Genomic DNA, 110,361 nt, shown 5'->3' on the forward strand with positions numbered 1-110,361 from the left:
GTGTGGATGGCAAACAGGTAGTGCACCAGGTAAAGGATGGTGAAACTAAGCAGCCCTTTTTGACAACTGGATTCGCCAAGAAGTATGCATCGTCCTTTAGCGGAGTGCCGGGGGAGGGGGGAATTGAGTATGACTCCAGGGGGCCGGCTAGTTTCAAATTGTCACATTCTCCGAAAGGGAGCATGGGCCTGTAATCGGCGAGAAATCAATCGACGGGCGAAACCCTCGGGCGAGCATACAACTAAAACTAACCATGTGGTAGGTTTAGCGTGAGCCGCTCGGAGCCGGGCTGATCTCGCTGTACCGCGGCACCCCCAGCGCCAGAAAGGCCGGTCGGTGACAGAGCGTGCAGCCCCAGGGCCGATTCCCCGTCGAGGACGCAAGGGCGCCCGCACCCGCGAGCGCATTCTCGACTCCGCCATGGAGCTGTTCTCGCGCTCCGGCTTCCACGCGGTCTCCCTGCGGGACATCGCGGCGCACGCGGGCCTGACCCACGCGGGGCTGCTCCACCACTTCCCGGGCAAGGAGAGCCTGCTCATCCACGTGCTCAGCCGCCGCGACGAGGTCGACGGCGGGCTGATGGCCAGGCCGGAGGGCGACCTCACCCCGGAGGGCATCGCCCGCAGCGTCGTCGACCAGGTCGCGCGGAACGTGCGCACTCCCGGGCTGGTCGCCCTCTATGTGAAGATCTCCGGGGAGGCGGCCGACTCCGAGCATCCCGCGCACGACTACTTCGTCCAGCGATACCGGCGGCTGCGCAGGCACGGCACCCGCCTGTTCGCCGAGCTGTGCGCGCGGCAGGACCTTCCGTTTCCGCACGCCCCCGAAACCGCCGCGAAGCAGCTCATCGCGCTGGTGGACGGCCTGCAGACACAGTGGCTGCTCGACCCGGACGCCATCGACATGCCGGCGGCGGTGGCCATGTTCTTCTCCCAGCTCGGACTGGATCTCACCGACACGAAGGCTGCCCATGACACCGACCCCCCTCTCCCGGCTCACCCTGGCGGACAAGGCCGCGCTCACCTCAGGGAGTGACACCTGGACCACCACAGCCGTTCCGGGCCTGGCGCGCCCGCTCGTGCTGTCCGACGGGCCGCACGGGTTGCGCCGCCAGGGTGACGGCGATGACGACGCCCTCGGCCTCCACCACAGCGTGCCCGCGACCTGCTTCCCGCCCGCCGTCGCGCTCGGCTCGTCCTGGGATCCCGAGCTGGCCGGGCGGGTCGGCGCGGCGCTGGCGCGCGAGGCCTGCGCGCTCGGCGTCGACGTGGTGCTCGGGCCGGGGATCAACATCAAGCGCTCGCCGCTGTGCGGCCGCAACTTCGAGTACTTCTCCGAGGACCCGCACCTCACCGGCGTCATGGGGGAGGCCGTGGTCAACGGCATCCAGTCGCTGGGCGTCGGCGCGTGCGTCAAGCACTTCGCGGTCAACAACCAGGAGACCGACCGGATGCGCGTCAGCGCCGAGGTGGACGAGCAGACGCTGCGCGAGATCTACCTGGCGGCCTTCGAACGGATAGTCCGGCGGGCCCGGCCGTACGCGGTGATGTGCTCCTACAACCGGATCAACGGCGTTCACGCCAGCCAGAACCGGTGGCTGCTGACCGACGTGCTGCGTGGCGAGTGGGGCTTCGACGGGCTGGTCATGTCCGACTGGGGAGCGGTCAACGACCGGGTCGCCGCCCTCGAAGCCGGGCTCGACCTCGAGATGCCGCCGTCCGGCACGGACGAGGAGATCGTCGAGGCGGTGCGGTCGGGACGGCTGGCCGAGTCGGTGGTCGACTTGGCCGGCGAGCGCCTGCTCCGGCTGGCCCGGCGGGTAGAGGCCAGGCCGGATGCCGACGGCTGGGACGTCGCGGCCCACCATGAGCTCGCGCGGGAGGCGGCCCGCGCCTCGGCCGTGCTGCTGAAGAACGACGGCGACGTGCTCCCGCTGGCCGCCGGGCAGCGCGTGGCCGTGCTGGGCGAGCTGGCCCGCACCCCGCGCTACCAGGGCAGCGGCAGTTCGCACGTGGTGCCGACCAGGCTCGACACCGCGTGGGAGTCGCTGGACGCCACACTGGAACGGGTCACCTTCGCCCCCGGCTACCGGCTGGACGGTCAGCCGGACGCCGACCTGGAACGGGAGGCGGTGATTGCGGCGGCGGAGGCCGACGTGGCACTGCTGTTCCTGGGCCTGCCCGAGGCGGCCGAGTCGGAGGGCTTCGACCGCACCTCCATCGACCTGCCCGCGCCCCAGATCGCGCTGCTGCACCGGGTGGCCGAGGTGTGCGACAGGGTCGTGGTCGTGCTCTCCAACGGCGGCGTGGTGTCGGTCGCGCCGTGGCGGGACTCGGCCGCGGCGATCCTGGAGGGCTGGCTGCTCGGCCAGGCGGGCGGCGCCGCGCTGGCCGACCTCCTGCTCGGCACGCACAGCCCATCGGGCAGGCTCACCGAGACGATCCCGCTCCGCCTCGCCGACGTGCCCTGCCACCTGCACTTCCCCGGGGCCGACGGACAGGTCGTGTACGGCGAGGGCCGCTACGTCGGATACCGCTACCACGACACGGTGGGCGCCGAGGTCGCCTATCCCTTCGGGCACGGCCTGACCTACTCCCGCTTCGACTACTCCGACCTGGCCGTCCAGGAGACCGGGACGAACGAGTGGCGCGTCGAGGTCACCGTCACCAACGCCGGTGAGCGCTTCGCCCACGAGGTCGCCCAGCTGTACGTCGCCTTCGACCAGGAGCGGCCGGCCCGCCCCAGGCACGAGCTGCGCGGGTTCGCCAAGGTGGGGCTGCGGCCCGGCGACAGCCGGCGGGTGGCCTTCACGCTGACCGGGCGCGACCTCGCGCAGTGGTCGGTCGCGCGGCAGGACTGGAAGATCGAGGCCGGCCCGTTCCTGGTCGAGATCGGCGCATCCGCGCGCGACATCCGGCTGCGGGCGGAGGTGGCCGGTCCAGGCGACGGGTACGCGGAGCCGCTGACCGGAATGTCCACGCTGGGGGAGTGGCTGGCGCACCCGGTGGGCGGCCGGGTGCTGGGGGAGCTGCTGGGCAAGGCCTCCGGGATGCCCGACGTCCGGCGGGCCGATCCGGCGCTGCTGCAACTGGCGATGGGCATCCCGCTGATCAAGTTCCGCACGTTCGGCATGGGGCTCTCGGCCGACCTGGTGGACCGCCTGGTGGACACCGTCCGGGAGCAAGAGGGCTGACACCCGGGGCGGGGGAGTGCCCCCGCCCCGGGGGTTCACGCACCGGTCAGCGTGCCCGTGCCCGGCCGACGCAGCTGCGGACTCCCGTCGCCTCCCGGTCCTTCTGGTGGCTTCAAGGGCCTGGATGCGACGGTGTGCGGGCGGAGGCCCGGACAGGCGTCACGGCTGCTCTGGCCGAGTGGCCAGGTCGGTGACGTCGCCGGTGGCGCTGGTGGCAGCCAGCGCGGTGGCGAACAGGACGAGCTGGTTGAGCACCTTGAGGAAGAGCAGCATCGCCACCGCTCCGGCGACGACCTGGTAGGCGGGGTTGGCGGCGGTGAGGTTGAGCAGGGCTTGGCCGAGGGTCTTGAGGATCTCCAGGCCGATCGTGATGACGAGCGCCGGGCCGATCACCCGGCGCAGCGGCAGGCGCAGCCGTGGTGGCCCGGTCAGTAGCGCCATGGCGAGCAAGGTGTTGACCCCGATTCCCAGCACGAACGCCGCCACCGACAGCACCCCCCGGGCGGGGGTGGCGTCCGCGCCCACGGTGTTCACCGCAAGCCAGGTCAGCACCCACTCGGCGGCGAAGGCGACGGTGAGCGACAGGGAGAGCAGCACCCCGAGTCCGGCCACCACGCCCAGGTCGATGATCTGGCGCAGGAAGAAGTTGCCCGGATACTCCTCGAGCCGCCAGATCGCCCTGGTCGCCGAGCGCATCGTGTCCATCCAGAACAGGCCCGTAAGCGGCAGCGCCACGCAGGCCACCACCCCGGCCGTTCCCCCGGCATTGCGAAGCGCTTGGACGTCCAGGCGCGGGAAGGTGTCGCTCAGGTAGCGCTGCACCTCGGCCAGCGCCGCCGGATTGTCCAGGATGCGGCCGAGGATGGCGAACCCCAGCAGGGCCAGGGCGAAGGTGGCGAAGAAGGCGTAGTAGGTGAGGGCGGCCGACAGCCGGCCGGCGTCGGCCTTGTCGTAGCGGATCAGGGCGCGCACCGTGTGATCTAACCAGCCGTGCCGGCTCCGCGTTCGCTTCCAGCCTGCCGCCATCCGGCCGGCCCAGCGCCGGGCGGCGCTCATGGTTGAGGCCGGTACGTCGGGGGGATGCGGCCGTGTTCGAGCGCCGCGGTCGTTTCACAGAAGATGGCTCACCGTGCCGTCGTGAGAAAGCTGATAGGGCGGAATGCCTCCTACCCGAGACGCACCATATATTTCTCCAACATTTTCCTTGTTGGAAGCCCTGAAGCGAGCCTATCCCCGGCCGGTGGGGAAGATTCCGTTCATGGATTCACATCAGGAGCGCCTGTTGCGGTTAGTGCCTCCGACCTTGGCGAGGATGGCCGCGTGGTGCGCCTGTCTGATCGTCATCGGCATTGTGGCCAACTATGTGTTCGGCTTCGTGGCGACGATGCGCATCGTCGCCCTGCCGGTGGCGGTCGCCCTGCTCCTGACCGCGCTGCTGTTCCCGCTCACCCGGCAACTGCGCGCGTCCGGCCTGCGGGCGATCTACGCCGCCTGGGTCACCATGTTCGTCGCCTTCGCCGTACTGATCGGGACGGGCTGGATCATCGGCGTCCGGGCCAACGAGGAGTTCCCCGGCCTGGTGACGCAGGTCAGGCAGACGGCCAAGACGGTGGAGGGCTGGCTCTACACCGGCCCTCTGCACCTGGAGCCCATCCAGCTCAGCGGCTGGGTGGACGAGATCGCCAAGCTGGTCACCGAGCGGCAGCAGCAGATCACCTCGACGGTTCTGGCGGGCACCGTGGTGGTGGTCGAAGTGCTGGCCTCGATCGTGCTCCTGCTGTTCGTGACGTTCTTCCTGCTCAAGGATGGTGACCAGATCTGGTCCTGGTTCCTCAAGGGGTTCGGCCGGTTGGCGCCCCGGGTCGACCGGGCCGGGCGGACCGCCTGGACCACGCTCTCCCACTACGTGCAGGGCACGGTGGCCGTGGCCGCGGTGCACGGCGTGCTCATGGGTCTGGTGCTGGCCATCATGGGTGTCCCGCTCTGGGCGGCGCTCGCTGTACTGATCTTCCTGGCCAGCTTCATCCCGATCGTCGGCATCCTCTTCGCCGGTGCGGTGGCGACGCTGGTCACGCTCGGCGCGAAGGGCCCGATCTACGCGCTGATCTTCCTCGGCATCCTGATCGTCGAGCAGCAACTGGAGAACCACGTGCTCCAGCCGCTGATCGTCGGCCGGGTGCTGCACTTCCATCCGCTGGCGATCATCGTCGTGCTGGCCGTCGGCGGCATCCTGGCCGGGATCGCGGGCGCGGTCGTGGCCGTGCCGATCACCGCCATCCTCTACCGGGCCGTGCCCGAGCTCTTCAAGGACGATCCGATACCTCTCCCGGCAGGACCGGCCCCAGAACCACCGCCGCAGGCCGCACCTCCCGCAAAGGAACCCGAGCAGAAGGACTGACGGACACGAAGGCAGGGACTGGGGTGCGACGGTGGACACCCCAGAGCCCTGCCGCGACGTGACCGACTTCGCGCGCACGCCCATGGCGAAGCCCACGTGACCGTGAGCAGCGCAACATGTCAGACGCTTCTAGCGCGAATCCCGCTCCGCCGCCTCGGCGGCGCGCTTGATGTTCTCCAGGCGCCGATCCCAGTCGTCGGCGAGGGTGGCCATCCATCGCGCCGTCGCGTTCAGCGCCGCGGGCCGGACCGTGTACCGCACCTCGCGTCCGGCCCGGCTGCTGGAGACCAGCCCGGCGGCGTCCAGGACGGCGAGGTGCTTGACCACCGCCTGCCGGGAGACGGGAAGCCGTCCGGCGAGCGTCGTCGCGGTGGCCTCGCCCTGTGCGGCCAGCAGATCAAGCAGCCGGCGTCGCGTCGGGTCGGCCAGCGCGACGAGCACGCTGTCGACTCCCTCGACGGTGTCGCGACGCTCGTCCGTCACGCGGGCGGCTGTTCGGCGCGTGTCTTGAGCGCGTCGAGCTCCTTGGGCCAGCCGTCGGTGTGGTCCTCCAGGTTCTGGCTGCGCAGCTCCTCGGATCCGGCCAGCGTCGTGAACCCGCTCTCGACGACGCGGAGCCGGGTCCGGTCGCCTTCCGGCGTCAACGTGAACTCCACCAGAGTGCTGTTGTCCTCGCGCAGCTCCTCTCCTGGGAACGCGCTGGTCCAGCGGTACGCCAGGTATGTGGGCGGCTCGACCTTCTCCACGCGCACCGGGAAGTCGCCGTGCTCGGGGTTCTTCGCCACCATCGACTCGCCTTCCCTGGCCACGGTGCCGGGCAGGCTCGCCTTGTCGGCCACCCAGAACCCGGGCTGGGCCACCAGTGACCAGACCCGCTCCAGGGGTGCCGCGATCAAGGTCTCGCGTTCGATCCGATCCTCGTTCATGAGGAGGCTCCTTCCACTGCCACTTTTGATGCAACTCCAGGGTTGCACATTGACCCTCTCATGTGCAACCCCAGAGTTGCACTACGGTCGAGCCTTCCAGACCACCCGGTCCGCCGTAACGGCCTGGTTGTCGGTGTACGGAACCCCGTGCCCGTCAGTGAGGCCTCGTCCGGCCGGGCCAGAAGGTCACCGAGGCCGAGCCTGGACGAGGAAGGGGCCCTGCGTAGATCACCCGGAGGGACTGGACGGCCGTCGAGGTGCTCGGTAATAGCGGCTCATCAGCTCGGTCGCCCAGGCCGGCTGGGCGACCGGGTGACGAGGGCCGAACTCGACCAGATAGGGCTTGACGTCCAGGACCGGTGAGCCGGAGAGCGCGTCCAGGTCGGCGACGGACAGGTTCAGGCCGTCCACGGCAAGCAGGCGGCAGCGGGAGACGCCCAGGCGGTTGGGGCGGTACGGCCCGCGGTGGGCGAAGACTCCCACAGGTGCCGCGCCCGGCTTCCCCCGCGGCGGCCGGGGCTCGCTGTGCACGGCGGCCGAGTCGATCCGATCGAAGAGGAACACGACCTCCAGATGGGAGAAGTGCTCCAGGCCCAGCACCGCCGACGAGGTGAAGGACTCCTCGTCGAGCCGGATCACGGCTCTGACGTCATGCCAGTCGTCTTCGACCATCTCACCGCGACCACCCACGACCCGGCCGACGGGTCGCAGGGACACAAGGTCCCACGTCATAGTGAACTCCACGTTCTTCGGCGAATGTCTGGCAAGGCGGTTACAGGGCGGTTACAGGGCGTAGGGGCCGAAGCGGCCCCAGGCGACGACCGCCGCTGCGATGAACAACACGGCGTTGAGCGCGATCGCCGCGGGCTCTTCACGTCGCAGGTGGGTCACCGCGGCCAGCGCCATGATCAGCGCCAGGCCGGTCGCCGCCAGGGGAGTGAGGATCGGGGCGATGCCGGTGGCGGCGGGCAGGACGAGCCCGAGCGCGCCGATCAGCTCGGCGAGCCCGATGAAGCGGACGGCGCCGGAGGAGAAGTCGGCCGTCCAGGGCATCCCGGGTTCGAGCTTCTCCTTGGGCAGAAGGGCCTTCATCGTCGCCACCACGGCGAACATCGCCGCCAGCACCGCCTGCAGGATCCACAACAAGACGTTCATGATCGGGGTGTCCATTCTGATCTTCTAGTAGCGGCCGAGGGTGCCGCGGCGCTTGGCGAGGTGTTCGAGCCGGATGAACAGGACCACCCCGGCGGCTGTGATGAGCACCGGCTGGAGAAGCAGCCAGCCGAGGCCCCAGCCGGTCGGGAGCGCGGTCAGCGGATGGCCGCCGAGCAGGATGTCGCGCATGGCCTCCACACCGGGCGCGACGGGGACCAGCAGCCGGCTGATGAAGGCGAACGGGTCGGGCATGGCGGCCAGGGGGACCAGAGTGCCACCGACGATGGCGTAGACGGCCACCGACAGCTGCGTGATGATCTCGATGCGCTTGAACACCAAGGTCAGGCCGCACAGGATGAGGGCGAGCCCGCAGGTGCCCAGCGCGATCGCGGCCAGCGGCACGATCACCTGCACGTCGAAAGGCAGTTGCCCGCCCTGGATGGTGATGGCGACGGCGCCGGTGGCCAGGACGGCCAGCGCGGTGGGCAGGGCGGAGATCACCGCGGCGATCTGGCGGCCGAGGAGGCTCGCGGCCGAGGGCAGCGGGGTCAAGTAGGTCTGTTCCAGTACGCCTGACTGGATGTCGCCCAGGTAGCTCCAGAACATGCGGTTGACCTGCTCATGGATGAAGGTCAGCGCCACCATGCCGAGCAGCACCGGCAGCAGCAGCTCCGTACGCAACTGCCCGCGTCCCATGAACAGCACGACGAGCAGGTAGAACAGCGGGAAGGTGATCATCTGGATGAGGCCTTCACGCCATCCGGCGGCGAGATTGAGCAGGCCCTTACCGACCTCTGCGGCGATTCCGCGGGCGAAGGTCATGACGACTCCTGCAGGGCGCGGCGGTGGTTGCGGACGAACAGCAGGCCGCTGACGGCGGTGAGCGCGAGAGTGTGCAGGAGCAGCGAGGGCAGGGTGCCGCTGCTCCAGACCCCGGCCAGGGTGCGGCCCTCGAACAGGGTCTGGGTGATCGCCTCGATGCCCAGCGTGGTGGGCAGGACTCTGGCCAGGACGGCCAGCCAGTCCGGATAGAGGGCCAGCGGCAGGAACGAGCCGTTGAGCAGCAGCACCAGTGAGGTGAACAGCGACTGCAGGGCGCCGATCATCGGGGAGACGAGAGCGAGCGCGGCCAGCAGGAAGGTGAAGGCCAGCACGTTGACCCCCAGGAGTACGGCGGGCAGGAGTGCCGCCCAGCGCAGCGGGATCGTGATCCCGGCCACCAGCATCGGGACGAGCGAGGCGACGGCGGCCACCGCCAGGCCGAACACCGAGGCGGTGATCAGCCGGCCGAGCATCGGCAACCATGGCGGCGCCGAGGTCATCTGCGCCTGGGCGAAGGTGCCGGCGCGTTTCTCCTCGATGAGGTCGGCCACCATCACCAAGGCGGCGTACTGCAGGAACCAGTAGCCGCCGATCGCGACCAGGGTCCGCGGCAGCAGATCCTCCCGCAGCTCGCCCTGTCCCAGGACGAACTGCAGGCCCAGATACATCATGGTGCTGATGAGCAGCGTGATGACGTGGCCGAGCGGGTGGGCGAGCTGAACGCGCAGGCCCTTGCCGATCTCCGCGCGCAGGACGTCAAGCATGGGACGGCTCGCTCACCAGGGCCAGGAAGACATCCTCCAGGTCGGGCTGCACCTGGGTCAGCGACTCCAGGACGACTCCCTGGGCGCGCAGGCGCTCGACCACGTCGTACACCTCGATCGGGTCGCCGACCCGGACGCTGATCGTGCTCACCCCCTCGGCGGTCACGGCCTCGAACCCGGGTGGCGCCGCTCCTTCGACGCGGATCTCGTACCTGTCGCGTTCGCGGAAGGTCGCCAGCAGCTCGCGCGTGGGCAGGTCGGCCACGAGGCGACCCTGGCGCATGACGGCCACCCGGTCGCACAGCTCCTGGACCACGTCCAGCTGATGGGTGGTGAGCAGGATGGTGGTGCCCAGCTCACGGGCCTGCTCGGCGATCCACCTCTTGACCGTGCGGGTGGCCTCGACGTCCAGGCCGAGCGTCGGCTCGTCCAGCAGCACGATCGGCGGGCCGGCGATCAGGGCGACGGCGATCGCGACCTTCTGCTGCATGCCGCGCGAGAAGCCGCCGACCTTGTCGTTGCGCCGCTCCCACAGCCCCAGCCCGGTCAGCAGGTCCTTGGCCCGGTCGGCGACCTGGGCCTTGCGCATGCCTTTGAGGCGGCCGAAGTACATCAGGTTCTGCCAGGCCGACAGGCTCCAGTAGACGTTGCGCGAGCCTTCCAGCACGGCGCCGAACTGCGCCATCGCGGCCGAACGCTGCCTGGCCACGTCGAAGCCGCCGAGCCTGACCCGGCCGGAGGTGGGGGTCAGCAGCCCGGCCATCATCTTGATGGTCGTGGTCTTGCCGGCGCCGTTCGGTCCCAGGAAGCCGAAGACCGATCCGGCGGGAACGCGCAGCGACACCTCGTCGACCGCCCGTACCTGCGACGAGCCGTACGTCTTGGTCAACGCGTCGATCTCGATCATGTCATCTCCTTGGTTCGGTGAGCCCCGGCGCCCGCGTTCCGGGGCCGGGACAGGCGGTCAGAGCTCTTCGAGGATCTCGATGTCCTCCGCGGTGACCTCGCGCGCCACCGCGAACGCCGCGACGGCCGCTTCGGTGCCGGGTGCCGCCTGGCGGGCCGCCTGCAGGCTGGCGGCGCAGTCCCAGCGCCAGACGCCGACCCACGTCTCGTCGTCGAGCCGGCCGAGGCGCGCCTCGGTGAGGCCGGGCTGGGCGGCCCTGATCGCGGTGACCAGAGCGGCGTGCCGGACCCGGACCTGGTCGGCGTCGGCGGGATCGGCCTGGAAGCGGGTGACGCTGATGACCGTCATGGCTGGACCTTCTCTCTAGAGTTGACTTCTAGTGACTGAATCTAGAGATAGACTCTATTCATGAGCGATGTCAAGCGGACGAACAAACGGGCGCAGAAGGCGAAGGAGACGCGCCGGCGCATCCTCGATGCGGCCCTTGAGCTGTTCGCGCGGGACGGATACGGCGCGACGAACCTTCAGGACGTCGCCGACAAGGCCGGGGTCGCGGTGCAGACGATCTACTTCGTCTTCGGCAACAAGCGCGCCCTGCTGAAGGAGCTGGTCGACGTCACGATCGCGGGCGATGACGAGCCGGTGGCCACGATGGACCGGCCGTGGTACACCGACGCGCTCGCCGCCGGCACGGCCCAGGACATGCTGCGCGCCTACGTCACGGGTACGACGGCGGTGCTGGAGCGCGTCGCGCCGATCGGCGAGGTGCTGCAGGCGGCCGCCGCGAGCGACCCCGAGGTGGCCGCCCTGTGGCCCCAAGGCGTCGACCCGCGTTTCGTCGTCCAGCAGAACGCGGCCGAGGCGCTTGCCGGCAAGCCGGGCGCACGGGCGGAAACGCCGGTGGAGGAGATGGCCGACGTGCTGTACGGGCTGCTGAGCCCCGAGCTCTACCTGCTGTTCGTTCGCGAGCGCGGCTGGTCGCGCGAGCGCTGGGAGCGGTGGGTCGGCGACACCCTGCGCGCCCAGCTCTGCCGCGTCTGACCGTGGGCCTTCCCGGCGGCTCTGGGCGGCCGGGCGCGGTCGTCACGCCGACGGCGGGACCCCTGACAGCCGGAGTCCGTGGCCGGCGTGCCGGCCACGGACTCCTTCCGCCTAGCCGAGCCGTGCCCCGATGACCGACGTCCAGATTGCCGATGAAGGCGGGCAGGCCGGTGGGCAGGCGGCCCCAGTCGTCGAGGGCGTTGTCGTAGGCGATGTCGCTGGGGCCTCCGACGAAGTAGCCGATCGGCGCGCGCAGGCGGGCGAGCTGGTAGTTGTCCGCGTCACTCAGCATGCCGCTGTTCCAGATGCCGGTGGTGGTGACGCGCGGGTCGTCCGACACCTCGTACGCCTCGAGCCCGCCGCACGACTGCCCCATCACCGCGACCTTCGTGGTGTCGATCCTGCCCCGGAGCCTGCTGCCGAGACGGCTGTTCTCGGCGATGGCCCAGTCCACCGCGTCGACCAGCATCTGCGCGTCGGTGCTGCCGGTGCCGCCCGGCCGGCCGTTGGCGATGACCAGCCACACCCCCGAGGCCATCCTGGTCAGCACCTTCTCGGCGAAGGCCCGTACGACCGGGATCTCCTCGCGGTGAACAGCCCCGCCTCGATCGCCTCCAGGGGGAGCAGCCCGCGCGAGGCGCTGGTGTTGTGGAAGAAGTAGGCCAGGGCGGTGGAGGGACAGGCGGTGCCCATCGCGAACGTGGCCGCCGCCAGATCACGCAGCGTCCCCCCGGAGCCCGCCGTACTCTTCTGGCACCACCAGGCCGAGCAGTCCCGCGTCCCGCAACAGCGTGACGTGCTCGATCGGGAAGCGGGCCTGCTCGTCGGCCTTCGCGGCTGCGGCGCGCAACGCGGGCAGCACCGCCTCCACGCGCTCCGCCCGGGCGCGTTCGGCTTCTGTCATGTCGTCGACGAGCCGTTCACCTGTCAGCCTGTCGGTCACGTTTGCCCCTTCAGTGTGCGAATCGATAGGTCCGTCCTGGCAGGGGCGAACCCAGGAACGCTCCAGCTCGGCGGCGCCCGCGACCAGGTCGGCCCGATTCACGGCACTGGCCACCTCGAGCTCGCCCGCCAGGAACAGGAGGTCCTCGGCGGGCAGCGCGCCGTCCACACCGCCCAGCGTGGTGTCGAAGTGCCGCACCCCGCTCTTCATCGCGACCAGCGCGTTGACCAGGCCGATGCCGTGCCGTTCCCGCAGCCCGACACGGAGCGGGGCTCCTCCCGTCGCGGAGGCGACGTCCTGCAGGAGGCGGCGGACCGCGATCGGCGTGGCGGCGCGGCCGCCCTCCTCGAGGGCGATCTCGTCGCAGCCGAGCTCCGCCAGGCCGGCGGCCTCCGCCACGACGTGGTGTCCGCGATCCTCGGCGAAGGCGTCGGGGACGTGCGCGACCGTGGTCAGCCCGGCCCGCCGCGCCGCCTCCACGATCGGCCTGTGACCACCCGCCCGGAACTCCACGACACCCGCCCCGGCGGTGCCACGGCGCTGATCTGCTCAGGCCGGGTGATCAGGGCCGAGGCGGTGGCCGGGTCGAAATCCTCGCGCGGGGGAGCGTCGCCGTGCAGGTCGAACAGCCGGACCCGGGCGCCCGCGCCGCGCAGCATTCCGCGCGATTCCCGCGAGCCGCGGATCGGCGAAGCCGCGCGCCCGCAGGACGGCGAGCAGCCCGGTGTCCGCGATGGAGATCCGGTCGGGCAGCGGCTCGGCGAGCCGGCTCCACGCCCGTGAGTGGAACAGGACGGGAGCCACCCGCCGCGGAGTCGCGGCGGCGAGCACCTCGCCCACGAAGATCGTGTGATCGCCGCCCGGGTAGGCGTGCGCGACCGCGCAGTCCAGCCAGCCGATGGAGTCGGTCAGCACGGGCGACCCCGTCTGCCCGGCCGCCCAGCGGGCGCCGGAGAAGCGGTCGGCCACCGGCTCCTGCCCGGCGAAGCGGCGCCCGAGCGCGGCCTGGTCCTTGCCCCGGATGAGGCCCCATGTACGTCCCTTCCGATCATCAATGGAAACGACGTTTCATGCTCCGAAACGAATCGAGTCAGGCCGTATCCGGGCACGCTGTGTGACGGAAGGTTGCCTTGGGTAAAGGGCGGATGAACGGTCCCCCTGGCCATGGAGCTCGTATGGAAAGAACGGTCCTCGCCGCGGTCGCGGAGCGCCCCGACGCCGATACGGCGCTCGCCGAGCAACTCCGGCGCGTCGGAGCGGCGATGAAGGGTCTCGGCATCCAGTTGCGCTGGACGCACCGGCCCACGGACGCGCTGGCGGTGATCGGCTCGGACGCCTCGCTGGCCGGCATGCTGGCCGACTGGGACGCACCCGGCGCCGAGACGGTGCTGAACGCGCTCGCCCAGCGCTTCCGAGGACTGCCGGTCTTCCTCATGACCACCGAGCAGGAACTCCCGCTATGGGTCTACGAGGTCATCCAGGGCTACGTCTTCCCGCTGGAGGACACCCCCGACTTCATCGCCGGCCGGATCGCGCACGCCACCGAGCAGTACTCCGAGCGGATCCTGCCGCCGTTCTTCCGCGCGCTGCGCCGGCTCCAGGACCACCACCAGTACTCCTGGCACACCCCGGCGCACGCCGGAGGCGTCGCGTTCCTGAAGTCACCCGTCGGGCGGGCGTTCTTCGACTTCTACGGCGAGCGCCTGCTGCGCACCGACCTGTCGATCTCCGTCCCCGAGCTCGGCTCGCCGCTGGACCACACCGGCCCCATCGGCGACGCCGAACGCAACGCCGCCCGCGTCTTCGGCGCCGACCGCACCTTCTTCGTGATGAACGGCAACGCCACCGCCAACCGCATCGTCGGCCACCACGCCATCGCCCGCGACGAGACGGCCCTGGTCGACCGCAACTGCCACAAATCACTCCAGCACGCGCTGACCATCAGCGGCGCCCGCCCCGTCTACCTGGTGCCGGAGCGCAACGGCCTCGGCCTGGCGGGCCCCATCCCGCCTGCCGCGCTCCAGGCCGACGCGCTGCGCGCCGGCCTGACCGGGCACCCCCTCGCCGAAACCGCCCCGGCCTACGCGGTCATCACCAACTCCACCTACGACGGGCTGTGCTACGACGCCGTACGTGTCGCCGAACTGCTGAGCGAGAGCGTTCCCCGCGTGCACTTCGACGAGGCGTGGTTCGCCTACGCCCGGTTCAACCCGATGTACGCCCGCCGCTACGGCATGGCCGTCGACGAGCACACGCTGCCGGGACCGGCCCGCCCCACCGTGTTCGCCACCCAGTCGACTCACAAGCTCCTGGCGGCGCTGTCGCAGTCGGCGATGCTGCACGTCCGTTCCGCCGGACGCGCCCCCGTCGACTACGACCGGCTCAACGAGACCTACCTGATGCACTGCTCCACCTCGCCGCTCTACCCGATGATCGCCTCCCTGGACGTGGCGGCCGGGATGATGGACGGCCCCTCCGGGCCGCACCTGACGGGCGAGGCGATCACCGAGGCCGTACGGTTCCGGCAGGCCATGGTCCGGCTCGCCGCCCGCATCCGGGACGACGGCACGCGGCCCGGCTGGTACTTCGGTGTATGGCAGCCCCCGCACGTCACCGACCCCCGCACCGGTTCGGCCGTCCCGTTCGCCGACGCCGACCCCGTTCTGCTGAGCACCGAGGCGACGTGCTGGACCTTGCGGCCGGGCGACGCGTGGCACGGATTCCAGGGGCTGACCGACGGCTACTGCCTGCTTGACCCGGTCAAGGTGACGATCACCTGCCCCGGCGCCGACGCCGTGACCGGCACTCTCGACTGGGGCATCCCCGCCCGGATCGTCGCCGCCTACCTGCGCCGGCGCGGCATCGTCGTGGAGAAGACCGGCGACCACACGCTGCTGGTGCTCTTCTCCATGGGCATCACCAAGGGCAAATGGGGCACGCTGATCGACGCGCTCACCGACTTCAAGCGCGCCTACGACGACGATCTGCCCCTGGCCGACGTACTGCCCGGCTTCGGTCCGCCCGCCACCACGCTGCGCCGCTTCTGCACCGACGTGCACGAGAAGCTCCGCGACCTCGGCGTCGGCGCGCTCCTCGACCAGATCTTCGAGAGCCTCCCGGAGCCCGTCCGCACCCCGGCCGACAGCTATCAGGCGCTGATCCGCTCACGCACCGAACGCGTCCCGCTCACCCGCCTGGCCGGCCGCATCGCGGCCGCGACCGTCGTCGTCACGCCGCCCGGCATTCCCATGCTGATGCCGGGAGAGAGGACCGGTCCCTCCGACGGGCCGCTGATCGCGTACCTGCACGCCCTGGAGGATTTCGACCGGGCCTTCCCCGACCTGGCCACCGACATCCACGGTGCGCACCGCGACGACACCGGCCGCTACCACATCGAAGTCGAACGCTGAGGCGTCCGATGCGGGATCAGGCCTGGTGGACGGCGCAGGTGGTCTCGGGTGGCCGGCCGTCCTCGATTCTCGACAGGGGGTCGCCGACGAGCTGCTGAAGGGGTGCTCTTCAGCGTGGTGCGCGCCGAGCGGGCGAGGCCGGCAAGCAGCCGGTTCTCGATCGTCTCGATGTCGGCGCGGGCGGCTTCGAGGACCCGGCTCCCCTGCGCGGTGACCTCGATGATGCGGGCTCTGCGGTCGGCGGGGTCCGGCCGGCGGCGAACCAGGTCGGCGCTTTCCAGCTCGTCGAGGAGCCGGCCAGGACCAGAGACCCTGGTCGTGGGGAAGGCTCGAGAGCTGGATGCGCCAGTAGACCCTCGCGGGCCTACCTGGAATTGAACCAGGTGAGAAGGAAGCCCTCGAATGGCCCCACGACCGGGGATGCGAGGAAAGCGGGAAGGCTAGATCTTTTCCAAAGAAAGCTGAGAAGGAAGCCCTCCCATGGCCTCGCACTCCCGACCGTATCAGGCGGGGATCAACTCGTGCAGCGTCGCAGGCGTGTACACCCGCGAGCCCGGCGGGAGGTCGGCCGCCGGCTCCATCCCGACATAGGTGCTGTGGGCCGCCGACGAGCCTTTGGCGTGCAGCAGGTCGGTCAGATAGCGCACCCGCAGGTAGTCCCGCTCCACGATCGACCGCACCAGCAGGGAGGCGCTGGTCTGGTTGCCCTCTACCTGGTTGAAGCCCGGATGCCCCTTCAGGTAGAGGTGCAGCCACTTCACCCGCCATTCGTGGTCGGGGCCGCGGAGGAAGACGAGCGGCAGAGCGACGCGGCTGGATCCGCGCAGGTCTGACTTCATGCGCACGGTGCGCGGCTCGAACGGCCTGCCTTCCTGCGTGGCGTCCCTGCTCATGTAGCCGAAGAACGCCTCGGCGGCCTCGTCGAACCGCTCCCCGGCGTAGATGTGGACCTGCGGGATGATGATCGGCCGGCTGGCGTCGGCGAGACGGATGTTGACGAACTCCGACGCGCCCTCGGGCGCCTCGGTGAGGTCGCCCGAATACTCGGCGAAGCCGTTGGCGTAGTTCGTCCACGAGATGTGCTCGGGGTCGCCGTAGGAGGCGTCCAGCATGAGCGCCGACAGGTCGTAGTCGGTACGCCGGCTGGTCTGGCGCCAGTGGACGAAGAAGCGCAGCAGTGCGCCGTCCACCTGCGTCAGGGAGCCGCGGGGCAGCATGCCGAGACCGGGTGCGACGGCCTTGCCGGACAGCGGCAGGGCGATGTCGAGCACGTTGGGGTCGACGATCAGCTCGCCGGGGTCGGGGAGGCGCCGGGTGATCTCCTCGTCCAGGATGGCCAGCGCGCGCGTCACGACCTCCTCCCGCAGTGGCGAGCGGGCATCGGCCGCCGTCCATGCTCTGCCGTGCCGGTTGGTGAAGACGCGACTCGCGGCAGGGGCGAGCCGGTTCTGCAGGTGCTCGCGCAGAGACAGCAGGACCCGGCCGGAGGCGCCCGCAGCCGCCTGCTCCGCGGCGTCCAGCACGGCCGACGCGGAAAGGCCGGTACGCAGCAGGTGGTCCAGGCGGCGCAGCAACGCGCCGGGCGCGTTCCCCAACAGCTCGACGGCGTCGGCGGTACGGCCATCGGACAGGGCCGCCTCGACGCGGCTGTCGAATCCGGCGGCCTTACGCACACCTCTGGCCACCTCGAAGACGCGGGCGGCACCCGGAAGGTGCGGGTACTCGTGCGGATGCAGCCGCTCACCGAGCCGCTTCCACTGTTCGCGATGGCGTGGCACGTCGCCGAGCTTCGCCGGCGTGGCGACCGCGTCCAGTGCCTGCAGCAGTGCGCGGCGTTCGGCGCGGCGGAACGAGCGGAACCGCGTCGGGGCGGTCAGCGTGACGTCGCCGCCGGAGCAGCCGGCGGCGAGGCGCAGCACGTCGGTCACCGTGTCGACGAGCAGGGGCCGACCGGCGGCCAGCCTCGCCTCGTTGACGACGGCGCGGTTCTCCCGCACCGGGATGAGGTCCGGCTCGTCGGCGCAGTACGAGGCCAGCGTGCGCAGGGCCGCCAGGTCCTCGGCGGCGGGCGGCGCCTGCGAGCCCGCCAGCGAGAAGTACAGCTCGCGCGCCTCCGACTCCAGGCTGCCGCCCAGTTCCAGCACGGTCACCCGGTCACCGGCCAGCGGGATCAGCTCGGCGTGCGCGGCCAGCAGGTCGGCGTAGCTGTGCTGGTAGCGGCCGTAGCCCGGCAGGGTCAGGAGGTTCAGCGCCGGTGACTGGACGTGTGCGGCGGCGACCGGATCGAGCATGGCCTCACGCAGCAGCCCCGCCCAGAACTCCAAGGTGTCGGGCACGTTCGCGGGGAAGTCCAGGAAGTAGGCGTTGTGCTGAACGTGGTCGCCGACCAGGCCGCGGACGGCGGCCAGGACCCGCACACCGAGATCGACCACGGTCTCTCCACGAAGCCGCGACAGGCGTTCGAGCAGGTCCGCCGAGCACGTGAAGCCGACGCTCAGCAGGGCGGCGTCGAGCTGGCGGGCGGCCACCTCTCCCCAGCCCGGCGTGGAGGCGGCGGGCGCGTCGATGGGCACGCGCAGCCGCCTGGCGATGACGAGGCTCTCCGGATTGTCCACGGACGCACCTTATAGCTGGAGACGATCACACTCAGCGGGTTTTCGACGGTCCGCGGTGTCACGCGGGGTGACGGCCGGGCACCGCCGATGATGACGGCTTCCATGCCACAGATGTGGTCGGACATGGCTTGGCGGCGCGTCGGCTGGTGGCCGCGAAGCACCGTTTGACCTGTGGTTTGTCCAGTCAGTGACACAGTAGGGACCATGGTGTGCGGCTGCTCCATCAGGGCCCGGATGACGATCGTGACGGTGGCGATGTTCGGTGCCGTCGCCTTCACGGGGGTCTGGGGGATCTCGCTGACATACCCGGCGCGGGCGCGGGCCGACCTCGTCGCCCAGACCGACCAGGCCAGCCGCCATCTCGCCGCCCTCATCGAGGAACAGCCCCTGACCGCCCCCATCCCGCCGCGAGGCGGCGTCTCCATCATGCAGGTCGTGGACGCCGCCGGCCGGGTGGTGGCCGCCACCACCGAGCTCACCGGCCGCCGGGCCCTCACCCGTGCGTGGCCCACCGGCGGCGACTCACAGGTCCAGGACCGGGTGTGCCGGCCTGACGGCTGCATGGTCGTGGTGGGCACGAGCAACCCCACCAGTGTGTACGGACCCGTCGTCGCCTACGCGGCCATGCCGGAGCCGTTCCTGCTGAGATCGCCGTTCCTGCCGATGCTGTTGTCGGGCTCGGCGGTGCTGCTGGTGGCCCTGGTGGGATGGGGCGCGTGGTACGGGACCGGCCGGGTGCTGGCTCCCGTGGAGCGGATCCGGTCGGGACTGCAGCACATCAGCGCCCAGGACCTGGGCCGGCGCATCGACGTGCCCGACACGCGGGACGAGGTCGCCCAGCTGGCCGTGACGGCCAACGAAACGCTGGCGCGGCTGGAGGAAGCCGTGGAGCACCATCGGCGCTTCGTCTCGGACGCCTCACACGAGCTGCGGACGCCGATCACCGCGCTGATGGTACGGCTGGAGTCGGGGCTGGAGGACCTGGACGAGACGGAGTGGCGGGCGGCGATCAAGGACGTGCAACGGCTGGCGGACATCGTGCACGACCTGCTCCTGATGGCCCGGCTGGACGCGGGCGCGCCACCGGAGCAGAAGCCGGTCGATCTGGCGCACCTGGTCGAGGAGGAGATCGCGCGACGGTCCTTCCGGCTGTCGGTGACCACGGACCTGGAGCCCGGACTCTGCGTCCGGGGGAACCGGTTGCAGCTCGGGCGGCTGCTGACGAACCTGCTGTCCAACGCCGATCGGTACGGCGACTCGCGGATGTGGATCTCCGTGCGCAGATGGGCGGATCGGGTCGTGCTGGAGGTGCTGGACGACGGGCCGGGAATTCCCGCGGAGATGCGGGAGCGGGTGTTCGAGCGGTTCATACGGCTCGAACACACCCGTTCCCGGGACATCGGGGGGAGCGGGCTGGGGCTGCCGATCGCCCGCGACATCGCCAGGGCCCACGGGGGCACGCTGGAGGTCGGGGACGGCCCAGGGGCGCGGCTGATCCTGCGCATCCCGCAGCATCGGCGGAGTCCGCCGGCCAAGTAGGCAGTGGCCTCCCATCCGGGGGCGGTGTCCTCCTCACCCCGCCGTGCGCGGCGAGCCGCTGTACCGGTCGGCCAAACGGCGGCCCAGACGCTGCATCGGCCGCTCCAGGAATCGGTGACTCAGCCAACTGCCCGGCACCACCACGCCGAGCACGACCACGCTGATGCCGATCTGCGCAGGAAGCGGTGCCCAGCGCATCTCCCCGACCAGATGCATGACGACGAGCAGCACCGGCAGATGCACCAGGTAGAGGGAGTAGCTGATGACGCCGAGCCGGACCAGGACGGCGGGCACGCGCCGCCTCCGCAGCACCATGGCACCCGCGAAAGTGAGGCCCGCCAGCACGATGGTCAGGCTCCACACCTGCGGCCGCACCCACCACCAACCGGCATTCAGCGCCCACACCGGAGTCGACGCCACCAGCACCGCGGCGATCGCCACCGGCCACAACCGGCCCTGCCCGCGCTCCCACCGATGGACCGCCGTACCGGCGAACATGACCGCCACGATCGCCGCGCCGAACCACGGGACGCGGCTGCTCACCAGCAGCAGGGCCAGCGCCATCACGCCCAGCACCACGGCGGCGACCCTGACGGCACGCCCGGAAAGCACGCATGCCAGGCCGACGGCGAAGACGCCCAGCGACAGCCAGGCCGGCCACGGGCCCGGCAGCGGCGTCGCGGACAGAACGATCCCGGCGACGGCGCCGATCAGCGCGAACAGCAGCGGGAGCAGGCCACGCCCGTCGCGCACACCGACCACGAACAGCGCGGTCGTCAGCAGGTAGAAGACCATCTCGTACGACAGCGTCCACATGGTGTTCAGCACACCCCCGACGCCGACCACGTCCATCAGCATCGTGGCGTGCGCGGCCACCGCCGAGGCGTCCCTCGGCACCTCAGGGCGCAGCGGGATCCACGGCAACAGGGCCACCATCAGGCCGATGACCGCCAGGTAGAGCGGATAGAGGCGAAACAGGCGGCCGACCCAGAACGCCCGGACGTCACCGTGCCGTTCCAGCGAATGCGGGATGATGTATCCACTGACCAGGAAGAACACCAGCACCCCGTACGTGCCCAGGTTGAACGCGGTCGGGCGTAACCAGGGCATGGCCCAGGTCGTCAGGTGCTCACCCACCACCGCGAGCGCGCCGAGGCCGCGCAGCGCGTCCAGCCACGCCAGCCGGGAAGGCGCCATCTGATCGGCTCGGCGGCCGTGGGGAAGGGCAGTCACCATACAGGCCAACGTATCGAAATCGCCCTCGGGTGAAGACCGGCCGCCTGCAGGCGTGCTCGCGATGACCGCTTGCAGTTCGTCACCCATCACATGGCCGTGCTCGTCCGCCTGTTGCGGTCCGCATTCAACCAGCTCACGCAGAGGCGAGGGGGTGCGGAGGGGTGGGGGCGGTCATGCGGCGGATCAGGGTGTGCAGGTGCGCGCGGAACCGGCGTTGTGCGGTCGGGTCGCCGACGTGGTCGAGGTGGGGGCCGGAGGGGCGATCGGGGCCCGGGCCGGTCTCCTGCATGCCGCCGGCCAGGAAGCCGTACACGCACCACACGATCGTCCATATCAAGTGGTCGGCATCGACATCGCCGGGAACCAGGCGGCGGACCGCGCCGGTCACCAGGTTCGCCAGCGGGCGGGCGTACAGCTCCTCCAGATCGGCCACGTCGGCGGCGTCGCCCATCCAGCGGTGTATCCACAGCGCCAGGACATGGGGGTGCTCGAGATTGAAGTCCAGATAGGCGTCGGCCAGCTCGATCAGCCCTTCGGTGGTGGGGGTGAAGCGGGCGACCGCGGCCACCAGGACCTCCTGCTCGGCGTGGTGCGCCTGCAGCATCACCTGCCGATACAGCTCCGGCTTCTCGCCGAGCTGGGCGATCATGCTCTGGGGGTCGACGTCGGCGGCTTGGGCGATCAGCCCGATCGTGGTGTTGTCGAATCCCAGCTCGGCGAACAACCGGGTGGCGACCCCCAGCACGCGCCGCTTCTCCGTATCGGCCCACATACTGTCACTGTAAGTGACATGCTGCCGTTTTTCGGTCATGGAAGGGTGTGTAGGCCCGCGTGGCCTTCTCGGCCATCCGCGCACCACCTGCTCGGCTCAGCGTCATCACTTCGCATCCCTTGGGCCAAGTCCCCTTCACCGAGCCCGCACGCGCGTGGGGACCGGCGCTAAGAAGGCGCCATGGGATCAAGAGCGTCGATGCACTCGTGGCTGCGGGCCGACCCTTGGCGGGCGCTGCTGATGCTGGTGGCCGTCTGCTACGGGATCGTCCAGTTGGTCGCGGCCGGCCCCGGCATGGGGCTGGGGTGGGACGAGGTGGTGTACGTCAGTCAGGTCGATCCCCGCGTGCCCGCGACCGAGTTCATCGCGCCCCGCGCCCGCGGGATCACCCTGATCGTCGCGCCGGTGACGCTGGTGACGTCCTCTACGGACGCCCTGCGGGTCTACCTGTGCCTGCTGTCGGCCCTGGCGCTGTACGCGTCGTTCGGGACCTGGCTGCGGCTGCGTCCGGGAGCCGTGGCGCCTCTGGCCGCGCTGCTGTTCGCGTCGCTGTGGCTGGCGTTGTTCTACGGCAACGAGGCCATGCCGAACATGTGGGTGGCGTTCGGCGCGGTCGCCGCCGTCGGGTTCTTCCTGCGCTGCGTGCGGCCGGACGGCGGTCGCGGCAGCCTGGCCGGGCTGGCCCTGTGCGTCGCGGCCGTGGCGCTGCTGCGGCCTCCCGACAGCATCTGGCTCATCCTCCCGCTGGGGCTGGCGCTCGCCAAGCCGGGATGGCGGCGGCCCAGAGTGGCGATCGCGCTGGTCGCCGGCCTCGCCGTCGGATGGGCGGATTGGATCGTCGAGGCGTACGTGCGGTTCGGCGGGCTGATCTCGCGCTGGCAGGCCGCCGGAGCGGCCAACGAGACCGGGCTGCATTTCTCGCTGTACGAGCACGCCCGGGCGCTGAACGGCCCGCTCCTGTGCCGGCCTCCCGCGGACTGCGGTCCCGCCGTGCCGTCCTGGGTGCTCTGGTGGAGCGCGATCCCGGTCCTCGTCCTGCTCGGCACGTACGCGGCCCGGCGCCGTGACCACCTGGCCGAATCCCTGATGCCGGCGGTGGCCGGCGTGTCGCTGGCCGCGCCGTACGTCTTCCTGGTCGGGTACGCGGCGCCCCGCTTCCTGCTACCCACGTACGCGCTGCTGGCCTTCCCGATCGCGCACGGCGCGCTCGGGCTGCTGGAGGGCGCGCGGGGGAGCGCACCGCGCCGGGCCGGCGCCTGCCTGGTCGCCGCCGGCTTCCTCGCGCACCTCACCCTGCAGGGCGCCACCCTCGACAAGGTCGTCGCCCCCCGGCTCGCCAAGCGGGGCGCCGACGTGCAGGTCGCCCGGGCGCTGGAGGGCCTGAGCGTCCGTCCTCCATGCCTCGTGTACGGCGAGCACGCGGTGAAGATCGCCTACCGGATGGGCTGCGAGGGGCACACCGTCCTGAACTGGCCGGGGCAGAGCGACGTGCCCGCGGCGGTGCGCGGCGCCGAGGCCGCCGGAAAGCAGGTGATCGCCGTGGACCGGGGCGGTTCGGTCCCGGCGCCGTTCCTCCTGGCCTGGGAGAGGCGGCCGCTGCGGGATGTCCGGCCGGGACGCTGGTCCGCGTACCTCCCGCGTTGACGGGGACGGCACAGGCGGACATCCCCGTCGTGAGCACCCCGGCACGCTCACTCGCGGGTGAGGGCCGCCGGCCTGCCCAGCCGGCATCAGGACGGCCGGATCAGGCACTCCACGCCGTCCAGGATCCTGGCCAGGCCGAACGCATAGTCGAAGCCGCGCTCCTCCGCTGGGGTGCCCGGCGGATAGTCGAACGCGCCCGCGTCCACGGCCGTGCGCAGGGCGGGAAATCGCCGCCCGTCGACCAGGGAGCCGAGCAGCGTGCTGTAGGCGGCGACCGACTCGCTCGAGGCGGCCGGGCCGAGATCCGCGCTCAGCCGTGCGGTGGTGTGCATGTAGTTGGCGACCAGCAGCACGACGCCGGCCTTGTCGCCTTCGCTGAGGCCGGTGCCGTGCAGCGCGGCCAGGGCGCGGTCGGTCCAGGCGAGCTGGCTGGGCGTCAGAGGCGGACCCGTGATGGGCAGGTGCACGATCCAGGTGTGGGCGCGCAGCATCTCCCATTGCGCCCGGCACCAGCGCTGCAGGCCGAGCCGCCAGTCGTCGCAGGGCTCGTCGAGCTCGGCGGGCACGGCCGCGACCGAGTCCAGCATGAGCAGCAGCAGTTCGTGCTTGCTCTTCACGTGGCGGTAGAGCGACATCGTGGTGAAGCCGAGCCGCTCGGCCACCCTGGCCATCGACACCGCCTCGAGGCCGCCCGCGTCGGCCAGCTCCACCGCCGCCTGAGCGATGCGGTCGAGGCTCAGTCCGGCCTTGGGCTCCGGCACCGGGTGGTCCAGCCGTCCCCAGAGCAGGCCGAGCCCTGGCGGCAGATCGTCGTCCATCGTCCCCACTTTCGTACTGGCGCTCCACCCGAGTGTATGTCATACACTCGGTGTATGACATACACAGCACTTGTCGCAGGCGGCGGGATCGCAGGCACCTCGGCGGCGATCGCCCTGAGCAAGGCGGGAATCACCCCGGTGGTGTACGAGGCGTACGAGCGGGCGGCGGACAACGTGGGCGCCTTCCTCACGCTGGCGGTCAACGCGCTCGACGCCTTACACGCGCTGGACCTCGACCTCGGCGACCTCGGCTTCGACACACCGAAGATCCGGATCACCAACGGCTCCGGAAGGAGGCTCGGCGAGCTGCCGTACGGCACGGGCCTGCCGGGCGGCCAGGTGAGCCGGACCATGAAACGTGCTGACCTGTACCGATTCCTGCGCGAGCAGGCCGTCCACCGCGGGGTGCGGTTCGAGTACGGCAAGCGGCTCGTCGACGCCACCGCCACGGGGGACGGGGTGCAGGCGAGCTTCGCCGACGGCAGCACGGTCGCGGCGGACCTGCTGATCGGCGCCGACGGCCTGCGCTCGCGCACCAGGGAGATCATCGATCCGGCGGCTCCCGGCGCGCGCTACGCGGGACTGCTCAACACGGGAGGCTACGCCCGCGGCCTCGGCACGGGCTGCGAGCCGGGCATGATGCACGCGATCTTCGGCAAGCGTTGCTTCTTCGCCTACGCGGCGCATCCGAACGGGGAGGTGTGGTGGGCGGCGAACCCCGCGCAGCCGGCTGAGCTCAGCCCCGCCGACGTGGCCGCGATCACGCCGGGGGAGTGGCGCGCCCGGCTGAACGATCTGTTCAGGGGCGACCGCGGGCCCGCGCTGGACATCATCGCGGCGACCGGCGAGATCTTCGCCGGCTGGAACACCTACACCATGCCCGCCGTGCCGACCTGGCACCGCGACCGGATGATCATCATCGGGGACGCGGCCCACGCCGCCGCCCCGTCAAGCGGACAGGGCGCGGCCATGGCCATCGAGGACGCGGTCGTCCTGGCCACATGCCTGCGCGACAGCCCCGATGTGGAGGCGGCCTTCCACGCGTACGAGCGGTTGCGGCGGCACAGGGTCGAGCGGGTCGTCAGGCAGGGCAACCGCACCGGCGGCTGGAAGGCGCTGAGCCCCCTGGCCAGGGCGCCGCGGGATGTGATCATGAGCTTGGCCATGCGGCACGTCACCAGGACCGGCGCCGACCCGAACGGCTGGATCTACGACCACCACCTCGACTGGGACGTGCTGACCGGCTAGTCAGGCCTGGATCCGAATCACTTCACGGGGACGAGCTCCTCGGGCGGCCGGCCGCCCGCGACCCTGGCACGGATCACGGCCGTGCACAGTCCGGGCGCCGGGCATGCCCGGGTGGGGGAACGGCCGCACGTTCACGCCGCTCACGATCGCGCCGATCACGACCTCGGAGGCCGTCGCGGCAAGGTGCGCCGCCACGTAGCCGGCCAGCGCCGAGAGCTGCTTGGTCCACATCCAGCCGCTACGGCATGCAGCCCTCGAACTCCGGCACGAACGCCGGCAGCCGGAGACCGCTCGCACCGAACCACTTGTCCAGCAGCGTGGCTGCGGTTCCGTCCTGGTACATGGCCGTGATGGCACGGTTGACCTCCTCGCACCCGGCCACATCGCCCAACGGCAGGGCGACGCCGTACCTCTCCACCGTGAACGGCGCGTTCACGACGGTGAACGCGCCGCGCTCGCGGGCGGCGAATCCGGCAAGAATCAGGTCGCCGGTGGAGACGGCATCCACGGCCCCCGATCTGAGCAGGTCGACGCATTCCCCGTAGGACTTGGCCGGCACCAGCACCGCGGCGATCTGGCGCCCTTCCACGATGCGCGAGGTGGAGATGGAGCCTTGTGCCTCACACAGCCTGCGCCCCTTGAGATCACGCACGTTGCGGATCCGGGTGTATCCCGCGCGGACCAGAATGTCCTGGTTGGAGACGTAGTACGGCCCGGCGAACGTCACCTGTTCCTTGCGTTCCGGGCTGATGGAATAGGTCGCGACCACCATGTCGGCCACCCCGTCGCGCAGCTTGGCCTCCCTGCCCTCCGAGGTCGTCGCGACGAAGGAGACCTTCTTGCCCAACCGAGCGGCAATATAGGCGGCCACGTCGACGTCGAACCCCTGGAACGACCCGTCGCGGGTCCTTTCCGCCAGCCCGGGCTGATCCGGCTTCACGGCTACGACCAGCTCTTCCTTGTCCAGGATCGACTGGGCGCCGCCGAGGCCGCCACCGCAGCCGGACAGCAACAGTGCCGCGGTGACGGATGAGACAAGCTTGCGCATGCGCTCCTCCAGGTGCCACAGCGTAGGGAGCGCCGGTGAAGCGCCGGTGAACGGCGCATGGCGGTCTCGCCGCCGCATGGCACGCCGCTCATTCGGCGACGCCTCCCTGTCTCCCCGGCGAAGGAGGTGAGCTCCGGCAGCCCACCCACATGATCGAGGAGTACGCGCGACACGATGGCCACGAGCGGATGGACGGAATCACCGGAGAGTGCTCCCTCGACCGGCAACGACGCCTTCCGGCCGCAGAGGTCAGGTGGAGGAGGGCATCGGCTCGGCGTCGTGGAAGGTGTGGTCGGCGTCCACGCGGGCCAGGGAGCGCAGGTGGTGGCGCCTGACGTACAGGATGGCCATGCCGGCGAGGCAGCAGAGGGCGCCGAGGGCGTACGGAACGGCGGTGCCGATCTCCTCGCCCAGCTTCGTGGCGACGAACGGGGCCAGCGCGCCGCCCATCCAGCGCACGAAGTTGTAGCCCGCGGAGGCGACGGGCCTGGGCGCGTCGGAGACCTCCATGGCCGACTCGGTGAAGACGGTGTTGTTCAGGCCGATGGGGATCCCGGCCAGGATGGTGAACACGACGATGCCCGCGTGCCCGGACAGCGCGATGCCGACCTGGAAGACGGCGAGCAGCGCCAGCGACAGGTGCAGCACGTTCACCGACCCGATCTTGCGCTGCAGCGGCGGCGCGACGAAGACCGATGACAGCGCCACGCAGACGCCCCAGCCGAAGAAGACGGCGCCGATGCCGTACGGGGACATGCCGAGGATGAACGGGGTGAAGGCCAGGATCGTGAAGAACGCGAAGTTGTAGAACAGCGCGGTGAAGGCGGTGGTGGCCAGGCCGCCGTGGGTCAGCGCCCTGAGAGGGGCGCTCAGCTTGGTCTTCACCGCCGGCTTGGGCGTCGCCCTGAGCAGTGTGGCGATCAGCACGAAACCCACCGCCATGAGCGTGGCGGTGCCGAAGAACGGGGCTCGCCAGTTCCAGTCGCCGAGCAGCGCGCCGACGAGGGGGCCGGCGGACAGGCCGAGACCGAGCGCGGCCTCGTACAGGATGATGGCCGACTCGCCGCTGCTGGCGGCGCCGACGATGACGGCCAGCGCGGTGGCCACGAACAGGGCGTTGCCGAGGCCCCAGCCCGCGCGGAAGCCGATCAGCTCGCCGACGCTGGTGGAGGTCCCGGCGAGCGCGGCGAACACGATCACCAGCGCCAGCCCGGCCAGCAGCGTCCGCTTGCCGCCGATGCGGCTGGAGACCCAGCCGGTGATCAGCATGGCCACGGCCGTCACCAGGAAGTAGCTGGTGAACAGCAGCGAGACCTGGCTGGGCGTGGCGTTCAGGCCCTGGGTGATCGAGGGGAGGATGGGGTCCACGAGACCGATGCCCATGAAGGCCACGACCGCGGCGAACGCGGTGGCCCAGACGGACATCGGCTGGCGAAGGATTCCACCGCCGGATTGCATGATGCTCCTTTACCTACGAGCGGCCGAGCTTCGCCAGAACGGGCAGGGCGGCCGCGAGTGTGGCGCGCTCGTCTTCGGTGAGCGCGGCCAGTTCCCGGGTGAGGTGACCGATCCTGGCCCGGCGTACGGCCAGCAGCCTTTCCCGCCCGTCGACGGTCAGCTCGACCGTCCTGACACGGGCGTCGGCCGGGTCGGAACCGCGGGTCACGAGACCCGCTTCCTCCAGCCTGTTGATCTGGACGGTCATGGTGGGGAGCTGCACGGCGTGCTCCTCCGCCAGCTCGGTCATCCGGCGGGGGCCGTGCTCGAGCGAGCCCAGGACGCCGTACTGCTGGCTGGTGATGGGTTGACCGGCGACTGTGCGCCTGAGCAGGAAGACCAGGTGTCTCAGCACCGTTGAGACCTGCTCGGCCAGGTGGGTGGGATCGTCCCTCATAGTTAGCCCAACTAACTTAGTCAGGCTAATATTCCGCCTCGGTCATCGAAAGCGGCGATCGCCCCGCAGGCGGATCTTGTGGAACTTTCACCGCGTCTTACAGGGTCCTCCCAGGCTGTTGAACGTCCCTTCCTGACGGCGTGTCTCCGGGCCTTGACGGCCTTTGCCGCCACCTCCAAACTCTCTGCAACAACAGCTGTGTGACATAGCACTGGTTGTTAGCGCTAACACAATCGGAACCTCAGGAGGCCTTGGTGAGACGATTAAGCTCCGTGTTCCTGGCGGTCCTCGCCGCCGTCGGGATCTTCCTCGTTCCCGCATCGCCGGCCGCCGCGGCAGAGGTCAATCTCGGCCTGTCGGCGACCGCGTCCGCGTCGTACACCTCGCCGTGGGAGAGCGTCGCGGCGATCAACGACGGCATCGATCCGCCCAGCTCGAACGACACCCAGAACCGCCGGTGGGGCACCTGGCCCAACACCGGGGAGCAGTGGGCACTGCTGACGTGGACGCAGGCGCAGACGCTCACCTCGGCACAGATCTACTTCTTCGACGACGGCGGCGGCGTGCGCGTCCCCGCCTCCTGGAAGCTGCAGCGCTGGACCGGCAGCGCGTACGTGGACATCCCCGGCACCTACGCGCTGGCGGTCAACGCGTACAACACCGTCACCTTCACCGCGGTGTCCACCACCCGGCTGCGCGTCCTGCTGCAGAGCGGCTCGGCCTCCGTCGGCCTGCTCGAGGTCAAGGCCATCGGGGAGGGCGGCCAGCAGCCGAGCGCCTGGAACCCGCCCGCCAACCTCGTCAACCCGCTGAACCAGGTATGGCAGCACGTCGAGAGCACCTACCCCAACCTGTACGGCTTCCGCAACTACGGCTGGGACCAGGTCATGGCCAACCGCGGGAGCATCAACTACTGCGTGCGCTGGGACTCCAGCGCCCCCGTGTCGGCCGCGTTGCGCGACCAGATCCACGCGGCCCTGGCCCGGCAGTTCAAGAAGTGGATGGACGTCATGGCCGGCCACAATGCCTGGCCGTACCAGAGCGTGCCGCTGAAGGTGGTCGGCTGGGCCGTGCGCGACCGAGCCACGCTGCAGTGGAGCGACAACTCCGTGGACGTCTACGTCAACGACATCCGCGAGAACGCGCCGCAGTGCGCCGAGCCGTGCGGCCGGTTCTTCAACCAGAGCGGGAACTATCCGAACTGCCCCGGCGGCGCGTCGCACCACTACGACATGTCGCTGTGGCTCACGGCCGGCATGGGCGGCGGGGCGGGCGGTGACTGGGGGCAGCGTGTCGGCAGCGAGTACTACGTGAACGCGATCAACGCCGAGAACATGCACATCCTGCTTCACGAAATAGGGCACAGCTTCGGCCTCGACGACTTCTACGACTGGACACCCACCGGAGTCGGCGGCTTTCTCATGAAGGCCGGCAGCGCGTCCCAGATCACGGAGTTCGACGCGTGGATGCTGCGCGACTGGTGGCGCCACCTGAAGAGCCGGTACGGCTACTAGGAAGGGAGCCGCAGCCGTTCGTGAGCCGGGCCGGCGATCCGCGCCGTGTTGATCGATCACGGCGCGGATCGCTCGGAAGACGTCGAGGGGCGGAGGTCAGCGCAGGCGGGACTCGATGGCCTCGATGATCCGTGGGCGCAGTTCCGTGGCGCGGATGACGGCGTCGACGGAGCCGACCTCGACAGCGCGCTGGATGTTGTGCACCCGGTCGAACTCCGTCGCCACTTCGCCGAGCTTCTCCGCGCGGACCGAGGAGCGGAGTTCGTCGAGCTCCGCGGTCAGGGCGGCACGGTCGGCGCCGGAGGCGGCCGCGACGCGGGCCTCCAGGTCCCGCACGCGCGGGTCGGCCGCGGTACGGGCGTTGACGTCGCCGGAGAACACCACCGCGGCGGCGGGGGCGCCGCCGAGCACCGAGGCGAACGAGCCTTCCAGCGCGAGCACGGTCATGTTCGGGTTCAGGGCCTTGGAGAACACCACGAACGCGCCGCCGTGGTAGCGCGAGATCACGCAGAACACGATGGGGCCGCGGAAGTTCACGATCGCTCGGCCGATCTCGGCGCCGTACTCCAGCTGCAGCTTCCGCATCGACTCGGGCGAGCCGTCGAAGCCGGACAGGTTCGCCAGCACCACCAGCGGCCGGTTGCCGCTGGCCGCGTTGATCGCTCGCGCGGCCTTCTTCGACGACCGCGGGAACAGCGTGCCGGCGGTGTAGGTGTCGGGACCGTCGGTGGGCGGGAAGCCGCGCCGCGGCACCGACCGCGACTCGATGCCGAGCAGGCACACCGGCATGCCGCCGAGATGCACGTCCTGCACGACCGCGGTCTCCGCGTCCGCCATGCCCGCCCAGCGTTCCAGCACCGGGTGGTCCTGGTCGGAGAGCGCCCGCATCACGGTCCGGATGTCGAACGGCTTCTTGCGGTCCGGGTTGGCCCTGGCGGAGAAGATCTCGCCGACGGTGGTGAAGTCGCTGTCCGCCACGGCGTGCGGGAAGTCGGAGATGTCGCGGTCGACGGGGTCGGTGGTCTTGGCCCGCCGCGGCGACTCCTCGCCGGGTGCGATGTACGTGTGGTCGTAGTACGACATCAGCACGTCCCGCGCGGCGGCGAGGTTCGGTGCCCAGTACTGTGCCTGCCCGTTCGGGCCCATCACCCGGTCGTAGCCGCCGATGCCGAAGTTGTCCTCGGCCGACACGCCACCGGAGAAGTCGAGCGACTGCTTGCCGGTGAGCACCATCGCCGAGTCCGGTGTCATCACCAGGATGCCCTTGGTGTGCATGAGCATCGTCGCTTCGGCGTTCCAGTACGGCTGCGCGCCGACGTTGATGCCCGCGACCACGATGTTGATCTCGCCGCCGTCCTGGGTGAACTCGACGATGCGCTTGAGCGCCGCGGCGACCCAGTCCATGTTCTCCGTGCCCGACTCCATGGAGATCCTGGCGCCGGCGGACAGCGCGTACCACTCCAGTGGCACTCGCATCCGCTCGGCCAGGTCCAGTGCGGCGATCACGCGGCGGCACTCAGGCTCCGACAGCGCGCCGAGCGACTTGGTCGGGTCGCCGAGCAGCACGACCCTGGTGACGCCCTGGGGGTGCCGCTGGGTCGGCGTGGTGACCACGCCGGCGACGAGCGCCGCGGTGTTGCGTCCCTTCGGCCGGTCGACCGGCACCAGCTTGTGGTCGTCGTCGAGGTCGTGCTCGGCGAAGTCGCCGAGCAGGCCGGTCAGCTCGTACGGGTACACCGTGTTGCGGCTGCTGGCGCGCAGTACCTTCAGCCGGTAGTCGTCGAGCGGCTCGACCAGCTCGTTCGACGGCTCGCCGACGGTCAGCTCGGCGCCGCCGGTCGCGTCGAAGGAGATGCGTACGGCGATCTTGGTCAGCTCGCCGGTCGTCCGGTCGCGCTGCCGCGCGATGAACAGGATCTCCTCCAGTCCGGCGCCCGCGGTGGTCGGCCGCACGCGTCCGGCGATCATCTCTATCTCGGCGCGGGTGATGTCGTTGGGCGGCCAGACGTAGACCACGATCCGGTTGGTGTTGAAGCGTTTGTTGGACGGTCGCCGCGACTGCGCGCGTCGGATCGAGTCGAGGCAGGTGGCGATGGTGTCCTCGGCCGTCGGCAGCGCGACCAGCCTGCCGTCGTGCTCGCGCAGCTCGGTCAGGTCGCGCAGCTGGGCGAAGGCGACGAGGCGGTCGTCCGACGGGTTCTCCCGGGCCACGCATTGGAAGAGGTAGACCTCTTCGTCCGAAGACGGCAGGCGGGTGAGGTCGAATTTGCTCAGCCGCTCCAGCTGCATCCGCTGCGCGATGTAGGGATGCAGGCCGCGGATGAGCCGCTCCTCGGTCATCCCGGTGGTGGAGGGGCGGAAGGTGAAGTGGTGGTGCATCACCGTGCCGCCGCTGCCGGCGACGGTGGCGGTGAGCCGGCGGACCTGGTGGGGCAGGGGGTGCGCGCTGACGACCTCGTGCAGGGCGGCCGCCATCGCGTCGGAGTCCTGCGGCTGGTTCTCCCAGGCGAGGTAGATGTCGGCGTCGATGGCGTCCTCGCCGCTGTCCAGCTCCGCGAGCCCGCGCAGCGCTCTGTCCAGGGCTTCGAAGCTCACCGCGCAGGAGACCAGGCGCGAGCCGGCGCGCTCGGCGACCACGAACGTGCAGCCCGCGACCTCGCTGGTGCGGACGCCGGTAAGCCCCTTGTTGCCGTAGTAGCGCCGGGTCAGCACCTCCAGCATGGTCGCGTTGTCGAGGTCGTCGCGGGTGAGGCGCTGGCCGAGCAGTCGCACCAGCGGTTCGGTGGTGCGCACCATTTCGGCGACGCGTTCGGCGCGGTCCGGCGCGTCCGGGTGCGCGTCGAGGTGGCGCAGGTGCTTGCGGACGTCGGCGTAGACGCGGGCGCGGTTGCGGCGCAGCAGCGGCTGGCCGAACCAGGCGAACACCACGCCGCGCGCGAGGTCGGAGATCACGGGGAAGCGGACCTGCGTCGCGGCCAGCAGCCGCTCCAGGGCGAGCCCGGCGGGCTCGCGCAGGATCTCGTCCGGCGGGGGCTCCCGCAGCCACGCGCGCAGCAGTGTCGCGAGGACCGCGGCGTCGGCGGACGCGCGTTGCTGGGCCAGGAAGATCCGGAACACCGCGGCTTCGAGATCGGGGGAGCGCTCCAGCTCGGTGACGCCATAGTGCCCGAGCGCCTTGGCGAGCTTGGCCTGGAACGACTCCGGCAGCCCGGCTCGCTCGACGTCGAGGCTCTGCAGGTAGGTGTGGAAGAACTCACGGGCGCTGTGCACGTGGACGTCGCCGCCGCCGTCCTCGCCGGCCGGCCGGTTGCGGCTCAGCTCGGCCAGATCGGCGAACACGTCGATGAGCCGGAGCTCCTCGGCCAGCGGCCGGTGGCCGTCCTCGGTGGCCGCCCGGCGCGCGGCGAGGTAGTCGTCGAGCACCCGGCGCGCGTCGTGCGGGTCGACGTCGAAGCCCAGCAGCAGGCTGCGCAGGTCCTCCTGGCCGCGTGTGGTCCGCTCTCGCACCGGGATCTTCCCGGGCACGGCGGGCAGGTCCAGCTCGATGGAGGCGCCGGCGGAGGCGGCCTCGGTTTCGGCGTCGTCGTCGGCGAGCGGCTCCAGCCGCAGCAGCGGCGTGCCGGTCTCCACCTGGCTGCCCACGGACACGACGCACTGCTTCACCCGCGCCTTGAACGGCGCCCGCAGCACGGTCTCCATCTTCATGCTTTCCAGCACCAGCACCGGCGCGCCCGCCTCGACCTCGGCGCCGACCTCCACCGGCGTGGCGACGACCAGGGCGGGCGCGGGCGAGCGGACGACGCCGCCCTCGTCGCGGCTGACCCGGTGCGTCACGCCGTCCACCTCGACCAGGTGGATCGGCCCGTGGGTGCCGGTGAGGAGGCGGTAGCGGGTGCCGTTGACGGTGATCTGCCCGGTGTGCCGGTCGTGGCGGTCGAGCTCGACTTCGGCGGTGCGGACGTCGTCGCCCGCTTCGACGCTGACGCGGAACCGATGCGCGCCCACTCGCGCGACGCGTACGCGGTAGCCGACGCCACGCAGTTTGAGGTCCAGCGGCCGGCCGCTCTCGTGCTGCACCTGCGGGCGTCCGCCGAACGCCGTCGACAGCAGCCGGTGCCGCTCGACGCGTTCCTCTTCCTCGTACGCCTCGATGGCGGCGGCCGCCAGCGCGACCGCGGAGTGCCGGTGCGAGACGAGCCTGCCCTCGCCGCGGACGCGGTCGATCCAGCCGGTGTCGGCGCTGGCGTCGATCACCTCGGGCTGGTCGAGCAGGTCGAGCACGAAACTCTTGTTCGTCGCGCCGCCCTCGATGATCACCGTGGTCTGCGCCATCGCGCGACGCAGCCTGCCGAGTGCCTCGTCGCGGTCGTGGCCGTAGGCGATGATCTTCGCGATCATGGAGTCGAAGTCGGCGGGGATGGTGTCGCCCTCGCTGACGCCGGTGTCCACGCGGATGCCCGGTCCGGCGGGCAGGTCCAGCCGTGCGATGCGGCCGGGGGAGGGGGCGAAGTCGCGGTCGGGGTCTTCGGCGTTCAGCCGGGCCTCGATGGCGTGCCCGCGCTCCGTCGGCGGCTCGCCTTCGAGCCTGCGACCGGATGCCACCCGCAGCTGCGCCTTGACCAGGTCGAAGCCGGTGGTGGACTCGGTGATCGGATGCTCGACCTGCAGGCGGGTGTTGACCTCGAGGAACGCGAACAGCTTGTCGCCGGGGTGGTAGAGGAACTCGACGGTCGCCGCGCCGCGGTAGCCGACCGCCAGGGCCAGCCGTTCGGCGGACGCCTTGAGCTCGGCTGCCTGCACAGGGCTGAGCACCGGCGACGCCGACTCCTCGATGACCTTCTGGTTGCGTCGCTGCACCGAGCAGTCGCGGACGCCGAGCGCCCATGCGGTGCCCTCGCCGTCGGCGATCACCTGGACCTCTACGTGGCGGGCGCCGGTGACCAGGCGCTCCAGGAACACGATGCCGCTGCCGAACGCCCGCGCGGCCTCCTGGCTGGTGCGCTCGTAGGCGTCGGCGAGCTCGGTCTCGTTCGTGACCACGCGGATGCCGCGCCCGCCGCCGCCCGCGGTCGCTTTCAGCATCAGCGGGTAGCCGATCTCGGTCGCGGCCGCCAGGGCGGCGTCCAGGGTCTCGACCGCGCCGCGGCTCCACGGCGCGACCGGCACGCCGACCTCCTCGGCGATCAGCTTCGCGCCGATCTTGTCGCCGAGCTTGCGCATGGCCTCCGGGCTCGGTCCGACGAAGGTGACTCCGATCTTCTCGCACAGCTCCGCGAACGCCGGGTCCTCCGCGACGAAGCCCCAGCCGACCCACGCGGCGTCGGCCCCCGTCTCCACCAGGGCGCGCTCCAGCGCCTTCAGGTCGAGGTACGGGCGGGCCGACGCGGGGCCGAGATCGTAGGCCAGGTCCGCTTCGCGGACGAAGGTGGCCGTGCGGTCCACGTCGGTATGGAGGGCGACGGTCTCGATCCGTGTCCCTGTCTCCGCGGCGATTTCCCGTACGGCGTGAATGAGCCGCATAGCGGCCTCACCACGGTTGACGATGGCGACACGACTGAACACCCGACCGAGCCCTCCTGTAGACCAACGATGTGCGCGCCGCGACACGGCCGCCCCCCGGCAGTATTCACCCTGCCGTCTACGGGCTGGCAGCGGCATGTCGCAGACAGCGCAGGCTACGCGGCTCCAATTGTGGAAAACGACCAAAAGCCATGGGCTGCCCGCGCCTGACCAGGGCATGGGCGAACGGAGCGGCGACCGCACTTCGACTGTGACACGAAGCAGGCTACCTGCCGGCGGAGCGCGCGGCTGAGCGAGTCGTCTTCCGCCGCCCGGATCTGTCTTCTCCTGGGCTCACCCGCTCAGCGCCGACCGGTCGACGCCGGTAGCGCGGTGAGGGCATCGCGGAGGGCGGTGGCGTAGGCCCTGGGGTGGGTGGTGTTGCCGTTGTGGCCGCCGGGGAACTGGCGCGGGTCGGTGTCGAGCATGTCCGCCAGTGCGAAGGCGCAGCTGCGGTCGAAGACCGTCCGAGGGGTGGTGCTGCCGACGACCGGCACGATGCGGGTCGGGGTGCCGGGGAGTGCGGCGACGTCGAGGGTGTCCCCGATGATCGCGGTGAAGTCGTGCTCGACGAAGAAGTCGAAGTTGCGCACTCGCTGGGGGGTCATCGGCTGCGGGGTGAGGCCGGGCTCGGCGTCGGGGGCGGTGGGGTCGATGCCGAGCACGTCGGCGATCATCTTGAGGGTCGCGGTCAGTCCGTCGCGCCGGTGGATCTGCTGGATGTGCGCGAGTTCCTGCTCGTGGTGGGCGCGCTGGTCGGCGGGCAGCAGTCTCGGGGTGACGGGCTCGTGGGCGATGAGCGTGCTGATCTGGCCGGGGTGATCGACGGCCAGGTGGAGCCCGATGGAGGCGCCGAGGCTGCAGCCGAGCATGAGCGCCGGCTTGTCTGTGAGGGCGGCCAGCAGCCGGTGCACGTCGTCGGCGTGCTCGGTCATGGTCGCCCCCTGGGTGGGGTCTTCCGGCGTGCTGCGAGAAAGGCCGCGGCGGTCGTAGGTCACCACGGTGTAGTCGCTCACGAGTCGGTCGATCAGGTCCTTGCTGCGACCGGCGTCGCCTTCGCCGCTCTGGGAGATCAGCAGCATCGGGCCGGTGCCGCGGACCTCGTAGTAGAGCGTGGCGCCTGGCACTGTCAGCAGGCCTGTCGTCGTGCGGGTGTCCATCAGCGGTGTCCTCTCGGTCGGGCGGGTGCCCTGGTCGTGGATCCACCATAAAGCATCAAGCTTGATGCATCAAACCTGATGTAATGTGTGAGCTGTTCTGTGGGGACGAACCCCTGACGAAGATCGGAAAGGAGGCCCTGTCCTGTCCGCCGAACGTCGAACGGCACCCGCCGGCCTCCGACGATCCTGCTCGCGGCCTACGTGGCCGCCTGGGCGGTGCTGTCGCCGGACAGGCGGGCGGCGAGGGTTTCCAGCAGCGCGATAACTTCGGCGAGCTCGGCGGGATCGTCGGTGCCCAGCGCCGCCGCGAGCGGGCCGTCGATGGGCGCGGCGCGCACCTCGGTCACCCGCTGTGACACCTGCGGGGCGACCTGTATCAGGGTGCGGCGGCGGTCGGCGGGGTCGGGGGCGGTCACGATCGAGTTCGCCGCCTTCAGCCGTGCCACGGCGGCGGAGACCGCGCTCTGGGGAAGGCCGGTGCGGCCGGCGATCTCTCCGACGGACGTCCGGGTGTGCGCGCGCAGGTCGGAGACGACCACGAGCATGGTGCGGATGCTGGTGGTGTGCGGTCCGATGCCTTCGGTCGGCATCGCCTCCTCGGCGATCTTCATCAACGTCCGGCCGAGTAGGAAGAGGTCGACTCCGTTCATGCGGCCAACTTACATCCAATTAGATGCATCGTATCTGATACGTAACTCGAGAGTCGGACCGGGTCGGCCGCCTCCACGGACTTCCCGCCGGGCGCGTGATCCGGCGGAGGGGCGGATTTACCGACTGAGGACCTGGGCCAGGCACGCCGGTCAACCGGCTGCGGGTAGGTCCGACGACGACTACACAGGACGGAAGGTACATCGTGCGAGCAACCTTGATATACGGCGCCGGTGACATCCGCGTGGAGGACGTGCCCGACCCGGTCCTGCGGGAACCCACCGACGCCCTGGTACGCGTGCTGCGCTCGTGCATCTGCGGCAGCGACCTGTGGCCGTACAAGTCCCGCCCGGCCACCGAGCAGGGCGATCGCATCGGGCACGAGTTCCTCGGCGTCGTGGAGGACGTCGGCACGGACGTGTCGGGGCTGCGGCGGGGCGACGTCGTGGTGGCGCCGTTCGTCTGGGCGGACAACACCTGCGACTTCTGCCGCGAGGGACTGCAGACCTCCTGCCGGCACGGCGGCCTGTGGGGCGCCGACGGCGTGGACGGTGGCCAGGGCGAGGCGGTCCGCGTCCCGCAGGCCCAGGGCACGCTGGTCAAGCTGCCCGTCGGGGAGGACTCGGCGCTGCTGCCGTCGCTGATGACCCTGTCGGACGTCTTCCCCACCGGTCACCACTGCGCGGTCACGGCCGGGGTCGGGCCGCGCACCTTGGTCACCGTGATCGGCGACGGCGCGGTCGGGCTGTGCGCGGTGCTGGCCGCCAAGCGGCTCGGCGCCGAGCGCGTCATCCTGATGGGCCGCCACAAGGGGCGCACCGACCTGGGGCGCGACTTCGGCGCCACCGACATCGTCGCCGAGCGCGACCAGGAGGGCGTCGACCGGGTGCGCGAGCTGACCGGCGGCGACGGCACCCACACCGTGCTGGAGTGCGTCGGCACCAGGCAGTCGATCGAGACCGCGTTCGCCGTGGTCCGCGACGGCGGCACCATCAGCCGGATCGGCGCGCCCCAGTACGACGAGGTGCCGATGGGCTTCAGCGAGTTCATGCGCAACCTCACCCTGACCGGCGGCGTCGCCCCGGCCCGCGCCTACATCGAAGAACTGCTGCCTGAGGTGCTGGACGGCACCCTGGAGCCCGGCCGGGTGTTCGACCGCACGATCGGCCTGGAGCAGGTGCCCGACGGCTACAGCGCGATGAACGACCGGACCGCGCTGAAAGTCCTCATCCAGCCCTGACCCTCACACGACGAAGGAGACGTCCGCCATGGCCACCTGGACCAGCGACGAACTCACCGCCGTCGGCGACGCCGAAGAACTGGACCTCGCCTCCCGGCGAGACGACGGCACGCTGCGCGATCCCGTGACGATGTGGGTCGTCCGCATCGGCGACGACCTCTATGTCCGATGCATGAACGGACGCGCCGGCGCCTGGTACCGCGGCACCCGGACCCGCCACCAAGGCCGCATCTCGGCCGGCGGCGTGGACCAGGACGTCACCTTCGCCGACGCCGACCCCGCCGACTCCGCAGTCCACGACCAGATCGACGAGGTCTACCGCACCAAGTACCGCCGCTACGCCGCCGACATCATCGGCGGCGTCGTCAATCCCGAGTCGCGAGCCGCGACGATCAGACTCGTTCCCGAGAGGTGACCATGAAGCACACCACGCTGGGCGACCTGGACGTCTCCCGCATCGGCCTCGGCACCATGGGCATGTCCTTCGGCTACACCGGCGCCGGCAGCGACGACGCCGAGTCCGTCCGCACCATCCACCGGGCGCTGGAGCTGGGCGTCACCTTCCTCGACACCGCCGAGATCTACGGACCGTACGCCAACGAGGAACTGGTGGGCCGGGCCCTGGAAGGGCGCAGGGACGAGGTCGTCCTGGCCACCAAGTTCGGCATGATCTCGCACGCCGATGGCGGCCCCGGACACCTCGACAGCAGCCCCGCCAACATCCGCACCGCCGTCGAAGGCTCGCTCAGACGGCTCGGCACCGAGCACATCGACCGGTACTACCAGCACCGCGTCGACCCGGGCACCCCGATCGAGGACACCGCCGGCGCTCTGGCCGAGCTGGTGCAGCAGGGCAAGATCCGCCACATCGGCCTGTCGGAGGCCGGCCCGGAGACGATCCGCCGCGCCCACGCCGTCCACCCGGTCACCGCCGTGCAGTCGGAGTACTCCCTGTGGACCCGGGACGTGGAGGAGCGAGTGCTGCCGGTGTTGCGCGAGCTGGGCATCGGCTTCGTGCCGTACTCGCCGCTGGGCCACGGCTTCCTCACCGGCCAGATCCGCTCTCCCGAGCAGTTCGACGACAGCGACTGGCGTAAGACCAACCCGCGCTTCACCGGGGAGAACTTCCAGCGCAACCTCCGCCTCGCCGACGAGGTGCAGGACATCGCCACCGAGGTGGGCGCCACTCCGGCGTGACGAAGGCGAAGGCCGCATACCCCATCGGGGCGATACCGCGCGCGCCGGGCTGCGCCGGGGAGCCCGCGGGCCGGCTGCCGAGCACGGTGATGTCGCCCGACGTCGGCGCCAGCTGGCCGCAGGCCAGCTTCAGCAGCGTGGTCTTGCCGGCTCCGTTGGGTCCCACCAGTCCGACGACGTGTCCGGCAGGGATGTCGATGGAGCAGTCTGCCAGTGCCCATCGCCTGCCGTACTTCTTGCCCAGTCCATGAGCGTGCAGGACAGCGGTCACGCTATGTCCTCCTGAGAGGCGGTCCGAAAGGTGGACATGAACAGGGCCTCGATGCTCTCGTCGTCGAGTCCGGCCAGGTGCGCCTGGGCCAGCCAGCGCCCCAGGTCCCGGCGCAGCGGGCCGTGCGCGGCCAGAGAGGCGTCGGTGAGGGTCTTGGTCACGAACGTCCCGACCCCCGGCCGGGCGGCCGCCAGGCCCTCGTGCTCGAGTTCCCGGTAGGCCTTGAGCACCGTGTTGGGGTTGATCGCCAGCCGCGCCACCACGTCCTTGACGGTCGGAAGCTGGTCGCCTTCACGCAGCAGGCCCAGCCGCAGCGCCTGTCGTACCTGCTGGACCAGCTGCAGGTACGGCGAGACTCCGGAACGGTCGTCCAGATAGAACTCGATCACGGCAGCTCCATTTATCTAATCTGCTAGGAACTTAGAGATCTAGAAGTCAAGCAGCCGTAAGGATCGCGTCTCGCGTGAGGGCCTCGGCCGAGGCGGCAGGATCCGGCCCGGGTGATCGTTCCTGCTACAGCGCTACCGGCGACGTCGCAGCACGCTCACCAATCCAAGTCCGATGACCAAGGTGACCACGCCGGTAGCCAGCCAGCCGGGGGAGCCGCCGGTGATGGGCCGGCAGTCGGCGACGCACAGGATGGGCTGTATCCGCACCACGTCCGCCCCCTGCAGAACCCACAGCAGGCCCAGCAGGATCAGGGCCACCCCTGCGACGATCCTCGCGGTCCTACGCCATTTCACGGCTGCGTCCCTCCGTACTCGGTGAGTGTCGGTCGATCGTGCAGAAGAAGTGGGGCGGCATGGTGCCTCCATCGACTAGGATGAGAATAGTAAGGGAGCCTTAGAAGGTGAGGTTATAAGGTGGCCGAAGAACCTGCAAGGGCGGCGCCGTTCCTGCCGCAGCTCATCAGCCAATCGTTCAACCTGATCCTCGACGAGCTCCTCCAGCGCCTCGCCGAGGCCGGACACAAGGATCTGCGGCCCACCCACTGCCTGAACGTGTTCCGGTTCATGGACTGCGACGGCACCCGGCCCACCGCGCTGGCCCGCCGAGCCGGGATGACCCCCCAGGCGATGAGCGAACTCGTGAGCTACCTGGAACAACGCGACTACGTGCGACGGATCCCCGACCCGGCCGACGGCCGGGGCCGTGTCGTCGTCTACGCCGAGCGTGGGCTGGACGCCGCCGAGATCAGCGCCACCTACTTCGCCGACATGGAGGCCCGCTGGGGCGCCATCGTCGGAACCGACCGCCTCCAGGACGTCACGTCCGCTCTCACGCAGATCCTCGACGCCTCCCCGTCTCACGGCGCCGGCACGCCGAGAGCCTCGGCATCATGACCCGGTCAGCACTGGCAGGCCCGTCGCAGGGGCGGCGAATTCGTCAGGTCGTGGCGGGCTTGATGTCGATCACGATCATCTTGTCGAGCCGGTAGCCGTCGAGGTCGGGGGCGTTCAGGCCTTCACCGGGTCTGATCTGGTGGAACCGGAAAGTCGCATTGGTCTCATTCGCATTGATGATGCAGCGCACTGGACTGGGCGGGTCGAGGGCGTAGACCAGTTGGCCGAACTCCAGGGCGAACGCGACGCCATGCGTGAGAAGAATCCGCTGATCATCATCGCTGATCACGGGTGTGCCATCGACCAGGGCGATGTCGACCGGGACGTCGTCCTCCAGGTGGAAGGAGCTGTCGGAGCACTCCCAGCCGGTGAGGTCCGGCAAGAACGAGGGGGCGCCTTCGGCGCCTCCCGTCGAGGAGGTCCAGGTGAGCACCTTCCCGCGGCGGACGATACCTTCTGCGGCACGTTCTCGAAGGCCCGATGCGAGGCCGCCCGGTGGTTCGAGGGCTGCCAGCCCGTTCATCACCCCGAGCATGTCGGCTGCGGCGTCATTCATCGTCAGGGAGAACATGCGCTCCATGATCGCAGTGGAGCCGGATCGAGGCCTTCGATTTCTCCTCTCCAGGCTGCCGAGGCTCTTTCCCGAACACCGGTCGCACGGATCACGCCCGCCGACGTCAGCCGTTGAGCGCGCTGAAGAGGGTCACTGCCGCGCTGACGAGAAGAGCCACCAACACCACCTTGCGGAAGCGCTCCGGATCGATACGGCTGAAGACCGCATTGCCGATGAAATACCCCAACTGCACGACCGGCAGGCCCACCAGCCCGATCCAGATCGACTGGGTGTTCACCTCGCCGGCCACGGCGAACCCGATCAGGCTGAACACGCTGGTGCCGGCGAACACCGCCGCGAGGGTGGCGCGGAACTTGGGGGGGTCATAGCCCATGCCCTGGAAGGCAGCGACCATCGGCGGCCCATTGGTGCCGGTGGAGGTGGAGAGTGCGCCGGAGAGGAGGCCGACTCCCACCAGAATGGGAACATTCCCGTGCACTTTCACGCGCCGCCACACCATCACCGTGCAGCCCAGCACCCCGACCCCGATCAGCACCGTGAGCACTTGCTCAGACGTCACTCCGTACACCCAGAGGCCGAGTGGCATGCCGAGCACGATGCCGACCATGGCAATCATGGCCACCTTCCACTCGGCGTGGTGACGCTGACGCACGGCGATCGTGATGGTCATGGCCAGTGCGGACAGCGTGGTGGCGACCACTGCCGTATGAGGGTCGACCGTGAGGGCCAGCAGCGGAGTGGCGACGAGGGCGTACCCGAATCCGGTCACCGCGTGCACCGTTGAAGCGATCAGGATGATCACGGCGGCGGCAAGCAGCGTGGACACCTGCCACACTTTGCCATGGATCTACATAAATGATCCAGTATTCTCGGAAAAATGGCCGCTGGCCGTGGGCGTTGCGGTATGTGGAGATCGCCCTGAATCGGCGTTAGGGTTCGGCAAATGGTTGGTGAGTCGTGTCCCCGCACTTCGTCAATTAGTCTCAATAGGAGCGAATGACGTGGGTGGTCAGGAGCCTGCAAGTTACGTCGTCAGCCCGGCACTCGATGGCGACCAGGCCGTCATCTTCGTTCCCGGTCTGGGAGGCCGGACGAAGTTCGTGGACCGGTGGAACGAGCCGGGGCGGGACCCTGTCATCCGCCGGGCCAACTGGAGCGAGCCGATGAGTGTGCCCTCCATTGACGAGCGCGGCGCGGCGCTTGCGTCCCTCATCGCGCGCTCTGGTGCCACGGATGTCGTGCTCGTGGGCCACAGCATGGGTGGTCTGGTCTGCCTGGAGGCGGCCAAGCACCTGGAGCGACAGCTTCGCGGTGCCGTCATCATGTGTCAGTACCCGCCGCACCGCACGCCCCTCTCGCCTCTGGCGGAGCTGCCGGACCGGGCGTTGGCCGAGGAGCTCGAGGCGCCGCAGCACATCATGGACACGGCGGCTCTCCCCGAGTACGCACGTCTCTGGCGGTCCGAATACCAACTGCTCAATCGCTATCTGGAGTCGGATCCGCGCCCGATGCTCAATGCGCCGATGATCGCGGTCGGCGCCACGGATGATGCGAGCTCCTGGAACACCGAATGCCTCGATGACTGGAGCCATTACACGACGGAATGGCTGTCGGTCCATATGATCGACGGCGGCCACCAGATCGTCGAGCAGTTGCCCCCCGAGACCCTTCGCGAATGGGTCAGGAAGGTTCGCGGCTGAATGCTGAGGTTTCGTCACCAAGGTGACGGTCGCGTTCTGTGATGCTCAACGCACTTGGTTGTTGCGTCCGCGGTAGGGCGGTGAGACGTCGAGTCGAGGTGGCGACTCACGTCACTCGGTCAGCCGTCGCAGCTCGGCGACCAACTCGGCCACCGTCGGGTGGTCGAAGATCACAGCGATGCCGACGTCCACCCCGAAACCCCTGCGGATCTCCTCGACCAGACCCACAGCGGTGAAGGAGTCGCCGCCCAGATCGAAGAAGTTCTCGTCGGGGCGGACTGACTCCACACCGAATTCGGCGCACCACATCTCCGTCAGCCGAGCCTCGAGCGACGCCTCGTCCGATGGCGCTCCACCCGCGATTCGCCCGGGTGAACCGGGCCGCGCACGTGCCATGGCCGACGCGTCCGGCTGCTCGTCGTCGCCGGTGTCGCCTGGCAGGTCCTCGGAGTTCTTCAGGACTGCGTCCTCGCCCGACACGGTGATCGCCACTTGTCCGTGGCTGGGCCGGCCCAGGATGCGCAGCAACATGCTGACCCCGGTCGCGGGCGTGATCCCGTCGTCGAGCGACGGGTCCTGCCCGGCATCGGCGCCTCGCTCTTCACGATAGGTCTCGGGGGCGACCATGGATTCGTCGACGCGGCGCATGGTGAAGCCCCTGACCTCGACGGCGACGTCGCCGCCGGCCGTCAGCACGTCGATGTCGGCCACGATCGTGTCCGAACCGCTCGGGCGTCGCCGGATGTGGCTGTACGCGAAACCCGGTATCGACCGGTGCACCACGATCGACTGGTACGCGAAGGGTGCGTGCGGAGGCTCATGGTCAGGATCCCGCGCCAGTGACACCGCCGCGTCCAGGAGGGTGGGATGCAGCGCATGCTCGTCGAGCTCGTGGTCGAACGCTTCAGGGAAGGTGAGCACGGCGAGCTTCGTGCTGATGTCCTCCCTGGAGAGCCAGATCTCCTCGCCCGGCCACCGTGGACCGATGGTGAACAGCCGGTTGTCGGGGTCGTTCGCGGGTATCCGCCGCTCGGGCAGCGACGCGCGCAGCCCGTCCAGGTCCACCTTGTCCGCTCTGGTGTCCACCAGCCGGATCTCACCCGTCGTGTGGACGCGGTAGTCGTCGGATGAGCCGGGGGACGAGGAGAGCGGCGCGGTGCGAACGGTGAACCGCCAGAGGTCCTCATGCGATTCGAAGCCGACCTCGAGTGACACGGGCTCCGGGGTGGTGATCGGCTGCCGGAAGACCATGTGGCGCAGTTGCGCGGGGCGCCCGTTCGCGTGATCGATCGCCTCGCGGAAGGCGCGCAGGACGAAGTCGACCTGGGCCGTGCCCGGCAGCACCGGCACGCCGTCCAGACGGTGTTCGTCCAGGATCGGATAGTTCTCGGCCGACAGCGGGGTCGACCACCGACGCACATCCGTCCCCGATCCGGAGCGGCCGGCTTGCGGTTGCCGCCCCTGGCGGGCAGCCATGCCGACCTCGGCCCAGGACGGCCAGTTGATGGCTATCGAGGCGCAGCCTGCCAAGGGCTGCCGGCGCACCACCGCATCGAGGAAGGCGTTCGCCGCGGCGTAGTCGGCACTGCCCACCAAGCCCCTGAGCGCCGCGCGGCTGGAGAAGGCCACGAAGAAGTCGAGGTCCGGTCGGCCCTGCAGTACCTCGACCAGAGCCAACGTGCCGTGGACCTTGGGCGCGAGCGTCGCCGACACCTGCGCCGCCGTACGGAATTGGAGCATGCCCCCTCCCGCCACGCCGGCGAGGTGGAAGACCCCGTTGATGCCCCCGAAGGAGTCCGACGCCTGGTCGATCACACGCCGGAGCGCATCCACGTCGGTCACGTCGCATGCCTCGATGCGGCACTCGGCTCCCAGAGCCCGGATCTCGCGGAGCTCGGCCGGCTCGGCGTCGTGCCCGCCGGTCGCATGGCGGCCCAGCAGCAGCAACCGTGGTTGCAGGCCGGTGTCCGCCAGGCCACGCGCCACGGCCAGACCGAGGCCACCGAGCCCGCCGGTGATGACGTAGGCACCCCTGCGACGCAGATCGACAGGGCCCGCACCGTCAGGGACGAGCTCCCGCTCGCCGGGGACCCAACGCCGGTCCCCCCGCAGGGCGACGATCTCTGATCGCTCAAGGCCGCGCAGCTCTGCGAGCAGCCGATCGTCGGTCACGCCGCTCTGGACGTCGACGAGCTTGCACATGACGCGAGGGTTCTCGAGCATGTAGCTCCGCAGGAGTCCGAGCAGCATGGCCCTCACCGGGTGCACGGTCTCGCCGCCCGTCACGTCCGCGGACAGCTCGGTGACGACCAGGACGTTGCGGGCCAGCTTGTCGGGCGCCCGTCGCGCCGCTTCCTGCAGAAGCTCGACGATTCGGTGGAAACCGGCGTCGAGTTGATCGTCGATGCCGCTCAAGGCGGGTTCGGCCAGGCCTCCGAGCTGCGTCGCGTCGATGATGAGCTCCGGGTACCGCTGCGAGTCTCTCAGCTCGTCCAGTAGTCGAACGACGTCCGCCGAGCGCCGGGGGCGGATCACGAACTCCGAGCTCCGGTCCGCCGCTCCTGAATACGAGGAACCGTGCCGCACCCGTAACGCGTTCCACCCAGCCTCGTCGAGCAGGGCGACCAGGTCGTCGGCTCGTCGCGAATCGTCGGGCAGGAACACCAGTGGGCGTGCCCGGTCCCCGACGTCGGTGTCGTGGTGCCCGGCCGGTGCGGCTTCCACCCACGTGGGCAGACGGAACACCGCACGGCCCTCTGGCTCCCTCGCCTCGTGGGCGTCGGTGAGGGGGCTGCTCGGAGATGCCCGCTCGATCCAGTACCGCTCGCGTTGATACGGGTAGCCCGGCAGAGGTACGCGTTCACGAGGACCCGTCGCAGCCGGCGACGACCAGTTCACATCCAGGCCAAGGGTCCACAGCCTGGCCAGCGCATGAAGGAACGAGGTGCGTTCGGTGGCGCCCTTCGACGGCCCGCCCGGGAGCGTCGGCACCGTCAGGTGCTGCTTGGCGCGGACCTGAGGATGTGAGCGTGCCAGGGTGGTGAGCGTCCGCCCGGGGCCAACCTCCAGCAGCACCCGGTCACCGTCGGACAACACGGCCTCGAGCGCCTGCTCGAACAGGACGGGTCGGGTGAGCTGCTGGACCCAGAAGTCCACGCTGCTCACCTGTGCCGCCTCCGCCAGGCCGCCTGTGGATGCGGAGTAGATCTTCCAGCGAGGACTACGTGGCTCGATGCCGTCGAAGGCCAGGCGGAACCGCTCGGCAGCGCTCATCATGGCCGGGGTGTGGAAGGCGTGCCGCGATCTGAGCCGGGACGCGGCGAGCCGCGCCCCTGCGAGGACCTCGTCCTCGAAGCGACGCACGTCGTCTGCCGATCCGCCTACGACCGTCTGCCGGTCGCTGTTCACCACGGCGACGCCGAGGCTCCCGAAGAGCAGCGGCGACACGGTGTCCATGTCGGCCGTGACCGCCACCATCGCGCCTTGGGGTGACTCGCCCATCGCTCGGGCTCGGGCGCTCACCAGCCGTACTGCTTCCGGGAGGGTGAACACCTCGGCGAGCGTGGCGGCCGCGAACTCCCCGATGCCGTGGCCGAGCAGCACGTCGGGCTCGATGCCCAGCGCCAGCCACAGCCGCCCCAGCGCGTACTCGACGCTGAAGAGCAACGGCTGCGCGACGGTGGTGTCCTCCAGGCCTTCCGACGCCTCGTCCCAGATCTGTCGTTGTGGCAGGCTGTGGGCCTCGAAGAGATCGAAGCACTCGTCGAGTGCCGCGCTGAACGCCGGTTCGGTGCGATAGAGCTCCGCCGCCATGTGGGGGTGCTGCGCCCCTTCTCCCGGGAACAGGAACGCGGTGCTTCGGTCCGCCTGTTCCTCCGGGGTGACGATTCGCCTCGCGTGGTCAAGGACGGCAGTGGCCGCGTCGGACATGCTCTCGACCACCACAGCGCCTCGGACCGGGTGCGGCGTGCGTCCCTCTCGCAGCGTGAACGAGACACTGGAGAGCGGGTCCGCGCTCTCCTTGAACGCTCGGGCGAGCTGCTCCGGGTAGGCCTCGGCCGCGGACGGCGTCCGTCCCGACCACACGATCAGCTGCGTAGGTTCCGGTGCCGGGTCGACTGCGCGGGGCGGCGCCTCTTCGAGGATCGCGTGCGCGTTCGTGCCACCGATCCCGAAGGAGCTGACCCCCGCCAGGCGTCGGTGGCCGGCCGATCGAGGCCAGGGCCGCAGCGTGTCGTTGACGAAGAACGGTGAGTCCTCGAGCTCGAGGAACGGGTTCACCTTCTCGAGGTTGATGCTCGCGGGGATCTGCTCATGGCTCAGCGACAGCGCAGCCTTGATCAGCGAAGTGATCCCTGACGCGTGACCCAGGTGGCCCACATTTCCTTTGATCGACCCGATGGGACAGGGTTCCGACGTCGCCCGAGCACTGAACGCCTTCCTCAGCGCTGAGATCTCGATGGCGTCACCCAGCCGAGTCGCGGTGGCGTGTGTCTCCACGTACCCGATGTCCTCGGGACGCACGTCGGCGACCTCCATGGCTCTCAGCACGACCTCCGTCTGCCGATCGGCACTGGGCGCGGTGAAGCCGACCTTGTTCGCGCCGTCGTTGTTGACGGCCACAGCCCGGATCACTGCGGAGATCCGATCGCCGTCGGCCATGGCGTCGGCGAGCCGCTTGAGCACCACGACGCCGACGCCGCTGCCGAAGATCGTGCCGCTGGCCGCCGCGTCGAAGGGGCGGCAGTGGCCGTCCCGGCTCAGCGGGCCGTCCTGGGCCCACCAGTACCCGTGACCGACGGGGAACTCGACGTCGGCACCGCCGGCCAGAGCGACGTCGCACTCGTTGAGTCGAAGCGCGTTCACGGCGAGATGGACGGCCACGAGCGAGCTCGAACACGCGGTCTGCACGGTCATGCTGGGGCCGTGCAGGTTCAGCTTGTACGAGACCAGCGTCGACGCGCTGTCGGGGTTGTTCCACATGCCGGCCGCCATGCCGGTGGCGCTCCGGAGTGCCTCCAGGCTCCCGAGGCGGCCGATCCCGTAGCGGTTCGCGGCGACCGACGAGAAGACGCCTGCTCTACCGAGTCTCGAGGCGTCATAGCCGGCGTTCTCGACGGCGGCGTGCGAGGTCTCCAGGTACAGCCGTAGCTGCGGGTCGCACGCCTCGGCCTCACGCCGGGTCAGGCCGAAGAACCCGGCGTCGAACAGGTCGATGCCCTCAGGTTCTGCCACTGCCCGCACATAGGCCAGGTCGTCCAGCGCTTCACGCGACACGCCGCTCGACCGGAGCTCGTCCTCGGCAGGGAAGCGCACCGCCTCCTCCCCGGCCACGAGGTTTCTCCAGAGCTGCTGGGTGTCGACCGCTGCCGGGAAACGACCGGCCATTCCGATGATCGCGATCGGCTCAACGAGGTTGCCCATATCGTCCGCCCTCTGATTCGCTTGCTGCCGCGCCGTACAGGGAACGAGCCGTCAACGATCACTAGGGCCCGTTGAGGTGGAATTCGTCGTGGATGACCGCCGGTCGGCGATTCAGGTCAGGTCGTCCAGGTTCTCCCGCAGGTGATCGGCAAACGCATTCAGGGTGGGAAACCGGAAGACCAGCACGGGAGAGATCTCCGTTCCGAGACGGGCGGAGACCTCCGACACGAAACTCATGAGGGACATCGAGGTGAAGCCGGCTTCGAAGAAGCCGCCGTCAGGGTCGATCCGGCCTCCGCCGAGAGCGGACTGCGCACTCTCGTGAAGCACCTCCATCAGCGTCGCCGCCCGGTCCTCACCCTGCGCGGCGTTCCTCGCGGCCGCTACGACCGCCGGTTCGCGGTCCTCCGGCGACGAGTCACGCACCTCGATGCTCGAGGGCATGGCCGCCGGGTCCAGACAGTCGCGGAGCACCGCACGAAGCTCGTCGCTGTCGACCGCCGTCGTGGAGCTCCGTACGACGGTAAGGCGCACGGACCCGACACCCGTGCCGTCTTCGACGAACGTCGCCAACGAGTCGACGACGCCGGCGACCCGGGCGGCCGCGCCCTCGATCTCGTCCAGCTCCACACGCGTGCCGTTGACCTGGACCTGCCGGTCCGCCCGCCTGAGGAAGCAGATCGAGCCATCCGGTAGTCGGCGGACGATGTCGCCGGTGTCGTACCAGCGTCGGCCGTCATCGCCGGGAGCCAGCAGCGGGGTTCCGTCCGTGTAGCGGAGCGCGCAGGCAGCGCCTTCCACGTGCAGCCGACCTTCCGGACTCTCACCGTCGGACGCGTCGATGGGCACGATCCTGACTTCGGCATGGCCGAGTGCGCGTCCGATGGGAATCGGGTCCTCGCTCGTGAGCCCCTCGCCGGGCGGCACCTGGTGCATGCACAGGACCTGTGGGGTCTCCGACGCGCCGTAGCAGTTGGCGATGATGGCACGCGGGGCGAACCGTGCCGTCGACTGCAGCGCCGCGGCCGTGAGTCGGGCCCCCACCGAGCAGACCAGCCGCAGGCTGTCGACGGGAAGCCTCGACGAGCCCGCCATGAGCTGGAGGAGGACCGGCGAGCCCTGGAGCACGGTGATGGAATGCTCCGAGAGCCAGGCCGCCATCAGCCGGGGGTCCGAGGCCGTGCGACGGTCGGGAATGACCAACGTCGCACCGGTGAGCCAGGGCGCGATCAGCTCCCGCAGGCTCGGGTCGTGGCCGGGCCTGCTGAGAAAGGCGACCCGATCGGATTCGTCCATGGGCAGTTCCTTGAGGAACGCCAAACTGGCGGCCTCGAAGGCCATTCGTCCGACGACGATTCCCTTGGGCCCTCCCGTCGTGCCGGACGTGAAGAGGATATGACTGACTCCTCCCATGTCCTCGCCATGGAGCTCCCGGACACCGTCGTTCCCGGCGGTGTCCAGCAGCTCCAGACCAGCCGGGGCGGACGATGGTCCGAACGTCGCCGCGGCACCGGTGGCCGTCAACGCTCCGCGCACCCGCTCAGGACCCCAGTCCCCCAGGATCGCCGGGACGGCGCCGGCCCTCCAGACCCCCACGATCCGCGCGACGAACTCCGGGCTCCGGTCTGCCGGCACGCCCACCACGCGGCGCTTCAGGTGGTGATCCTGCACGACGCTGCTGACGTCCTCGCTGAGTGCGGCAACGTCGCCGAAGGTGATGTCACGATCCTCGTGGACCAGGGCAACCCTGCTCAGGTCACGAGGCACCCGCCCGAGAAGTCCCGGCGCGGCAGTGCTTGTAGTTTCACGGACGGGACCGGTCGGCTCGTCCCCTCGGCTCACGCGTGCCTCCCTCGCGGGCATGACGTCCAGCCCGTCGGATCGATGTTGCGTCACAACAGCTCGTCCCACACCGAGTGGAAGTACCTGGGGTGAGCGCTGCGTAGCTTGCGCCAGTGCTCCTTGCGGTTCTCCGCCGGCACGGTGTCGGTCGGGCGGGTCGGGCGACCTCCGTCCGCCGCCCACGCCAGGTGCAGCAGCGGGAGCACGGCCGAACCGCGCCGGGCCTTGCCCAGCTCCGCCCCGGCGCCGGTGACGACTCGCGACAGCCCGGCCGAGTAGGCGTACTTGATGGGTTCGTAGATCGCCGCGTTGAAGTACACGAACGGGTCCGGCGCCTCGTCGTCGAGGCGCCCGAAGTCCGTCACGTACAGCCGGTCATGCCAGCGGCACATGACTCCGGCGCCGACGACACGACCCTGCACACGGCAGAGCACGGCCATCGACGAGGCATCTCCCAATGCGGAGGAGTACGCCGAGAGGCGTCGGGTGACCGTGTCCACGCTGTAGGCCACCCCGTGCCTGGCCCTCACCTTCACGATCATCGGCGCGATGGTCGTGATGGCCTCATGGAGGGGGACGGTCTCGGTCGCACATTCCTCGGCGAAGAGCCCTACCTCCCTGCGGGCGCTGGTGCGTGTGTTGCGTGGCAGTGTCGCGAGGTAATCCTCGAAGTCCTCACCGGGGAGCTCCAGCTCAGTCTGTGCAACGCTCGCCAGTCGGTGATGATCTCCGTTGCCGACGACCGGAGCGAGGTCTGTCCATGCGGAGGCGTCGAGGAACAAGAAGAAGGTGTACGGGAGCCCGCGGTCGACTGCGACGGCGCAGGCGGCGTCCCGAAGCGCATGCAGGACCGCTGTCCTGGTCGAACTCGGCAGGGTGCGGTCCACGATGAGCCGCGTGCTGAATCCCGCACAGGAACCGGCCAGCAGTCCCAGTCGGCCATCGAGCGAACCCGCGGTGTGCAGAAGGTCCCGGAAGTGGAGCTCCGGCCAGTAGAGGTAGTCACCGCGACTGGGGAGTGAGTCGTAGAGGGGAAGGGCGCCGAGGATTCGAGGCTGGCCGGGGTGTCGGGCGATCAGGTACGTGACGGGTCCGTCGCCGGATCGCTCGAGAGCCCGCAGCCACGCACGGCTCTGGAACAGGTCCCGCGGGTCGGCGACGTCATTCCACACACTCTCGGCGACGTCGCCCAACGAGGGGACGCGCTCGACCGTCACGAGCCCAGGTACTTCTGGCGGCATATGCGGAATTTCCTGATGCGTCATCGAAGCACGGTAGTCATGCGGTCAGATCGCTCCGCGATGGAGCCATTCGAGCAAATCCGGCTCCGCGAACTCGGCTATCCGACGGTCATAGTGCGCTCGATCCTCAGCGGTGAGGAATTGCTGCCATTGGCCTGACTTACCACTGCGGAAAAAGCGTTTGCGGTCGCGGATGTAGCCCAGCTGCTCATCCGGTGCGAGTTCGGTCGCACGATTTCGCATCTGCTGGAACGTGGCGGCCTCGACCAGCTCCGGCCACTTGCTCTCGTCGATCTCGATGTCGAGCCGTTCGGCGAGCCGTCGCATCTGGCCGGCGAGGTCGTCGGAGAGCTCGGCGTAGTGGAGCAGGATGACGTTCGGCTCGGCGCGGCGAATCCATGCGCGGCTCTGCGTCCAGATCAGCGCACGCAGCGAGTCGAGGTTGACGTACGGCGAGTCGTCGTTGTCCACCCAACGTAACGAGTACGTCCGTTCGTCGAGGAGGTCCCTCTCGTCATGACCGTCGACCGCGGCTTCGGCCGCCCCGTTGCCGGGATTGGCGGCCTGGTGGATCAATCGACGAATCACGTCACGTTTGAGGTTCTTGCCGTGGCTGCGCAGGGAGATGGCGACATCGCGCGGGTCCCGCCCCACCGTGATGTAGGTGACCTGCGGATCAGCCGGGACGCCGTCGAGCGGGATATGGGTCTTGATGAAACGGCGGTGCTGCTGCGCGGCCAGGTGGTCCCAGACCTCCTGCTTCGGACGCACGAGCATGTCGATCCACGGTGAGAGGCTCGACAGCGGCGCGGGCAGCCGGGGCGTCTGGAAGACCAGGAGCGCACAGATCATCTGGGTCCAGGTGGTGCCGCACTTCGCCGGAGAATTGATGACAATGTCGCCAGGCCGGAATTCGAAACCGTCCCACCGGGAGCTGTCCTCCATCGGTGTGAGGTAACGGGCTAGATGCGTCGTCATTGACGTGAGTTTAATCACTGTATGTGAATTAAGGAAGGTATGTAATTGTCTGCGTGCATTCCGTGATAGGAATCACGAGTTGGCTACATTGCCGGTCTGGCTTGGCGGGAACTCTTAACGGAACGAAGCCCTGGACATGCGCCACCCCTTATAACTCCACACGAAAGTCCAGGTCAGAGGGCCGGGTCAGCGTTACGACGGTCCGGCCTTTAGATTGTCCGACCGCCGTCCCGGCGCACCCTTCTTAAGGGCTCATATGAAATAGATCCGCGTCTGGCATTTGGTGATCTAGTTGTGTGGTGGCCGCCGAGGCGTGGATGCGCAGCGCTCGGGCGTTCGCCGGGCCGCCGGGGCCCCGGCCGCTCACCCGCTGCGCAGGGAGTAGGCGGTCACACCCTCGGGCAGGTCGGCGACGCGTGACAGCGCGCCGGTGTTGATGTTCCAGCCGAGCAGCCTGTCCCCGCTCTCGATGATCACCGTGCCCTGGCCGATCCAGCCGCGCACGGGGCAGCCGCCCTTCCCGCACCTCATGTCAGGAGCATCGCCCCAGGGCAGGAGCAGCGTCCTGACCAGCCGTCCCGTGGCGGCGTCGGCCACGACGACCACGTCGGCTTCCTCCGCCTGGTCGTAGTCGGCGAGCGCGGACCTGGCGACGAGGCCGTCGCGCTGCCATCCGTGGTTGCCCAGGATGCCCACGGGCATGCTGCCCTCGTTGGTGATGCCCTCGACGTCCAGCTTCACCTCCGACCCGCCCTCCTGGATGGCCGTCCGGCCGCCTTCGGCGGGCGAGACGATCCTGAGGTCGCTGTAGCCTGCGACACCCGTGAAGCCCTTGTACGGCTGCCGCCGCACCTTCCCCGTGGCCAGGTCCAGCAGGTAGTTCGCCTCCTCCTGCTCGACGAGGAGTCGCTCGCCGCGCCAGAGCACCACCTCGTTGAACCCCGGCACCGGGTAGCGCCTGGCCTGGCCGATCACGAGGTCGACGACCACCACCTCGTCCTTCTGCGGGAAGGCGGCCATCGTCCCGTCGGGGGCGAGCGAGTTGGGCTTCAGCGGCGTCCCGCGGTTGCCGGCCGAGTCCACGGAATCACCCAGCTTCACATCGAGAGGGATGCGGCCGCCGGATTTCATCAGGTAGATCCGGCCGTCACCGAACTCGGCCAGCGCCAGGACGGGTCCGGAAACCGCGGTCACGACGGGGATGTCGGCCCACCTCTCCGGCAGCGCGGTCGCCAGCGTGGGCAGCTCCGCCTCACCGCTGGGCGGCGGCGCTGTGTCCATGCCGGGGGGCGGCGGGACCGTGGAGGTGGGTGTGACGCTGGGATACACGGTGACGCCGCGCTCGACCGGCTCCGGGGACACGGCGATCCCCACCACGACGAGCGCGGTGACCGTCGCGGCCGCCGCGGCCACCGTCCTGCGTCGGCGGGTACGGCTCCGCGTGCCCTGCCGCCACAGCTCGCCCGCGCGGGACGACCCCTCGGGCAGAGTCTCGGCGAGATCATTGAAGAGCTCCCGCAGCCTCTGGTCCGTCATATCAACACCTCTTCCAGCTCGGGAGCGACCTCGCGTAACCGCTTCAGCGCCGCGTGCGTCTGGCTCTTCACCGTCCCGGACGAGACCCGGAGGATCGTGGCGACCTCCCCGACGGGCAGGTCCTCGTAGAAGCGCAGCACCAGCACCGCCCGCTGCTTCACCGGCAGCCTGGACAGCGCGCGGGCGACCACCACCTTCAGGTCCGACGCTCCCGAGGTGTCGTGATCCGCCTGGTCGGGCGGCTCCCCGTAGGCGAATTCCCGTCGCCTCCGCCACCTGGACGCCACGTCCCTGTACAGGGTGGTACGCACGTAATTGACCGGGTCCGTATGCACCTTCGACCAGCGGCGCGCCAGTTTGATCAGGGCATCCTGGAGCACGTCCTCGGCCAGATGCCTGTCACCGCTGATGAGGATGGCGGCACGCAGCAGCCGCGCGTGCCAGGCGGCGACGAAGGCCTCGAACGCCTCGGAATCCGTCATGTAGACAAGACGCCCGAGAGGGGGTGAACGGTTGGGGTCTTCCCGAAATCCGCCGTTTTCGCGGACTCAGGCGTCGCCAGAGGAGCCAGGCGCCGAGCCGTACCGCCGCCCATCGACGGACACCGTCGCCGGGCAGGCCTGCCTCGTCCGCGTCAGGTCCTCAGTCCAGGAATGCCGCGGTGGTCGCCACGAACCGGTCGGCGTCGTCGAGCCAGGGGTAGTGGCCCGCCCCCGGCTGCACCACGAGCGTGGCGTCGGGGAACAGCTTCGCGAACTCGGCCGCCGACTGAGGAGGGCTGTTCAGGTCGCACTCTCCGGCGAGAAGCAGGACGGGAGCCGCGCAGGCCGCGAGGGACGCGCGGGTGGTCTCCGGGTGGAAGGCGCCCTCGGCCCCGAAGAGAGCGACGGCTTCCATGTTGGTCGGCTGGCCGGCCGCATGGTGCCCTTGCGCCGCGGCGTCCCATCTGCCGTAGAGGAAGGGGGAGATGGCCTCCCAGTCGCTGCCGGTGCCCTCGGCGATCGCCGTCAAGGCGGCGAAGGCCTCGGGGAACCACGGCTCGTCCCTCCGAAGTTGCGCGAGCTCGCGTCGCGTCTCCCCGGTGATCGCTATACCGACGGCTCGCGTGCTGGGCCCGACCAGGGCGAGCTTGCTGACCTTCTCCGGGTACCGGGCGGCGTACAGCGTCGCGAGGTTCGTGCCGCCGGAGTGGGCGAGCAGGTCCATGCGGGGGAGCCCGAGGTGTTCGCGCAGTGCCTCGACGTCGTCGACCAGGCGGTCGCAGCGGTAGGAAGCGGTGTCTTCGGGAGTCGCGGACCGGCCGGTGCCGCGCAGATCCAAGAGGATCAGCCGGCGGCGGCTGGACAGGCCGCCGAGGTCGCCGAGGTACACGGAATCTGCGGGGCCTCCCGGGAGGCAGACGACCGGGTCGCCGTCTCCGATCATGCGGTAGCCGAGCTGCGTGCCGTCTGGTGCGGAGAAGGTGGGCATGACCAGGATCCTGCCAGTTATAACCGGGTTATACAACCCGGTTATAACGGTGGGACTCCGGTATATAACCGAGCTATGGAAGGCGAAGAGAACACGCGTCGGAACTCCGCGACGCTGACCGAGGATCAGGCCAGGCGGATGCTCGCCGGCATGAACGACGTCATCCGCGCAGGCGATGAGATGCGGAAGCTTCGAGCGGAAATGATCAAGCTCTTCGCCGACTACGGCTGGACCCAGGAAAAGATCGCCCAGCTCACCGACATGAGTCAGCCCGCCGTGTCCAAGCAGGTGACGAAGTACAAGGTGGGCGACCCGCTTCCGCCCATGGCGCTCTCCCTCGACCAGTACGACGCCCCGTGGCTCGAGGGGCGCCTGTGGGGCCTGGCCGAGGAGATCTCCGAGTGCTACGACACCGCCCGCTGCACCCGCTACCTCAACGCCATCGCCCGGGGAAAGAAGCGTTTCACGCCCCAGAACGTCGACGAACTGCGGCGCCTCGTCGAAGAGGACCTGAGGCTGCACCAGGCGGAGATGCCCGGCAGCTACCGGGACGCCTACAACCAGATCAGCCGTGGTCTCGACGTCCCCTCGAAGGTCACCACCACCACCGCATCAGCCTCTGTGCGTCGCGCCCTCGCCTACCAGATCCAGCGCGATCGGCTCAGGGGCGACGCCTAGGCGGCACGCCTTGCCGCCGATGACCTCGGTCACTGCCGTCAGGTGGGGGCGGGAGTAGTCAGCAGCACGCCTGCCGTAGATCCGCGTACGGCGGAAACGCGTCGGCGAGCTCGGCGACCGTCAGCAGCCGGGCCAGCAGCCCGTGCACGCCGACCAGTCGCAGGTAGCCGCCACGTCGCTCTGCCTCCCGCTTTTCGGCGATGAGCGCGCTCAGCCCGCTGCAGTCGCAGAAGCCGAGCCCGCTGACATCGACCACGATCTTGACCCGGTCGCGTGCGATCAGGTCGGCGCAGGCGCCCACCAGGTACGCATCCGTCCCCAGGTCCAGCTCGCCGTCCAGCCGTACGACCGAGACATCCTGACGGTCATCGACGTGCAGCGCCAGCCGACTCTGCCACATCTCCCCTCCAGCAATCCGACGAAACGGACACCCTCCGCACACAGCACAGAGGTGGGCGAAAGGTCTCCCAACCGTAACCCCGGTCCCGCCGAGGGCCAATCATCGGCGACCCAACGAACGGCAAGGGACCCCATTACTCCCGAGGGCGCCGGTCCGCGCACGATGCCAGTCCATGGATTGTTCCAGTTGCTGGAACTCCCCAGCCATCCGCGTGCAGGGCCGCGCCGCCGACCTGCTCACCTTCCCCACCGGCGACGGCGAGCAGGTGAGCATCTCGCCCATGCTGTTCGGCACCGTGCTGGACCGGGCACCCGGCGTCGAGCAGTTCCAGATCCTCCAGACCACCCCCACCACCCTGCGCGTGCGCCTGCGGTCCGGCGACGGCACCGACATCGACCGCGTATGGCAGAGCGTGCGCGACAAGATCACCCACCTGCTCGCCGAGCACAGGGCCGGGGACATCACCCTCGAACGGGCCGCCGAACCACCGCAGCGGTCAGCAGGCGGCAAATACCGCAGGATCATCCCACTGGCGAAGCCGTGACGACGCCGCCGAGCAGGAAGGTGAGGGAAGCGAGGGAGGTAACGGCTACTGTCGATGGCACAGGGAGGTTACTTTGATCACCCATATCAGCGTTGCAGTCACGAGGTCATGATCTCGAAGAAGTGAGCACGTCGCCTGCGATAGTCCTTCACGGGTGCGGGGTTCCCGGACGGACAGGGGTTCAGGTGGCCTCAGGAGTCAGCTCCGCCGCCTCCTGGACTGCCGGCGGCTTGAGGAAGCTGGTGGCCCAGGCGGTCGGGATGGCGATCACGGCGATGATCAGGCCGGTGACCAACGGCGCCGAGGCGTTGAAGTTGCTGATCGTCACGCCACCGGCGGCCGAGCCGACCGCGATTCCCACGTTGACCGCGGAACCGGGCAGCGAGGACGCGAGCGCGCCGCCGGGGCCGGCCAGGCTCACCGCGCGGAACTGGAGCGAGGGCACCATGACGCCGACGAACAGCCCCCAGACCGACAGCACCAGCGCCACCGGCAACGCGATCGCGCCGACGAGGCGGAGTGCCAGCAGGCAGGCCGCTGTGCCGACGGTCGCCACGATGAGGGTGCGCGCGGCGTTCTTGTCGGCGAACCGGCCGCCGCAGAATGCGCCCACCGCGTTCGCCATGCCGTAGGCAAGCAGGAACACGCTGATCAGCGCGCCGGAGATGCCCGTGACGCCGTCCAGAAACGGCACGATGTAGGTCAGCGCCGAATACACCGCCGCGAAGACCAGGAAGTTCAGGACCAGCACGGCGAGCACTCGCGGGGCGAAGGCGTACCTGGCCTGGCCGGCGACGCCACCGCCGGTGCGGGGCGCGGACGGGACGAGTGCCAGCGTGGCGACCAACGCGACCACGCTGAGGATGATGATCCCGGTGAACGAGCCGCGCCAGCCCAGCGTCTGGCCGACCAGCGTGCCCAGCGGCACGCCCAGCGCGGCCGACACCGCGATACCGGAGATGATCACGGAGATCGCCCGGCCCGCGCGCTCCGGCGGGACGATGGACATGCCCGTCACGAACCCCACGGCGATGAACAGGCCCTGGACCGCGCCCGCCACGACGCGCATCGCGACGAACAGCCCGTAATCGGGGACCACGACCGGGATCAGGTTGGCCACGGCGAACAGGATGAGCGTACCGATCAGAATGGCCCGTTTGTTCAGGTTGAGCGTCAGCGCGGTCAGGAGCGGACCGCCGATCGCGATCCCCAGCGCGTAGGCGGTCACCAGCGTGCCGACCGCGGCGGCGGAGACCCTGAGGTCGGCGGCGATCAGGTTCAGCACGCCGACCACGAGCAGTTCGGCGCAGCCCAGCACGAACACCCCGAAGAACAGCGTGGCCAGGGCGAAGTTCGTCCTGCCCCGGCTCAGCGCCGCTTGCTGGGTGTCCATGTGCGCCTTCCTTGCCGTGCCGCGCGTGGTCGTCTCAGCAATACCTTGAACCGGCCGGCTCGCAGTTCGCGCCGCGCCGGACCGAGTCGCATCACATAACTGAACGTAACCGTAATAACGCGAGATGTAACGGGTACCTTCGCCGAGATGGCAGAACCGCCCGCACCGGATGAGGCTCGATGATCGTGAATCCCTACGCCGCGGCACCCTTCAGCTATGTCTCCGTGCCTGGCGCCACGCCCTACTCGATCGTCGAGCTGATGCCGGGCGCCCGGAATCTGATGGCCCATCTCCAGGTGGCGTCCGGCGAACGGGTGCTCCTGCTGGTCGAGCACACGGCCGACCCCGTCGTCATCCAGGCCGTCGCCGCGGCTGCGGCCTACCGCGACGCCGACGTGCACGTGTTGTCCGTGGCGCCGTTCAGCCCCGGCGGCTGGGACAGCGAAGTGACCCACCAGCTCGAGACGGCTGCCGTCCGGGAGGCCGACGTCGTGATCAGCGCCACGTGGTGGGGCGAGGTGCACAGTGCACCGCTCTTCTTCGACCAGATCAGAGCCCTGCCCGTCCGCTTCGCCTCGCTGCACATGGCCGCCACCGCCGGCGCCATGCTCACCGGCGCCCGGTTCCCCAACGAGGTCTTCTACGCCATCAAGCATCGGGCTCTGTCCCGGCTCAATACGGCCCAGAGCATCCGCGTGACCTCCACGCTGGGAACCGACCTGACCCTGTCACGGTTCGCCTTCACCCTCGACGAGGGCCCGATGGGGCCCGGTGACTGGCAGCCGTTCCCCTACGGCGGGGCCAACTTCCATCCGGCTGACACCGAAGGCGTCCTCGTCATCGAGGACTCCACCTTCACCGGGATGCCGGAACAGCCGGTGCGCATCACGTTCAAGGCAAACCTGGTGCGTACGATCGAGGGCGGGATCGCCGCCGAGCAGATCCGCCGCGCCTCGCCCGGTGGCTACTACCTGCGGCATGCCCTGATCGGGCTCAACCCCAAGACGCGGCTCGCCGGTGGCACCCAGTTCGAGCGTGAGAAGCACGCCGGGGCCTTCTACTGCGGCCTCGACGCCCTCTTCGACGGCGCCCCGGTCACCGACAGGCCCGGCTTCGCGCACTGCGACTGCCAGATCGACCGGCCCACCATCCATGTCGACGGCGAGCCGTTCGTCGACGGCGGCCGCCTGCTGCTCCTCGACGACCCGGAGATCCGGGAGGTCGCCGCCCGGTTCGGACCGCCCGACGTGATCCTCGACGACAATCCGCTCATGATCCTGCCCCGTCGCTACACCGGGGGACGGACGACCCGCTGAAACCGCTGGCCGTGTCCCGCCATCGCGAACGCCGCACGGTCACCGGGACCACGCCGACGCCATGACCTTGTGCCCTTTCCGATCAAGCGCTGGGGCTTTCGTCGGAGACCGCCGAATCCGTGCGAGCTCGGCGCGGAATTCTTGATGTTGGCGATCAGCTGAGGGTGGCGGATTTGCCCCATCTAGCATGGGGATCATGCCTGCCATCCGAGACGCTTCGCCGGGTTCGCGATCGGCTCGCTCGTGCCCTCGCCTCAGGTGTACGACCCCGGTGGGCCGACGTGCACGCTCGACGACTTCGCGGTCGTGGATGATCATGATTGGGTCACGATCGGCGTCGATCTCCTGCGCGCGGTCACGGAAGAGGCGCGTCGGCAAGGCGCGGCCCAGGTCGTGGTGGTGTGCGGCCACGCGGACGAGGCGAAACGAGAGGCGCTCCGCTTGGCCGGGCTCTCCATCGCATCGGAATGGTGGACCGCTCCGCTGTGACGGGCCGCCGTCAGCCGAATCTCATATGCCGATACGCGAGTCACACGGTGTTCCGGACGCCCCTCTCGCCGGCCAACGGGAAGCGGCACGCGGGCGCCTACGCACGCTGCGCGATCACGGACTCTCCCGCATGCTCCAGGAAGGTGCGGACCTCCTCGGCCTCCGGGACACCGAGCTCCCCGTAAAGGCCCAAAGCCAGCCGCCCATGCTCACAAGCCTGCTCCGGGCGCCCGAGTGCGAGGTGGGCGCGCGCCAGCCCGTCGTGAGCACGCGCCTGCTCCGGCCGGGCGCCCGTCAGGTCGGCGAGCGCGAGCGCGGCCGTGTGCTCCTCGATCGCCTGAGCCGGGTCGTCCGCCGCCTCGGCCAGCCCGTTGAGTGCGGCCGCCTCGTCGGTGGTGTTGCCGAGCTTGCGGTAGAGAGCGGCGGCCTGCTCGTGGCGGGTGCGTGCCTGAGCGAGCTCGCCCTGGTGGCGCAGGACGACGCCGAGGTGGTTGAGGATCACGGCCTCTCCGGCCGGATTGCCGACCTTGCGGTGGAGCGCCAGGGCCAGATCGAGATGGCGCCGGGCCTCCTGCGGGCGGTCGGCCCGGTCCAGGACGAGGGCGAGGATGCCGAGCACGTGGGCCTCGCCCCAGGTGTCGGCGCCGATCCGGGTGAGGTCGAGTGCCTGCTTGAGGTACTGCTCGGCCTCCTTGTCCTGCCGCCGGCGCAGGGCCACGTTCCCCAGCGTGAGCAGTGCCCTGGCCCGCTCGTACGGCTCCTCGCACGCCTCCAGGGCCAGGTGGGCGTGCTCCTCCGCGCGCTCGTACTCGCCGAGCCGCCAGTAGGTCCACGCCAGGTCGCTGAGCGCCTGCACCTCGAAGTCGCGGTGGTCGTGGCCGAGCTTGCGTGCGCGCTGGAGCGCCAGGGTCTGCAGCGTGAGCGCGTCGTCGTGGTGTGCCTGCCGGTCGAGGTAGGGGCGCAGCGCCAGGGCCAGCATGCCCACGCAGATCTCGGGTCCGTGGACGGCGGTCGCGATGATGTTGCCGCGTTCGGCGTCCAGCCAGGTGATCGCCTGTTCGGAGTCGCGGATGGGCGGGATCGGCGTGGTCGGCTGCGGAATGCCTTCCCGGTGGCTGAGGCTGTCGGGGAAGAGCCGGTCCACGGCGGCGCGGGAGCGGTGCAGATAGTAGGTGAGCAGCTGCAGGACCGGGAGGGTGCCGTCGTCCTCGGCGATCGAGCGCGCGTGCTCGCGGAGCAGGTCGTGGAAGGTGTAACGGCCCGGTTCGAGCTGCAGCAGCATGTGGGCGTCCAGGAGGCCTTCGAGGAGCTCTTCGGCCTCCTCCTCGGATATCCCGGCCAGCGCGGCCGCGCCGTACGGATCGATGTCGCGCCCGGGCGCCAGCCCGAGCAGGCGGAACATGCGCTGCTCGGCCTCGTCGAGGTGCTCGTAGGACAGGGCGAAGGCCGCCGACACCCCGTCCAGGAGCCGGCGATGGTCCCGTAGCCGGCCCGCCAGGTAGGACACGGTCCAGCGCGGGCGGTGCTGGAGACGGGCGGCCGAGATCCGGATGGCCAGCGGGAGATGCCCGCACAGCTGCAGCACCTCGCGTACGGCGTGCGGCTCGTCGCGAGCGCGTTCGCCCACGATCCGCCCGAACAGCCCGGCGGCGTCCTGTTCGCCCATCACGTCGACCGACAGCGCCTGGGCGCCGTCCAGGGCGACCAGACGCCGCCTGCTGGTGACCAGGACGAGGGTGTCGGAGTGCCCCGGCAGCAGGGGGCGCACCTGGTCGGCGTCCAAGGCATTGTCCAGTACGGCCAGCACCCGGCGATCGGCCAGCTCGGCGCGCCACAGGGCGCTCCGCTCGACCAGGGTGACCGGGATGCGGTCGGCGGGCACCCCCAGCTGGCGCAGCAGCGCCTCCAGCGCGGCCGCGGCGTCGATCGGCTCCCGGCCCGCGGTGTGCGCCTGCAGGTCAAGGAAGAGCCGGCCGTCCGGGTAGCGGGCGGCCAGCCGGTGGGCCACGTGGACGGCGAGGGTGGTCTTGCCGATCCCGGCCATGCCGTCGATCGTGACCACCGGCCCGTGGTGCTCGCCCGCGAGCCGTTCCAGCTCGGCGGTCCGTCCGGAGAAATCGGGAATGTCGTAGGGCAGGAAGGTGGAGCGACGCGGCGGGCCGGAAACCACGGGTGCCGCGTCAGCCAGGCGCAGGGCCGGATCATCCGCCAGTACCGCCCGCTCCAGCTCGGTGAAGGCGTGCCCGGGATCCAGGCCCTGTTCGTCGGCGAGGGCCGTGCGGTAGGAACGCGCCGCGGCCAGGGCGTCTGCCTGCCGCCCCGCCCGGTGCAGGGCCAGGACGAGATGGCCGTTGAGCTTCTCGCGCAGCGGGCCGGCGGTCACCTGGGCGGCCAGCTCGTCGAGCAGAGCGCCGTGCCGTCCGGCGGCGAGCTCACCCTCCACCAGGCGCTCGTATGCCGAGAGCCGCCGGTCGTTCCAGAACTCCCGGACGCCGCTGACGTAATGCGCGTGCACGTCCTCCAGCGCCTCGCCGCTCCACAGATCCAGCGCCTTGCGCAGCTCGCCGGCGGCGACCAGTTCGGTGAACTCCTGCGCGTCGACCTGCCCGGACTCGGGCTGCGTGACGTAGCCGCCGGTCCTTGTCTGGAGGAGCTGTACGGCTCCCGCACCGCGCAGCACCTTGCGGATCGCGGTGATCGAGGCATGGATCTGCGATCGGGCGGTGTCGGGCCGGTCGTAGCCCCACATCGCGTCGATCAGCCGATCGATGCTGATCACCCGGCCGGAGTTGAGCAGGAGGTAGGCCAGAACGGCCCGGTGACGTGGGGCGATGCCTGTCAGGGGCACATCGTCGACGCTCATCTGGACGGGGCCGAGCAGGGTGAAGCGCAGCATTGTCCCCCCATCACCTTCGCATCGTGCGCGCATAGCGAATGTATCAATTCGGGCAGCCACTCTGATCTCACACGAACCGAGACGAAGGAAAACACGATGGAAGCCCGGATGAAGAACCCCGCCACGATCATCTCCGCCGCGCAGAAGCCGATCTTCGAGCTGATGCAGGCCGCCCAGTCGCAGGGTCTGCCCCAGGAGCTGATGGAGATGATCCACCTGCGGGTCAGCCAGATCAACGGCTGCAGCTTCTGCGTCGACGCCGGCCACAAGAACCTGCGCAAGCTCGGCGAGAGCGACGAGCGCATCGGCCTGGTGGTCGCCTGGCGCGAGGCTCCGTACTACACCGACGCCGAGCGGGCCGCGCTGGAGCTGGCGGAGGCCTCGACCCGGCTGGCCGACCACACCGACGCCGTCTCCGACGAGGTCTGGAACAACGCCGCCGACCACTTCGACGAGCAGCAGCTGGCCTCGATCCTGCTGATGACCGCCGTCACCAACCTCTTCAACCGTCTGAACGCCCCGATCCGGCAGATCGCCGGCAGCTGGTAATCCCCGACCCCGTACGCACAGGAGACACCGAGATGTCCGTCGTCCGCTCGCACCGCTACTCCGTCGCCGACGCCGACCTGGAGGAGTTCCTGGCCCGCCGGAGCTCGCTGATCGCGACTGTCCGGGAGGGACACCCCGGGCTCACCCACGCCATCCTCATCCAGCTCGAGGACGGCACCTATACCGACACCTGGCACTGGGAGAGCGCCGAGCAGCTGGGTACCGCGCTCGCCGCCCTGCCCACCTTCTCCGAAGCGCCGCTGACCATGGCCCTCACCAAGGACAACACCGCACAGAACGGCCAGGTCGTCGACGAGCACTGAGACGCCCGGCCGATGAACTGCCTGGAGGTAGACGATGGCACAGAAGCAGAAGACAGGCGGTCGCGGAGGGACCGGGGCGTTGTCCCGGTGGATCCAGCACCGCATGAACGGCCGGATGAACCGCAAGATCCGCGGCGGCCACGGCACGTTCATGGGCATGGACGTGCTGATCCTGAACACGGTGGGCCGCCGGAGCGGGCAGCCTCGGGAAACGCCTCTCGCGTGGTTCGCCGACGGTGAGGACGCCTGGCTGGTCGTCGCGTCGGGCGGCGGGAGCCGGCACGCGGACTGGTACCTCAATCTGATGGCGGACCCCGACCGGGCGTCGGTCGAACTGCCCGGCCACGCCGCCGTGCGGGTCACGCCGCACGTGCTCGACGGCGCCGACCGTGAGCCGGCGTGGAAGCGCATCACCGCCGCCCAGCCCCGCTACGAGAAGTACCAGAGCAAATCCGACCGGCAATACCCAGTGGTCCGGCTCACCCCGCGGTGACGCGGGTCGCTGACTCACCACCAGCGGGTCTGGGCGGTCTCAGACGGAGGCCGCCCACCCACCCGGGCGCGACCCGGCAGTGAGCAGGAAACGCGAAGGAGATCTGATGCACATCGCAGTCATCGGCACCGGCAACATCGGCCGGACTCTGGGTGAGGCGCTCGCCGCGGCCGGACACGACGTCCGCTACGGGTCGCGCACGCCCGAGGAATCGGTGCGCGAGGCCCTGGACGGCGCCGAAGCGGTGATCGTCGGGATCCCCGGCGACGCCGTCGACGGCGTCGTGGCAGACCTCCTCTACTCCGCCGACGAGAGCGACCGCAAGACCGTCGAGCGCCTCGTCCGCGACATCGGCCTCAACCCCGTCTACCTCGGCCCCGGCCGGCACGACCTGCTCGACCAGCTCCTCCACCTCTGGTTCACCCTCGTCAACACCCAGGGCCGCGGCAGGCACCTGGCCTTCAAGGTCCTCTGACCGGGATGTCACGGTGCTTCTCCACGAGGTTCCCCTGATGCTCCGACGCCTCGTCCCCTCCGCCTACCGTCCGTTGCTCGCCAACCGCGTGTTCCGACGGCTGATCCTCGGCTTCGCGGTCTCGTACCTCGGGGACGGGATGAGCTTCGTCGCGGTGGCGTGGCTCGCCATCGAACTCGCGCCGCAGGCGACCGCGGGGCTGTGGGTCGGCGGCGCGGTGGCCGCGTACACGTTGCCTGGCGTGGTCGGCGCGCTGGTGTTCGGTCGCCGTCTGCGCCGGGTGCCGGCCAGGCGCCTGCTGCTCGCCGACAACGTGGTGCGCGGCGTGTTCCTCGGCGTCGTACCGCTCGCCTGGCTCGCCGGGCTGCTCACGCTGCCGCTGTACGTCGTGCTGCTCGCGGTCTCGTCCCTGCTCCACGCGTGGGGCAGCGCGGGCAAGTACACCCTGCTGGCCGAGCTGCTGCCCGGCGAGCAGCGGCTCGCCGCGAACACCCTCGTCAGCTCGCTCAACTTCACTGCCACCATCGCCGGGCCCGCCATCGCCGGTGTGCTGGTGACGTACGTCAGCTCCGCGCTCGTGCTCGGCCTGGACGCTCTCACCTACGTGTTCCTCGCCGTGCTCGTCGGCCGAACCCGGCTGCCGGAGTCGGGGCACGTCCTCCCCGTCGACCAGGCGGCCGCGCGCGGCGGGCTCACATTGCTGCGGTCCCATCCCGAGTTGCTCGGGCTGCTGAGCCGACGAGGCCGGGGTGGACGACTTCCTGGCCGAGGCCACTCCCGAGGACAAGCTGGCGCTGATCAGGAAGGAGCAGGAGGGCGGCCGGCTGGTCGCGATGACCGGGGATGGCACCAACGACGCCCCCGCCCTGGCCCAGGCCGACGTCGGCGTGGCGATGAACACCGGCACCTCGGCCGCCAAGGAGGCCGGGAACATGGTCGACCTCGACTCCAACCCGACCAAGCTCATCGAGATCGTGGAGATCGGCAAGCAACTGCTCATCACCCGGGGCGCGCTGACCACGTTCTCCATCGCCAACGACATCGCCAAGTACTTCGCGATCATTCCCGCGATGTTCGCGGCCGTCTACCCGGGCCTGGACGCGCTCAACCTCATGCGCCTGGCCAGCCCGCAGTCCGCCATCCTGGCCGCGGTCATCTTCAACGCGATCATCATCATCGCGCTGATCCCGCTGGCCCTGCGCGGGGTGCGCTACCGGCCGGCCAGCGCCTCCAAGCTGCTGTCACGCAACCTGTACCTCTACGGCCTGGGCGGCATCATCGCGCCGTTCGTCGGCATCAAAATCATCGACCTGCTCATCCAGTTCCTGCCGGGGATGTCATAAATGGAACGCCTGCCAAGCTGGCTGCGCCAGCACCTCGCCGCGCTCCGTGCGGTCGTCGTCCTGACCGCGTTGCTCGGCCTGATCTACCCGCTGGTCACCACCGGCATCGCCCAGGCGCTGTTCAACGGCAACGCCAACGGCTCGATCGTCCAGTCCGGCGGCAAGGACGTAGGAAGCGCGATCATCGGCCAGTCCTTCACCGACAAAGACGGCAACCCGGTCGCCAAGTACTTCCAGTCCCGGCCCTCGGCGGCCGGTGACGGCTACGACCCGACCTCCACCAGCGCCAGCAACCTGGGCCCCGAGGACATCGTGGACACGCTGCCGGTGCCCGGCGCCAAGGACGAGCAAGGCAATCCGGACCAGGGCCGCCAGTCGCTGCTCACCCAGGCGTGCGCCCGCTCCAAGGCAGTCGGCGAGCTGGAAGGCGTCAGCGGCGCCCGCCCGTACTGCACCCCCGACGGGGTCGGCGCCGTGCTGAAGGTCTTCCCCGACCACGCCGTCAGCGTCAACCAGGCCTGCCCCGCCACCCCCTTCACCGCCACCTACCAGGGGCTGAAGGTGGAGTGCGGCAAGCCGGGCGAGGACTACGCGACCGGCCGGACCATCCCGGTCAAGGGGAACGCGGAAACCCCCGCCGTCCCGGCTGACGCGGTGACGGCCAGCGGCTCCGGCCTGGACCCGCACATCTCCATCGCCTACGCCGACCTGCAGGCGCCCCGCGTCGCCAGGGAACGCGGCCTGCCCACCGACCAGGTGAAGGCGCTGATCGGCGAGCACACCACCGGCCGGGCACTCGGCTTCATGGGCGAACCCGCCGTCAACGTGCTCGAACTCAACCTGGCGCTCGACGGGTCATGAGCCCGACCTGCGTCAGGCGGTCGTCAGCGTACTGATGGCCTCGCTGAGGGTGTGCTGCTCGTCTTCGGGCAGCCACCGGGCGGCGTGGACCATGTGCAAGGCCGTGGCAAGCCGTACCCGGTCGTCATCCGTCCCCAGATCGGCGAGGTAGGCGGGCAGTATCAGCCCCAGGGCCTTGAAGTCGCCGCGTTCGCAGAACCTGGTGAACAGAGCTGTCAGGAGACCTTCGGCGGGGCGTGGCTCCGCCGCGCCGGTGGAGCGCAGTCCCTCGGCGATCGCCGCCCGGGTCCAGTCGGCGTACTGCCCGGGCGGCACCTCGTCGATGTGAGCGGCGGCCAGCTCGAAGTGCTCCCGCGCCCTGTCGGGGTCATCCAGATCCGCGTACGCCTTGGCCATGTTCACGTGCAGAGACGCGTAGAAGGCCGTGACACGGTCGTCGCCGACCAGATCCGCGCGGTTCAGGCACTCCTGATTCCAGTGCAACGTCTGCTGGGGGGTGGGCTGGTGCCGCGCGAGGTAGTGGGCGGCGACACACGCCTCGTAGTCGTCGCCGGCGGCCTCCCACGCCTGCAGGAAGAGGTCGCGGGCGTCGGCGTCGCGGCCTTCGGCCTCGGCCTGCATCCCCTGGGTGCACAGCCTGACAACGGGGTTGCTCGGGTCCATGGTCTCGCTCTCTCGATGGGTCGGGTGAAGCGTCACTCGTCAGCCGCGGTGTCGCGGACCGGCATGACCAAGGTGGTGAAACTGCCCTGGTCGGCGGAGCGGACGACCACGGGCTGGAAGGGCGACGAGATCTCCAGCAGCACGTCAGGACCGACGCCGGCATCGAGCGCCGAGAGAAGGACTCCCGGGTCGAAGGCGATGCACACAGCCGGCCCGGTGCAGATGGCGGCCGGCACGGAGGTGACCGAGCCGCGGGAGGCGATGGTGAGCTGCTGCTCGCCGGTACGCAGGGTGATCGGCTCGTCGTGTCCGGCAGCGGCGATCGTCGCGCGAAGGGCGGTCCGGTCCACGACGATCCGGTGCCGAGCGGCCGGCAGGTTGTCCAGCATCAGCTGGTAGCCGGGAAACGTCTCGTCGACGGTTGGGAGGTCACGTGCGGAACTGTCGCCGTGCAGCCGCACGCCCTGCTGGTCCACCTCGATGCGCACGTCCGGCAGACGCATGGCCCAGGACGCGACGTCCTTCATCTCCGCGACGCCGACCAGGAAGCGGCACGGGGCGCCTTCGAAGGAGAAGGGCCGCAGCGCGCGAACCGCCAACCGGTAGCGGTCCGTGGCCACCAGCCGCACCTCCTGGCGTTCCAGTTCGACCAGGACACAACCGAGTACCGGGAACTCCTCCCGCACGGGCGCGGACCCCACAGCCGGGGCGACCTGTCGTACGGCGCTGGCCAGCTCTGCTCCGCCGAGCCGCACGGTGGCCCGGTGCGCACCGCCCGGCAGATCACGGAGAATCTCCTCGACCGCCGCCTGGGCCGACGCCGCGGTCTCGCGCGCCCGTCTGGCGTGCCCTTCCAGAACGGCACGGGCCTCCTCGCGCGTACCGTCGAGTACCACCGAGGCGTCGGTGAGCGGCATCCCCGCTTCACGCAGCCGCCGCACCAGCACAGCGCGGAGCTCCTGGGCCGGGGCGTAGTAGCGGTAGCCGGTCACATCGTCCACGTGGGCGGGACGCAGCACGTCGCAGTCGTCGTAGAACCGCAGGGCGCTCGGCGCCAACCCCACCCGGCGTGCGAAGGCGCCGATGCTCATCAGCGCGTCGATGTCGTCCATGGAAGCGATTGTCGGCATTCAACCAGCTTGAAGGTCAAACGGCACCCGGCCTCGTCGATAACGACTCAGCCCCCGCGAGACGCCGAGGTCCGACGTCGGTTTCCGGGACGACGGCGTGCCGGTGACGCCGTACGGTCGAGTCACCGTACTCACCAGGAGACACGATGACGGCACCACCGACCGGAGCCGGACTCCGCGCGTCGAGCCGGACGGGACCTTCTCGGTCGTCGCCCTGTTCACCCGTCCCGGACAGGCGACCAGCATCCACGACCACACCACCTGGTGCGTGGTCGCCGTGATCGACGGTGTCTCCTTGCACATCTACGGCACCGACCTCCCCGTCGTCGGCCGTCCCCAGCACAGCTATCCGGACAGGCAAGGAGTCCCGCAATGGGTAAACTGATCTTCTCGATGATCACGTCACTCGACGGCTACGTGAGCGACTCGGACGGCAACTTCGGCTGGAGCGCCCCCGAAGAGGAGTCGCACGCGTTCATCAACGAGCAGACGCGATCGATCGGCACGTACCTCTATGGCCGCCGGATGTACGACACGATGGTCTACTGGGAGACCGCGCACACGGTGCCGGGCCAGTCGCCGGTCTTCCTGGAGTTCGCGCGGATCTGGCAGGCCGCCGACAAGATCGTCTACTCCACGACGCTGGACGGGGTGGCCGGCGAACGGACCCGGATAGAGCGGACGTTCGATCCGGAGGCGCTGCGGAAACTGAAGGCCGAGGCCGAAGCCGACATCGCCGTCGCCGGACCCGACCTGGCGGCGCACGCGATCCGGGCCGGGCTGGTCGACGAGTACCAGCTCTTCGTCGGACCGGCGATCGTCGGCGGCGGACACCCGTTCTTCCCGGTTGACGTACGCGTCAACCTGGAACTGCTGGACGAGCGGCGGGTCGGCAACGGCATGGTCTTTCTGCGTTACGGCGTCAGGGACACTGCGTAACGGCGAACGGCTCGGTCTTGAGGGCAAGAACGCAAATCTTGCAAGGCGAGGTGTCGCGACAACGCGGAGAACTCCGAGCACGATTCGTAGCGCTCGCACCGCCCGGGATGCTCGCCGTAGCCCGCGTCATGCCGGCCCGTGCACGATGCGTTGGATGGCGGTGGTCACCGTTGTGGTGCCGTGGGGTTCGGTGTCGAGGGCACGGTGGATGGTCAGGCCTTCGATCAGCGCGTCGAGCAGGCGGGCCGTCACGGGGTCGAAGTGCCGTTCGAGGGCGTGTCGGCTGCGGGCCATCCAGGCGTTGGTGATGTCGCGGTAGGCGGGCTCGTGATCGGCACGCGGGGGTGGTCTTTGCGGCGCCGGTGGTAGGAGATGGTGGCGGTGGCCAGCGCGGCGCCCCAGATCGGCCAGAAGCACTCCGGCAGCCAGGCTCCCCATTCGGCCAAGGTGAACCGGCCGGCGATCGTCCAGCGGATGTAGGTGAGTCCGGCCACGGTGACGATGATCGAGACGAACCCGGCGGGGATGACCGCCAGCAGCGGTGGCACTCGCCTGCCGCGCAGTCCGGGTATCCAGCGCGGGAAGATCTCGCCCCACCGCTGGGTCAGCCCTAGGGTGAGCACGCCGCCGAACGCGCCGAAGGTCGCCAGATAGGCGCCCGCCAGCCATATGCCGCCCTCGCCTTCGGCCAGGAACTCCTTGCTCACGCCGAGCGGGATGCCCAGCGCCCACGCCCACCGGGTGGCGCAATACACCAACGGCACCGCGACCGCCACGTACACCGCGACGCGCCCGCGCTCCGGAGTGAACCAGCTCCTGCGCCCGTGGCCGCGGGTGCGGGTCAGCGCCGCGGCGGCCAGCAGCAGGCCGCCCAGTACGCACACGAGCTGGTTGAGCACCGGCCACGGCCAGGCGTCGGCGAAGGTGGCACCGCCCAGGTCCCAACCGAAGACGGGGGCGACCAGCAGCAGCGGCGTGTAGGCGACGCCCATCATCAGCCGGGAGTCGGGGATCACCAGGACCAGGAGCGCGGCGATCGGCCAGGCCAGGAACAACGGCGCACGGCGGCCGCCACCGCGGGTCAGCGCCAGCGCCGTCACCGCGGTGAGCAGCGAGAAGGCGGCGATCCACCAGCCGAAGCGCGGTGTCGTGCCGGCCAGGATCGACAGCGCCCCGTCGGGGTCGGGATCGGCGGCGCCCCAGGGGAAGCCGGGCGCCCCCAGCGCCCATGCAGTGCCGAGCACACCGTAGGCCAGCGCCCACAGCGCCGCCGCGTACCCGTGCCGGCCAGAAGTGAAGGTTTTCATGTGATCAGCCTTCCGGCGCGGCCGGATGGTGAGCCAGATGCCGTTCGGCACCCCCTGGGGCCGAAAGAGGTGCCGTTCGGCACTCGTGGGCGAATCGCCGGATGCGCATATCGTCTTGGGATGAACCTGATGTGGGCTGTGGCCTTGGGGGCGATGCTGGTCGCTGTCGCGGTGGCCGCGACCGGGCTGTTCCGGCCGTGGCTCAGGCCGCGTCTGCCCGCGCCGACCTTGCTCGCCGCGAGCGTGTCCCTGGCCGTGACGCTCGCCTACCTCACCGGCATGGCACAGCCCGCGCCCGGTGTCGACGCGCTGGGGATGATCGAGAGCGTGGCGCTGATGGTGTCGGTCGGCCTGGTCGTCCGGTACGCACCACTCCGGCAGGCCGTGCTCTCCGCGCCGGCGGCTGGTCTGGCATCGGCCACCTGGCTGCTGCGCGTCTTCACGCCCGCCTCGCCGCTGGAGGCAGCGGGCGTGTGCGCCTTCTGGGGAGCGGGCGCGTTGCTGGCCGCCGCCGTGGGCGCCTACTTGCGCTTTCTCGATGTACGGCAGGAGCGCGCGGTGGCCGACACGCGCACCGCCTTGCGCCTGCGGCTGGCGCGGGACCTGCACGACTTCGTCGCCCACGACATCGGCGAGATGGTGGCGCACGCCCAGGCGGGCGGGATCGCGGGCGATCCGCTGCAGGCTCTCGAACGCATCGAAGCCGCAGGCCAGCGTGCCCTCTCGATGCTGGATCGCACGCTCGACACGCTGCATCACGACCGGCCCCTCAGCCCTGTCGGTGACCTGGGCGGCATAGGCGAGGCGGCCGAGCGGTTCTCCGCCGTCGGTCCCGCGCAGGTCCGCCTGCGGATGGATCCGGGCATGACCATTCCGGCGGAGACCGCGGCACTGGCCTATCGGATCGTGATCGAAGGACTGACCAACGTCCGGCGGCACGCCCCGGAGGCCAGGCACGTCGACCTGCGCGTTGGTGTCTCGGCCGGCGTCCTGGAGGTCATGATGACCAACGACGGCGTGATCCGCACGCGAAGCCGCCGGCGTGGCGGGTCGGGCCTGCCCGGCCTGGCCGCACTCGTGGCGGAACAGGGCGGCGAGCTGGTCACGCGGGCCGTGCCGGACGGGTGGTCGCTGACGGCCCGCCTGCCCCTGGCACAATCGCCGACGTGGTCACCCGAATCCTCATCGCCGACGACCAGGAAGGCATCCGCGGCGCCTTCCGGCTGATCCTCGACGCCCAGCCCGACATGACCGTCGTGGCCGAGGCCGCCGACGGCCGTGCCGCGATCGACACGGCGAAGACGGTCAGACCCGACGTCGTGCTGGCTGACATCCGCATGCCCGGCGCCGACGGCATCGAGGTGACCCGCGCTCTCGCCGGCACCGGCATTCACGTCGTGGTCGTCACCACGTTCGGGCTCGACGAGTATGTCCATGCCGCCCTGCGCCACGGCGCCGCCGGATTCGTCCTGAAACGCTCCGGCCCGACGCTGCTCATCGAAGCCATCCGGGCCGCGATGAACGGCGACATGCTCATCGCCCCGCAGCTCACGGTCCGGCTGCTGCGCGAGCGCGGCCTGCCGCAGGAGTCGTCGAGCGTGGTCCTCACCGACAGAGAAGACCAGATCGTGGCCATGGTCGCGCACGGCATGACCAACGCCGAGATCGCCGCCGAGCTCTTCCTGTCGCCGGGCACAGTGAAGAACCACATCGCGTCCATCCAGAGCAAGACCAGCACGAGGAACCGGGTCGCGATCGCCGCGTGGGCCTGGGCCACCGGAAGAGCCAAGCCCTGATTCATCCCGCCCCGGATGGTGACCAGCCCGCTTTCGCCCACGCCGACTACTTCGTGACCGAGGCGGAATGGGGCCGGCGTGACCTGCTGGAGGCGCACGGCATGGCCAAGGAGATCACCGCGCTGGCACCGCGCGTCCGTACGGTGACGGACGGGCAGGAGATCTTCCCCGGCGTGCGGGTCCGGCTCACCGCCGGTCACACGCCCGGGCATGCCGAGTACGTCATCACATCCGGTGGTCAGCGGCTGATCGCCTTCGGCGACGCCCTGCACTCACCGATCCAGGTCGACCACCCGGAATGGTCCGCGGCCGTCGACCACGACCCTGTCCGGTCCGCGGACCACCGCCGTCGTCTCGTCGCCGAGCTGGAAGAGCCCGGCACGATCGGCTTCGGCATCCACTTCGCCGACGTGGTGTTCGTCCGGGTCCGCCGGGGCGGCGCCGGCCCCGCCTGGCGGCCTCTCGACGCCTGACGCACCGGGAACGGACGCTGATCGCGTATGGGCTTCCTGTGCGGTCGCGTACCTGGTCAGCTCTGATCCATCGGAGCGGCGCGCTGACCCGATGGATCAGGGCTGACCGATGGCCATCAGGCGTCGCCGAGGTCGGCCAGGCCGATGTCGCCGTCGGGCAGTTGCCGGCTGTCCGGGCGGGCGCGCAGGCCGTCGAGCATCAGCGTCAGGTAGCGGTCCACGCTGCGCTGGGTGAGCTCGGCGCGCAGACCGGGGATCGGCCGCAGCAGCAGGGCTGTCATCAGCGTCAGGTCGCCGGCGTCCACGTCGTGGCGTAGGTCGCCGTCGGCCTGGGCGCGGCGGACGAGCCGGTCGAGGATCTTCAGCAAGGTCTGGCGCAGCTGCCGTTCCTCGGGGTCGGCGTGGAGCTCTTCCCAGGTGCTGCTGAACCAGATCGACAGCCAGGTGGCCAGCCGCAGCTCGGCGGCGGACCGGAGGACGAAACGCACCAGCGCCCGCCAGGCGTCCGGCTCCTCGTCCTCGGCGTCGCGCGCGATGGCGACCACGCGGTGAAAGCCGTCCAGCGCGACTCCGCGCACCAGCGCCTCGCGGTCAGGAAAGCGGCGGTAGAGGGTGGCGGTCCCGACGCCGGCGCGGCGGGCCACCTCCTCCATCGGCACCTCGGCGCCGCGTTCGGCGATGAGTGCGCGGGCGGCCTCGATGATCTGTTCGCGGTTGACCCTGGCGTCGGCCCGGAGCTTGCGCCCGGTGCTCTCGTTCCTCACTCCAGCAGTATACGGATGAATCTCCCTCATATACTCTCCATAAGTGGCGGATCTTCTTTCACTTAAGGAGGCGGAGATGACCATCGACCCGATACTGCACAGGATCGGTTACCGCGGGCGCGTGGCCGCCGACCCGAAGACGCTGTCGGCCCTGCACCGGGCCTGGCGGCAGGCCGTGCCGTACGAGAACCTCGACATCCAGCTCGGCAGGCCGATCAACCTCGACCCGGACGCGCTGTTCGACAAGCTCGTGCGGCGGCGACGCGGCGGTTACTGCTTCGAGCAGAACGCCGGCCTGGCCATGCTGCTGCGCCTGGCCGGGTTCGAGGTCACGATGGTGGAGGCCGCGGTCTTGCGTGCGGCCAGAGGTGAGGCGATGTGGGGCAACCACAACACGCTGCTCGTCCATCTCGACGGCCGTCGCTGGCTGGCTGACGCGGGCATCGGGGACGGCTTCGTCGAGCCGCTGCCGCTGCGCGAGGGGCCGCACACCCAGGGAAACCTGACCTACCGACTGGAACGGCTCGATCCGGAAACCTGGCGCTTCCACCACCACCCCGGCGGGACGATCGCGTCCTACGACTTCCGCCTGCAGCCGCGCGAGGCCGCCGACTTCGCCGCCCGCTCCCGGGAACTGTCCACCTCCGCCGATTCGGCGTACGTCACCACGCTCATGGCCGCCCGGCCGACTGCCGGGCACACCTTGTTGCTGCTGTCACGTACGCTGCGCCGGCTGGGCGCTGACGGCACGACGTCCTCGACGATCGCCGACGCGGACGAGTTCGCCAGAACGCTCTCCACGCACTTCCTCGTTCCGCTCGACGATCTGGGCCGGCACGGCATCGCCCAGCTCTGGCAGAAGACAGGCGCCCAGGACGACCTGTGGCGTGCACGGGTCAGCAACACCTCCTAGATCCAACACGGCACAGGCGCTGGTTGATCTTCAGGCGGCGGCCGAACACGCCTACAGGGGCTGCTGCTTCCCATCGGCATGGCTCAGTCGGGCTCTGGCCTCGGCGAGAGCCTCCGCCTGCCGCATCCACAGTCGTGCTGATCCGCATGATGCTCCTCCTTGAACTCCTCACGGGAATGCAGGTCACGCTAGAAGCTCAAGCCGTGTTGAGGTCAACCGGTCCCGACCCCGTCAGTCGTCAAGGACGGCCAGGTCGAGCCGGAGCAGGCGCTCGGGGTCGGCGATCGCGTCGAGCGCCACGATCCTGCCGCGCGAGACGGTGAACCCGATGACCGCGACCGCCTGCCCGTCCCTGGTCACGACAGCACCCGCGGCTCCGTTCACCAGTGCCGGCCGTACCACTGTGAAGTGCGGCGCGAACATGAGCGCCCGACCGGCGACGTCGGCCGCGCCGCGGACCAGCACGAAAGCGTCCGGACGCGCCGTACCCCCGTCGGATCGCAGCACGACATCCGGGTCCAGAGCCGCGACGAGCGCGTCGAAATCGCCGCGGCGTGCCGCGGCGAAGAAGGCGTCGACCACTTCCCGCTGACGGCCGATATCGGGGTCGGGAGCGTGGACCTCGGCTCCTCGCACCCGGCGCCGGGCCCGGCTGGCGAGCTGCCTCGCCGTGGCCGGGGAACGCCCCACCATGGGGGCGATCTCGTCGAAGGGCAGGTCGAACATGTCGTGCAGGACGAACGCCAGCCGCTCGGCGGGGGTCAGTGTTTCGAGCACCACCTGCAGCGCCAGCCCGACCGAGTCGGCCAGGAGCGCCTCGTCCTCGGGATTCGTCCCGTCCGTACGGCTGATGACCGGGTCGGGCACGCGCACGCCCATGAGCTCCTCATGCCGCGCCGCGCGCGAGCGCAGCACGTTCAGGCACACGCGGGCGACGATGGTGGTCAGCCAGGCGCCCAGGCTGTGGACGCCGCCGGGGTCTGAACGGCTGGCGCGCAGCCAGGCTTCCTGGACGGCGTCGTCGGCCTCGGCCAGAGAGCCGAGCATCCGGTAGGCCACCGCCTTCAGGCGGATCCGGTTCTGCTCGAAGCCCTCCGCCAGCAAGTCGGACTCGGTCATCGGTCACATTCCTCCGCCGCTCGGTGTCTTTTAGATGACCCCTCAAATCCGTCTGATGTGACGTGGAGACCGAGGAAATCATGCCCGGGCGGCCAACCCGGTGCCGAGCACGCTGCCCTGAGCTCCACATCACCTTGATCAACACCTGAAGAGATGGCGAACATGGACGAGGAAGGAGACCCGTGAGCGACGTTCAGACCATCGCCGACCGCTTCGAGATCGAGGCGCTGCGCGGCGAGTTCACCGACGCGGGGATGATGCGCGACTACGACCGCTTCGCGTCGCTGTTCACGCAGGACGGCGCGTGGCGGATGCCGCACATCGACGTCGAGTTCGAGAGCCGGGAGGAGATCCGCGCCGGGATCGAGCGGCTGCAGGCCCTCTGGGACTATTTCGTACAAACCGTGCACCCAGGCACGATCCAGCTTGAGGGCGACACCGCGATCGGCCGAGCGTACACCGCGGAGTTCGGGCGCATGCGCGGCGGCGGCTCGCACCTGAACTACGCCATTTACCACGACCGCTACCGGCGCACCCCGGACGGCTGGAAGTTCACGGAGCGGGTCTACGAGGTCAGATACGTCGACACCACTCCGCTGGCGGGCTCGGCGCCCCACGCGGCACCCGGGCCCGTGCGCGCATCATGACCGGGCCGGAACTGGAAGATCAACCACCCTTCCCTCTAGGAGCCCGAGCATGACCACCATGACCAAGCTCAGCGAGCTGACCGGCGACTACGTCCTCGACGCCGCGCGCACGCGGATCGGCTTCGTCGGCCGGCACGCGATGGCCACCAGGGTGCGCGGGCAGTTCGACGAGTTCGAGGGCAGCGCGTACCTGGACGGCGACGACCCGTCGAAGTCGAGCGCCGAGCTCACGATCCGGGCGAAGAGCATCCAGACCCGCAACCGTCGGCGCGACGGGCATCTGCGCGGCAGGTTCCTGGACGCGGACGACCACCCGGCCATCACCTTCAGCTCGACCGGGGTGGAGCAGGTCGACGGGGCCGACTTCAAGGTCACCGGTGACCTGACCATCCGCGGCTTGACCAAGCAGGTCACCGTGGGGTTCAAGCTGACCGCCGCCGAGAACGATCCGCGGGGCGGCTTCCGGGTCGGCTTCGAGGGCAGGGTCACGATCAACCGCAAGGACTGGGGAGTGAACTGGAACGCCGCGACCGGGGTTCTGCTCAGCGATGAGGTGACGCTGGAGTTCGACGTCGCCGCCATCCGGCGGTCCTGACCGACGGCCCCGGTGGCCGCGCCTGAGACGATCACCCCTCGGGCTCCGGCACCGGCTCTCCCTGGAAGCTGAGGCGACCGCCGCTTGACCGGCCGTGTGGGGCGGCCGGAGTGACCATGTACGCTCGAAACCGGGCGATCAGCGAGCATATCGGGCGGGCTCGTGGAGATGCGTCGCCCGTGCGTACGAACGGATGAGCGGCGGGGGGATGCGTGGAGCTCCGGCAGCTTCAGTACTTCCTCGCGGTGGCGGACGAGGGCGGTTTCGCCCGGGCCGCCGAGCGCCTCAGCATCGTGCAGTCCGCGGTGAGCCAGCAGGTCCGACGGCTCGAACGCGAACTGGGGGTGACGCTGTTCGACCGCTCCACCCGTCATGTGCACCTGTCGGCCGCGGGCGAACGGCTGCTGCCGGAGGCGCGGGCCGTGCTGGCGGCGGCCGATCGCGCCAGGCGCGTGGCGGCCGGCGTCGCCGGTGGCACCGATGGCGTCCTGCGGGTGGGCGCGATCCACAGCCCGGGGGACCGGCTCTCCCGCGGCCTCGCCGAGCTGGCCGCCGTCGCGCCCCGCCTGAGAGTCCGGCTCAGGACGGTGCCGCCTGCCGAGCGGCTGGCCGAGGTTCGGGCGGGACGGCTGGATGCCGCGCTGGTCCGCGCCACGTCCACGGTGCCCGGCCTGCGGCTGATCCCGTTGTGGACCGATCCCCTGTACGCCGCGCTCCCCGCCGGTCACCCCTTGGCGGCCGAGCCCCGGCTGCGCCTCGACCAGCTCGGCGACCTGCCGCTGCGGCTCTGCCCGCGCGAGAAGAACCCGCCGTTCCACGATCTGATCACCACGGCCTGCCGCGCCGCCGGCGTCGCGCCGCCGCCGGGACCGCCGTTCACCAGCCTGCGCGAGACGATCTCCGAGATGGCCGCCGACGAGCCGTCCTGGACCGTCTTCTACGACGTCTCAGGGCTTCCCTCCGTGCCGGGGATCGCCGTCCGGCCGCTCGACGGTCCCGTCGTCGTCACCTCGCTCGCCATCCGCGCGGCACCGGTCGCAGCCCCCGTGGGGCAGCTCCTCGCCGCGCTCAAGGCGGACCCGGCAGCCGGCGACGAGACCTCGCGCCGATGAGCCGGCGACGGGGGTAGGCGGGTCAGCGCCACCATCGCGGCGACCAGAGGGAAGCAGGCGATCACCGCGACCGAACCCGGCAGTCCCGTCCAGGGGGCCAGCGTCCCCGCGACGGCGGAGCCGACGCCACCGCCGACGAAGAAGGCCAGGTTGAGCAGCCCCATCCCGGCGCCGCGCCAGGAAGCCGGCAGCAGGGCTGACATCTCCGCGGTGAGCACCACCTGGGCGACGGCGAACGTCGCCAGCGCCAGCGAGGTCGCCGCGACGAGAACGTACGGGCCGCCCGCCGTACCGGCGATCACCATGGCGGCCGCGGTGACGGCGGCGGCACCCGCCAGGAGCCGGCGGCCCATCACCGCGCCGAGCCGGCCCGCCTGCCGCGACGACACGGCGCCCACCACGGCACCGGGCAGCAGGGCGACCCCGATGGTGAGCACGCTCCACCCGTGGGTCCCGCCCAGGATCTGGGGCGCCGCGTACATCAGGGCGAACAGACCACCGTAGACACCGATGCCGATGACCGCCGCCGCCCGGAACCCGGCGGCACCCGCCACCGCCGGTGGCACGAAGCCCTCCGGACGGCGGCGCGTCCGCAGGCTCAGACCCGCGGCGGACAGCACCAGCACGCCCCCGATGGCCGCGACGGCCGCGAGCGGCAGGCTCAGCGCCCGCGCCTGGACAAGCAGCACCAGCGAGCCGGCCGCGAGGGTGAGCAGCGCCGCGCCGGCCGCGTCGACCGGCCTGCGCGAGCCCGGCCTCGTGGCCAGAGGGACGCAGAAAGGCACGGCGAGCAGGGAGAGCGCGGGCAGGACCAGCGTGACCCGCCACGACAGCCAGGCCGTCGCGACCCCACCGGCCAGCGTGGCGCCGGCCGCGAAGACCGCCATCACGCCGCCGTAGGCGGCCAGGATCCTGGGCCGCCGGTCGGGCCCGGTGGCCGCCAGGACCGCCAGGGCGCAGGAGGTCATCGCGCCCGACCCCGCGGCGAGCGCCAGGCGGCCCGCTATCAGTACGCCGAGGCTGGGCGCGGTCAGACAGATGATCGCGCCGACGGCGAGGACGGCCGAACCGGCGGCCAGGGCGGCCCGGACTCCCCACGAGTCGGCCAGCCGCCCGAACACCGCGGTGCCGATGCCCAGCGCGAGCGCGTGGACGATGAGAACCCAGGCCACCGCGGGCCCGGCGCGCAGGGCGAGCGCCACCTCCGGCAGGGCCACCCCGGCCGCCGTGACGCCGAACACGGCCGGCCCGAACAGCATGCCGAGCCGGACAGCGGTCGAGACGCTCCCGACCGGCACGGAGGTCACGGCGGCCTGCCCTTCGCCGAGGCTCCCGCTCATCGGGCCCGCCCGCGCGTCCAAGCCGTGGAGTCGGCGAAGTGGACGTCGAAGCGGTCCTGCTCGGGCAGCAGGCCGTCGAAGGACTCCTGGCCGCGCGAGATGCGCCCGAGCCTCCTGAAGTAGTCGAACCGCTCGACGCCGGGCGCCATGACCACGAGCAGGTCGGCCGCCGAGCCCGCAGACGCGCCGAAAGCGTGAACCATCCCGGGCGGCACCACGATCAGGCTTCCCGCCCCCGCCGTGACCATCCGATCGCCGAGCAGGAACTCCATCGTCCCGGCGAGCACGTAGAACAACTCCGACGACAGGGCGTGGTGGTGGGGTCTGGCACCATCGGCGCCGGAGGTCAGGGTGAGCCGGTTGGCGCCGAGCGCGGAGCCGGTCGCCCCGGCGTCGACCAGCAGCCGGAACGCGCCACCGTGGGCGAGCTCCACCAACTCGGCCGAGCCCTCCGGGACGACCACGGCATCGTGGGTACGCATCGAAATCTCCCCTTTTCCATAAGAATCAGGCCCCCATTCGAGCGCGTGACCCTCGCGCCGAGCCAGAAGCAATCGGCGCCGGGAGATATCTGGAATCGTGATGAATCGCCGCCTGATAGGCACTAAGGGTGCGCTTTTCCGCCCATTCGGCCTACTCCGCCTGCATCTTGCCGAGGCGCAGGCCGTACTCGAGGGCGATCCGGCCGTAGACGGCCAGGTTGTCGCCGCCGTTCTCGACGAACGCGCGGATGTTCTCCAGGCGCTCCAGGTCTCGGCGGCCTGGTCAACATCTGGCTGGCGGGCACGGCCTGGGGTTCGCTGGCCGTCCGCAAGCCGTTCACGCTGGGCATCGCGCGGACGATGGCGCCGCGGGAGGTCTGGGAGACCCGCGGTTCTACCGCGTCAATGCGATCATCACGACTGTCTGGGCGGCCGCCTTCACTGTCGCCGCGATCTTCCTGACGCTCGTGATCAATGTCTCACCCCGTGCAGCGGCACTGGTCATCGCCATCAAGGTGATCACCTTCGCCGCCCCCGCAGTCTTCACGGCGTGGTACCCCAAGCGTGTGGCGCGCGCGACGGCTCCAGCGGGCGAGCTCCGGGGGTGGCGCGCTGGAGCGAGGCGGCGCTCGACGGTGCCCCGGCTGGGCCTGGCCACCCGTTGCGCTCGGGCAGGGGCGCACCGCTCGGTCAGCAGGTTCCGGTGGTTCGTGTCCGGCAGGAGCCCTAACCAGCACTCCTCCAGCCGGTGAATCGGGTTGCGTAGGGATTCGGGATGGTGTTGGGTCGAGGCGCGTGACCGCATTCGACGCGCTCGTGCGCCCCGATCGCTACCCGCTCTCGTCGACCTACGATCCGGCCTGGCTGCTCGGACTCGACATGGGCCCCCATCCGCTGTGGATGTTGGAAGACCTCGCTCGCGATCTCGACCTGAAACCAGGTATGCGGGTGTTGGATCTCGGCTCCGGCAAGGGCGCGACGTCGGTGTTCCTGGCTCGGGAGTACGGTGTCCAGGTCGTCGCGGCCGATTGGTGGGTCGGCGCGGACGAGGCGGCGGCGGTCTTCGCCGAGGCCGGCGTCGGCGACCGGGTGGAGGCGGTGCATGCCGAGGCCCACGTCCTGCCGTTCGAGGAGGAGAGCTTCGACGCCATCGTGAGCATCGACGCCTTCGAGTACTTCGGCACGGCCGACAACTACCTGCCCTACCTTGTGCGGTTCCTTCGTCCCGGAGGCCGGCTGGGGATGGCCACCCCAGGGATGACGCGTGAGGTTCGCGAGCTCGGCGCGATCCCGGCGCACATCAAGAAGGTGGTCGGCTGGGAAGCCATCGCCTGGCACACGCCGCAGTGGTGGCGTTTCCAGTGGGAGATCACCGAGTTGGTGGAGGTCACCTCCGCCCGGCTGCAGGAGGGCGGCTGGCGCGACTGGCTGCTGTGGGCCCGGGCCTGCGCCGATTACCGCCCTGAGGAGCGTGCCGCGCATCAGCCGGTGATCGACATGCTCGTCGCGGATGGCGGCGAGTTCCTCGGCTTCACCCTGGTGACCGCGCACAAGAAGGGGTGCGGACCAGGTACGCCGTAATGGGCGATCCGGTGTTCGATTGATCCGCGGTTTCAGTACGTCGCCGGGTCGCGGCGCCGGGACCGAGGGCCGGCACCTGTAGCCGGATGCCATGGCTTTCTCACTCGCCACCCCTCGTCGACCGCTGCCGCGGCTTGTGCCAGACCGAGATGTGGCTGGTGCTGTCGCTGGTGAAGGGCTCGCGCTGCCAGTTGGCCCACCGCGCGTGCAAGGTCATTCCGGCGAGCCGTGCCATGAGATCCAGCTCGGACGGCCATACGTACCGGTGCGGCGACGATCGGGTCTCAAGCCTGCCGTCCACCACCCAGTAGTGATGGGAGATCGCGATCTGCGAAGCGACGTCGTACTCCTCGAAACCGAGGTGCGCCGGGGTCACGGTGAACGGGTGGATGGTCTGGCCTGGGGGGAGACGCCGGAGCTCGGGGACGTAGACCTCGATGACGAAGCGACCGCCAGGTTCGAGGTGCGCCGCCACGTTGCGGAAGCACTCGACCTGCTCGTCCTGCGTGGTCAGGTTCGTGATCGTGTTGCGCACCAAGTAGGCGAGCCGGAAGGTGCCGCCCGGCCCGGTGGTCGCGAAGTCGCCGATGGTCACGCCGATGTCCTGCGCGCCGGGCTTGGCCCGCAGCTGCGCCACCATGGCCGGCGACAGTTCGATTCCGTGCACGCGTACGCCTCGCCGGCTGAGCGGCAACGCGATCCGGCCAGTGCCGATGCCGAGTTCGAGAGCGGCGCCTGACCCCGCCAGATCCGCGAGGAAACTGACGGCCGGGTCGACGACGGCAGGCTCGAACAGCTCCGGCCACTTGGCCTCGTACGTTTCCGCTGTCCGTTCATCGAAGTTGTTCTCCGGCACAACCCCACTGTGACCACAGACCCTCCACTGCCGCCACCCAATAACCCGGCCGGCCGCCGCGCGGCATGATCACGACTCCTGATGAAGACGATCACGGCCCTGGCGGTCTGTGGCCCCCTGTTGTGGCCGTCCCCGCCCAGGAGGCCCCGCTCAGGCTGCCTCCAAGGATCCGGTCCGAGCCCTGAAGGGCAAGCCGGCATCCGGGCACGGCGCGCGCTTCACCGAGACCACCACCCTCTCGGGCGTCGACAAGCCCAAAGGTGCAGAGCCGCAGGGGCTTCTCCCAGTTCAAGGCCTAGGTGGCCTTCTCGGTGACATGTGACAGCGTTTGCCGGTCTGCTGTGACAGCGGCCGGGCCTGCGGGTGGAGCATTGACGTGCTCCGCAACTATGCGTGCGCCTTCCCCGGCGTCGCGGCGCCGGGCGGACCCGGTGGCGGTGTGGCCAGCCCCTGCTCGTGCCGAGCGCGCTCGCCCCGATGCTGCCGCGGTCCCTACCAGCGGTATGCGGGCATCGTCGTCTCCATCCACGCGCGAACAATAGTGGGGTTTCCGGTAAGTGTGATGACGCTCCCAGGCGTGTAGAGGGTGTGGAGCAACTGGAGTTCGAGGAGTTCTACCGAGACAGCAGGGACGCGTGCCTGCGTGCCGTACTGGTCGGCACCGGGAACCCGCACCTGGCCGAGGACCTGCTCGCCGAGGCCTACGCGCAGGCGTGGAGCGCCTGGCGCAAGGTGCGGGCGCATCCCGCACCACGCGCCTGGGTCGTGCGCACCGCGCTCAACACCCACGTCTCGTGGTGGCGTAGACGCCGCCGTGAGGTCGCCCTGGCCGGCCAGGACGCCGAAGGACACCAGCAGGCGCAGGGCATCGACCCCGCGCTGATGGCGGCCCTGCGGCGCCTGCCTAGGCGGCAGCGGGAGGTGGTGGCGCTGCGGGTCTTCCTCGACCTGGACACCGAGGCCACCGCCAAAACCCTCGGCATCGCTCCGGGCACGGTCACGGCACACCTGGCACGGGCCGTCGCCACACTGCGCAGTGACCTCGCTACCGCCATCACTCAGGAGGGCCAACCATGAGCGACGTCTTCGACACCATGAGGGAGTCGATGGAGGGCGTGCACATGCACACCCCCGTCGAGCGGATCGTCGCGGCAGGCCGGGCGCGCCGCCGCAGGAATGTCACGGCGATCACGGCGGGGGTCGCCGTGGTCGGGGGCCTGTCGCTCGCCGTCGCGACCGGCGGTCCGCAGGTCAACGCGCCTCCCGCGGGCGTGCACGTCCAGCTCGCCGCCTTCTCCGTCGACAGCAACGCCGACGGTACGGTCACGGTCAAGCTCACCAAGGAGCAGACCCTCGATCCGGCGACCCTGGAGAGCACCTTGGCTCAGGCGGGCATCCCGGCTGACATACGAATCAACGAGTTCTGTGATTCCCCGGTCGACGTCCCGGGCTTCGACAAGGTCATGTCCAGCAGCAAGGAGGAGGACGGGCACGTTGTGATCACCGTCGATCCGGCGGCCATGCCCGCTGGGACAAAGATCATCGCTGGCATCAGAACGCCCGACTACCTGCCGGACAGCCCGAGCAAGCTGGGCGCTGTCTTCGGCCTGGCCCACGTCGGCGACACCCTCCGGTGCAGCACCGAGCTCCCCAGGTAGATTCAGCGAGGGGCGTTTGCCTCCCCTACCCGCCGCACCCGCCTGCCAGGGTCATGACGATCCATGGCTGCGGGTCGGCGGCGTCGCCGGTTGGCGCGGGCAGGTCGGTGACGAGCTCGTACGGGGCAATCGGCGTGTTCGACGTGAACGATCACGACGGCAAGTCCATGACCATCGACAGCCGCTTCGCCGGATGGAAACCAAGGCGCCGTCACCGTCGCCGACGGCTGATGTCACTCGTCCGCGGCGTCGTCGGCCTCCCGGCGCAGCAGGTCGCCCGGCTGGCACTCGAGAGCCTCGCAGAGCGCGTCGAGCGTCGTGAAGCGCACCGCCTTGGCGCGGCCGTTCTTGAGCACCGCCAGGTTGGCGGGCGTGATGCCGACGCGCTCCGCGAGCTCGCCCACGGACATCTTCCGCTTGGCCAGCATCACGTCGATGTCGACGACGATCGGCATCAGATGACCTCGTCCAGCTCGGCCTCCATCTGCGTCGCCTCGACGTCGCGCGCGACGGCCTGGGCGAGCAGCATCCGCAGCACGAGCACGATGATCGCGACCCCGAGGATCGCCAGGGCGGCCCCGCACAGCAGCAGGACGATGCCCGGGGCGACGGGGTCGGCCGGCGCCAGGACGACCGCGAGCGCGAACATCAGGAGGGCGGCCGCCACGACCGCGCCGATCACGACGTCCACGTACCGGAAGGCGGCGGGAGAGAACACGGTCCTGTGCCGCACCATCGTCGCCAGCCGCCACACGCAGACCAGGACGACCTGGATCGTCACGACGCCCAGGACCGTGATCACGAGGAGCGGGATGCGCAGGTAGGCGAGGTCCGCGTGGAGCCCCTCCAGGTCGTCGGCCAGCAGCGGCACCATTACGGTCTGCACGAACACCGAGCCCACGAGCAGCGCCACGAGCACGGTGCGCAGCGCGAGCACTGTCAGCTTTCCCATCATCTCTCCCTCGATCGAGTCGCGATGGAAAACTATCGATAGTCGAAACTCGACCTGCACTTCTGGCCGTACGGGTACAAGGTCGTCGGGCAGGGCACGCACAGGTGAGGCGTACTGCCGGGAAGCAGCCGGAGCGGCCGCGAAATTCTTGCGGTCCGGTGCAGCGGCGATGTCAAGCCTGCGGCACCGGCTCCGACTCACTCCTGAACGGCGCCGCTGGCTGCGCCGTCCGAACATCGAGGGAGATGACGTGAAGTTCCTGTTGATCATGCACATGAACCCGCAGGTCTGGGACGCGCTGACGGAGGAGGAGCGGAACGAGGTGATGAGCGGCCACGGCGCGTTCATGGAGACCGTCCAGAAGTCGGGGGAGATGATCGGCACCGCCGCGCTGGCCGACCCGTCGCAGAGCGCCGTGGTCAGGGTCCGGGGCGGCGTGCCGGCGGTGACGGACGGGCCGTATCTTGAGGCCAAGGAGTACCTCGGTGGCTACTACCTGGTGGAATGCGACAGCAGGGAGCGCGCCCTGGAACTGGCCGCGCTCATCCCGGACGCCGGCGTCGAGGGGCTCGGCATCGAGGTGCGGCCGGTGGTCTTCGCCGGCACGCCCGAGGGGTGATCACCCGGTGAAGTTCCTGCTGAACCTCTACGTGAACTCCGCGACCTTGCCGGGGGAGGGGCTCGACCACGAAGAGTTCCTGACCGCGGCCGGGCAGACGGGGGAGCTGGTCAGCGGCCACGCGTTCGCCGATCCGTCCATCAGCGCCGCCGTACGGGTTCGGGACGGCGGGATGACGGTGACCGAGGGGCCGTTCCTGGAAACCGCGGATCATGTCGCCGGCCAGTACCTCGTCGACTGCGCGAGCCGGGAGCGGGCCGTGGAGCTGGCCGCCCTGATACCGAGCGGTCAGGTCGGCGGCGTGGAGGTGCGGCCGCTGATGGACTCTGCCGGGATGGAGATGTGAGCACGACCGAACGCCTCGGGGACCTGCTGCGCGAGCTGGCGCCGCAGGTCCTCGGCGTGCTCCTGCGCCGGTACGGCGGGTTCGAGGAGTGCGAGGACGCGGTTCAGGAGGCGTTGCTCGCCGCGGTGACGCAGTGGCCCGCCGACGGCGTTCCGGACAGACCGCGGTCCTGGCTGGTCACCGTCGCCTCCCGCCGTCTGATCGATCAGGTACGCAGCGAGCAGGCGCGCCGGCGCCGGGAGGTCACCGCGGCGGTGCGGGACGTGCCGGTGCCCGGCGACGAAAAACCGGGGGACCAGGACGACACGCTCGCGCTGCTCTTCCTGTGCTGCCACCCGGCACTGACACCCGCCTCCCAGGTGGCCCTCACGCTGCGCGCCGTCGGCGGGCTCACCACCGCGGAGGTGGCGCGGGCGTTCCTCGTGCCGGAGGCCACGATGGCGCCGCGGATCAGCCGTGCCAAGCAGCGGATCAAGACCGCTGGGGCGTCGTTCGAGATGCCGCCCGCCCAGGAACGGGCCGAACGGCTGGACGCCGTCCTACAGGTGCTGTACCTGATCTTCAACGAGGGCTACACCGCCAGCTCCGGTCCCGACCTGCACCGCGGCGAGCTCACCACGGAGGCGATCCGGCTCACCCGCATGGTCCACAGGTCCCTGCCGGATGACGGTGAAGTCGCCGGCCTCCTCGCGCTGATGCTGCTGACGGACGCCCGCCGCGCCGCCCGCACCAGCCCGGACGGCGCTCTCGTGCCGATGTCCGAGCAGGACCGGAGCCGTTGGGACGCCGCCATGATCGAAGAGGGCGCCGCGCTGGTCACCGACGCCATGTCCTCCTCACCCCTCGGCCCCTACCAGCTCCAGGCCGCGATCGCCGCGCTGCACGTCCAGGCGTCGCGGGCCGAGGACACCGACTGGGAACAGATCCGGATCCTGTACGGCATCCTCGGCCGGATCGCGCCGAACCCGATGGTCACCCTCAATCACGCCATCGCGCTCGCGATGACCCGCGGGCCCCGGACCGGGCTCGAACTGCTGGAAAGCCTGGACGGCGACCCTCGCGTGGCCCGCCACCACCGCTTGTACGCCGTCCGCGCCCACCTGCAGGAGCTGGCCGGCGAGCACGCCGCCGCCCGGGAGAACTACAGGCTGGCGGCCCGGCTGACCACGAGCCTCCCCGAACAGCGCTACCTGTGGGGCAGGGCAGGCCGCCTGGACGCACGGACGGGAGAAGAGCACACCAGCCACGAGTGAAACGGCGCCAACGGACGCCGGTCCATGGCGTGCTCGGTAACGCTGAGTTGAGCCCCCGATCGACCTCAGGCGTGGCTACTCCTCGGTGAGCGCAGTCCGTCCAGGGCGAAGGCGAGCAGGCGCTCGCCCTGGGTCGCGGAGGTCTGCTCTCCGGCCCAGGCCAGCGCGTTGATCAGGGCGTACAGGTCCGATGCCGTGACGTCGGCACGTACCGTGCCCGAGGCCCGCGCGCGATCGAGGAGCTGCTCGCCTGCGCTGAGCACCGACCGGCATGCGGCGTGCAGCTCGGACGTCTCATCCTCGATGGCGTGCATCAGCGACGCCGCGAGGCCCCGATAGGTGGCGGTGTGCTCGATCGCCGTCCTCGTCCAGGCGACCAGGGCCTCGTAGGGGGACGCCTGCTCCAGCAGGTCACGGCCGGTGCCGGACAGCGCCTCCATACGGTCGCGCATCAGCGCCTCCAGCAGGGCCTGCCGGGTGGGGAAGTGGGCATACAGGGTGCCGTTCGCGACGCCGGCGCGCCGGGCGACGTCCTCCAACGAGGCGTCCACGCCATGCTCGGTGAATGCGTTCGCCGCCTCGGCGAGCAGCCGTTCGTAGTTGCGGCGCGCATCGGCGCGCATGCGGCGCTGGCGTGGCCTGTCGGTGCTTGCCATACGGTGACTTCCTCGGTTGCTAAGTCGAGACTCTCTCAATATATTTCTTGAGGCAGTCTCAGCTTACTGGCCCTCATCCGGGCCCAGGAAAGGATCCCCATGACCACCATGGACAGACCCGTTCTCGTGATCGGCGCCACGGGCCGCCAGGGCGGCGCGGCCGTCGCCCACCTGCTGGCGGCCGGCCGGCCGGTACGAGCCCTGGTCCGCGACCCCGGCGCCCCCGCCGCCAAGGCGCTCGCGGCGGCGGGGGCCAAGCTGCGCATCGGGAACCTGGACGACCCCGGTTCCCTGGCCAGGGCCGCGACCGGCGCGTACGGGGTCTTCGGTGTCACGCCCGACGACGAGGACTCCGACCGCGAGGTCCGGCGCGGCCTCGCCCTGGCCGACGCCGCCGTCGCGGCCGGTGTCTCGCACCTGGTGTTCGCCTCGGTCGGTGGTGCGGAACGCGGGACCGGCATCCCGTACTGGGAGAGCAAATGGCGCATCGAGCAGTACATCCAGAAGCTCGGCCTGCCCGCCACGATCCTGCGGCCCGTCCGGTTCATGGAGAACCACGCCATTCCCGGCCTGCCCCTCGGCGGGATCGCCGGACAGGAGCTCGTCCACCTCTTCGCCCCCGAGACGCCGGTGCAACTCATCGCCGTCACCGACATCGGCGCCTTCGCCGCCCTCGCCTTCGCCCACCCGGACGACTACCTCGGGCAAGCCATCGAGATCGCCGGCGACGAACTGACACCTCTCCAGGCCGTGGAGCTCATCAGCCGGAGCATCGACCGCGAGATCACCTACCGGCAGGTCGCCATCGACAGCGCCGGATGGGGCGAGGACGCCGGACGAGCCTTCGCCGACGGGCGGGGCCTGTGGCGGGCCGACATCGCGGCGCTGCGCCGACGCCACCCCGGCATGCTGGACTTCTCCTCCTGGCTCCAGCAAGGCGGCAGCGCCAGGATCCAGGAGCTGTTCACCACCCGAGAAAGCTGAACGTCCGCACGGGAAGCGACAGCGGCGCTGGGGTGGTCGGCGTGCGTGCCTTGGACGCCGCTCAGCCGGTGAGGAAGGCTGCCGGGCCGGGTCGCCGGCCTCGACCGCCATGGCGAGGGCCGCCCGGTGGTCCTCCACCGCCTGGGCCACCTCGCCCAGGCGGCGCGCCGCGACGCCCATGCCGTTGAGCGCGTCGGCCTCGCCGCTGAGGTAGTTCAGGCCGCGATGGTGCTCCAGCGCCTCCCGGTAGTGCTCCAGCGCCTGCGCGGAGCGTCCCTGCCACAGGCGGATCTGCCCGAGGTTGGCGCAGATCGTGCCCTGCCCGCCGGGCAGCCCGAGCGCCTCGAAGCCCGCCAGTGCCTGCCGCAGCGCCCGCTCGGCCTCGTCGTAGCGGGCGCTGCGGCATGTCGAACCCCGTCACCGTCCTGCCCGGCGCGATGCAGCCGCGAGATCCCGGCCGAGGTCGGCGACGCCTTCGCCGCTAAGGCGGGCTTCGACCCGCGCAAGCAGCGCGGTGCCTACCCCTACTTCCGCATCGTCCCGCTCCAGGTGCAGGCCTGGCGCGAGGTGAACGAGCTCGCCGAGCGCGATCTCATGATCGACGGGAGGTGGCTCAGCGCTCCGGATACGGATAGGTGATCTCCTGGAGTCATGCCGGTCAGGCGAGGCCGGCGTCGTGGGCGAGGAGTGCGATCTGGGTGCGGTTGTCCAGGGAGAGCTTGGTCAGGATGCTGGAGACGTGCGCTTTCACCGTGGTGATGCCCATGGCGAGCTCGGCGGCGATGTCCGCGTTCGACCGGCCGTGCGCGATCGCGAGAGCCACTTCGTGCTCGCGGGGGGTGAGGGCGGCGAGCGCGGCGCGGGCCCGTTCGTAGGCTCCGGCCTGGGCGACGGTCCGGTCCATCAGCCGCCGGGTGATGCGCGGGGACAGGATCGGTTCCCCCGTCGCGACCCGGGTGACCGCTTCCACGATCTGCGGCGGCGGGGTGTCCTTGAGGAGGAATCCGCTGGCGCCCGCGCGCAGCGCGTGCAGGATGTTCTCGTCGGTGTCGAAGGTGGTCAGCACGATCACCTCCGGCGGACGGGCGCGGGCGCGCAGCCGGCGGGTGGCGGTGATGCCGTCCACGCGCGGCATGCGCAGATCCATGAGGACGACATCGGGGGCGTGGGCGTCGGTGGCGGTGATGGCCTCCTGGCCGTCGGCCGCCTCGGCGACGACGGTGATGCCGGCGGTGCCGTCGAGCATCATGGACAGCCCGGCGCGGACCAGGGCGTCGTCGTCGACCAGGAGCACGCGGATCACTCGGGCCATGGTAGCCAGGCCTGGAGCCGGAACTGCCCGCCGGTGCTCTGGTGGTCCAGCTGTCCGCCGGCCAGCCGTATCCGCTCGGTGAGTCCGACCAGGCCGACGCCGCTGCCGGGCGCGGTCGGCGCCGAGCCTGACGGGGGCAGCGGGTTGCTGAGGGTGATCAGCAGGCGTGTGCCGGGCGTGCCGCTCAGCAGCACCTCCACCGGCCGGCCGGGGGCGTGCTTGCGGGCGTTGGTCAGCCCTTCCTGTACGACGCGGTAGCCGGTCCTCCCGGTGGCGGGCGGGGCGGCGCCGGTGGTGTCGTCGCTGATGTGTACGGCTTGGCCGGCCTGGCGTGCTTCGGCGACCAGGCGTGGCAGGTCGGCCAGCGTGGGCCGGGGCTCCAGCTCGTTCAGGAGGTCGTCCTCCTCGCGCAGCAGACCGATCACCTGGCGCAACTCCTCAAGCGCCTGGTGCACTCCGGAGCGGACCACGCCGGCGGCCCGGGCGAGCTGCTCGGGAGAGGAGTCCGGGCGGTATTCCAGCGCCCCGGCGTGCGTGGCGACCAGCGACAGGCGGTGGGCCAGCACGTCGTGCATCTCCCCGGCGAGCTTGCGGCGCTCGGCCATCCGGGCCTCGGCGACCCGCCTGCCCTGCTCGGCTTCGGCGCGACTGGCGCGCTCGCTCAGCGAGATGAGCAGGGCGCGGCGGGAGCGGGCCAGCGTCCCCCAGCCGAGCAGCGCGCCGTACGCGGCACAGATCAGCAGGAGCCACCAGCCGAAGGAGATGCCGGAGTTCGGCCGCCACAGCCCCTGAACCAGGTGCGCCGCGATGCCCGCCGTCGCCACCGCCGCCGCGACGGGGAACCGCCTGTGCTGGGCCACCTGCAGTGCCCCCAGCGTCGCCGCCGGCGTGGCCACCGGGGAGGCCACGGCCAGGAGGGTGGCGGCGAGCGCCCCGGAGACCGGCCACCACAACTGGGCGAGCGCCGCGACCAGGCTCACCGCCGCGACCGCGACATCCAGCCCCGGCATGGACCCGCCAGTCTCTCCCCACAGCAGCACGCCGGTCAGCGCGCCCACTCCGAGGATCACGCCCGCCATCGCCACAGGTCGCGGGGATCGCATCTCGGTCACCGGCCCAGGCTAGTCGTCGGCACGGGAGCGCCATCACCTACCAAAGTCGGACCCGGACCCCACCAGGGAAGGACAGAGCCCGACCGTGCGCCCGATGCGGCGGGCTGGGGAGCCGGGCGAGGCTGACCAGCATGAACATCTCGATCAGAAGACCTCTCCTCGCCGTGATCGGCGCACCCGCCGCCGCTCTGGCCGTGTGGGCCTTGGCGGTGCCTGTGGCAGGCATCACGCCGACCGTGCGGATGGGCGGCGGCACGCAAACGATCGGCCCGGTGCCGGTCGTGGTGGCGAGCCTGCTGGCGGGGCTCATGGGCTTGGCGCTCGTGGCCGTCCTGGAGCGATGGGCGGCCCGGCCCGGCCGTATCTGGACGATCATCGCCCTGGTCGTGTGTGTCCTGTCCCTTCTGGGCCCGCTCGGCAGCGCCGTCGGCGCCGGCGCCATGCTGGTGCTGATCCTGCTGCATCTGGTCGTCGGCGCGGTGCTCATCCCGGGGCTGGTACGGCGATGAGCCTGCCCTACGGATACCTCTTCACCGTGGCGGTCATCGCGATCTGCTGCCTGTTCGCGCTGGCGGCACCGGCCCGGCCGCGGCCCCTGGCCATGCTCGGGTTCCGCCTCGGCGTGGCACTCAACGAGCTGCCCTTCGTGGCGTCCGCCTGGCTCCTGGCCGCCACGGTTCTGGCCCTCGTCCTGGGTGACCTGACCTCGCCCGTCGTCGCAGGAGGGGCGGCGGTGACCATGGCGGGCCTGGTCCTGGTGGCCTGGCGTGGCCATCTGGCGCTGCCTGCCGTGCGACGCGCGATGGGGCCGGTGCCCGTCACGCGTCGCCTGCCGTACGGGCGGATCCTGCTCAGCCCGTTCCTCCGCCGCCACCGCGCCGTGGAGCGGATTCCCGACATCCGGTACGGTCCCGCCGGCAAGCGCAACCTGCTGGACCTCTACCGCCACCGCTCCCGGCCCACCGCGGCCCCGGTCCTGATCCACCTGCATGGCGGCGGCTACAGCGGGGGCAGGAAGAACAGCCAGGCGCTGCCGCTTCTGTACCGTCTGGCCGGCCAGGGCTGGGTGTGCATCAGCGCGAACTACCGTCTGCGCCCGCAGGCCAGCTTCGAGGACCACCTGGTGGATGCCAAGAGGGCCGTCGCCTGGGTCCGGGAGCACGGCCGCCTCTACGGCGCCGACCCCGATCGGATCTTCCTCGCGGGCAGCTCGGCCGGCGCCCACCTGTCGGCCATGGCCGCGCTCACTCCGAGCGACCCCGCCTTCCAGCCCGGTTTCGAGCAGGTGGACACATCCGTCGCGGGGGTGATCGGCCTGGGCGGCTACTACGGCCCTTACAGCACGGACCCGCAGACCTCGCCTCTTGCCCATGTCCGGCCGGATGCGCCGCCGTTCTTCCTGGCCCATGGCGACCGTGACACCGTCGCCCCGGTAGAGGGCGCCCGGCTCTTCGCCGAACGCCTGCGCGATCTCTCGGCCCAGCCGGTCGTCTACGCCGAACTGCCTGGCGGGCAGCACGCCTTCGACCTGTTCCACTCGCTGCGCTTCGAAGCCGTCATCAACGCCGTAGAGGCCTTCACCGCCCGAGTCCTGTCACCCGGTTCCTCGACGGCCGACCGCTAGCTCGCGCGGCACTCGCCCCGCTCGACCTCAGTGCTGGCGTCGCAGAGTCCAGAACAGCCAGGTGCCGGAGGCCGCGCACGTGGCCACGTCCCAGCCCTGACCCCCGAGTTCGGAAAGCACCGCGACCAACTGGTCGTAACTGCCGGTGAACATGCGCTCATTGCCGCCGGGCGTGTTGACCCGGATGGTCTGCTCGTTCCACAACCATTCGACGGTGGCGAACTCGTACGTGAAAATCGTTGCCCCCATTCGGGTCGACCGCCACAGGAGACGGCAGCGCTACATGATCGTATATCAACGTCTCGCCCATCACGGAGTGGCGGGGCTGCCGGTCGCGGCGTTGGCGAAGCGCTGGGCCAGATGGGCGAAGGCGTCCTTGAGCTCGGCCGGGCCGACGACCTCGATGTCGGCGTCGAACCTGCCGATGGCGGCGGCCAGAGCAGGCCATGACCACGAGCCCAGGACGAGCCGGCAGCGGTCCGGGCCGAGTTCCTCGACGACTCCGTCGCGGGTGTAGCGGGACACGGCGGCGGCGGGCAGGTCGAGGATCACCTCGCCGCGGCAGGGCCAGTCGCCGGAGCCGTCGGAGCCCAGGAACCTGCCGGCCACGAAGGCGGCCACCTCACCTCCGGGCAGCTCGCGCGGGGTGAAGCGGGGCCCGGTAGGGGTGCGCGGAGTGATCCGATCGGCACGGAAGCTGCGCCAGTCCTCGCGGTCGAGGTCCCAGGCGACGAGGTACCAGCGCCCGCCCCAGGTGACGAGGTGGTGAGGCTGCACCCGGCGCGGCGGGGTGTGCACGCCGTTGTCGTCCGCTCCTGGTGGGGATGCGGGGCCGTAGTCGAAGCGCAGCACCTCGCGGGCATGGACGGCGGCGCTGAGTGCCATGAGCACACCGCTGTCGACCTGTGGGTCCGGCCGGATCGCGGGCCGCTCGACGGCGGTGACCTGGAGGGTGTCGATCCGGTGGCGCAGCCGTGCGGGCATGACCTGGCGGACGGTGTTCAGCGCGCGTGCCGCGGCTTCCTCGATGCCGGCACCGGTGGTGGTGGCGATCTGGAGTGCGATGGCCAGGGCGACGGCCTGCTCGTCGTCGAACAGCAACGGGGGCAGCTCCGTGCCGGCCTCGAGCCGGTAGCCGCCGTCGGGCCCCTTGAAGGCCGCGATGGGATAGCCGAGCTCGCGCAGGCGATCGACGTCTCGGCGCACGGTGCGCTGGCTGACGTCCAGCCGCTCGGCCAGCAGCGCTCCCGGCCAGTCCCGGCGAGCCTGGAGCAGCGAGAGCAACGACAGCAGTCGCGCTGAGGTCTTCGGCATGATTCCCATATTGCCCGGAGAAGCGGCCACTCCCTGGCCGCTTCTCCTGTGACTGTTGTCGCGTGCCACTCAACGACGACAACCCGAAAGGCCCCAATTCCGTGACCGCCACCTCCACGTCCCCCTCAACCCTCGACGCCGAGCGGGGTGACCTGCTCGCCGCGCTCGCGACCGCGCGATCCGCCCTGACCGACACCATCCGCGGGCTCGGCGACGAGCGACTGGGCGAGCGCCCGACGGTCAGCGCCCTGTGCCTGGGCGGGCTGATCAAGCACGTCGCGTCCATGGAGGAAGGGTGGATGCGCTTCGTGGTCGAGGGCCCATCGGCGATGCGCCACGACCTGCCCGACGGTGTCACCTGGGATGACCTCGCGGCCGGTATCGCGCGCGAGATCCCGCAGTGGGCGATCGATCACCAGAACGACTTCAGGATGCTGCCCGGCGAGACACCGGCCCGGATCCTCGCGCGTTACGAGCGGGTCGCCGCCCGCAGCGAGGAGATCGTCGCCGCCGTCCCCGACCTGTCGGCGACGCACCCGATGCCGGATGCGCCCTGGAACGAGCCGGGAGCGGTCCGGAGCGTGCGCCGGGTGCTGATGCACGTCATCGCCGAGACCGCCCAGCACGCCGGGCACGCAGACATCCTGCGCGAGACGCTCGACGGGCAGAAATCAACCTGAGCGTGACACGCTCTGCCGGATCGGCCCGTGGGCTCGGGTCGTGTACGCAATCGAAGGGAACGGCTTCACCGTGAAGATGCGCGAGCTGGGGGTCATCGGCTCGATGGGGGAGGGGGCCGACCGCGGCGGCAGCTCACGGCGCCGGCTCGTCACCGAGGTCGAGCACGCGCGCCGCGGCATGAGCCGATGACCGTTCTCGGCACCCGGGCGCTCAACCGCGCGACGCTCGCCCGGCAGTTGCTGCTCGATCGCGCCGACGTGCCGGTCCTCGACGCCGTCGCGCACCTGTGCGGCCTGCAGGCGCAGGAACCGCAGGAACCGTTCGTCGGGCTCTGGTCGCGGCTGCGCGCGTTCGACCCCGCGGTGCTCTCGGACCTGCTGATCCGGCGGAGCGTGGTGCGGACCCACCTCATGCGCCGCACCGTCCATCTCCTCACCGCCGACGACGCCCTGGCCTGGCGGGCCCGTCACGACGCCATGCTGCGCCAACGGGTACTCGGGAACTACCGCCGCGAGCTCGCCGGGGTGGACCTCGACGAGCTCGCGACCGCAGGCCGGGCGGTGATGGCCGACGACGAGCCGCGTTCGATGACCGAGCTCGCGCGGGCGCTGGCCGAGCGCTGGCCGGCGCCGGGGCCGCGGGCTCTGGGCGAGATGCTGATCGCCGCCCTCGTCCCGATGGCGCAGCTGCCGCCGCGCGGGCTCTGGCGGACGAGGGCGGGAGTGCGCAACGTCCCGCTCTCGTCCTGGCTGGGCCGCGAGATCGCCCCTCCTTCCCCGGACGGCTCCGATCCAGTGGGCCAGGCGCTGGTACGGCGCTATCTGGCCGCGTTCGGCCCCGCCGCCGCGGCCGACCTGCGCGCCTGGTGCGGCCTGGCCGGACTGCCGGCCGCGGTGGCCGCGATACGCGAGGAGCTGGTCACCTTCCGCGACGAGCGGGGCCGGGAGTTACTGGACCTCCCCGACGCGCCGCGCCCCGACCCCGACACGCCCGCCCCGGTGCGGTTCCTGCCGGCGTTCGACAACGCGCTCCTGGGTTACCACGACCGCAGCCGGATCGTCGACGACGCCCACCGCGGCCTGTCGGTCGCCGGCGCCCGCGTCGTCCTGGTCGACGGCCGGGTCTCCGCGACCTGGAGCGTGACGGCCGGCACCGTGACGGTCACCCCACTGCGCCTCTTCTCTCGGACCGACCGCGCCGCCGTGGCCGAGCAGGCGCGAGCGCTGGCGTCGTTCCTCTCCGACGACGACAGCCACCGCGTACAGATCGCCGCGTCTCCCTCCTGAGCGACGCCCCCGTGGGCGCCCGTGGGTTCAGCGCCGCGCTCCACGACCGGCTGCTCATCGGCCTGCGCCGGCCCGCCCGGGTGTCAGGACGGCGGTCACCGCCGCTGCCGCGACGGCGGCGAGCGCGGCGAGGACGAAGCCGTTGCTGAACCCGGAAAGGGTATCTGTGGTGAGGCTGGCCGCCGCCACGCTGGAGATGACCGCGGCTCCGATGGAGGCACCGAACTCGTGGAACGTGCTGACGATGCCGGAGGCGATGCCGGATTCGTGCGGGGCCACCTGACCGAGGGCGGTCGCCGAGGCCACGACGAAGATCGCGCCGGTCCCGGCGCCTGCTATCGCCATACCGGCCACCACTATCGCGGGGTGCATCGACAGCGCGGGCATGGCCATGCCGATCGCGGCGGCGAGCAGCCCGGCCACGCCGAGCCGGCGCGACCCCGCCTTGGCGATGGCCCGGCCGGTGAGGTTGGCCCCGAACATCGTCGCTCCCGCGACCGGCAGGAACAGCAGCCCTGTCTGCAGCGTGCCGAAACCCTGTGCGTGCTGGAAGTAGAACGTGCCGAGGAAGAACACCGCGATCATCAGGGCGGTGGCCATCAGGATGAGGAACGTGCCGGTGGCCACCGGGCGCCGGGCCAGCAGTGCGACGTCCATCAGCGGTGACCGGGCGGTCTTCTGCCTTGTCACGAACGCCAGGTAGCCGATCCCGGCCGCCAGGACGAGCCAGCCCGTCGTGGCGGTGAACCATCCGTGGTCTCCGGCGCGGGTGATCGCGTAGATCAGGACGCCGGATGAAGCGGTGACCAGCAGGGCGCCGAGCACGTCGAGCCGGGGCCGGGGCGCGGCGACACTCTGGCGCGGCAGCATCCGGGCGAGCGCCGCGACGATCACCAGTCCGATGGGCACGTTGACGTAGAACACCCATGGCCAGCCTGGGCCGGCGGTGAGCAGTCCTCCCAGAATCACGCCGAGGGCCGCGCCGCCACCGCCGAGCGCGGACCAGACCCCCAGGGCCTTGTTCCGCTCGTCACCGTCGAACAGGCGCACCACCAGTGACAGGGCCGACGGAGACAGCAGCGCCGCGCCGAGTCCCTGCGCGATGCGGCCGCCCAGCAGCATGTCGGCCGAGCCGGCTAACCCGGTCACCAGTGACGCCGCCGTGAAGATCAGCAGGCCGGCGAGGACCACCCGCCTGGCCCCGATCAGGTCGGCGATCCGCCCGCCCAGCAGCATCAGGCCGCCGAACGTCAGCGTGTAAGCGGTGACCGTCCACGTCACGGCCTGGCGGCTCAGGCCCAGGTCGGTCTCGATGTGGGGCAGTGCGATGGCCACGACGGTGACGTCGAGGATCAGTATCAGCTGGGCCACCCCGAGGAAACCCAGGATGCGCCATCGCAACGGATGAGGCGAACCACCCTGCGCGGATGGGTCGTGGATCTGTTCGGTCATCGAACACCTCTCACCATAAGTCGTACTCCGATGTACGACTTCCAACGGTGACAGTAACACGTACATTCCCGTACGAGTTAAGCTGGTGGCATGCCTACCGCCGCCGGCCCGCGTCGCCGCGCAGACGCCGAACGCAACATCGCCCGCATCGTCTCCGCAGCACGCGAGAGCCTCGGCACTGATCCGCACGCGAGCATCGACGACATCGCCAAGGCCGCCGGAGTAGGCCGGATGACGCTCTACGGTCACTTCCGCAACCGGGCGGAGCTGGTCGAAGCCGCCCTGGCCGAAGCGCTGCGCGCCGGCGAGGAGGCACTGTCGGCCGTCGACCTCGGCGGCGACGCGCAAGACGCCCTGACCCGGCTGCTCGACTCCAGCTGGGCCCTGGTGGTCGAATCGATGTCACTGCTGGCGGCAGCCCAGGGAACCCTTCCCGTCGGGCGCATCCGCGAGCTGCACGCCGCCCCTGCCCAGCGCGTCGAAGAACTCATTCGCCGCGGTCAGGACGAAGGCGCGTTCCGTACCGACCTGCCGATCACCTGGCTGGTCAGCGTCGTGCACCACGTCATGAAAGGCGCCGCGGAGGAGAACCGCGCCAAGCGCCTGAAGACAGAGGATGTCGCCCACGTCGTCACCGCGACGGTGCTATCCATCCTGGCCGCCCCCCACGCGTGACGCCGCCCCCGGCGAACTGCCGGGAACTGGGCTAGCCTTTTCGGGACATCGGTCGCGTCCCGGAGGTGTTCATGCAGCAAAGCAAGGTCACGGTCGCCGTCTCGACGCGAGGGCGCGCCCGCTAAGCAGCTGGTCGACGCTCCTCGCTTCGAAGCGGTCTTCGATCCCATGACCGTTTCCTTTGCTGAGGTCTCTGTTTTGCGTGCTCTCATGTCCGCGCGTCTCGGCGCGGACTTCTCCAAGCTGTGGACCGCCTCGGCGGTGTCCAACGTCGGCGACGGCGTGCCCTGGGGGATCGTCGTGGCCACCCAGTTCCAGCAGGCGGTGCCGGACGAACTACGCGGACTGGCCGGCAGCGTCTACGCCCTCACCCAGGTGGGCGGCGCCGCAGCCGGATCGCTGCTCGGCGGGTTGATCGCCCAGGCCGCGCCGCTCTGGGCAGCCGCTGCCGCCGTGACCGTCATCGCAGCGGCCGCCTGGCGTCCGCTGCGTGCCGCTTCAGTCTTCCTGACGGAAGACGACGGCGGTGCCCAGCGCGGCGTCGGCCGGCACGAACACCTCACCGCGGCCGGTGCGGGTGATCGGGACGTCGTTGTCGTGCAGGAGCCGCTCGGTGGCGGTGAGGTCGCGTACGGACACCGCGTACGCGACGAACGCCGGCAGGGTCGCCGGGCGCTTGCCGGGCAGCAGGGAGGCGAGCGCTGATGCGGCCACGACGGTGACGCCGGCCTGGTCGAAACGCGCCACCTGGCCAGCTGCTCCCTGGCCGAAGTAGGTGCCGAAGCGCCGCTCCAGCTCGGGCAGCGCCGGGTCGGCGACGCACAGCACGCATTCGACCAGCCCGGTCGCACCGTTGGGATGACCGGTGCGCTGCCGGTCCTCAAGCACCCCCAGAGGGGTGTTCTCGGCGAACCCGATCCTGCCTTCCGGCACGCGCCCCGGAGGCAGATCGGGCTCGGAGATCTCCAGGTAACGGACGGGCTCCATCGTGGTCCCCGCGCTGGTCTCGACAGGTCGCTGGATGGCGTGCACACCGCCGTGGCCGACGCCGGCCGCGGTGAGCCGCGCCGCGACCCGGTCGATGTCCGGTGTGTCGGCGATCACGATGTGGACGCCCTGGAAACGGTGCAGAAAGGACGCGATGCTGGCGGCGGTGGCGCGGATGGCGGCCATCAGCCCCGGCAGCTGGTCGTCGGGCACCTGCAGCGGGATCGGCCGGGCTTCGCCGGGCATGCGGCCGGGATCTTCGATGACGGCCACCAGCTCGATGAAGTTGCCGGGGAAGTACACATGGGTGTTGGCCACCCCGAACGGCTCGGCGGGGCCTCCCGGAACGCGCGGCAGGACGGGGAAGGCGGGTGCCGGCACGGTGAAGCCGAGTCGCCGATAGAGCTCGCTCGCCTGGTTCAAGTCCCGCACGATGTGGCCCACGTGATGCAGGCCGTTGACGTCGTTGCCCATGACGGGCCTCCTCCGTTGTCGTAGGTGCGTCAAAATGTGAGAGTGAGCTTTCTTTTGAAGGTATACCCTCAATTGCGTGCACGGTAGGATTTCGCGCATGGGTGACGGTGGGCTACGCGAACGCAAGAAGGCCAAGACCAGAGAGGCGATCCTGCGCGAAGCGTTCAGGCTCTTTCGTGAGCGCGGCTACAGCGCCACCACTGTCGAGCAGATCGCCGAGGCCGCAGAGATCTCTCCCGCCACCTTCTTCCGCTACTTCCCGACCAAGGAGCATCTGGTCACGCTCGACGGCTTCCCGCCTCTCGTCGAGGCCCTGGCCGCTCAGCCGCCGGGCGCGCCCGTCACCGTGCTGCGCGGCGCGTTCCGCACGGCGTTCGCCGCCCTGTCCGCCGAGGAGATCGCCGCGGGACACGCCCGGGAGGTGTTCGCGGCCACCGTGCCCGAACTGCTGGTGGCCAACCTGCGCAGAAGCCCGGGCCTGATCCGTGAGGTCAGCCAGATCGTGGCGGACAGGGCCGGATGCGGTGCGGACGACCCGCGGATACGGAACGCCACCGGTGCGGTCTTCGGGGTCGTGGCCATGGTCTGGCTGCACTGGGCACAGGACCCCGGCATGGACGGACCCGCCGAGATCGACAGGGCGCTGGCAGACCTGGAGGCCGGCCTGGCTGCCGGGCCTCTTCGATCGGGGACGTAGCAGCCTGTGAGGCGTGCCGTCGGACGCGGAGTGGGTGGGACGAGAGCGGCGCTTGGCAAGTCCGGTGCGGCGTGGCACGATCGCGCAGGTGGCCAGCAGACCCGCCGCGGCGCAGCACCTGCGCGACCTCGCGCTGCTGCGCCGCGTTCGCGACCGGATCGACCGGGAGTACGCGCAACCGCTGGACGTCGAGGCGCTCGCCCGCGGGGTGAACATGTCGGCCGGGCACCTCAGCCGCCAGTTCCGGCTCGCCTACGGCGAGTCGCCGTACGCCTATCTGATGACCCGGCGCATCGAGCGCGCGATGGCGCTGCTGCGTCATGGCGAGCTCAGCGTCACCGAGGTCTGTTTCGCGGTCGGCTGCGCGTCGCTGGGCACCTTCAGCACCCGCTTCACCGAGTTGGTCGGTGTCCCGCCCAGCACGTATCGGGGCCAGACGGCTCGCGTGACGGCGGAGATGCCGTCGTGCGTCGCGAAACAGGTGACCAGACCGGTCAGGAATCGAGAAGCGCGGGTCACGCAGCCGCAACTAGCGTGACTGCCATGGACATCACCATTCACGCGAGCTTCCTGCCGCATGACGATCCGGACGCCTCGTTGGCCTTCTATCGTGACGCCCTCGGCTTCGAGGTCCGCCACGACGTCGGATACGAGGGGATGCGCTGGATCACGGTCGGCCCGGCCGACCAGCCCGGCACGTCCATCGTCCTGCAGCCGCCTGCCGGTGACCCCGGCATCACCGACGACGAGCGCCGCACCATCGCCGAGATGATGGCCAAGGGCACCTTCGCCGGCATCATCCTGGCCACCCCCGACCTCGACCGCACCTTCGAACGGGTGCAGGCCAGCGACGCCGAGATCGTCCAGGAACCGACCGAGCAGCAGTACGGCGTACGCGACTGCGCCGTCCGCGACCCGGCCGGCAACCTGATCCGCATCCAGGAACTACGCTGAGCCATCCCGCGATCGTGCCGCCCGCTGCCGCTCCGGCCGCGCGCCGGTTGGCCTGAGTGCAGAGCCGCCACGGGGCCGAAGCGAAGAAGAATCAGACATACTGCTCGAAGCTGGTTAGATCGGGCCAGGCGACGCCGCCGGAGACCGCGAAGGCGGCTCCTCATAAGAGATGGAGACACGATAAGCATGGCCACGAGGACGGACACGCAGTCGCCTGCGCTGCACGTTGCCGACATTCACGATGTGATCCGCGTGCACGGCGCGCGCGTGAACAACCTCAAAGACGTCAGCATCGAGATCCCCAAGCGACGGCTGACGGTGTTCACCGGCGTCTCCGGCTCGGGCAAGAGCTCGCTGGTGTTCAGCACGATCGCCGCGGAGTCGCAGCGGCTGATCAACGAGACCTACAGCGCCTTCGTCCAGGGCTTCATGCCGACGCTGGCGCGGCCCGAGGTCGACGTGCTCGAAGGGCTGACAACCGCGATCATCGTCGACCAGCAGCGGATGGGTGCCGACCCCCGCTCCACCGTCGGCACCGCCACCGACGCCAACGCGATGCTCCGCATCCTCTTCAGCCGGCTCGGGCAGCCGCACATCGGCTCGCCCCAGGCGTTCTCCTTCAACGTCGCCTCGATCAGCGGAGCCGGCGCGGTCAACATCGAGCGCGCCGGGAAGACCGTGAGGGAGCGTCGCGACTTCAGCATCACCGGCGGCATGTGCCTGCGCTGCGAAGGCCGGGGCACGGTCTCCGACATCGACCTCACCCAGCTCTACGACGACTCCAAGTCGCTCGCCGAGGGCGCGTTCACCATCCCCGGCTGGAAGTCGGACAGCTTCTGGACGGTGCGGGTCTACGCCGAGTCGGGCTTCGTCGACCCGAACAAGCCGATCCGCAAGTACACCAAGAAGGAGCTCAACGACTTCCTCTACAGGGAGCCGGTCAAGGTGAAGGTCGACGGCGTCAACCTCACCTACGAGGGGCTGATCCCCAAGATCCAGAAGTCGTTCCTGTCCAAGGACAGGGAGGCGATGCAGCCGCACATCCGGGCGTTCGTGGACCGGGCGGTCACCTTCACCACCTGTCCCGAGTGCCATGGCACCCGGCTCAGCGAGGCCGCCCGCTCCTCGCGGATCGGCGGGATCAACATCGCCGACGCCTGCGCGATGCAGATCAGCGACCTGGCCGACTGGGTCCGCGGCCTCGACGAGCCGTCGGTCGCACCGCTGCTCGCCAAGCTGCTGCACACCCTCGACTCGTTCGTGGAGATCGGGCTGGGCTACCTCTCGCTCGAACGGCCGGCGGGCACGCTGTCGGGCGGTGAGGCACAGCGCACCAAGATGATCCGCCACCTCGGCTCCGCGCTCACCGACGTGACCTACGTCTTCGACGAGCCCACCATCGGCCTGCACCCCCACGACATCCAGCGGATGAACGAGCTGCTGATGCGCCTGCGGGACAAGGGCAACACGGTGCTCGTCGTCGAGCACAAGCCGGAGGCGATCGCGATCGCCGACCACGTCGTCGACCTCGGCCCCGGCGCCGGTACGGCAGGCGGCACCATTTGCTACGAGGGGACCCTGGAGGGCCTGCGGGGCAGCGGCACCATCACCGGCCGCCACCTCGACGACCGGGCCGCCCTCAAGGAGACGCTGCGGACGCCCAAGGGCACGCTGGAGATCCGCGGCGCCACCCGCCACAACCTCCAGGACGTCGACGTCGACATCCCGCTCGGGGTGCTCTGCGTCGTCACCGGCGTCGCCGGCTCCGGCAAGAGCTCGCTGATCCACGGCTCCATCCCCGCCGGCGCGGGTGTCGTCTCGGTCGACCAGGGAGCGATCAAGGGCTCACGGCGGAGCAACCCGGCGACCTACACCGGACTGCTCGACCCGATCCGCAAGGCGTTCGCGAAGGCCAACGGCGTGAAGCCGGCGCTGTTCAGCGCCAACTCAGAAGGCGCCTGCCCCAACTGCAACGGCGCCGGCGTCATCTACACCGATTTGGGGATGATGGCCGGCGTCGCCACCACCTGCGAGGAGTGCGAGGGGAAGCGGTTCCAGGCGGCGGTGCTGGACTACCACCTCGGCGGGCGCGACATCAGCGAGGTGCTCGCGATGTCGGTGAGCGAGGCCGAGGAGTTCTTCGGGGCCGGCGAGGCGCGCATCCCGGCCGCGCACGCCATCCTCAACCGGCTCGCCGACGTCGGGCTCGGCTACCTCAGTCTCGGCCAGCCGCTCACCACGCTGTCCGGCGGCGAGCGGCAGCGGCTCAAGCTGGCCACCCACATGGCCGACAAGGGCGGCGTCTACGTCCTCGACGAGCCGACCACCGGCCTCCACCTCGCCGACGTCGAGCATCTGCTCAGCCTGCTCGACCGGCTCGTCGACGCCGGCAAGTCGGTCATCGTCATCGAGCACCACCAGGCGGTCATGGCGCACGCCGACTGGATCATCGACCTCGGCCCAGGCGCCGGCCACGACGGCGGCAAGATCGTCTTCAAGGGCATCCCCGCCGACCTCGTCGCCGCCCGGTCCACCCTCACCGGCGAGCACCTCGCGGCCTACGTCGGCACCTGACCGAGGCCCTCGCGGACACCGTGAGACGAGCTCTCGTCTCGGCGTCTCACGGTGCCGTCCGGGCAGGTCATGTCCGCGATCCCCGGGCGGCTCAGGTTGCCGGGGTCGCGATCCGCGTACTGCTGCTCGGTCGGTTCCTGTAGGCGTGGTCGCGTCGTCCCCCTGCCCGACATCGCCGCACAAGGGCTGACATTGATCTATCACTTCTCGTGCAGTTGAATAATCGGGTTACCACCATGGGCGCCCCGGTGAACGAGCACTGCATCCTACAGCGGAGCGGTGACGGCCGAGGCCGACGGCGTCCGGCTCACCACGCCGGTGGGCGCGGTGCGCGACGTCCCCAAGTTCGACCTGACCATCCGCACCCTGGACAGGGACGGCAAGCCGCGCACCCCGACGGCCATGAGCGTCGTCGACGTCGACGGCACCAAGGGGGGCTCGGCCCGTACCGCATCGACGACGTGGGCGTGGTCGTGACCCGGGTCCCCGCGGGCACCGTCAGCGTGCTCCAGGTGCTCGACTGGGTGGACGGCGACGACCGCGCCAACCGGGGCTGGCTGTTCGACCCCGAGCTCACCATCACCGGCGACACCGAGATCACCCTCGACGCCCGCGACGGCCCGAGGATCTCGCTGGCAAGGACCTGCGCGGAGCACTCGTCCTGATCGACGCCGAGCCTGCCGAGGGCATCTTCGGAGTGCAGTGCGGCCTGCAGGTCGAGCGCGTGGGGCCGATCAGGGACGCCGGCGCCGCCGGCATCCTGGCCTTCAACGAGCAGCGCTCCTCCTGCCCGATCCCGCCGGCCATCTCGCAGAAGCCGTTCAGCGGGCCGATGCCGCCGGTCGGCATCCCCGGCTCCACCGCGTCGACTTCGAGGTGCACGCCGGGCCGTACACGAAGTACATGAACTCGCGCAGCACGTGGAAGACCGACGACGTCTCGTACACGGTGACCAACTCGAACTACCTGCACTGGTCCTACCCGCTGCCGAACCGCCGGTCCCAGTGGGTCTGGCCGCTCGACCCCACGATCGTGAGCCAGGCGGGAATGTCCGCGCTCATCACGCCCGATCCGGCCGAGGAACTGGAGGAGACCCGCTTCCGCGCCGACGTCTTCGACAAGCCGGGAAGCACGCGGCAGCAGTGGTTCGCCACGCCGAGCACGCCGGGCGCCGCGACCGCCTCCGACAAGGTGTACAAGCTTGGCGATCCGGACGCCGCGCCGCTCGAGAAGCTCGTGATCGGGCTGCCTGCGCGATGCACGCTTGATCTTGATAACCGGAGGACCCCGGCGGTCACCCGCTTGCGGCTACGCCTTCGGCTCCTGCGAGATCCGCACCATGTTGCCCGAGGGGTCGCGGAACGCGGAGTCGCGCGGGCCCCAGGGCTGATCGATGGGCTCCTGCAGGACCTCGGCGCCAGATTCCCGCACCTTTTCGAAGGTCGCGTCGAGATCGTCTGTCCGGAAGACGATCATCGGCAGAACGCCCTTGGTGAGCAGCTCCTGGAGGACGTCGCCGTCGGCCTGGGATCGGCCGGCGTGCGGCTCGGAGAGCACGATCTCGAGGCCAGGCTGGGTCGGGCTGCCGAGGGTGACCCAGCGGAATTCACCGGAGGCGACGTCGTTGCGCACCTCGAGGCCGAGCGCGTCGCGGTAGAAGGTGAGCGCCTCGTCCACGTCATTGACAGTGATGTGGCAGTACTGGAGTGCGATGGTCATGCGGCCAACGCTAGGCGGCGGCTCCGCGTTGCGCTTCTCGAATCCTGCTCGGCGTGTCCCTGGTCGGCCGGGTATGCACCTTCGCCACGCACGGGGGCATCGCCGTCACGGCGCGGTGCTCGCTGGCGCGGTAGGCGCTCGGCGTCTCCCCGACGATCTCGGTGAATCGCGAGCTGAACGAGCCGAGCGAGGTACAGCCGACCGCCATGCACGCGTCGGTCACGCTCATACCCGTGCGCAGCAGCGCCATCGCCCGCTCGATGCGGCGGGTCATGAGGTAGCTGTACGGGGTCTCGCCATAGGCCGCCCGGAACTGCCGCGAGAAGTGCGCCGGCGACATGAGCGCCCTGTGAGCCATCGTCGGCACGTCGAGCGGACGTGCGTACTCCCGGTCGATCAGATCCCGCGCCCGTCGCAGGTGCGCGAGGTTGGCGAGGTCTTGCGAGGTCATGGGGGGAGGGTATCACCGCTCTGTGAAGATGCCGCTGACCTGCGGGGATGCGGGGGAGCCGCGCGGAGCGAGGCGCTTGCCGCCCGGCCGCGTCCCGGCGTTCGGGTGGGCCGGGCTCGGAGTCGATTCGGGCGTCCCCGCCCGTCCTGGACCCGCCGAGATCGGCCTGCGCCACCTCGCAGGCCGAACCGGCCGATCACAGCGGCTGTGACGAAACGTACCGTCACCGGTCACGCCCTTCACGCCAAGGTGGCTCCCACCTAGCGGACGCGGACGAAGACGGGGTTGGAGTAGAACCACAGGTCTTCCCAGGGGCTCTCCTTGCCGTCGGCGAGCGGCTCCATCTCGTCGGTGCCGGTGCCGCGCACCCGGATGTAACTGTCCTTGTCCACATCGCGCAGGGTGTACGTGATGACGTGGTCCTGACCCTGCCGACGCCAGTCGCGTCTGCCGAAGCGGGCCACGACCTTCGTGGTGGGGTTGGTGTCGGCGTCGAGGTCGGCGCCCACGCCCGTGACCTGACCGACGATCAGGTCCACGCGCTGCACCTCCGGGTGGTCGCCGTTGGCGTTCGCGCGGTCCAGCGGCCGAAACCGGATCTCGACCTCGACGTCGGTCCGGTTGCGGCTGCTGACGGTGAGAGTCTCGCCCACGGTGGCCTCGCGGCCTTGGTTCCTGGCCGTGACGTCGAGGGCGGTGATCAGGTCGCCGGTGGCGACGAAGATCCGGCCGTTGCGCAGGGCGTCCATGACGTCGCCGTAGTCCTGGCGGGCCATCACGTAGGTCTTGCTGTACTCGCCCGGCCAGAAGTCCGCACCGCCGCGGGTCCAGTGCACGTGCGAGTCGGAGGTCGCGGTGATCCACCAGTGCCGGCCCTCGCCGAGCAGCGAGTCCCACAGGCCGCCGACCCGGGCGGTCATCTGGTCGAAACCTCCGTAGGTGGGGTGGTTGCCGTAACCGCCGCGTGCCCCGCCGTTCAGCGGGCCCGCCTGGTGGCCCGGCGCGCCCTCGAACCCGACGTAGACGTCGGGCGCGGCGTTGTTGCCGTTGCGGAACTCCCGAGGGGTGTCCTGGCCCCACACGCCCAGACCGGTCGCCGAGCGCGACGTGTGGTGGGCGATCACCAGCGGCTTCTGCCGCATGCCCCGTGCGGCCTTGAGGAACTCCACCATCTTGGCCTCGGTGTCGCGGCCCGGGTCGGAGGGGAAGGCGTCGTGCTTGGCGAAACGGCTCTCCAGCTCGAACAACTGCTGGGCCTCGTCGGCGTGGTGCGGGATCATCAGCGTGTGGTGGTCCAGTGCCGGGGCGTCGAACTCCATGCCCCAGAACTGCAGCACCTCGGGCACGAGCACGCGCGAGCGCAGCAGGTCGGGGTAGGCCTGCTCCAGGTTGACCTTCGAGTGCGTCGGGCCGCCGTGGTCGGTGCACATCGCCCAGGTCAGACCGAAGTGCTTGGCCATGATCGCGTTGGTGACGATCGGGTAGACCGCGTCGGCGCCCTTGTGGAACGTCGGCGGGTTCGTCTTGGTGTCGAACTCGCCGCTGTACTCCGAGTGGACGTGGTGGTCGCCCGCGCGCCACATCCGCCCGTTGCCTCTGTCGCCGAACCTGCGCTCGGCGTCGGCCTGCGCCGGGGTCCCGCCCATCAGGGGAGCCGCGGCGGCCAGCGTCGCACCGACACCGGCGTACTTGACCAACCGACGCCGCGAGAGCCCGGAAAGCTGGGACTCTTCGTCGTTCTTGTCCTTCACGGTGGAGCCTTTCGTCCTGCTGCGAGGCGGGGTGCCGACGGCTGAGTGTTCAGGAGCACGCTGAACGCAGCATGAACGGAGATCGGGACAGTCGAGAACAAATCCGGCACGCCTAAGCACCGTTGCGGCCGACATCGTCTGGCCGTCACGGTGAGCCCCAGAAAGTCGCTCCGCAGGACATGGAACGCGACCTCGACGACATCCTCGGCCCGGACCGCGCCGCCACGGTAAGTCGCCCCCGCCAGACGCGGCTTCTCGTTCCGATGCTCCGCGAGCGGCGATGGGAAGCGGCGGTCAGTGACGCTCGGCGAACAGCCGCGCGACGAGCTCACCCCGGCTGGAGACACCCGCCTTGCCGAAGGCGTGGCAGGTCAGCCACTGGCCGTCGACGGTGCGGATGCGTACCCGGGCGCTGCCCCGATCGCGGCCGCGGGCGATGGCCCGCGCCTGCAGGGCCGTGCCGACCACCCAGATGGGCAGTCTCAGGCCAAGCGCCGACGGGACGGACGGGCCGTCCGGCAGCAGCGCGAGATAGTGGCGCGCCTCCTCGTTGAGGGACGTGGCCTCGCCGTACTCGTCGAAGAGCAGCAGCCCCGGCGCCGAGCCTCGGATCGCGCCGCCCGGCTCGGAGGGACGGGCGAACCGGCGCAGCCGGTCGGCGAGCGGCCCGGACAGGCTGGCGAGCAACGCGACCTCGTCCGGGCCGAACGCCGCGCCCGGCCGCATGCGGAAGAGGCTGACCACACCCCACGGCCGCTCGCCGATCCGCAACACGGCGCGCAGCTCGCGTCCACGCCCGGGGCGAGCAGGCGGCGGAAGCGGGCGATGCGCGCAGGCAGGTCGCCGGTGGCCGCGCGCAGACCGGCCGCCGGGACGGCGGCCCTGGCCAGGTCCCGGAACGCCAGGACGTTCTCCTCCAGGAACTCGCTCTCCCAGTAGGCGCCGCAGTCCTCGCCGGAACCCAGATTCATGACCAGCATGGGCGCCGTGACCAGGCCGGTCTCGGGGTCCGTGGCCGTCCACACGGCCGCGTCGTACGGAACGAACCGCCGCAACCTGTCCGAGGCGCGGCTGAACAGCTCCAGCGCGTCGCCGGCGCGCTCCGCGGCCGACATCACCTCGGCCTGACGGCGCCGGTCGGTCATCGGGCCTCCTCCTGTGATCGGGACGCCGCCGAGCTTGCCCGATCCTCCACTCGCGGCCAACCCCTCAGTTGAGGGGGCCACGGTTGGCGGGGAGCGTCGGCCGCCGGTCCCCTGGAACGGGGGATGGGGCTCGGCTCC

Annotated in this window: 114 protein-coding genes and 4 pseudogenes; 57 read left to right on the forward strand and 61 right to left on the reverse strand. The window is 70.2% G+C overall.

Annotated elements, in window-relative coordinates; all coding sequences use genetic code 11:
* Positions 1-336: 336 nt before the first annotated feature.
* Both V5E28_RS29300 and V5E28_RS29305 read left to right on the forward strand, forming a co-directional pair.
* Positions 337-1,035, forward strand: coding sequence for a TetR/AcrR family transcriptional regulator (locus V5E28_RS29300; RefSeq protein WP_336211540.1), 699 nt, complete (start codon positions 337-339; stop codon positions 1,033-1,035).
* Complete coding sequence (locus V5E28_RS29305) at positions 971-3,193, forward strand: glycoside hydrolase family 3 C-terminal domain-containing protein (protein ID WP_336211543.1); 2,223 nt, start codon at positions 971-973, stop codon at positions 3,191-3,193. The genes V5E28_RS29300 and V5E28_RS29305 overlap by 65 nt, the downstream gene beginning before the upstream one ends.
* Before the next feature lie 159 nt (positions 3,194-3,352).
* Here V5E28_RS29305 and V5E28_RS29310 read toward each other — a convergent pair whose 3' ends face one another.
* A complete protein-coding gene (locus V5E28_RS29310; RefSeq protein WP_336211544.1) occupies positions 3,353-4,165 on the reverse strand; it encodes a YhjD/YihY/BrkB family envelope integrity protein in 813 nt (270 codons plus the stop codon).
* 340 nt (positions 4,166-4,505) lie between these two features.
* Here V5E28_RS29310 and V5E28_RS29315 point away from each other — a divergent pair, with 340 nt between their 5' ends.
* Positions 4,506-5,591, forward strand: a complete 1,086-nt coding sequence (locus V5E28_RS29315) for an AI-2E family transporter (protein ID WP_336211546.1) — start codon at positions 4,506-4,508, stop codon at positions 5,589-5,591.
* 129 nt (positions 5,592-5,720) lie between these two features.
* Here V5E28_RS29315 and V5E28_RS29320 read toward each other — a convergent pair whose 3' ends face one another.
* The 8 genes from V5E28_RS29320 to V5E28_RS29355 form a co-directional block, all read right to left on the reverse strand.
* Positions 5,721-6,074, reverse strand: coding sequence for an ArsR/SmtB family transcription factor (locus tag V5E28_RS29320; protein WP_336211547.1), 354 nt, complete (start codon positions 6,072-6,074; stop codon positions 5,721-5,723).
* Positions 6,071-6,517 carry an SRPBCC domain-containing protein gene (locus V5E28_RS29325; protein WP_336211550.1) on the reverse strand — a complete coding sequence of 149 codons (447 nt, stop codon included), beginning with the start codon at positions 6,515-6,517 and terminating at the stop codon, positions 6,071-6,073. The genes V5E28_RS29320 and V5E28_RS29325 overlap by 4 nt, the downstream gene beginning before the upstream one ends.
* 228 nt (positions 6,518-6,745) lie before the next feature.
* The gene (locus tag V5E28_RS29330; RefSeq protein ID WP_336211553.1) at positions 6,746-7,249 is read right to left on the reverse strand and encodes an SAM-dependent methyltransferase; all 504 of its coding nucleotides are present in this window, start codon (positions 7,247-7,249) and stop codon (positions 6,746-6,748) included.
* A gap of 51 nt (positions 7,250-7,300) precedes the next feature.
* Positions 7,301-7,687 (reverse strand): DoxX family protein, encoded by a 387-nt coding sequence (locus V5E28_RS29335; protein ID WP_336211555.1) that lies wholly within the window; start codon positions 7,685-7,687, stop codon positions 7,301-7,303.
* 9 nt (positions 7,688-7,696) lie between these two features.
* Positions 7,697-8,494, reverse strand: a complete 798-nt coding sequence (locus tag V5E28_RS29340; RefSeq protein ID WP_336211558.1) for an ABC transporter permease — start codon at positions 8,492-8,494, stop codon at positions 7,697-7,699.
* Positions 8,491-9,258 carry an ABC transporter permease gene (locus V5E28_RS29345; protein ID WP_336211560.1) on the reverse strand — a complete coding sequence of 256 codons (768 nt, stop codon included), beginning with the start codon at positions 9,256-9,258 and terminating at the stop codon, positions 8,491-8,493. Before V5E28_RS29345 ends, V5E28_RS29340 begins: the two co-directional genes overlap by 4 nt.
* Positions 9,251-10,165, reverse strand: coding sequence for an ABC transporter ATP-binding protein (locus V5E28_RS29350; RefSeq protein WP_336211562.1), 915 nt, complete (start codon positions 10,163-10,165; stop codon positions 9,251-9,253). Before V5E28_RS29350 ends, V5E28_RS29345 begins: the two co-directional genes overlap by 8 nt.
* A 57-nt stretch (positions 10,166-10,222) precedes the next feature.
* Positions 10,223-10,513, reverse strand: a complete 291-nt coding sequence (locus tag V5E28_RS29355) for an antibiotic biosynthesis monooxygenase (RefSeq protein WP_336211564.1) — start codon at positions 10,511-10,513, stop codon at positions 10,223-10,225.
* A 60-nt stretch (positions 10,514-10,573) separates the two neighbouring features.
* Between V5E28_RS29355 and V5E28_RS29360 the strand changes: the two genes are divergently transcribed.
* Both V5E28_RS29360 and V5E28_RS29365 read left to right on the forward strand, forming a co-directional pair.
* The gene (locus V5E28_RS29360) at positions 10,574-11,206 is read left to right on the forward strand and encodes a TetR/AcrR family transcriptional regulator (protein ID WP_336211567.1); all 633 of its coding nucleotides are present in this window, start codon (positions 10,574-10,576) and stop codon (positions 11,204-11,206) included.
* A gap of 272 nt (positions 11,207-11,478) precedes the next feature.
* Entirely contained in the window at positions 11,479-11,799 is a 321-nt protein-coding gene (locus V5E28_RS29365; protein WP_336211571.1) for a hypothetical protein, read from the forward strand.
* Between the two features lie 122 nt (positions 11,800-11,921).
* Here V5E28_RS29365 and V5E28_RS29370 read toward each other — a convergent pair whose 3' ends face one another.
* Both V5E28_RS29370 and V5E28_RS29375 read right to left on the reverse strand, forming a co-directional pair.
* On the reverse strand, positions 11,922-12,662 hold the full coding sequence (locus V5E28_RS29370) for an acyl-CoA dehydrogenase family protein (RefSeq protein WP_336211572.1): 741 nt from the start codon (positions 12,660-12,662) through the stop codon (positions 11,922-11,924).
* Positions 12,663-12,698: 36 nt separating this feature from the next.
* Complete coding sequence (locus V5E28_RS29375; protein WP_336211903.1) at positions 12,699-13,205, reverse strand: flavin reductase family protein; 507 nt, start codon at positions 13,203-13,205, stop codon at positions 12,699-12,701.
* Positions 13,206-13,324: 119 nt separating this feature from the next.
* Here V5E28_RS29375 and V5E28_RS29380 point away from each other — a divergent pair, with 119 nt between their 5' ends.
* Positions 13,325-15,559: an Orn/Lys/Arg decarboxylase N-terminal domain-containing protein gene (locus tag V5E28_RS29380; RefSeq protein ID WP_336211574.1), complete on the forward strand. Its 2,235-nt coding sequence runs from the start codon at positions 13,325-13,327 to the stop codon at positions 15,557-15,559.
* 503 nt (positions 15,560-16,062) lie between these two features.
* Here the strand turns inward: V5E28_RS29380 and V5E28_RS29385 are convergent.
* The gene (locus V5E28_RS29385) at positions 16,063-18,174 is read right to left on the reverse strand and encodes a hypothetical protein (RefSeq protein ID WP_336211577.1); all 2,112 of its coding nucleotides are present in this window, start codon (positions 18,172-18,174) and stop codon (positions 16,063-16,065) included.
* Positions 18,175-18,408: 234 nt separating this feature from the next.
* Between V5E28_RS29385 and V5E28_RS29390 the strand changes: the two genes are divergently transcribed.
* Entirely contained in the window at positions 18,409-19,713 is a 1,305-nt protein-coding gene (locus V5E28_RS29390) for a sensor histidine kinase (protein WP_336211578.1), read from the forward strand.
* Between the two features lie 33 nt (positions 19,714-19,746).
* Here the strand turns inward: V5E28_RS29390 and V5E28_RS29395 are convergent, their stop codons facing one another.
* Both V5E28_RS29395 and V5E28_RS29400 read right to left on the reverse strand, forming a co-directional pair.
* Positions 19,747-20,949: an acyltransferase family protein gene (locus V5E28_RS29395; RefSeq protein ID WP_336211581.1), complete on the reverse strand. Its 1,203-nt coding sequence runs from the start codon at positions 20,947-20,949 to the stop codon at positions 19,747-19,749.
* A 133-nt stretch (positions 20,950-21,082) separates the two neighbouring features.
* Entirely contained in the window at positions 21,083-21,721 is a 639-nt protein-coding gene (locus V5E28_RS29400; protein WP_336211583.1) for a TetR/AcrR family transcriptional regulator, read from the reverse strand.
* Positions 21,722-21,901: 180 nt separating this feature from the next.
* Here V5E28_RS29400 and V5E28_RS29405 point away from each other — a divergent pair, with 180 nt between their 5' ends.
* Positions 21,902-23,365, forward strand: coding sequence for a hypothetical protein (locus V5E28_RS29405; RefSeq protein ID WP_336211585.1), 1,464 nt, complete (start codon positions 21,902-21,904; stop codon positions 23,363-23,365).
* A gap of 86 nt (positions 23,366-23,451) precedes the next feature.
* Here the strand turns inward: V5E28_RS29405 and V5E28_RS29410 are convergent, their stop codons facing one another.
* Entirely contained in the window at positions 23,452-24,183 is a 732-nt protein-coding gene (locus tag V5E28_RS29410) for a TetR/AcrR family transcriptional regulator (protein WP_336211588.1), read from the reverse strand.
* Between the two features lie 54 nt (positions 24,184-24,237).
* On the opposite strand from V5E28_RS29410, the gene V5E28_RS29415 reads away from it, so the two are divergent.
* A complete protein-coding gene (locus tag V5E28_RS29415; protein WP_336211591.1) occupies positions 24,238-25,431 on the forward strand; it encodes an FAD-dependent monooxygenase in 1,194 nt (397 codons plus the stop codon).
* Here the strand turns inward: V5E28_RS29415 and V5E28_RS29420 are convergent, their stop codons facing one another.
* The 4 genes from V5E28_RS29420 to V5E28_RS29435 all read right to left on the reverse strand — a co-directional run bounded on the left by V5E28_RS29420 (position 25,432) and on the right by V5E28_RS29435 (position 28,373).
* Positions 25,432-25,662, reverse strand: a complete 231-nt coding sequence (locus V5E28_RS29420; protein ID WP_336211594.1) for a hypothetical protein — start codon at positions 25,660-25,662, stop codon at positions 25,432-25,434.
* A gap of 7 nt (positions 25,663-25,669) precedes the next feature.
* A complete protein-coding gene (locus V5E28_RS29425) occupies positions 25,670-26,479 on the reverse strand; it encodes a glutamate ABC transporter substrate-binding protein (RefSeq protein WP_336211596.1) in 810 nt (269 codons plus the stop codon).
* A 249-nt stretch (positions 26,480-26,728) separates the two neighbouring features.
* Positions 26,729-27,904 carry an MFS transporter gene (locus V5E28_RS29430; RefSeq protein WP_336211598.1) on the reverse strand — a complete coding sequence of 392 codons (1,176 nt, stop codon included), beginning with the start codon at positions 27,902-27,904 and terminating at the stop codon, positions 26,729-26,731.
* A 46-nt stretch (positions 27,905-27,950) separates the two neighbouring features.
* Positions 27,951-28,373, reverse strand: coding sequence for a MarR family winged helix-turn-helix transcriptional regulator (locus V5E28_RS29435; RefSeq protein ID WP_336211600.1), 423 nt, complete (start codon positions 28,371-28,373; stop codon positions 27,951-27,953).
* 254 nt (positions 28,374-28,627) lie between these two features.
* Here V5E28_RS29435 and V5E28_RS29440 point away from each other — a divergent pair, with 254 nt between their 5' ends.
* A complete protein-coding gene (locus V5E28_RS29440) occupies positions 28,628-29,887 on the forward strand; it encodes a hypothetical protein (protein ID WP_336211602.1) in 1,260 nt (419 codons plus the stop codon).
* A gap of 96 nt (positions 29,888-29,983) precedes the next feature.
* Here V5E28_RS29440 and V5E28_RS29445 read toward each other — a convergent pair whose 3' ends face one another.
* The 3 genes from V5E28_RS29445 to V5E28_RS29455 all read right to left on the reverse strand — a co-directional run bounded on the left by V5E28_RS29445 (position 29,984) and on the right by V5E28_RS29455 (position 37,256).
* Entirely contained in the window at positions 29,984-35,449 is a 5,466-nt protein-coding gene (locus V5E28_RS29445) for an ATP-binding protein (RefSeq protein WP_336211604.1), read from the reverse strand.
* Positions 35,450-35,748: 299 nt separating this feature from the next.
* Positions 35,749-36,606: an alpha/beta fold hydrolase gene (locus tag V5E28_RS29450; RefSeq protein ID WP_336211606.1), complete on the reverse strand. Its 858-nt coding sequence runs from the start codon at positions 36,604-36,606 to the stop codon at positions 35,749-35,751.
* Positions 36,607-36,803: 197 nt separating this feature from the next.
* Positions 36,804-37,256, reverse strand: a complete 453-nt coding sequence (locus tag V5E28_RS29455) for a MarR family winged helix-turn-helix transcriptional regulator (protein ID WP_336211608.1) — start codon at positions 37,254-37,256, stop codon at positions 36,804-36,806.
* A gap of 203 nt (positions 37,257-37,459) precedes the next feature.
* Between V5E28_RS29455 and V5E28_RS29460 the strand changes: the two genes are divergently transcribed.
* Genes V5E28_RS29460 through V5E28_RS29470 form a run of 3 tightly spaced genes read left to right on the forward strand, consistent with a single transcriptional unit; the run spans position 37,460 to position 39,691 of the window.
* Complete coding sequence (locus V5E28_RS29460) at positions 37,460-38,494, forward strand: zinc-dependent alcohol dehydrogenase family protein (protein ID WP_336211611.1); 1,035 nt, start codon at positions 37,460-37,462, stop codon at positions 38,492-38,494.
* A gap of 28 nt (positions 38,495-38,522) precedes the next feature.
* Positions 38,523-38,909, forward strand: coding sequence for a DUF2255 family protein (locus tag V5E28_RS29465; RefSeq protein WP_336211613.1), 387 nt, complete (start codon positions 38,523-38,525; stop codon positions 38,907-38,909).
* 2 nt (positions 38,910-38,911) lie between these two features.
* A complete protein-coding gene (locus tag V5E28_RS29470) occupies positions 38,912-39,691 on the forward strand; it encodes an aldo/keto reductase (RefSeq protein ID WP_336211618.1) in 780 nt (259 codons plus the stop codon).
* On the opposite strand, the gene V5E28_RS49650 is transcribed toward V5E28_RS29470, so the two are convergent.
* The 3 genes from V5E28_RS49650 to V5E28_RS29485 all read right to left on the reverse strand — a co-directional run bounded on the left by V5E28_RS49650 (position 39,606) and on the right by V5E28_RS29485 (position 40,705).
* Entirely contained in the window at positions 39,606-39,962 is a 357-nt protein-coding gene (locus tag V5E28_RS49650) for an ATP-binding cassette domain-containing protein (protein WP_442945883.1), read from the reverse strand. The two genes, V5E28_RS29470 and V5E28_RS49650, sit on opposite strands and share 86 nt — an antisense overlap.
* Positions 39,959-40,351: a GntR family transcriptional regulator gene (locus V5E28_RS29480; protein ID WP_336211621.1), complete on the reverse strand. Its 393-nt coding sequence runs from the start codon at positions 40,349-40,351 to the stop codon at positions 39,959-39,961. Before V5E28_RS29480 ends, V5E28_RS49650 begins: the two co-directional genes overlap by 4 nt.
* A 132-nt stretch (positions 40,352-40,483) precedes the next feature.
* Positions 40,484-40,705, reverse strand: coding sequence for a hypothetical protein (locus V5E28_RS29485; RefSeq protein WP_336211623.1), 222 nt, complete (start codon positions 40,703-40,705; stop codon positions 40,484-40,486).
* A 120-nt stretch (positions 40,706-40,825) separates the two neighbouring features.
* Between V5E28_RS29485 and V5E28_RS29490 the strand changes: the two genes are divergently transcribed.
* Positions 40,826-41,305, forward strand: coding sequence for a MarR family winged helix-turn-helix transcriptional regulator (locus tag V5E28_RS29490; protein WP_336211626.1), 480 nt, complete (start codon positions 40,826-40,828; stop codon positions 41,303-41,305).
* A 43-nt stretch (positions 41,306-41,348) separates the two neighbouring features.
* Here V5E28_RS29490 and V5E28_RS29495 read toward each other — a convergent pair whose 3' ends face one another.
* Positions 41,349-41,885, reverse strand: a complete 537-nt coding sequence (locus tag V5E28_RS29495) for a hypothetical protein (RefSeq protein ID WP_336211629.1) — start codon at positions 41,883-41,885, stop codon at positions 41,349-41,351.
* 97 nt (positions 41,886-41,982) lie between these two features.
* Positions 41,983-42,705, reverse strand: coding sequence for a sulfite exporter TauE/SafE family protein (locus V5E28_RS29500; protein WP_336211632.1), 723 nt, complete (start codon positions 42,703-42,705; stop codon positions 41,983-41,985).
* A gap of 175 nt (positions 42,706-42,880) precedes the next feature.
* Here V5E28_RS29500 and V5E28_RS29505 point away from each other — a divergent pair, with 175 nt between their 5' ends.
* On the forward strand, positions 42,881-43,579 hold the full coding sequence (locus V5E28_RS29505) for a thioesterase II family protein (RefSeq protein ID WP_336211635.1): 699 nt from the start codon (positions 42,881-42,883) through the stop codon (positions 43,577-43,579).
* 111 nt (positions 43,580-43,690) lie between these two features.
* On the opposite strand, the gene V5E28_RS29510 is transcribed toward V5E28_RS29505, so the two are convergent.
* The 7 genes from V5E28_RS29510 to V5E28_RS29540 all read right to left on the reverse strand — a co-directional run bounded on the left by V5E28_RS29510 (position 43,691) and on the right by V5E28_RS29540 (position 56,070).
* On the reverse strand, positions 43,691-49,003 hold the full coding sequence (locus tag V5E28_RS29510) for a type I polyketide synthase (RefSeq protein WP_336211638.1): 5,313 nt from the start codon (positions 49,001-49,003) through the stop codon (positions 43,691-43,693).
* Between the two features lie 111 nt (positions 49,004-49,114).
* Positions 49,115-50,845 (reverse strand): AMP-binding protein, encoded by a 1,731-nt coding sequence (locus V5E28_RS29515; protein WP_336211641.1) that lies wholly within the window; start codon positions 50,843-50,845, stop codon positions 49,115-49,117.
* 50 nt (positions 50,846-50,895) lie between these two features.
* The gene (locus V5E28_RS29520) at positions 50,896-52,062 is read right to left on the reverse strand and encodes a peptidogalycan biosysnthesis protein (RefSeq protein WP_336211644.1); all 1,167 of its coding nucleotides are present in this window, start codon (positions 52,060-52,062) and stop codon (positions 50,896-50,898) included.
* A gap of 69 nt (positions 52,063-52,131) precedes the next feature.
* Positions 52,132-53,064 (reverse strand): sulfotransferase domain-containing protein, encoded by a 933-nt coding sequence (locus tag V5E28_RS29525; RefSeq protein ID WP_336211646.1) that lies wholly within the window; start codon positions 53,062-53,064, stop codon positions 52,132-52,134.
* A 363-nt stretch (positions 53,065-53,427) separates the two neighbouring features.
* Entirely contained in the window at positions 53,428-54,600 is a 1,173-nt protein-coding gene (locus tag V5E28_RS29530) for a hypothetical protein (protein WP_336211650.1), read from the reverse strand.
* Positions 54,597-55,082: a SigE family RNA polymerase sigma factor gene (locus V5E28_RS29535; RefSeq protein ID WP_336211653.1), complete on the reverse strand. Its 486-nt coding sequence runs from the start codon at positions 55,080-55,082 to the stop codon at positions 54,597-54,599. The genes V5E28_RS29530 and V5E28_RS29535 overlap by 4 nt, the downstream gene beginning before the upstream one ends.
* Before the next feature lie 160 nt (positions 55,083-55,242).
* Positions 55,243-56,070: an alpha/beta fold hydrolase gene (locus V5E28_RS29540; RefSeq protein ID WP_336211656.1), complete on the reverse strand. Its 828-nt coding sequence runs from the start codon at positions 56,068-56,070 to the stop codon at positions 55,243-55,245.
* Positions 56,071-56,145: 75 nt separating this feature from the next.
* Between V5E28_RS29540 and V5E28_RS29545 the strand changes: the two genes are divergently transcribed.
* The gene (locus V5E28_RS29545; RefSeq protein WP_336211659.1) at positions 56,146-56,748 is read left to right on the forward strand and encodes a helix-turn-helix domain-containing protein; all 603 of its coding nucleotides are present in this window, start codon (positions 56,146-56,148) and stop codon (positions 56,746-56,748) included.
* Between the two features lie 58 nt (positions 56,749-56,806).
* Here the strand turns inward: V5E28_RS29545 and V5E28_RS29550 are convergent, their stop codons facing one another.
* Positions 56,807-57,148, reverse strand: coding sequence for an STAS domain-containing protein (locus tag V5E28_RS29550; protein WP_336211662.1), 342 nt, complete (start codon positions 57,146-57,148; stop codon positions 56,807-56,809).
* 172 nt (positions 57,149-57,320) lie between these two features.
* On the opposite strand from V5E28_RS29550, the gene V5E28_RS29555 reads away from it, so the two are divergent.
* Positions 57,321-57,692 carry a hypothetical protein gene (locus V5E28_RS29555; RefSeq protein WP_336211665.1) on the forward strand — a complete coding sequence of 124 codons (372 nt, stop codon included), beginning with the start codon at positions 57,321-57,323 and terminating at the stop codon, positions 57,690-57,692.
* A 181-nt stretch (positions 57,693-57,873) separates the two neighbouring features.
* Here V5E28_RS29555 and V5E28_RS29560 read toward each other — a convergent pair whose 3' ends face one another.
* On the reverse strand, positions 57,874-59,085 hold the full coding sequence (locus V5E28_RS29560; RefSeq protein ID WP_336211668.1) for an MFS transporter: 1,212 nt from the start codon (positions 59,083-59,085) through the stop codon (positions 57,874-57,876).
* 179 nt (positions 59,086-59,264) lie between these two features.
* Here V5E28_RS29560 and V5E28_RS29565 point away from each other — a divergent pair, with 179 nt between their 5' ends.
* Positions 59,265-60,401: a hypothetical protein gene (locus V5E28_RS29565; protein ID WP_336211671.1), complete on the forward strand. Its 1,137-nt coding sequence runs from the start codon at positions 59,265-59,267 to the stop codon at positions 60,399-60,401.
* A gap of 258 nt (positions 60,402-60,659) precedes the next feature.
* The gene (locus V5E28_RS29570) at positions 60,660-60,890 is read left to right on the forward strand and encodes a hypothetical protein (RefSeq protein ID WP_336211674.1); all 231 of its coding nucleotides are present in this window, start codon (positions 60,660-60,662) and stop codon (positions 60,888-60,890) included.
* A gap of 97 nt (positions 60,891-60,987) precedes the next feature.
* On the opposite strand, the gene V5E28_RS29575 is transcribed toward V5E28_RS29570, so the two are convergent.
* Positions 60,988-63,786, reverse strand: coding sequence for an AfsR/SARP family transcriptional regulator (locus tag V5E28_RS29575; protein ID WP_336211676.1), 2,799 nt, complete (start codon positions 63,784-63,786; stop codon positions 60,988-60,990).
* Positions 63,787-63,882: 96 nt separating this feature from the next.
* Between V5E28_RS29575 and V5E28_RS29580 the strand changes: the two genes are divergently transcribed.
* The 7 genes and pseudogenes from V5E28_RS29580 to V5E28_RS29610 all read left to right on the forward strand — a co-directional run bounded on the left by V5E28_RS29580 (position 63,883) and on the right by V5E28_RS29610 (position 67,830).
* Entirely contained in the window at positions 63,883-64,335 is a 453-nt protein-coding gene (locus V5E28_RS29580; protein WP_336211678.1) for a carboxymuconolactone decarboxylase family protein, read from the forward strand.
* 32 nt (positions 64,336-64,367) lie between these two features.
* Positions 64,368-64,658, forward strand: a complete 291-nt coding sequence (locus V5E28_RS29585; RefSeq protein WP_336211680.1) for a hypothetical protein — start codon at positions 64,368-64,370, stop codon at positions 64,656-64,658.
* A gap of 103 nt (positions 64,659-64,761) precedes the next feature.
* Complete coding sequence (locus tag V5E28_RS29590; RefSeq protein WP_336211905.1) at positions 64,762-65,151, forward strand: nitroreductase family deazaflavin-dependent oxidoreductase; 390 nt, start codon at positions 64,762-64,764, stop codon at positions 65,149-65,151.
* Positions 65,152-65,257: 106 nt separating this feature from the next.
* Positions 65,258-65,626, forward strand: coding sequence for an NAD(P)-binding domain-containing protein (locus V5E28_RS29595; RefSeq protein WP_336211682.1), 369 nt, complete (start codon positions 65,258-65,260; stop codon positions 65,624-65,626).
* Between the two features lie 37 nt (positions 65,627-65,663).
* A pseudogene (locus tag V5E28_RS49655) lies at positions 65,664-66,284 on the forward strand (MFS transporter); the annotation flags it as partial.
* Between the two features lie 76 nt (positions 66,285-66,360).
* A pseudogene (locus V5E28_RS29605) lies at positions 66,361-66,969 on the forward strand (HAD-IC family P-type ATPase); the annotation flags it as partial.
* Positions 66,970-67,830, forward strand: a complete 861-nt coding sequence (locus tag V5E28_RS29610) for a potassium-transporting ATPase subunit C (protein WP_336211686.1) — start codon at positions 66,970-66,972, stop codon at positions 67,828-67,830.
* Positions 67,831-67,842: 12 nt separating this feature from the next.
* On the opposite strand, the gene V5E28_RS29615 is transcribed toward V5E28_RS29610, so the two are convergent.
* Positions 67,843-68,493 (reverse strand): hypothetical protein, encoded by a 651-nt coding sequence (locus tag V5E28_RS29615; RefSeq protein WP_336211687.1) that lies wholly within the window; start codon positions 68,491-68,493, stop codon positions 67,843-67,845.
* A 32-nt stretch (positions 68,494-68,525) separates the two neighbouring features.
* Positions 68,526-69,605: a DNA polymerase III subunit beta family protein gene (locus tag V5E28_RS29620; protein WP_336211690.1), complete on the reverse strand. Its 1,080-nt coding sequence runs from the start codon at positions 69,603-69,605 to the stop codon at positions 68,526-68,528.
* A gap of 115 nt (positions 69,606-69,720) precedes the next feature.
* Here V5E28_RS29620 and V5E28_RS29625 point away from each other — a divergent pair, with 115 nt between their 5' ends.
* On the forward strand, positions 69,721-70,008 hold the full coding sequence (locus V5E28_RS29625) for a hypothetical protein (RefSeq protein WP_336211693.1): 288 nt from the start codon (positions 69,721-69,723) through the stop codon (positions 70,006-70,008).
* Entirely contained in the window at positions 69,996-70,562 is a 567-nt protein-coding gene (locus tag V5E28_RS29630; protein ID WP_336211696.1) for a dihydrofolate reductase family protein, read from the forward strand. Before V5E28_RS29625 ends, V5E28_RS29630 begins: the two co-directional genes overlap by 13 nt.
* A 126-nt stretch (positions 70,563-70,688) precedes the next feature.
* On the opposite strand, the gene V5E28_RS29635 is transcribed toward V5E28_RS29630, so the two are convergent.
* Both V5E28_RS29635 and V5E28_RS29640 read right to left on the reverse strand, forming a co-directional pair.
* Positions 70,689-70,856: a hypothetical protein gene (locus V5E28_RS29635; RefSeq protein ID WP_336211698.1), complete on the reverse strand. Its 168-nt coding sequence runs from the start codon at positions 70,854-70,856 to the stop codon at positions 70,689-70,691.
* On the reverse strand, positions 70,811-71,869 hold the full coding sequence (locus V5E28_RS29640) for a hypothetical protein (protein WP_336211701.1): 1,059 nt from the start codon (positions 71,867-71,869) through the stop codon (positions 70,811-70,813). The genes V5E28_RS29635 and V5E28_RS29640 overlap by 46 nt, the downstream gene beginning before the upstream one ends.
* A gap of 120 nt (positions 71,870-71,989) precedes the next feature.
* Here V5E28_RS29640 and V5E28_RS29645 point away from each other — a divergent pair, with 120 nt between their 5' ends.
* From V5E28_RS29645 to V5E28_RS29655, 3 genes are read left to right on the forward strand one after another with little or no spacing between them, the layout of a single operon-like run.
* Positions 71,990-73,096, forward strand: a complete 1,107-nt coding sequence (locus V5E28_RS29645; RefSeq protein WP_336211704.1) for a sensor histidine kinase — start codon at positions 71,990-71,992, stop codon at positions 73,094-73,096.
* Positions 73,036-73,665, forward strand: a complete 630-nt coding sequence (locus V5E28_RS29650) for a response regulator transcription factor (protein ID WP_336211707.1) — start codon at positions 73,036-73,038, stop codon at positions 73,663-73,665. Before V5E28_RS29645 ends, V5E28_RS29650 begins: the two co-directional genes overlap by 61 nt.
* A 53-nt stretch (positions 73,666-73,718) precedes the next feature.
* Positions 73,719-74,138 (forward strand): MBL fold metallo-hydrolase, encoded by a 420-nt coding sequence (locus V5E28_RS29655; protein WP_336211711.1) that lies wholly within the window; start codon positions 73,719-73,721, stop codon positions 74,136-74,138.
* 116 nt (positions 74,139-74,254) lie between these two features.
* Here the strand turns inward: V5E28_RS29655 and V5E28_RS29660 are convergent, their stop codons facing one another.
* Positions 74,255-74,902: a TetR/AcrR family transcriptional regulator gene (locus V5E28_RS29660; protein WP_336211714.1), complete on the reverse strand. Its 648-nt coding sequence runs from the start codon at positions 74,900-74,902 to the stop codon at positions 74,255-74,257.
* A 76-nt stretch (positions 74,903-74,978) separates the two neighbouring features.
* Between V5E28_RS29660 and V5E28_RS29665 the strand changes: the two genes are divergently transcribed.
* On the forward strand, positions 74,979-75,815 hold the full coding sequence (locus V5E28_RS29665) for an arylamine N-acetyltransferase family protein (protein WP_336211717.1): 837 nt from the start codon (positions 74,979-74,981) through the stop codon (positions 75,813-75,815).
* A 231-nt stretch (positions 75,816-76,046) separates the two neighbouring features.
* Here V5E28_RS29665 and V5E28_RS29670 read toward each other — a convergent pair whose 3' ends face one another.
* A complete protein-coding gene (locus V5E28_RS29670; RefSeq protein WP_336211718.1) occupies positions 76,047-76,934 on the reverse strand; it encodes a sigma-70 family RNA polymerase sigma factor in 888 nt (295 codons plus the stop codon).
* Positions 76,935-77,116: 182 nt separating this feature from the next.
* Between V5E28_RS29670 and V5E28_RS29675 the strand changes: the two genes are divergently transcribed.
* The 3 genes and pseudogenes from V5E28_RS29675 to V5E28_RS29685 form a co-directional block, all read left to right on the forward strand.
* Positions 77,117-77,581 (forward strand): nuclear transport factor 2 family protein, encoded by a 465-nt coding sequence (locus tag V5E28_RS29675; protein ID WP_336211721.1) that lies wholly within the window; start codon positions 77,117-77,119, stop codon positions 77,579-77,581.
* A 49-nt stretch (positions 77,582-77,630) separates the two neighbouring features.
* On the forward strand, positions 77,631-78,176 hold the full coding sequence (locus V5E28_RS29680; RefSeq protein ID WP_336211724.1) for a YceI family protein: 546 nt from the start codon (positions 77,631-77,633) through the stop codon (positions 78,174-78,176).
* A 212-nt stretch (positions 78,177-78,388) separates the two neighbouring features.
* A pseudogene (locus tag V5E28_RS29685) lies at positions 78,389-79,111 on the forward strand (LysR family transcriptional regulator); the annotation flags it as partial.
* A gap of 2 nt (positions 79,112-79,113) precedes the next feature.
* On the opposite strand, the gene V5E28_RS29690 reads toward V5E28_RS29685, so the two are convergent.
* Entirely contained in the window at positions 79,114-80,628 is a 1,515-nt protein-coding gene (locus V5E28_RS29690; protein WP_336211726.1) for an MFS transporter, read from the reverse strand.
* Positions 80,625-81,110: a cupin domain-containing protein gene (locus V5E28_RS29695; protein WP_336211729.1), complete on the reverse strand. Its 486-nt coding sequence runs from the start codon at positions 81,108-81,110 to the stop codon at positions 80,625-80,627. Before V5E28_RS29695 ends, V5E28_RS29690 begins: the two co-directional genes overlap by 4 nt.
* Positions 81,111-81,905: 795 nt before the next feature.
* On the opposite strand from V5E28_RS29695, the gene V5E28_RS29700 reads away from it, so the two are divergent.
* Positions 81,906-82,691 (forward strand): SAM-dependent methyltransferase, encoded by a 786-nt coding sequence (locus V5E28_RS29700; RefSeq protein WP_336211731.1) that lies wholly within the window; start codon positions 81,906-81,908, stop codon positions 82,689-82,691.
* 100 nt (positions 82,692-82,791) lie between these two features.
* Here V5E28_RS29700 and V5E28_RS29705 read toward each other — a convergent pair whose 3' ends face one another.
* Entirely contained in the window at positions 82,792-83,547 is a 756-nt protein-coding gene (locus V5E28_RS29705) for a class I SAM-dependent DNA methyltransferase (protein WP_336211733.1), read from the reverse strand.
* A gap of 588 nt (positions 83,548-84,135) precedes the next feature.
* Here V5E28_RS29705 and V5E28_RS29710 point away from each other — a divergent pair.
* Both V5E28_RS29710 and V5E28_RS29715 read left to right on the forward strand, forming a co-directional pair.
* Entirely contained in the window at positions 84,136-84,624 is a 489-nt protein-coding gene (locus V5E28_RS29710) for a SigE family RNA polymerase sigma factor (RefSeq protein WP_336211734.1), read from the forward strand.
* Positions 84,621-85,205, forward strand: a complete 585-nt coding sequence (locus tag V5E28_RS29715) for a hypothetical protein (RefSeq protein ID WP_336211736.1) — start codon at positions 84,621-84,623, stop codon at positions 85,203-85,205. The genes V5E28_RS29710 and V5E28_RS29715 overlap by 4 nt, the downstream gene beginning before the upstream one ends.
* Positions 85,206-85,438: 233 nt before the next feature.
* Here the strand turns inward: V5E28_RS29715 and V5E28_RS29720 are convergent, their stop codons facing one another.
* On the reverse strand, positions 85,439-85,660 hold the full coding sequence (locus V5E28_RS29720) for a helix-turn-helix domain-containing protein (RefSeq protein WP_336211738.1): 222 nt from the start codon (positions 85,658-85,660) through the stop codon (positions 85,439-85,441).
* The gene (locus V5E28_RS29725) at positions 85,660-86,157 is read right to left on the reverse strand and encodes a DUF2975 domain-containing protein (RefSeq protein ID WP_336211740.1); all 498 of its coding nucleotides are present in this window, start codon (positions 86,155-86,157) and stop codon (positions 85,660-85,662) included. The genes V5E28_RS29720 and V5E28_RS29725 overlap by 1 nt, the downstream gene beginning before the upstream one ends.
* Before the next feature lie 250 nt (positions 86,158-86,407).
* On the opposite strand from V5E28_RS29725, the gene V5E28_RS29730 reads away from it, so the two are divergent.
* From V5E28_RS29730 to V5E28_RS29740, 3 genes are read left to right on the forward strand one after another with little or no spacing between them, the layout of a single operon-like run.
* Complete coding sequence (locus V5E28_RS29730; protein ID WP_336211742.1) at positions 86,408-86,776, forward strand: YciI family protein; 369 nt, start codon at positions 86,408-86,410, stop codon at positions 86,774-86,776.
* A gap of 7 nt (positions 86,777-86,783) precedes the next feature.
* A complete protein-coding gene (locus V5E28_RS29735; RefSeq protein ID WP_336211744.1) occupies positions 86,784-87,122 on the forward strand; it encodes a YciI family protein in 339 nt (112 codons plus the stop codon).
* Complete coding sequence (locus V5E28_RS29740; RefSeq protein WP_336211747.1) at positions 87,119-88,375, forward strand: RNA polymerase sigma factor; 1,257 nt, start codon at positions 87,119-87,121, stop codon at positions 88,373-88,375. The genes V5E28_RS29735 and V5E28_RS29740 overlap by 4 nt, the downstream gene beginning before the upstream one ends.
* 65 nt (positions 88,376-88,440) lie before the next feature.
* On the opposite strand, the gene V5E28_RS29745 is transcribed toward V5E28_RS29740, so the two are convergent.
* On the reverse strand, positions 88,441-89,031 hold the full coding sequence (locus V5E28_RS29745) for a TetR/AcrR family transcriptional regulator (RefSeq protein WP_336211749.1): 591 nt from the start codon (positions 89,029-89,031) through the stop codon (positions 88,441-88,443).
* Between the two features lie 99 nt (positions 89,032-89,130).
* On the opposite strand from V5E28_RS29745, the gene V5E28_RS29750 reads away from it, so the two are divergent.
* Positions 89,131-90,015, forward strand: coding sequence for an NmrA family NAD(P)-binding protein (locus tag V5E28_RS29750; RefSeq protein ID WP_336211752.1), 885 nt, complete (start codon positions 89,131-89,133; stop codon positions 90,013-90,015).
* A 165-nt stretch (positions 90,016-90,180) separates the two neighbouring features.
* Here the strand turns inward: V5E28_RS29750 and V5E28_RS49660 are convergent.
* Positions 90,181-90,273 (reverse strand): annotated as a pseudogene (locus V5E28_RS49660) (hypothetical protein); the annotation flags it as partial.
* Here V5E28_RS49660 and V5E28_RS29755 point away from each other — a divergent pair.
* Positions 90,241-90,654 carry a hypothetical protein gene (locus V5E28_RS29755; RefSeq protein ID WP_442945886.1) on the forward strand — a complete coding sequence of 138 codons (414 nt, stop codon included), beginning with the start codon at positions 90,241-90,243 and terminating at the stop codon, positions 90,652-90,654. The pseudogene V5E28_RS49660 and the gene V5E28_RS29755 overlap by 33 nt on opposite strands.
* Before the next feature lie 19 nt (positions 90,655-90,673).
* Here the strand turns inward: V5E28_RS29755 and V5E28_RS29760 are convergent, their stop codons facing one another.
* Complete coding sequence (locus V5E28_RS29760) at positions 90,674-91,327, reverse strand: response regulator transcription factor (RefSeq protein ID WP_336211755.1); 654 nt, start codon at positions 91,325-91,327, stop codon at positions 90,674-90,676.
* The gene (locus tag V5E28_RS29765) at positions 91,315-92,430 is read right to left on the reverse strand and encodes a sensor histidine kinase (protein ID WP_336211907.1); all 1,116 of its coding nucleotides are present in this window, start codon (positions 92,428-92,430) and stop codon (positions 91,315-91,317) included. The genes V5E28_RS29760 and V5E28_RS29765 overlap by 13 nt, the downstream gene beginning before the upstream one ends.
* A 140-nt stretch (positions 92,431-92,570) precedes the next feature.
* On the opposite strand from V5E28_RS29765, the gene V5E28_RS29770 reads away from it, so the two are divergent.
* Positions 92,571-92,948, forward strand: a complete 378-nt coding sequence (locus V5E28_RS29770; RefSeq protein WP_336211756.1) for a DUF6069 family protein — start codon at positions 92,571-92,573, stop codon at positions 92,946-92,948.
* On the forward strand, positions 92,945-94,063 hold the full coding sequence (locus V5E28_RS29775; RefSeq protein WP_336211758.1) for an alpha/beta hydrolase: 1,119 nt from the start codon (positions 92,945-92,947) through the stop codon (positions 94,061-94,063). The genes V5E28_RS29770 and V5E28_RS29775 overlap by 4 nt, the downstream gene beginning before the upstream one ends.
* Positions 94,064-94,090: 27 nt before the next feature.
* On the opposite strand, the gene V5E28_RS29780 is transcribed toward V5E28_RS29775, so the two are convergent.
* Together V5E28_RS29780 and V5E28_RS29785 are read right to left on the reverse strand one after the other, a co-directional pair.
* Positions 94,091-94,312: a hypothetical protein gene (locus tag V5E28_RS29780; RefSeq protein WP_336211760.1), complete on the reverse strand. Its 222-nt coding sequence runs from the start codon at positions 94,310-94,312 to the stop codon at positions 94,091-94,093.
* Positions 94,313-94,372: 60 nt separating this feature from the next.
* Positions 94,373-95,377, reverse strand: a complete 1,005-nt coding sequence (locus tag V5E28_RS29785; RefSeq protein WP_336211761.1) for a helix-turn-helix transcriptional regulator — start codon at positions 95,375-95,377, stop codon at positions 94,373-94,375.
* Positions 95,378-95,439: 62 nt separating this feature from the next.
* Here V5E28_RS29785 and V5E28_RS29790 point away from each other — a divergent pair, with 62 nt between their 5' ends.
* The 3 genes from V5E28_RS29790 to V5E28_RS29800 are packed head-to-tail and all read left to right on the forward strand — an operon-like array spanning position 95,440 to position 97,344.
* Complete coding sequence (locus V5E28_RS29790; protein ID WP_336211763.1) at positions 95,440-96,057, forward strand: DinB family protein; 618 nt, start codon at positions 95,440-95,442, stop codon at positions 96,055-96,057.
* Between the two features lie 40 nt (positions 96,058-96,097).
* Positions 96,098-96,247 carry a hypothetical protein gene (locus V5E28_RS29795; RefSeq protein ID WP_336211764.1) on the forward strand — a complete coding sequence of 50 codons (150 nt, stop codon included), beginning with the start codon at positions 96,098-96,100 and terminating at the stop codon, positions 96,245-96,247.
* Positions 96,244-97,344: a winged helix DNA-binding domain-containing protein gene (locus V5E28_RS29800; RefSeq protein WP_336211767.1), complete on the forward strand. Its 1,101-nt coding sequence runs from the start codon at positions 96,244-96,246 to the stop codon at positions 97,342-97,344. Before V5E28_RS29795 ends, V5E28_RS29800 begins: the two co-directional genes overlap by 4 nt.
* Positions 97,345-97,398: 54 nt before the next feature.
* On the opposite strand, the gene V5E28_RS29805 is transcribed toward V5E28_RS29800, so the two are convergent.
* Complete coding sequence (locus V5E28_RS29805) at positions 97,399-98,796, reverse strand: MFS transporter (protein ID WP_336211768.1); 1,398 nt, start codon at positions 98,794-98,796, stop codon at positions 97,399-97,401.
* Positions 98,797-98,886: 90 nt separating this feature from the next.
* On the opposite strand from V5E28_RS29805, the gene V5E28_RS29810 reads away from it, so the two are divergent.
* The gene (locus V5E28_RS29810; RefSeq protein ID WP_336211770.1) at positions 98,887-99,471 is read left to right on the forward strand and encodes a TetR/AcrR family transcriptional regulator; all 585 of its coding nucleotides are present in this window, start codon (positions 98,887-98,889) and stop codon (positions 99,469-99,471) included.
* Between the two features lie 498 nt (positions 99,472-99,969).
* Here the strand turns inward: V5E28_RS29810 and V5E28_RS29815 are convergent, their stop codons facing one another.
* Positions 99,970-100,932, reverse strand: coding sequence for a VOC family protein (locus tag V5E28_RS29815; RefSeq protein ID WP_336211772.1), 963 nt, complete (start codon positions 100,930-100,932; stop codon positions 99,970-99,972).
* A gap of 97 nt (positions 100,933-101,029) precedes the next feature.
* Here V5E28_RS29815 and V5E28_RS29820 point away from each other — a divergent pair, with 97 nt between their 5' ends.
* The 7 genes from V5E28_RS29820 (at position 101,030) to V5E28_RS29850 (ending at position 106,064) form a co-directional block, all read left to right on the forward strand.
* A complete protein-coding gene (locus tag V5E28_RS29820) occupies positions 101,030-101,629 on the forward strand; it encodes a TetR family transcriptional regulator (protein WP_336211773.1) in 600 nt (199 codons plus the stop codon).
* An 88-nt stretch (positions 101,630-101,717) separates the two neighbouring features.
* Complete coding sequence (locus V5E28_RS29825) at positions 101,718-102,167, forward strand: helix-turn-helix transcriptional regulator (RefSeq protein WP_336211774.1); 450 nt, start codon at positions 101,718-101,720, stop codon at positions 102,165-102,167.
* A 5-nt stretch (positions 102,168-102,172) separates the two neighbouring features.
* Positions 102,173-102,583, forward strand: a complete 411-nt coding sequence (locus V5E28_RS29830) for a VOC family protein (protein WP_336211776.1) — start codon at positions 102,173-102,175, stop codon at positions 102,581-102,583.
* Positions 102,584-102,769: 186 nt separating this feature from the next.
* Entirely contained in the window at positions 102,770-105,157 is a 2,388-nt protein-coding gene (locus tag V5E28_RS29835; RefSeq protein ID WP_336211777.1) for an excinuclease ABC subunit UvrA, read from the forward strand.
* Positions 105,158-105,436: 279 nt separating this feature from the next.
* Positions 105,437-105,634, forward strand: coding sequence for a hypothetical protein (locus V5E28_RS29840; RefSeq protein ID WP_336211779.1), 198 nt, complete (start codon positions 105,437-105,439; stop codon positions 105,632-105,634).
* Positions 105,619-105,822 (forward strand): hypothetical protein, encoded by a 204-nt coding sequence (locus V5E28_RS29845; RefSeq protein ID WP_336211781.1) that lies wholly within the window; start codon positions 105,619-105,621, stop codon positions 105,820-105,822. Before V5E28_RS29840 ends, V5E28_RS29845 begins: the two co-directional genes overlap by 16 nt.
* A 59-nt stretch (positions 105,823-105,881) precedes the next feature.
* Entirely contained in the window at positions 105,882-106,064 is a 183-nt protein-coding gene (locus tag V5E28_RS29850) for a hypothetical protein (protein WP_336211782.1), read from the forward strand.
* 70 nt (positions 106,065-106,134) lie between these two features.
* Here the strand turns inward: V5E28_RS29850 and V5E28_RS29855 are convergent, their stop codons facing one another.
* The 5 genes from V5E28_RS29855 to V5E28_RS29875 form a co-directional block, all read right to left on the reverse strand.
* The gene (locus V5E28_RS29855) at positions 106,135-106,356 is read right to left on the reverse strand and encodes a hypothetical protein (RefSeq protein ID WP_336211784.1); all 222 of its coding nucleotides are present in this window, start codon (positions 106,354-106,356) and stop codon (positions 106,135-106,137) included.
* A gap of 109 nt (positions 106,357-106,465) precedes the next feature.
* Complete coding sequence (locus V5E28_RS29860) at positions 106,466-106,876, reverse strand: VOC family protein (protein ID WP_336211785.1); 411 nt, start codon at positions 106,874-106,876, stop codon at positions 106,466-106,468.
* A gap of 10 nt (positions 106,877-106,886) precedes the next feature.
* Positions 106,887-107,327, reverse strand: a complete 441-nt coding sequence (locus V5E28_RS29865; RefSeq protein WP_336211786.1) for a helix-turn-helix transcriptional regulator — start codon at positions 107,325-107,327, stop codon at positions 106,887-106,889.
* 260 nt (positions 107,328-107,587) lie between these two features.
* On the reverse strand, positions 107,588-109,078 hold the full coding sequence (locus V5E28_RS29870) for a phosphoesterase (protein WP_336211788.1): 1,491 nt from the start codon (positions 109,076-109,078) through the stop codon (positions 107,588-107,590).
* A 294-nt stretch (positions 109,079-109,372) separates the two neighbouring features.
* Positions 109,373-109,852, reverse strand: coding sequence for a hypothetical protein (locus V5E28_RS29875; protein ID WP_336211789.1), 480 nt, complete (start codon positions 109,850-109,852; stop codon positions 109,373-109,375).
* 195 nt (positions 109,853-110,047) lie between these two features.
* On the opposite strand from V5E28_RS29875, the gene V5E28_RS29880 reads away from it, so the two are divergent.
* Entirely contained in the window at positions 110,048-110,206 is a 159-nt protein-coding gene (locus V5E28_RS29880; protein ID WP_336211790.1) for a hypothetical protein, read from the forward strand.
* Positions 110,207-110,361: the final 155 nt, after the last annotated feature.

This window comes from Nonomuraea sp. LPB2021202275-12-8, assembly GCF_037044575.1.
Taxonomy (GTDB): domain Bacteria; phylum Actinomycetota; class Actinomycetes; order Streptosporangiales; family Streptosporangiaceae; genus Nonomuraea.

Excerpts from the sequence above, each read along its gene's own strand:
- V5E28_RS29305 (WP_336211543.1), top strand. The coding sequence starts at position 971 with ATGACACCGACCCCCCTCTCCCGGCTCACCCTGGCGGACAAGGCCGCG.
- V5E28_RS29315 (WP_336211546.1), top strand. The coding sequence starts at position 4,506 with ATGGCCGCGTGGTGCGCCTGTCTGATCGTCATCGGCATTGTGGCCAAC.
- V5E28_RS29325 (WP_336211550.1), bottom strand. The coding sequence starts at position 6,517 with ATGAACGAGGATCGGATCGAACGCGAGACCTTGATCGCGGCACCCCTG.
- V5E28_RS29330 (WP_336211553.1), bottom strand. The coding sequence starts at position 7,249 with ATGACGTGGGACCTTGTGTCCCTGCGACCCGTCGGCCGGGTCGTGGGT.
- V5E28_RS29335 (WP_336211555.1), bottom strand. The coding sequence starts at position 7,687 with ATGGACACCCCGATCATGAACGTCTTGTTGTGGATCCTGCAGGCGGTG.
- V5E28_RS29340 (WP_336211558.1), bottom strand. The coding sequence starts at position 8,494 with ATGACCTTCGCCCGCGGAATCGCCGCAGAGGTCGGTAAGGGCCTGCTC.
- V5E28_RS29345 (WP_336211560.1), bottom strand. The coding sequence starts at position 9,258 with ATGCTTGACGTCCTGCGCGCGGAGATCGGCAAGGGCCTGCGCGTTCAG.
- V5E28_RS29350 (WP_336211562.1), bottom strand. The coding sequence starts at position 10,165 with ATGATCGAGATCGACGCGTTGACCAAGACGTACGGCTCGTCGCAGGTA.
- V5E28_RS29355 (WP_336211564.1), bottom strand. The coding sequence starts at position 10,513 with ATGACGGTCATCAGCGTCACCCGCTTCCAGGCCGATCCCGCCGACGCC.
- V5E28_RS29360 (WP_336211567.1), top strand. The coding sequence starts at position 10,574 with ATGAGCGATGTCAAGCGGACGAACAAACGGGCGCAGAAGGCGAAGGAG.
- V5E28_RS29380 (WP_336211574.1), top strand. The coding sequence starts at position 13,325 with ATGGAAAGAACGGTCCTCGCCGCGGTCGCGGAGCGCCCCGACGCCGAT.
- V5E28_RS29390 (WP_336211578.1), top strand. The coding sequence starts at position 18,409 with ATGACGATCGTGACGGTGGCGATGTTCGGTGCCGTCGCCTTCACGGGG.
- V5E28_RS29395 (WP_336211581.1), bottom strand. The coding sequence starts at position 20,949 with ATGGTGACTGCCCTTCCCCACGGCCGCCGAGCCGATCAGATGGCGCCT.
- V5E28_RS29400 (WP_336211583.1), bottom strand. The coding sequence starts at position 21,721 with ATGTGGGCCGATACGGAGAAGCGGCGCGTGCTGGGGGTCGCCACCCGG.
- V5E28_RS29405 (WP_336211585.1), top strand. The coding sequence starts at position 21,902 with ATGGGATCAAGAGCGTCGATGCACTCGTGGCTGCGGGCCGACCCTTGG.
- V5E28_RS29410 (WP_336211588.1), bottom strand. The coding sequence starts at position 24,183 with ATGGACGACGATCTGCCGCCAGGGCTCGGCCTGCTCTGGGGACGGCTG.
- V5E28_RS29415 (WP_336211591.1), top strand. The coding sequence starts at position 24,238 with ATGACATACACAGCACTTGTCGCAGGCGGCGGGATCGCAGGCACCTCG.
- V5E28_RS29420 (WP_336211594.1), bottom strand. The coding sequence starts at position 25,662 with ATGTGGACCAAGCAGCTCTCGGCGCTGGCCGGCTACGTGGCGGCGCAC.
- V5E28_RS29425 (WP_336211596.1), bottom strand. The coding sequence starts at position 26,479 with ATGCGCAAGCTTGTCTCATCCGTCACCGCGGCACTGTTGCTGTCCGGC.
- V5E28_RS29430 (WP_336211598.1), bottom strand. The coding sequence starts at position 27,904 with ATGTCCGTCTGGGCCACCGCGTTCGCCGCGGTCGTGGCCTTCATGGGC.
- V5E28_RS29435 (WP_336211600.1), bottom strand. The coding sequence starts at position 28,373 with ATGAGGGACGATCCCACCCACCTGGCCGAGCAGGTCTCAACGGTGCTG.
- V5E28_RS29450 (WP_336211606.1), bottom strand. The coding sequence starts at position 36,606 with ATGGACACCCGCACGACGACAGGCCTGCTGACAGTGCCAGGCGCCACG.
- V5E28_RS29455 (WP_336211608.1), bottom strand. The coding sequence starts at position 37,256 with ATGAACGGAGTCGACCTCTTCCTACTCGGCCGGACGTTGATGAAGATC.
- V5E28_RS29465 (WP_336211613.1), top strand. The coding sequence starts at position 38,523 with ATGGCCACCTGGACCAGCGACGAACTCACCGCCGTCGGCGACGCCGAA.
- V5E28_RS29470 (WP_336211618.1), top strand. The coding sequence starts at position 38,912 with ATGAAGCACACCACGCTGGGCGACCTGGACGTCTCCCGCATCGGCCTC.
- V5E28_RS29495 (WP_336211629.1), bottom strand. The coding sequence starts at position 41,885 with ATGGAGCGCATGTTCTCCCTGACGATGAATGACGCCGCAGCCGACATG.
- V5E28_RS29510 (WP_336211638.1), bottom strand. The coding sequence starts at position 49,003 with ATGGGCAACCTCGTTGAGCCGATCGCGATCATCGGAATGGCCGGTCGT.
- V5E28_RS29525 (WP_336211646.1), bottom strand. The coding sequence starts at position 53,064 with ATGACGACGCATCTAGCCCGTTACCTCACACCGATGGAGGACAGCTCC.
- V5E28_RS29530 (WP_336211650.1), bottom strand. The coding sequence starts at position 54,600 with ATGACGGACCAGAGGCTGCGGGAGCTCTTCAATGATCTCGCCGAGACT.
- V5E28_RS29535 (WP_336211653.1), bottom strand. The coding sequence starts at position 55,082 with ATGACGGATTCCGAGGCGTTCGAGGCCTTCGTCGCCGCCTGGCACGCG.
- V5E28_RS29540 (WP_336211656.1), bottom strand. The coding sequence starts at position 56,070 with ATGCCCACCTTCTCCGCACCAGACGGCACGCAGCTCGGCTACCGCATG.
- V5E28_RS29545 (WP_336211659.1), top strand. The coding sequence starts at position 56,146 with ATGGAAGGCGAAGAGAACACGCGTCGGAACTCCGCGACGCTGACCGAG.
- V5E28_RS29550 (WP_336211662.1), bottom strand. The coding sequence starts at position 57,148 with ATGTGGCAGAGTCGGCTGGCGCTGCACGTCGATGACCGTCAGGATGTC.
- V5E28_RS29555 (WP_336211665.1), top strand. The coding sequence starts at position 57,321 with ATGGATTGTTCCAGTTGCTGGAACTCCCCAGCCATCCGCGTGCAGGGC.
- V5E28_RS29560 (WP_336211668.1), bottom strand. The coding sequence starts at position 59,085 with ATGGACACCCAGCAAGCGGCGCTGAGCCGGGGCAGGACGAACTTCGCC.
- V5E28_RS29565 (WP_336211671.1), top strand. The coding sequence starts at position 59,265 with ATGATCGTGAATCCCTACGCCGCGGCACCCTTCAGCTATGTCTCCGTG.
- V5E28_RS29575 (WP_336211676.1), bottom strand. The coding sequence starts at position 63,786 with ATGCTGCGCTTCACCCTGCTCGGCCCCGTCCAGATGAGCGTCGACGAT.
- V5E28_RS29580 (WP_336211678.1), top strand. The coding sequence starts at position 63,883 with ATGGAAGCCCGGATGAAGAACCCCGCCACGATCATCTCCGCCGCGCAG.
- V5E28_RS29585 (WP_336211680.1), top strand. The coding sequence starts at position 64,368 with ATGTCCGTCGTCCGCTCGCACCGCTACTCCGTCGCCGACGCCGACCTG.
- V5E28_RS29590 (WP_336211905.1), top strand. The coding sequence starts at position 64,762 with ATGAACGGCCGGATGAACCGCAAGATCCGCGGCGGCCACGGCACGTTC.
- V5E28_RS29595 (WP_336211682.1), top strand. The coding sequence starts at position 65,258 with ATGCACATCGCAGTCATCGGCACCGGCAACATCGGCCGGACTCTGGGT.
- V5E28_RS29610 (WP_336211686.1), top strand. The coding sequence starts at position 66,970 with ATGGAACGCCTGCCAAGCTGGCTGCGCCAGCACCTCGCCGCGCTCCGT.
- V5E28_RS29615 (WP_336211687.1), bottom strand. The coding sequence starts at position 68,493 with ATGGACCCGAGCAACCCCGTTGTCAGGCTGTGCACCCAGGGGATGCAG.
- V5E28_RS29620 (WP_336211690.1), bottom strand. The coding sequence starts at position 69,605 with ATGGACGACATCGACGCGCTGATGAGCATCGGCGCCTTCGCACGCCGG.
- V5E28_RS29630 (WP_336211696.1), top strand. The coding sequence starts at position 69,996 with ATGGGTAAACTGATCTTCTCGATGATCACGTCACTCGACGGCTACGTG.
- V5E28_RS29635 (WP_336211698.1), bottom strand. The coding sequence starts at position 70,856 with ATGGCCCGCAGCCGACACGCCCTCGAACGGCACTTCGACCCCGTGACG.
- V5E28_RS29640 (WP_336211701.1), bottom strand. The coding sequence starts at position 71,869 with ATGAAAACCTTCACTTCTGGCCGGCACGGGTACGCGGCGGCGCTGTGG.
- V5E28_RS29645 (WP_336211704.1), top strand. The coding sequence starts at position 71,990 with ATGAACCTGATGTGGGCTGTGGCCTTGGGGGCGATGCTGGTCGCTGTC.
- V5E28_RS29665 (WP_336211717.1), top strand. The coding sequence starts at position 74,979 with ATGACCATCGACCCGATACTGCACAGGATCGGTTACCGCGGGCGCGTG.
- V5E28_RS29670 (WP_336211718.1), bottom strand. The coding sequence starts at position 76,934 with ATGACCGAGTCCGACTTGCTGGCGGAGGGCTTCGAGCAGAACCGGATC.
- V5E28_RS29680 (WP_336211724.1), top strand. The coding sequence starts at position 77,631 with ATGACCACCATGACCAAGCTCAGCGAGCTGACCGGCGACTACGTCCTC.
- V5E28_RS29690 (WP_336211726.1), bottom strand. The coding sequence starts at position 80,628 with ATGAGCGGGAGCCTCGGCGAAGGGCAGGCCGCCGTGACCTCCGTGCCG.
- V5E28_RS29695 (WP_336211729.1), bottom strand. The coding sequence starts at position 81,110 with ATGCGTACCCACGATGCCGTGGTCGTCCCGGAGGGCTCGGCCGAGTTG.
- V5E28_RS29715 (WP_336211736.1), top strand. The coding sequence starts at position 84,621 with ATGAGCGACGTCTTCGACACCATGAGGGAGTCGATGGAGGGCGTGCAC.
- V5E28_RS29720 (WP_336211738.1), bottom strand. The coding sequence starts at position 85,660 with ATGCCGATCGTCGTCGACATCGACGTGATGCTGGCCAAGCGGAAGATG.
- V5E28_RS29725 (WP_336211740.1), bottom strand. The coding sequence starts at position 86,157 with ATGGGAAAGCTGACAGTGCTCGCGCTGCGCACCGTGCTCGTGGCGCTG.
- V5E28_RS29745 (WP_336211749.1), bottom strand. The coding sequence starts at position 89,031 with ATGGCAAGCACCGACAGGCCACGCCAGCGCCGCATGCGCGCCGATGCG.
- V5E28_RS29750 (WP_336211752.1), top strand. The coding sequence starts at position 89,131 with ATGACCACCATGGACAGACCCGTTCTCGTGATCGGCGCCACGGGCCGC.
- V5E28_RS29755 (WP_442945886.1), top strand. The coding sequence starts at position 90,241 with ATGGTGCTCCAGCGCCTCCCGGTAGTGCTCCAGCGCCTGCGCGGAGCG.
- V5E28_RS29760 (WP_336211755.1), bottom strand. The coding sequence starts at position 91,327 with ATGGCCCGAGTGATCCGCGTGCTCCTGGTCGACGACGACGCCCTGGTC.
- V5E28_RS29765 (WP_336211907.1), bottom strand. The coding sequence starts at position 92,430 with ATGCGATCCCCGCGACCTGTGGCGATGGCGGGCGTGATCCTCGGAGTG.
- V5E28_RS29770 (WP_336211756.1), top strand. The coding sequence starts at position 92,571 with ATGAACATCTCGATCAGAAGACCTCTCCTCGCCGTGATCGGCGCACCC.
- V5E28_RS29775 (WP_336211758.1), top strand. The coding sequence starts at position 92,945 with ATGAGCCTGCCCTACGGATACCTCTTCACCGTGGCGGTCATCGCGATC.
- V5E28_RS29780 (WP_336211760.1), bottom strand. The coding sequence starts at position 94,312 with ATGGGGGCAACGATTTTCACGTACGAGTTCGCCACCGTCGAATGGTTG.
- V5E28_RS29785 (WP_336211761.1), bottom strand. The coding sequence starts at position 95,377 with ATGCCGAAGACCTCAGCGCGACTGCTGTCGTTGCTCTCGCTGCTCCAG.
- V5E28_RS29800 (WP_336211767.1), top strand. The coding sequence starts at position 96,244 with ATGACCGTTCTCGGCACCCGGGCGCTCAACCGCGCGACGCTCGCCCGG.
- V5E28_RS29805 (WP_336211768.1), bottom strand. The coding sequence starts at position 98,796 with ATGACCGAACAGATCCACGACCCATCCGCGCAGGGTGGTTCGCCTCAT.
- V5E28_RS29810 (WP_336211770.1), top strand. The coding sequence starts at position 98,887 with ATGCCTACCGCCGCCGGCCCGCGTCGCCGCGCAGACGCCGAACGCAAC.
- V5E28_RS29815 (WP_336211772.1), bottom strand. The coding sequence starts at position 100,932 with ATGGGCAACGACGTCAACGGCCTGCATCACGTGGGCCACATCGTGCGG.
- V5E28_RS29820 (WP_336211773.1), top strand. The coding sequence starts at position 101,030 with ATGGGTGACGGTGGGCTACGCGAACGCAAGAAGGCCAAGACCAGAGAG.
- V5E28_RS29830 (WP_336211776.1), top strand. The coding sequence starts at position 102,173 with ATGGACATCACCATTCACGCGAGCTTCCTGCCGCATGACGATCCGGAC.
- V5E28_RS29835 (WP_336211777.1), top strand. The coding sequence starts at position 102,770 with ATGGCCACGAGGACGGACACGCAGTCGCCTGCGCTGCACGTTGCCGAC.
- V5E28_RS29860 (WP_336211785.1), bottom strand. The coding sequence starts at position 106,876 with ATGACCATCGCACTCCAGTACTGCCACATCACTGTCAATGACGTGGAC.
- V5E28_RS29865 (WP_336211786.1), bottom strand. The coding sequence starts at position 107,327 with ATGACCTCGCAAGACCTCGCCAACCTCGCGCACCTGCGACGGGCGCGG.
- V5E28_RS29880 (WP_336211790.1), top strand. The coding sequence starts at position 110,048 with ATGACCAGCATGGGCGCCGTGACCAGGCCGGTCTCGGGGTCCGTGGCC.